Genomic DNA, 115,343 nt, shown 5'->3' on the forward strand with positions numbered 1-115,343 from the left:
TATTTTACATAAAAGGGTTATATTTGAAGTCATGCAAGGCTAGTGTGCCTGACCCCCACCGCTGTAAAACGCTAAAGCTTGGCCTTGTTGGGTTATGTACCATTAATCAGGGAGGAAATTATTTTGTTGAGTGTTAGACCTTTAGAAGAAAAAGATTATGCATTAATTAAGGAAGCAGAGAAAGTAATAGAAAAAAATTACCGCTATGGACGACACCACATTGGCTCAGCAGTTAGAACGCCATCAGGTAATGTTTATTCAGCAGTACATGTAGAAGCGAATGTTGGAAGAATAGCAGTATGTGGCGAAGCGATGGCTATGGGGAAGTCTATTTCTGAAGGCGATCATGAATTTGAAACGATTGTAGCAGTAGCACACCCTCATCCACACGAAGATATAGATAAATGTTGGGTTGTGTCTCCCTGTGGGATGTGTCGAGAATTAATTAGTGACTACGGAAAAAATACAGATGTAATCCTTTCTTATAAGAATGAACTAGTAAAATGTAATGTAATGGAGTTAATACCAGAAAAATATACAAGTGATATAGAATAACAACTTAAGCAGCACAAGTGCGTTAATAAAAAGGGAACTCCAATAGTCTATGGAGTTCCCTTTTGTTATTATATGCGCCTATTATAAGGTGCCAGACCCCCACTACATTACCGCGTTATCACACTACTATAACGGGGGTCTGGCACCTATTTAAGAATATGTTAATCTTGTTCAGTATTATTTGTACGAAAAAGAAAAACAGAGAATTTAGGAGAAAACAAAAGATTATAACACCATATACATCATTCATCATCACTCATTTCCATTTATGAAGGTAAATGCCATTTAACGAGAAAAGCTAACTATGGTTATAATTCCAAATGTAATGACAAGTTAAAACATATCATAACAAGATGGAAATGAAGGAGAGATACAGTGAATAAAAACATCATCGACAAGCCTACATTTATAGGCTCATTAGTCATGCTCATAGCGGTAACGTTACCACTAATTCTTTTTCCAACAGGCGGAAAGGAAGTTGTGTTATCTCTAAAGAATTTCATGACAAGTAAGTTTAGTGTTTTGTACTTAGCTTTTGGATTAGGAACATTTATCTTTTTACTTTATTTAGCATTTAGTCGTTTTGGAAATATTACATTAGGTAAAGAAACCAAACCGGAATTCCGCACTCTTTCTTGGGCTGCCATGCTATTCTGCGCTGGAATAGGTGCCAGTATCCTTTATTGGGCAGCCATTGAATGGGTATATTACTACACCGCTCCTCCACTAGGAATCGAACCAAAATCGAATGAAGCAATGAACTGGGCTTCAGCGTATGGTATTTTCCACTGGGGATTGATTCCATGGGGGATTTTCACCTTACCTGCTGTCTCCATCGCATATTTCTTCTATGTTCGTAAAAAACCCGTCCTGAAAATTAGTGAAGCATGTCGACCTGTTTTAGGTGACAAAACAGATGGACCTTTAGGGAAGGCCGTCGATATCTTATTCTTATTTGGTCTATTAGGTGGTGCTGGAACAACACTAGGGCTTGCTATGCCATTAATTGGTTCAGGTATCCATGACCTTACTGGCCTTGAAGTCACAAAGTTTGTAAAAGCACTTATTCTTATCATATGTACCATTATATTTGGAGCAAGTGCATTTAGTGGGTTGAAAAAAGGTATTCGTGTCCTAAGTGATATGAACCTGTGGCTTTCCTTCTTCTTACTTGGATTTGTCTTCATCATAGGCCCAACTCTATTTATAGCTGAGACAACGTTCAATGCACTAGGTATCGTTGGAACCAATTTCTTAAGAATGAGCACATGGACAGAACCATTTAATAACCTTGGATCCTTTGAACGAACAGGGTTCCCGGAAAGCTGGACGGTATTCTTTTGGGCATGGTGGCTTGTATTTGCACCATTCGTTGGATTATTTGTGGCCAGAATTTCAAAAGGGCGTACGGTACGCCAACTAATTCTTGGTACACTTATTTATGGTACATTAGGGAGTGTATTATTCTTTGGTATCTTAGGTAATTATGCTATCTTTCTTGAAATGAGTGGACAATTTAATGTAGTGGAAACAGTGCAGAACTCAGGACCTCCAGCTGCTGTTATGGGGATACTAAATACACTACCAATGGGTAAATTGCTTGTAGGAGTATTTGTTGTACTTGCCGTTATCTTTACCGCGACGACATTTGATTCAGGCTCGTATATCATTGCCTCCGTCGTTCAAAAGGATGTAAAAGGCGAACCAGTACGTTGGAATCGATTATTCTGGGCGTTTGCGTTATCCTTTTTACCAATTGTCCTCATGTATTTAGGTGGAATGTCTACACTACAAACAGCAAGTATTGTAGGCGGCATCCCACTACTGATCATTATGCCGATGCTAGCACTCTCCTTTGTAAGAGCAGCATCTCATGATATGGAGAAATCAAACAACGATGAAAAACAAGAATCTAAAAACGATTATCAAACAGGTTAACCTTTCATTTTTTACACCTATTCATGCATGGTAAGCGCTGTTGATAAATCGTGAAGAAAGGCGTGAATAGATGTCTAAACAAAGAAAGCTACCCTTGTATGTGCAAATAAAAAATAAATTGGTCAACAATATAAAAGAAGGGGTATGGCAACCAGGGGAAGCCATACCTTCTGAAAGCCAATTAATCGAACAATATAACGTAAGTCGAACGACGATTAGACAAGCGATTCAAGACCTTGTCCAAAAAGATGTATTAGAAACACGCCGAGGTGCTCCGACACGAGTTAAAGAAGAACCACAAGTAGATAAAGGTAATCCTGGTATCATTCATAAAGAAATAGGTACAAATATGGAAGTAAAAGTTCTTCGCTTCGAAAAGCTTAAAGAGCATTACTATGCCAAATATCAATTAGATTTAGAAGAAGATGAAGAGGTTTACGTTCTAGAAAGATTGAGGATTGCAGACAGCAAACCAATTGCATACCAACAATTATACCTACCTATTCCGATAGGTGAAGTAGTAAAAGGTGTCGCATCAGATGTCTTCGATATTTTTCCAGTCTTAGGACAGCACAATATACACCATTCCAATATACAAGAAATGGTCTCAGGATCTAATGCAACTCAATATGTAGCAGATTTATTAGGAATCATACCAGGAGAGGCACTAACAGACATTGAACGTACCACAGTTGGCATAGACGACAAGCCTATCGAATACAGCCGTACTAAATATATTCCAAACGCATTTATGTATCGTATGGAAATTGGCAAATGATTTTTAAAAATACATGTTGTAATAAGTTCATCCATGTTGTAATATGTTTAGTGGATTAAACACTAAATATCAATCAAAAACCACTTCCTTCAAAGGAGGAAAATAATGAACAAACTTTCAAGCATCCGTCATGATAAAACACAAATCGATACCGTTCGTATGCGTCAATATCGTCTTGGCAGAGTCCGTGAGCAATTAAGAAAACAAGGGTACGGCGGGATTGTCATTTTTGACTCAGTAAACCTTCGTTATGCAACAGGCAGTCGAAACATGCAGGTATTTATGCTACGTAACCCAGGACGTTATGTATATATCCCAACAGAAGGACCTGTTACTCTATTTGATTTTCCTAACTGTGAACACCTTTCAGAAGGTTTGGAAACCATTGATGAAGTAAGAGAGGCAATAACACTTTCATATGTAGCCTCAGGCGAAAACCTATACGACAATGCAAGAAAATGGGCAAAAGAAATCGAAGAGCTCGTTAAAGAACGTCAAGGTGGCAACAAAAAATTAGCGATTGATTACTCCCCTTCTATTGGGCTTGTTGAACTGTCCAAATTAGATGTCGAGGTAGTAGACGGGCAAGAAATTATTGAGCATGCTCGCAGTATTAAAAGTGATCAAGAAATTGAAGCAATGAAAATATCTGTTCGTACAGCTGAGCAAGGTATGATTCGCATGCAACAAGCACTTGAGCCTGGCATCACCGAAAATGAACTGTGGTCCTATCTTCACCAAACGAACATTGCACAAGGTGGCGACTACGTGGAAACAAGGCTACTAAACTCTGGTCACCGTACAAACCCTTGGTTCCAGGAATGTAGTGACAAAGTCATCAATGAAGGTGAACTTGTTGCTTTTGATACCGATATGAACGGTCCATTCGGATACTTCACAGACATCAGCCGTACGTTCTATTGCGGAGATAGTGAACCAACGGATGAACAAAAACGTCTCTATCAAACAGCATATGAACAAATCCAAACGAACATCGATCTGCTAAAACCAGGAATGTCCTTCCGTGAATACGCAGAAAAAAGCTGGAAGATCCCAGAAGAGTTCTTCCCGAACCGTTACTTTACCGTAGCACACGGAACAGGACTTAGCGGCGAATATCCTTATATCGTGTACGCACAAGACTTCGAAGAAAAAGGATACGACGGCATCATTCAACCAAACATGGTACTGTCAGTTGAAAGTTATATCGGATCACCAGGCGGAAAAGAAGGCGTCAAGCTAGAAGAGCAACTTCTTGTTACAGAAGACGGTGTCGAGAATTTCTCCGACTTCCCATTTGAACCAAAACTTCTTAAGTAATTAAAAGGTGCCTGACCCCCACTACGCTAACGCGTTACCACACCGGGGGTCAGGCACCTCTTTTTTCTTTAACAACCAGTATCTCCACCAGCATTCCAATACTCAATCGTTTTCTTAATAAACGTTTCTAAACCACTATTCTCTATGTCCACTGATTTTTTGATACGGATGCATCCTTTTCCAAAGTTAAACCCATCTAAGAGCTCCTTCGCCCCTTCTATTTTCTCTATCGTACCTACATACAAGCTTACATATGCCTTTTGAGCATTCAAGTTAAACAACGTGGATGACTCATCCCCATAACATAGCATCTTATATTGAATACCCTCTTGCAGTTCAGGTCCATGTTCCAAGATGTATTGACGTACTAGCAAAAGCTTTTCTTTTCTCCAGTCGTCTTCTAATATTTCAAAATATTCGTTTGGGGTATTTACTTCATATTGCATTTAATCGCCTCCATAGAAGTTATTTTCACCTAAAAAAGACTTCCTTACGAATCAAACAGATTTAGCGACAATTGCTGGTCTTCCCTAGTTGAACTCTCTTTCTTTTGTGTCTTCTTTCTTTTTATATTAGTTGAACCTTTAACACTCAAAATAACTTCTTTCGCACGCCGATTCGCCTCTTGTACATCTATCATTGGTTCACCATAATCAATATGAACAAATCCATGATACTTCCAAGGTTCATGAACATACTTGTTTGGAACATGTTTAAGTGCTGGAATGTGACGTCGAACAAACGTGCCCTCGGGGTCAAGATTTTTTCCCAGCTTAATTGGATTCAGCACTTTCACTGACTTAGCATCAGTCGTTCCAACTGTAAGTTGTGTTTGACTATAATGAATACCTGGTACGTAATCCAAAAATAATCCAGCAAGATAATCAGCAGGCCTGCGCCAATCCAAGCCGAGCGTGTGGCAAGTAAACGAGATGAGCATTGCTCTTAATTGATTATTAATCCACCCTGTCTTCAGAAGTAACATCATCGCTGCATCTATCATGGGAATTCCCGTCTCACCCTCACACCATTTTTGAAACGTTTCTTCTTTATCTTCTCGAACATCATCCAATGCGGAATCGATGGATTCACAAGCAATCAACGGATCATCCAACAACCACTGCTTGTATTGACTATGCCAGAAAAGATGAGCCAAAAATGCCTTCAGTTGTTGAACATGGTCCTCTTCTTCTATGGAAGAAATTTTTTCGTTGGTTCGTTGAACAACATACCGCAACGAAATATTTCCCCATGCTAGATAAGGGGAAAGCCTACTACCTGCTGTAGATGACGAAACAGGATCTGCTAAATCATCCTTATACCTCTTCGAACGCTCGGATAAAAACGTTTCAAGTGACTCAAGGGCAAGACTTTCCCCGCCCTGTTGCCCATACTTTATACGCATGCCACCAACGGAAAGCCTGTTCATCTTATCAATGGAGGAAGAAAGAATAGATGGCACTTCCTCCTCATCTACAGTAGGAATATACGCTGGTGTCTTATATAAGGAGTTGTCCATATAGGCATTCCACTCTTTTCTCAATGTCCCTCGATTGTCATGCCCCTTCACCACACCATCTTGCTGATACTCCTTCACCTGAAGCCCTTGCGACTCCATCCACTTATGTACGCGCATGTTTCGCTCATTCATTACAGTCGTTCCGCTTTCCGCATAGGTGTGAATCGTAAACTCACCAAACGCCTCATAGATCGTCGCTAATACATCCTCCACTTCCTGAATCGAGACATAAACGGTACCATTTCGATTATGAAAAGATTCCTGAAGTTCCGTAAGCCCTTCCATGATAAATTGTAGATGACGAACCGATAGCTCGCTATTTTTCCATAGAGAAGGATCAGCTATATAAATCGGCAAAATTGGTTCACCATATCGAAGGGCTTCCACAAGTGGCTGATGATCAAGTAAACGAACATCCCGCCTAAACCACACAACTTGCAACACATCCATCCCTCCGTTTTCATGTATCTATGTCCTATTGTAAACGGAAATCCGTGGAAGGAGAAGGAATAACCATTTACCTTAATAGTTTAACAACCTAGAAAAAAGGAAACATTTCCTAGCACAATTTATTTTTTAAAAGGAGATATGGCACTTGAATTTACTAGCCAGCAACCTCATTAACGCCACCATAACCCATTCCGATTCTGAAAATGAAAAAGCTACCGTACATGACGTCTTCATAGATCTTGAACAGCAAAAATTAGGATATGTGACACTAAAACTTCATAAACCACCTCACGAAATGGAGGAACAAGAAAGCAAAAGCTTACTAGAAAAACTCAACCCCTTCATTAATAACGGAAAGAGTAAAAAGCTTTACTATATTCCCGATTATAAAATAGAAACAATCAAACCAGGCATGCTTACCATGAGTGGCCAAAAAGTAGAGGAAGAGCTCAAGTCCCCTTCCCCCAACTGCCACTCCCATACCAAACTTCAAGAGATACCAATAGAATCAGAAACAGGCGAACGCCTAGGAGAGTTAGAAGAAATCATCCTCAATACGAACGACAAAACCATCATTGGCCTTATGCTAGAAGAAGAACAAAACAAACCTTACCTTCCTTGTGAATATGTAGTTAGTTGGAATGAAGATAAAATCATCGTAGCTAGCGGAGCACAGTTAAAGTTACTTGATTATTTGGAGCAACTCCGATAAAAAAAGGTGCCAGACCCCCACCGCTTTACCGCATCACCGCGGCGGGGGTCTGGCACCTTTTGCAGGCACCTTTTGCACAACTTTATCTCTTGTATTTACTCAACTGTCGTTGCAACTTCATGTTCAGCAGAGTAATATCCTTTTGTTTGTGAATCATCAAGAGCCTGAGATTGTCGAAACTCTTCTGCTTCTGCCATTTTTGTTAACTCCAACGTGGCATCGTGATTCTTCTTGACTTCTTGCTCCACGTCTTCAAGAGATACTCTGAAGAATTCTTTTTTATTGTTAATTTTATTTACCCTAAGGTGATCAAATGCATGGTGTAATGCATTTTCTAAAGAAGGGGCATCGTTTGAGAAAATCATCCCGTGAATATCAAACGTAAACGGAACTGAAGCATTGCCTAATTCCTTCACACGTTCGAGTGGCTCTAACCTTCTTGTCATACCTATTTTGACTATATCTTCACCAAGAGAACCAATGTTAGAGATAATATAGACATATCCTGCTCTGGCATTTTGTGCACGAAAATCTACATTTTCTTTCTCTTTCTCAAGTTCAGCAATTTTTGCTTCATACTCTTGAATCTTACTTTCTAGTTCTTCTTGCATTTTTTCATCAGCGTTTTCTAATCGATTACGATAATCTTGAAGAGCCTGATTAAAGTGTTTTTCATCTTTCTCAATCTTCTTCTTCTGCTCCTCAATTTCTTTTTGGATTTTCGCTTCCTCACGCATTTGTTCTTTAATACGCTTCTGCTCTTCTTTTTCTTCTTCTTTCTTCTTGGCATACTCATAAGCAAGATATAATTCCTCAAGCTTAAGATTTAAATAATCCTGTTTTAGGGTTACTGTATTGTATTGATTAAACTTATTTAACTGTTCAAAAGATTTTTTAATACGTTTTTCACTTGCCTCAATATTATTAAACTTCACTTTAGAAATAACGGTATCACATTCATTATTAAACGAACGAATGGTCATTTTAATAATGTTATTGAGCATAGCTTTACCTTTACTTTTGTTTCCGTCTAAACTAAAGTTTTCCGGATGAGATGTGGCTGTTTTATTTTTTGCCATTTGTTTTTGACGTTCACGAATATCATCTAGCTTGTCTTTATAAGCCTGAGATGATTCAAGGTCATATTTCGGTTCGTAAAAACCAAATGATTGAAGTAATAATTCATCATTGAGAACAATCATTTCCTCTTTCTTTTCAGAAATAAGGTTATCCAATCGAGTTGTCTCTTTATTTCTTTCTTCTTTCTGAGATTCTAGTTGTTCAATCTCTTTTTCAATTTCAGCTTTCTTCTGGTCGACTTTAAGTACATCATCGAACCCTACTTCTTCCCACATCTGCCTAATTTTCTTACGACGTTTGTATTCCAGCACTATAAGTATAATCCCTACTATAGGTGGTACGATTATATTCCATAACGCAAAGCACAATGCGATCATCCAAGGCTGCAAGTACCATGGTTGTTTTGGCAAGACAATCTCTCCTCTACTACTTTATGTAATGTAAAATTAACACTCATAAGATTTTACCAGACCTAATATTTAAATGATAATGGTAATGTTTTACTAGTTAACGACTTTTTGAAAGTTTCTATATAACTTTTGAATAGCTTTTTTTGAAACGTAAAAATACCAGCTATAATGGAGGTGAATATTAGAATCTTATCTTATTGAGAAAAAGATTATTGAAGAAACATATGAATAGTACATTAATGAAAAAATCCTATATTAAGGTGATTCAGCACTTTTTCATAACCATCTTCAATTCGAATGATAATTCACATCCACCAACACACTCATCGCAATCATGCCAAATACACGAAGTTCATCCAATCCAGCACACTCCATAAAATACCCATCTTCCTTCATCAAATTATCTTTCATCGTATCATAAGTAAAAGAGCGCTTTTTGATAGAAGGAAGCTTCTTACCACTTTCACAATCAACTACCGAGAAATCGGAAACGCTAAAATCACCTTCAGCTTTCATAAGAGCTGTATCATCATGATCAACCAACGTGAACGCTGGAGCACTCATTTTTCCAGTAAATGCAATTGCCCCAATATGCTGTCCCTTCTCATCATAGAGAGAAAAGCCCTTATTTATCCCCTTACCTTTTTGAATGGTCCCTAACAAGTCCCCTCTCTGATCTTCCACTATCAGTTCTACTCCTACCATGGTATGTAAGCCTAAAAATTTCAGCAATTGATTGCCTACTTGCGTGGTAGATTCTGATTTTTCCTCAACTGTACCAACTGCATCCTCACCAGCGTACAATCGATACATCTTGCCTCTATAATTCATTCGCGCGTCTTTTTGTAGACATAGGTTTGTATAGGATGGAAACAAAATGAGCCACCTTTCTATTAAGATTCCGAAGTTTAATGGAAATGTATTCTCAGGATTTATTAACTGAGGATTAATATCGCTTATACAAAGTAAAAAAAAGACCACAATCGTGGCCTTTTATTATCGGCGATAAATTTTAGACAACAGCCTCAAGATTTCAATATATAACCATACAAGTGTAACGACGAGTCCAAACGCTGCGTACCATTCCATATGCTTTGGAACGCCTGAGCCAGCACCTCTTTCAATAAAGTCAAAGTCCAGCACTAGATTCAGAGCTGCAATGATGACAATCCCCACACTAATTAAAATCCCAAGCGGAGTCGCCTCGTGAAGATGCGGGACATTAAACCCAAAGAAACCTCCAATAAACGAAATAAGGTACACAACAAAAATAGCTCCTGTCGCCGCAACGACACCTAATCGAAAGTTTTGAGTTACCTTGATCATGCCAGACTTATAAGCAAGAAGCAGGCTAAACAACACCCCAAACGTCAAAATAACCGCTTGAAACACAATACCTTCAAACTGCGCCTCATACGTTGCCGAAATCGCACCAACAAACAAACCTTCCAACAAAGCATAAATCGGTGCTGTTACAGGAGCAGCCTTAGGAACAAATACCGTGATGAGCGCAAACACCAAACCACCAAGCGCGCCACCAAGCATCAATCCTGTCCCCATTCCAGGATTCGCCACTAGCATATTCCACGAATAAATCGCCGTAGCCGCAACCAGTAGAAGCAGAACAAACGTCTTGTTCACACTCCCCTGTATCGTCATTTGATTCTCGCTCGTCATCCCTCTATATCGATCGAATGTATTAGCTGATAAGCTTGGATTACCTGTTCTCATATCGGAAAGCCTCCTTAGTTGTAAATTGATTTTTATTTTTTGTACTTGCTGTAACTATATTATATACGATGAGAATGATGACAGGTTTCATATTAATTTTTTGCATACATAAAAGAAGCAGAGCCCTCAGCCCTGCTTACCCTTTCTGTAAATACATATACAAATTGTGTTCTATAGGTTGTTCTAGTGTTAATAACATCGTTACAACTGGGAGTTGACTACCACCATCTCCCTCCATAGTGGTTTGTTCTATTGTTTCTTGTAGAAGCGAAGCTGTTCCTAGGTAATAAAAATCAGTTCCTTCTCCATCACTTTTCTTGATAAAGATATGAATATCGTTTCCGTACTCTTCGGATTTGATTAATTTTTGTACATCAGGGGAAGTGATTTTCCTCTTACTCTTGGAATACCACAATAGTGTTTCAGGATCTAGTAGTTCATCCTCATAGTTCACACTAGACTGCACACTATCATCTTTCTTATACGTAACGAAGACTGGAGACGTATTATGCCTTGTCGTATAACCAAACATAGTACCTTTCTCATCTTTATCCCAATTTAATAATCGACATACATCTTTTCGTGAATACTTTTGATACAAGGATAATGCCCTATGATTATCGTAATGTTTATTTTTCTCATAGCCTGTTTTTAGCACATCTTGTACTAGTTTCTTATAATATTCATTAGTCTGCAAGCTGTCCCATACAGACTTATTCAATCGGAATACGTTATCGTCATTCATACTAATTATTGGCTCATGCCCATAGTTTTTCTGATCTGTTTTAGTGAAAAAAGACAAGTCGAACATCCGTCTAACTGATTCAATCGTTTGTTCATCTGTATTCTTATTTACAGCTTTTAAGCTATTAATATATTGAGCATAACTTACTTCTTTATTTTCCAATACTAACTGAAGCAAAACAAGCTCGTGAATTCTCTTGCCATTCATCAATTCAAACGAAATCATTGTTAATACTTTTTGTTCATAATCTGTTAATAGAGATACATCTTCTTTCATATTGGTTAACAACTTATGATAATGCTGGAATTGACCAATAATTACTTCAGGATCAATCGAATGATATTGTAAAAAGTCATATAAGAATGGTGTTCTACCTAACTTATTCTTCAATCGAGTATAATAATCTTTAATAATTTTTTTCTCTGTCAGATTGGTATCATCAATAGCCTTAAAGATCTCTTGTTTGGCAACCTCTTCAAAATTGATTGTTGATATTCCTTTAAGGTAACTTGTATCTCTCATCCTTCTACGAACATTATCTTTATTTTGAGAATAGTCCCCTGACAGTGCGATAGGAATAAGGTAATTATTTTTGTAATTCCCTATAAAATCAATCACTGTTACAAACTCCTTGGAATCAAACTTCCTCAATCCTCTTCCTAGCTGTTGAACAAAAATGATACTGGATTGCGTTTGTCGTAACATGACTACCTGATTTATACATGGAATATCGACGCCTTCATTAAAGATATCCACCGTTAAAATATAATCAAGCAATCCATTTTCCAGTTGAGATACTGCCTCCATACGAGCTTGTTGATCATTGTCCCCCGTTAGAGCAACAGTTCGATACCCCTTATCGTTTAACAAACTAGATAATTCTTTTGCTTCTTCTTTACGACTACAAAAGATTAACCCTTTTACTTCTTCTCCAGAGTGACCATAATACTCTACTTTTTCCATAACATGTTGCACTCGATCTTCATTTGCTAATCTGGAAAGGTTCGCAGTCTCGTCCATTAGCTTCCCGTCATATTCATAATCAGTAACACCAAAATAATGAAATGGACACAACATATCTTCTTCCAACGCTTCTTGCAATCGAATTTCATAAGCTATGTTATAATCAAACAACTCATAAATGTTAAAACCATCAGTACGCTCAGGTGTTGCGGTCATACCCATGAGAAACTCAGGATCAAAATAGTCTATCACTCTATGATAGGATTGAGCTCCTGCTTTATGCACTTCATCAATTAAGATGTAATTGAATTCATCTGGATCAAAATGCTTTAGATTTTCTTCTTTGGAGATTGTTTGAATCGTTGCAAACAAATAACGTGCATTTGTTTGTTTATCAGACCCTGATAAAATCCCAAAATCTTCATCCAAACCCCCAAGCACCCGTTGAAAGTCAGATTTAGCTTTTTGTAAGATTTGCTCCCGGTGGACAATAAATAGCATTTTCTTAGGCGCAGCGTTTCGTACATCAAATGCAGAGAGGTATGTCTTCCCCGTCCCTGTTGCAGAGACCACTAATCCTCTCTTTTCCTCTGATTGCCTCAACTTAGAAATTTGTTCAAGAGCAGCTTGTTGCATTTTGTTAGGAACAATCTTTAGTGCTTCTTCTACGGCGTTATACTGATATTGCGAAGGAATTTCTCTCACCTGATTTACAGGATGATCTTCCGGAACATAGCTTTTTTCATACTCCTCAATCCATTCCTTCGTTAAAGGAATGGCATTATCCCAAACTTCCTCAAACTGATTGTAGAAGTGATTCACAAGCTCCCCATTTTCGTGAGAAGTTAGTTTAATATTCCACTCATAATTCACCTTCAATGCTTGAGAAGTTAAATTAGAACTACCGACAATGAGCGAGTGGTAAGAGGAATGGTTAAAAATGTATCCCTTTGAATGAAACCCTTGCCGATCTGTTAATCGAACTTCTACATTATCTAACTTCATTAGTTCTTTAAAAACCTTTGGATTATTAAACTTCAAAAAGGTAGAGGTTAGTATCCTACCTGTAATGCCTTTATGATGTAAGTCTAGTAAGTGAGCTTTCAGCATAGCTAGACCACTCTCGGTAATAAAGGCTACCGAAAAGATAAAAGACTCACAGTTTTCAAGCTCTTCTAGTAATGTACTTAATACGGTTTCATTATTAGTAGCATTATTGATTAATAACTTCGGTGTATAAGAACCGGCATTCTGGTATTGCTGATTTATAAAGCCTCTATGTAATGATGCTTCTAACTTTTGTACTATTTCCTGCATAGGATCCCCATTCATTTCCATATTTTCATATTTATTTTACTATCTACTATTTTTTCTAGCAATTTCTTTCGTTTAGAAAAACTTTCCATAATAAAAAAGCCACTCATTATTAGAGTGACTTTGTGTTACCAAATTCCTTATAAGGACATCTTCGATAGCTTTTCTATAGCAGGGATATCTGCAGGCGCCCAGTCTAACTTAAACAATTCATTGTTCGGCAACCATTTAAACGCTACATGCTCCGTTAAAATAGGCTCACCTTCAAGTAACTTACAGTAGTATGTAGTCAAATGCACTATACCAAAGTCATATTCATGAACCGTGTGATCCACCTGCTCTCCAATTTCAACCGAACATTCCATCTCCTCATCAATCTCCCGACGCAACGCATCTTGAGGTGTCTCATTATCTTCGATTTTGCCACCAGGAAATTCCCACTTCAGAGGTAATGATTTGGTAGCTCCGCGTTGCGCACAGAGGATTTTATTATTTTCCACAATTACCGCGCCGACTACGTGTATGTTTTTCTTCATAGTGACCTCCTAGAGTTTAGTAACAATAGAATTTTCCTACCTTATATTTCTTCTACAATGCGAAAACGTACGACATGTCCCATGTTAACAACCATATCTTCAATGATATAAGCTTCTCCATTATCCATCATACGCTTATACTTTTTTAAAATATCCTTTTTGCTTCCTTTTTCAAGGTGACCTATAGACCTAGTGTCAGATTGTTGATCAACATTTAGTATTAGTTCTACTTCGTATTTCTTTGCCATTATGGGTACCCCTTATTCTTATTTGATGATAATTATGATACCATTTATACGCCTTTTTATCATTCTTCTCCTTAATGAGTAGCTAACTAATGGTAGTCATGGCACCCAAATTTCATTAAAACCATTCTGTATTGAATAATCATATAACATCTCAATTTTTTTATCTTGGTATGTAATTAACTCACTCATATTTTCTGTAAGTTGAGTTTCATTAACTAGTATTTTATTACGCTCAAGAATATTGTTTAAAAATGAGCGTTCTGGTATCTTGTCATTCTTAGATGTGTTGCACTGACTGCATGCTAATACTAGATTCCATATTTGATCAGATTGTACAAAAGACCATGGAATAAAGTGGTCAACATGCGTTTTTGAATTTCTCGTATGAAGGGATTTACCGCAATAAAAACACGTTTGTTCAAAATAAGTAATTAATATTCTTTCAAATGGTTTTAAAGATCCACGTCTAGCAATACTCTCTACTTTTTCTAATAGATAATTAATATTAGGTGTATCATTTAGTTTTTCTATCATTTTTGCCATATGATAATTAACCAGGTCAACAATTAAAGCTTGATATTTCATCATGAAAATATGGACAGGTTTATTTAAGCGTAAGTATTCTCGTTTGTGATCAAAAGCATAAAATAATCCCTTCGTATCCCCATATAACGCTCCAAAAACATTGGTTTTCATAACCGCTTTAACTTTCTTTATAATTTCTAATTGGGTTCTTGAATTAAGACGATCAAAACTAAAATCTCTAGGTAGGTTATATTTTTGCTGAATCTCTTCTAAATTGTTTTGAACAGCAGATCCAGTGGTCCCTTGTTGTAACTCATGGTGAATAACAAGATTCCAATAAATCTTGCTAAAAGAAAAAGCTAATTGATCATAAGTAATCTCTAATTGATCATTCACTTGATAAAGATTTTCTATTATGGATTTTACTAAACCGAATTTATATGTAGCAGACTTTTTAGCTTTATTGGAGAGTAATCTAGTTAGTACTCTCCAAATATCTTCGTCTGTTAAATATGTCTCCTGTATCTCTCCAACTTTTAATTTGTGACTCATCAAATCCGCCTAACAATACTGTATTAGAGTTACTCTATTGACAATCAATACTTAAATTCTAGCTTATTAAATATAACTCCTCCAAAATTAATTAATCTTTATGAAATATATCATCTTTTCTATTATCTTTCCTTAAGAATAACATCACAAAAAGCGGAAGGAGATAGCTTCCTTCCGCTTACCTATTCATTTGTTAAAATAAACACTCATTAAGAATTACCCACTGCCACAAACCCTTGCAACGCCTCACTATACTCCCTCTCCAACCCATCAACAATCTCCTCCACACTCTCCACCTCATGTACCTGATCCACTCCTTGCCCTGCTGACCAAATATCCTTCCATGCTTTCGAGTCACTTTGGTTGAGCTTGGATAGGTCGGCGGATCCTTTGCTTTTTAGGTCGTCGATGTTGATACCGGATTTGGTGATGCTTTCCTTTAAGTAGTTAGCGTGTACGCCGGTGAAGGCGTCGGTGTTGATGAGGTCTTCGACGGTTGATTGGACGAGCATGTTTTTGTAGTCATCTGATGCCATGCTTTCTTTGGCGGAGATGAATTTGGTTCCGATATAGGCCATGTCCATGCCCAGTGCTTGGGTGGCAAGGACATCTCTTCCACTTGAGATGCAGCCGGCTAGAATCGTGATGCCATCCCAGAATTCCCGGACCGCTCCAGCAAAGGCGAAGCTGTTGATTGGTCCAGCGTGGCCCCCTGCACCTGAAGCTACAAGGATGAGTCCGTCTACACCAGTTGATGCTGCTTTTTTGGCATGTGGTATGGTTGCTACATCGGAGAATACTAGTCCTCCGTATTGATGGACGATTTCAACTACTGCAGATGGGTTTCCTAGAGATGTGATGACGATAGGTGGCTCGTATTTCTGGATGAGTTCCAGGTCAGTTTCATAGCGTTTATTGGTACGATGAACGATAAGGTTAACGGCCCATGGTGCGATTTTTCGTGAGGGATCGGCTTCTTTCGCTTCTGCTAATTCGGTTGTAATTTGGTCCATCCACTGTTCAAAATCCACTTCAGTACGCGCATTTAGTGTAGGAAATGAGCCAATAATACCTGCTTTACAGCTTTCAATGACAAGTGCTGGGCTAGAGACGAGAAACATTGGTGCTGAAATTACAGGTAAGGTTAGATTTTGTGCAATAGATTCCGGGAGCTTGGTTTTCATTGGGAAAACTCCTTCCTTATTCCTTATTCACTAACAACTTTAATACTCCATCAACGTCCGTTTCTCCTTCTTTATTCAAGGTAAATACATGAGAATCCTTCCTCATACATCCCCCATCATCACTTAAACTGATGATTAGAAACAAAATCAATGAAGTCATTTTCCAGCGTATGATTGTACTTTGTTAGAGCAAAGGTATGTACATTCGGTAAAGAGATTTCCGGAAAGGGGACTTCTAGAATTCTACCTTCTAGCAGTTCCCTTCTAACTGCCGATTTCGGTAAGAAGGATACACCGAGTCCACTTGCTATAAATCGCTTGGTAATGTGGACTTGGGACACTTTCATGGATTTGGTTTGAGGAAAGGTTGATTTTATTTTCTGATGCAATGAATCCCATACACCTGGGTAATTGTGTGTGAACAAATAATGTTGCTGCAAAAACGTTTCAGGATAGTTTAGCGGTGCTGATTCATCGTCATATCCATCATGTGGGACACAAAAAACAATCTCATCTTCATATAGTTCATAGCAAATGACATCATTATTATGACTAGGAAGCAAAGAGAAGCCTATATCTACTTCTTCGTTTCGAACTGCTTCTTCTATCTCTACCGATTCACGAATATCTACATTAATCTCAACTTCTGGATTCCTTTTCAAATACCCTTTCAGCACAGTAGGCATAATTGTGTCTGCAATAGATGGGGATATGGCTAAGCTTAGTTTTTGTCTATACCCTTGTGTAAAGGAATGCATATCTTCCATTCCCTCTTGATGGACTGCTAGTACTCTCTGAGCATGCCCCAAGAACCTTCTTCCTTCTTCGGTTAGTTTCACGAACCGATTATTCCGCTCGAACAGACTAACTCCTAGTTCTTTTTCAATAGACTTAATATGTACTGTAACGGTTGGTTGTGAAACAAATAAAACATCAGCAGCTTTTCGAAAACTCTTTTCCCTCTCTACTGTAATAAAAGTATTCAACCATGATAATTCCATTCCCCCACCCCATTCTTTAAAAATATTAATCACTGCCATTTAATTTATTTAATTTTCTAAATAAATCATACAATTTATACTTAATAGTAGCAACAAATCAAGGAGGTAACCAAATGATAGCAAGAGGCTTAAAAGGAATTACATGTACAGAAACGAAAATGAGCTTTATTGATGGAGAACAAGGTAGGTTAATCTATCGTGGGTATGATGCCGCCGATTTAGCACAAACACATAGCTTTGAAGAAGTAGCCTACTTACTCTGGTACGGTACCTTACCAAACCAAGAGCAATTAATAGAATTAAAGAAACAATTTCAAGCATCCCGGAAACTTCCAGACAATATGAAAAGCATCATAGCATCTGTCCCACATAGCCATGACATGCTTAGTGTATTGAGAACAGCATTATCATCCGTGGAACTCACTGATGAAAATCAAGCCACTATCACCGATGCCATCTCACTTACATCTTTAACACCCGCCATTATTGCTTATAGACAATCGCTGCAACAGGACATCGCTTTTCCAGAAGAACGCTCTGACTTAGATCACGTTGCCTATTACCTCTATATGATTACTGGAAAAGAACCATCGAAAGCTTATGTTCAAGCATTGGAAACCTATATGATCCTAACGATGGAACATGGTCTAAATGCTTCCACCTTCTCTGCTCGAGTTACCGCATCTACGGAATCAGACATCGCTTCAGCCATCACTTCAGCTGTTGGGACAATGAAAGGTCCATTACATGGCGGTGCTCCGTCTGGGGTCATTGAGCTGTTAAACGAGTCGGTACAACAGGAGGATATTCGCGAGTTTATCCGAGAAAAAGTTCAACAGGGAGAGAAATTAATGGGATTTGGACACAGAGTGTATAAGACTTGGGACCCTAGAGCGCAAGCCATTAAAAAAATCCTCCAACAACAGAAGCAAGAAGACGATTGGTTTGACCTTGCTTTGAACGTGGAGGAAGCATCTATAAACGTGTTAGAAGAACTGAAACCAGGACGCAATCTCTATACGAATGTGGAGTTTTATGCTGCAGCAATTTTGCGAGAACTAACAATTCCAACGAATCTCTTTACTGCCACGTTCACAGCAAGTCGCATGGTAGGCTGGACCGCGCATGTTATGGAACAATTGGAAGACAACACGATATTCAGGCCTTCAGCTGAATATGTCGGGCCGTTTTATTCGTAACTATTAGGTAAGAACTCGTGTACGCTAGTCACGAGTTCTTTCTATATTTAGATAGAGTGAATGGTTTCAAATTTACTTCATAAACAATATTGGATTTTAATCGAATGAATGAAACTCTTTACAATTATTAGTCGACTAATTGGTATAGAAAAGGAGTGAATAAGCTATGACAATACCTAAACATTTACTTGCTGTTCTAGCATTCATTTTATTATTATCTGCTTGCGGTAATGGTACAAATGAAAATAATTTCGAGACAATAGCAAGTGAAAAAACATTACCTACTAACTTTCTTGAAACTGCATTTAAAAGAGAGACGACACCTTTATTTGAATATATGGTTAAAAAAGCTGATAATAAATCAGGATTTGAACACTTATGGAGCTTATATGGTTTAAAAGATAAATTACCTAACATTGACTTTAATAAGCACAACGTTTTCTTCCTTGGAGTTCAGGAATCTGGCAGTTGTCCATACTACATAAATAAAGGTGATATACGTATTGAGAACAATACTATGAAGGTATCTTTATCACAACCAGAAAAGGCATGCACTTCTGATGCAACACCTAGAACATTTGTGATTCGTATCGACCAAAAAATTTCCGGAAATATAAAAAACGTGGTTATGGTTCAAAGTGGTGCAAAAACGAATGTACCGTTTGAAAACTAATGTAACCATTAGGAAACGGAAGCATATCTAATCCACAAACCTTCCTAAATCCCCGTAGATAATATCATCTGACAACCTAAGCTCTTTACGAACTTGTTGTCTGTAGGGTTCACAGTTAGAAGGGTCGATCTTTTCACCTGTCTTTTTCCGATAGCAATCATTCCCTTTCCACATATACTTAGCAGTAACAAAGTTGCCGTTTCGAAAAATGACAGGCTCTGTCTTGCTTCTCGTAAACAGATTTCGACTAAAGGAAAGGGGATTGTCTTTTTCGATACCAAGTAGATGTAACAACGTCGCACGAATATCTACCTCTCCTCCAATTTTGGAAATGGTTTTCCCTTCATACCCTGGCACATGGACAATGAGTGGAACTTGCTTTAACCTCATTCGGTTTACCGGTGTATCTTGTTGTCCAACCAAGTCCAAAGCACCCTGTTCATACTTCTCTGAGATGCCGTAATGATCTCCATATAAAACAAACATCGTGTCCTCGTACAATCCTTGTTCTTTAAAGGACTGGATGAATTGTTTGATTGCCTCGTCCTGATAACGAACTGTTGTCACGTATCGATTAACAACTTCTTCTTGTGTGTTTGCTTTCGCTATATGTGTATCTTCATCGTCCAGCAAGAAAGGGAAATGATTCGTTAGTGTAATAAGTCGAGCATAAAAAGGCTGGGGCAGTTCTTTTATCTTTTCCATCGATTGGTTGAAAAAAGGCTCATCCTTTATGCCATAATTCACGGAGTTTTCTTCTGTCACATGGTAGTCTTTCTTTGAATAATAACGCTTATAGCCAAACGTCTTGTACATTTGCTCTCGATTCCAAAAGGATTGGATATTACCATGAAACACATACGATTGAACGTTTTGTTTCTCCTTCAGTATTTCCGGTAAGCTTGTAAAATCATTTTGTGGTTTTCGTATAAAAACAGAACCACTTTCTAAAGGATATAACCCTGTATCAATCATAAGCTCTGAATCGGATGTTTTTCCCTGAGCAGTTTGATCAAAAACTTGGTTAAAATAAAAACTCTCCTTTATTAGAGAATTTAGAAAGGGGGTAATTTCCTCCCCTTCCACCTTTTCATTTATCACAAAATCTTGTGTAGATTCCATGCTAATCATTACAAGATTCTTCCCTTTTGCTATGCCAAAAAGATCAGAATTATTTGTAGGTGTACTCTCCTTCATATAGCTCATCGCGTTCGTTGTAGTAGATGATGAAACGAATGTATCTTTGAAAGATACGTACATGGTATGAGCTATATCATAGGCATGATAGTTGTATGGCCCCACGCTTTTGACCATTTTTTGACGATCATACGTCTCCATTAACAAATAGGGAGAATAGAGTAGCCCTAGACTGATAGAAGTAAGAACTAACATCATACTTGCCCCCACATACCAACGTTTCCACCTTTTAGAAGGAAAAGCACCCTTAAAGTTCCAACCTTTTAACCAAATCATCAAGGTAAGCACATCAACAAATAACAGAATATCCCATAGGCTCATCAGTTCTACTGTGCTCGCTCCAACACCACCGACATTTTGAAACTGAAAGAGAATCGGTAATGTAACAAAATCACTATAAAAGCGGTAATAAAGTAGATTCCCAAATAGAAGACCAGAAATAAGGAACATAATTATGACGATAATGCTTGGTTTGACCCGTTTCGAAAAGTAGAAGCTCAACCCAACCAGGAGCATTAATATCCCCATCGAATTACAAATGATAAGCACAATGTCAAAAAACGAATCGACTCCTAATGAAAATCCAAAAAACGATACCACGACCGTTTTCACCCATAGCGTAATGACGGCGAACCATACAATTGATTTAGGATTATGCATCATGTAGGAGCGTTTCGTAATTTTTTGCCATAACCTTAATGGCTTCATCAATGCGTGTTTCGGACTGGGCTCCCATTAAAGACATTTGCACCCAATTACGTTCTAACAAGTACGAGCTTTCATAGCTTAATAGGATTCCTTCTTCCTTACAACGTTCCCCTAGCTTTTTACTAGAATGGGATGACGGAATCCTAATCGTGATGATGCCTGGTGAGTATTCTTCTCCACCGAGAACATCAAATCCCGCTTCTTTAAGATTGGAACGAGCATGAAAAGCTAACTGGTACTTATCTTTTACGTAATTCGTAGTTAAGGCAGTCGCTAACGCTTCTACCAAGTTGGAAGAATGCGTATAAGGGATACTTCCCTGTTCTACGTAGTTACCTAGATCAAGATATTGCGGAATGGCAGGGTTAGGCTTGATGTTATCTCGATGAAAGACAACTGCCAGACCTGCATAAGACGCTAGACCTTTTCCACTTACGGTTGAAGCTAGATATACGTTAGATAAATCCATTGGCACAACCCCAACAGAGCTACAAGCATCCAAACATAATTCCACGTCATATTTTTGACACAACATCTGTAAACCAGGAAGGTCATACAAGTAGCCGGTCGATGTTTCGCAATGGACGGTCCATAACCATTTGATTTCAGGATGTTCATGTAGAAGGTATTCCACTTCTTGTAACGTAATAGAGTCATTCCATTCTTTTTCAATAGAATAATAGTCTAGGTCAAAGCGATTCGCATGATTGCATAATCGATTACCAAATTCACCGTTAGCTAAAATAACCCCATAACCTTGCATTTGTGTTAATTGCGCAGCGACTATATCATTCGCAAGCGTTCCTGTCCCCACCATTACTTGGGCGCTATGAGCATGTGTGAATTGGCATAACCTTTCTTGTAGTCCCTGAAGTTTAGATGAAAATGCCTCACTTCTATGGGAGATTGCTGGTCGAGTAAATGCTTCCTGAACACTATCATCCATAGGCACTGGACCAGGTAGAAAGGACTTTTCTTTCTTAGAGGACTTTGACCTCGGATACATCAAACGACCAAACGCTTTGGAAGATTGTTCGAAATTTTCCTTGGTAAGGTACATTGGTTGGTAAGGTGCTTCTTCTGACCCTACTCTTGGACCAAAGGGTTGGAAGCCTATGCGCTTATATAGCTTCATTTGACGTAGCGTTCCAGAGATTAAGGCCATTGTATAGTTCTTCTCTAAACAAAATTCTACTAGCTGCTCACATAAATGATAAAACACTCTTGTACTTCGGTATCCCTTTTCAACCGATAACAAGCGAATTTCACATGGGTTCGCATCCTCAGGCAGGTACTGATTGAGATTATCCAATTTACCATCAAGCGAAAAGGGCCGATTCGCTCGAACTGCAATCATACCAACTACTTTACTATCCTGCTTGGCAATAACGTATGTATTCTCATCATGGAACTTATCCACTAGAGCGTGCATGGAGTTTGTTTCATGTTGAGGGATTTCTTGCACAAAGGTTTGATAATTCAATTCATGTATTTGATTTAATTCGTTCTCTTCAGCAGCAATCTTATATGTTAAAGAAGCCATTATGATTCCTCCGATTATTTAGGTTACATGCATACAAAGGACAAAAATAAGTAAAACCAACAATCCAATTGATAGAGTAAGAGAATCACCAAACAGATAACTACTGACTGGTATGGTACTTATAGCAAGAAAGCCAGACAGTTTATACTTCTTACTTCCCACATACATTATCCCCATGGAAATTGCCATAACTCCAATAGTGATGGGAGATAAAACAAGACTAGACGCTAAAAAAGCTACAATGCCTTTCCCACCTTGAAAACGAAGAAATACAGGATAGACATGCCCTAAAATGAGAAACAAAGCCCCTAATAACATCGTTACTTCATCACCGTTTGTAATATAGCGAATAATCGATAAAGGGATAATTACTTTTAGAGCATCTATCAATAATGCATATAAAAAGCCTTTTTTTCCTAACAAGCGACCGGCATTCGTAGCACCTACATTACCACTGAAATGGTGTCGGATATCTTCGCCTATACTAGATTTCACTACATAATAAGCACCTGTGAAACTTCCAGACAAATAGGATAGGAGACATATTATTAAGATATTCATAGTTTCATACACCTACCCATGCTTTGGACTTAGAGAGTAGTTGTCAGTCCAATGAGGTAAACTTGACCAACTTTTCTTTATTCATTCTTAACCATTCAATTAACTTATCTCTAAAAGGTTTATAGTAACAAATATTGGAAAAACAAGCTAATTATCATCGAATATTATTCCTGAATTTTCTAGCTGATATTCTATCTGAAAAAGTGAAATTTTACAACATTTTCTTTCTGCGAAACTTAATTAATCTATTAGAATATAAGTTGAATCTATTTTGTTTACACAAACCTGTATAAAAAATTTTTTATTGGTCTTCTACAGAAAAAAACCTCGCAAAACAGCAGTTATATGCGAGGGGCGGGATATTCTATATTTTATAAACGCTTATTCCACGATAATATACGTAACTTCCACTGGCCCATGTACACCAACTATTAGATTCATTTCAATATCTGCACTATTACTTGGACCTGTGATGAAACTGACACAGGAGGAAACTGGATGTCCGTCTTGATTGGCATCGTGAATATGCTTCGCAGCCTGGGTCATTCGAGGAACTAGGGTACTTTTCGGAATAATGGCGATATAGGTTCTTGGTAATAGACTAATAGCGCGGCCATTCCCACTGTTGTTAAACAATGTCACCGTACCTGATTCTGCCAATGTTATATCACTAAAGGTGATGCCTACATCTGCTCGCTCGGCAAATTCCATGTTATAGTGCCCATCTGATGGATTCCATAGCTGAAACTCTACTCCTTGCTCTTCTAATTCTTTATAAAATGAAGTTACTCCAAATGCATCATTTCGCTTGTCATCTGAAGCGATAACAGATTTTCCATCATACCCTTTTACCGTTTCCCATAATACATGTGGCAATTCAGATACGGTGGTTCGTTTGCATGTCGTATGAATAACCTTACAGTGTGCTTCTAATTCATCAGCTAGCTCATCTTGTGTATGATCTTTAAAAACTTCCCATTGTGGTGCCACCGTAAAAGAGGATCTCTCTACCTGCTCTGTCTTTCGGGGTCTTCCAAGATGATTAGCCACATTTTGAAGAAAGCTATCTCTGTTTTGTATACTCATTGATTACTGACCCCTTTCTTTCTTTTGTCTGGACTTGAACCATGATCGGAAGCTTTGCTTACTTGGTGCTGGAAAATCACGGACGTCTGTCCACCCTTTTAGTGGTCCAGGTCCATTCTTGATGATTTCATCCTTCGTCCAGGGCTTGAGTGAGGTTCTTGCCATTCTGGCGCTGAGTTTATACGCTGCAGGATGAGAAGCCCATTGCGCAAAGCCTTCCATCATCATTTGTTCACTTTTTGGAGACTTCTTTTCTCGTTCTACGATGATTTCCCTATGTCGTATTAGTTGTTCATGTAACGGAATTTTCACAGGACATGCATCTGTACACGCAGCGCATAAGGTCGACGCGTATGGTAGTTCCTTATGATCGTCATATCCATCCAATAATGGTGTTAGTACGGCACCAATCGGTCCAGGATAAACAGAATTATACGAATGTCCTCCAACATGACGATAGACAGGACAAACATTTATACAAGCTGCGCAACGGATGCAGTGAAGAGCAGATTGAAATTCGGTGCCAAGAATCTTAGAACGACCATTGTCGACAATCACTAAATGGTATTCTTCTGGACCATCTACTTCATCCTCTAGTCGAGTCCCTGTAATAGCGGTTACATAACTGGTTAGCTTCTGTCCGACAGCCGCCCTTGTTAATAAACTTACAAGCACTTCCATGTCTTCCCATGTTGGAGCTAGCCTCTCCATCCCCATGACGGATATTTGCGTATCTGGCAAGGAAGTAACAAGTCTAGCGTTCCCTTCATTGGTTACGAATGTGATGGCTCCGGATTCTGTCACTGCAAAATTACATCCAGTAATGCCTACATCTGCTGATAAGAATTCCTTTCTTAATTGCTCTCTTGCAAAGGTGGCTAATTCTTCTGGCATGTCCGAGTTCTTGTATCCTTTTTTACTCGCAAAGGTTTCCCTTATTTGTTCTTTATTTTTATGAAGAGCAGGGGTGACGATATGCGAAGGGGGGTCTTCATCCATTTGCAGTATCCATTCGCCAAGATCTGTCTCAATGACTTCACTACCAGCTTCCTCTAACGCCTCATTCAACCCAATTTCTTCGGTTACCATCGATTTTGATTTAACTACTTTCTTTGCTTCTTTTTCTTTTACGACATTATTAATATATTCATTGGCTTCCTCAGCTGTCTCGGCAAAAAATACTTTTCCACCACGCTTGGAAACTTCATCACTTAATTGTTGTAAGTAGAAATCAATATTTTCGAGTGTATGTGTACGGATTTCTTCCCCGCGAGTTCTCCAATCTTCCCAATTTCCTAACTCTTCAGCAGCCTTTAAACGACCTGAACGGAAGCGTCCTTGTGCAGAAGAAACCGCTCCCCGCATAAAATCGTTTTCGATTCCAGACTGAATTCTTTCTTTATAAGAAGCTTCCCCTAACTTAATAGGCATATTTTGATCTCCTTTCTAGCTGTTTAGCACCTGACTAATATGCATCACTTTCACATCTCTATTATCTCGGCTCAGTTTTCCGCCAATATTCATCAAACATCCCATATCTCCACCAATTACATACTCCGCTTCTGTTTCCATGATATGCTCTGTCTTTTCCTTCACCATTTGCTCCGAGATTTCTGGGTTTTTCACAGCAAACGTACCTCCAAACCCACAACAATCCTCACATAAAGGAAGTTCTCTTAATTGAATACCTTCCACTTGTTCTAATAGTTTCTTCGGAGCATCCTTCACACCTAATAAGCGCGTCATATGGCAAGAACTGTGGTATGTCACTATCCCTTTAAAATTGGAACCAACATCTACCCTGCCCAATACGTCTACAATAAACTGCGTAAATTCATAGGATTTTGCAGCTAATTTGTTGGCTTCCTCCTCCCAATCTGGGTCCCCTTTAAATATCTGAGGGTATTCATGCAACATAGCTACGCACGAACCAGAAGGTCCTACTACATACTCTGAATCTTTAAAAGCCTTCATCATTTGTTTCATAGCTTCTTTCGATTTAGATAAATACCCACTATTATAAGCAGGTTGACCACAGCACGTTTGTTGCTCCGGAAAATCTACCTCGCAACCTAATTTCTCCAACACCTCAACCGTGTCTTTTCCAACATCTGAAGAAATAATGTCGCATAAACAGGTGATGAATAAGGATACTTTCATGTTGTCTACCTCCACTTCATTTTCTGAATTTCATTGAACAGGTCATCTGATGACTCTAGTTAAGATAAGGTTCTGAGATCAGAACCTTTTGTGTTATGTGTATTCGTGCTGACACTTACATCTCGAGCTCCAGCGCCCACTATACATATTGCTAGCATGGCCCTCTATGCTTTTGTTCTTTAATCGATGTATTGAAAAAGCGCTTCTTCTACTTGTGTTAAATGATATAGCATTAACTCTTGAGCTTTATCTGAATCACGTTTCTCAATCGCATCGTAAATAAGTTTATGCTCTTCGAGAAGCTTATACGTTCTCGTTTCTGAATCAAACCAAAGTTTACGAGCCTCTCGCATCGCTTCCATCATAATTTCAGAAACACTGTTCATTAAATTAATAAGCATTTGATTATGTGTAGCTTGAGCGATAGCTAGGTGAAAATCTAGATCTGCTTTTTCTCCAAGCTCTCCATTGTCATTTGCATTTCTCATATCATCTAGGGCAGCTTGAATAGGAGGTAAATCCTCCTCTTTATATTCAAATGCAGCTGTGGCTACAGCGCCTACCTCTAGTATCTTTCTAACATCCATTAATTCTTTAATATCTTTACGATTCATAATGAAGGCAATGGACACAGGGATGGAAAACTTGGTAGGGTCAAATTGTTTTACAAATGTCCCCTCACCTTGCCTCATTTCCAATATACCTGTCGCCCGTAATGCGCTTAAGGCTTCTCGCACAGCAGAACGACCAACGCTAAAGTTTTTGGACAATTGCTCTACGGAGTCTAGTTTGTCACCTGGTTTCAATTCACCTTTTTGAAGCATCTCCAATAAAGAATCAGCTACTTCTTCGTATATTTTTCTTGTTCGTATTTGTTTATATGGCACTGCGATTTCCTCCAAATTCCATGACAACCTACTTTTATTTACAATTTTATAGTAATTGAGATTAACTTCATTGGTATAACGCTTTCGAAAATTCATTGTAAATAACAGGTCATCTGATGACCTGTTATTTACATATTCTACTAAAGATAGCATTTAAAATCTAACTAATTTTTTGAAAAACACACAATTGTAACTAATAATTATTTTGGTTAATAGTATTTGAGAATCATAAGTTTTATTTTCATCAAAGTAATAGACAGATGATTACAATTTATGTTAAGTTAAACAAGAACAAACGTTCCTTTTTTAAAGGAGGTTTTTCTTTGGATGAAGCATTAGTCATTATTGATGTACAAAAAGCAATGTTTACGATGGAACCACCAGTACACAATGGAAAAAATTTATTACAGAATATTAGTAGGTTGATAGAATTTGCGGATATGGAAGGATTGAAGATTATATTTGTTCAGCATAACGGACCAGAAAATAGCTCATTAGAAAAAAACACACCTGGCTGGCAAATCCATGAAACCATAACTCCACGTCCACAAGACATTGTGATAGAAAAGAACACTCCTGATTCCTTCTATGATACTTCCTTACAAAGTCAATATAGAGAACATGACATCCATAAATTATATATAACCGGCATTCAAACAGAAGCATTTGCTGAGATGAAAACAGTAGAAGAAATAATAAGGTAGCCTTAGAAAAAAGTGCCTGCCATAATCCTCAACAGTTTGGGATAATGGCAGACATTTGGATATTCATTAATGTTTTATTTAATTATGATTTCTTTTGCAGTTACATTTAACGAAGACTTCTTCTGTGCGTCTATGTCCATTTTCTTAGTTAACTTGACTTTTACTTTAGAATCATCGGACAAGTCTTCCATATTACCATTACTGAATGTAGTGTCATCTGTTATTCTCACCTTGCATCCATACATCATTGATATTTGTGGTTGCTCATTTCCTTTTGCTTCATCAGAACAATTTACACTTATGTAGGAGTCGTCAACACCTAAGACCTCTCCTGTTACTGTATTTGTTGGGGCATTAGGATTTTTGCAAGCTACTAGTATCAACACTAGCATTAAAGTTGTTGCTATTTTCTTCAATGATAACCCTCCAATATCAAAATTTATGGGAATAATTACTATTCAGGACCATTATTTTTCAAAGCCTCTATCTCTTTTTCTAATTTAAGGATTCTTCTACCATTTGATTGGGCTACCCCAAAGACTAATCCTATTAAGCCACCGATCACTGAACCCTCGGGTCCTATTACAATTATCCCCAACATACCTGCTACTAGTGCAGAACAAAAGCGCAAGCGCCCTGCTAGCGACGTATATGCTGGACTGAGCCGTAGGAGATAAAGGCAACACGAAGAGCGAAGTGATTCGATGTTAACTTATCGTACGGAGGCGAGGGAAGCATACTAGTCGCTGGGCGCTGGAGCTGGACGTGGTCGCATCACTTTTTTAGTTATACACAACAATAAGAAAAGTCATGTTTATTTCTCCAATCCTTACGTTTGTTCCCTAATTATAACTGTGGTGTTTATCACATTCTATTTGGGTTACCTCTCGCAAACTAAGATTTTCATTTGGCAGCCTACTATTAATAGACAAGTCATTATACAATTGGTTATTGCTTTTAGTTCGTGTATTATTACCCTCTATCTTAATTTATGCTTAGATCCTTCTCTGAATCTAATTCGGTACCGTTCTCCGGAGAGACTTTTTTATAAATGGACTTATAATATGTATGGATTTTGGAGAATGTCTCTGAAGTAGCATTGGTTATTTGATACATTTCATCAGATGAGGATGTATCCTTGTAATCTACCAAAAAGCCAAAGCCATCAGATGCAATTTCTAACATAACGTTATAGGAGGTATCCCCTTTATTGTATGTAAGATTTGTTACTAGGGACTCGCCTTTCATTCTATACTTTTTCATTTTGCTATCTAATTTACTAATCTGTTGCTTTTTTACTTTCTTTAATTCAAGCCCTTCTATAATGGCAATATAATCTTCCATCTTGGGTGGCTTGGTGGTTCTTGCCAACTCTGTTGCATCGTAATAATAATCTTCCAATTTGATATCGACTTCCGATATATGGTTTGTTTCATATAGGAGTCTCATCATATTAATGTTTTGTTTTGGTGCACATCCAACTATTGCAATTAGCATAGCCATAAACAATAGGATTTCTCTTTTCACAAACAACCATTCCTTCATGATTTATACCTAATTACCATTCATTATTTCAAAATTATGTAATACACACAATTGGTTTCTCAATTAAATAAGCACTAATCAACGTTATGATTAGTGCTAGAATCCACATTTTTAATCTTTATTATGCTCAAGCAATTCTTTTACAACTTCCACGTCAAATCCTTTTGCAAAGGAGTTGCCGATTCGAACCGATTTTCCAAAATGATAGGCTTTTGCTTCTGCCACATGGTGAACTCGTTCTAAATTAGAAGGCTTCATCCCTCCACCTGGCATGATACTAGGTCCATTGTGTTCTCGAGAAAGGTGTACTAGTTTTGCAAGCTCCTCTTTCCCTTCTTCACAATTCGAAGCCCCTCCTGATGTTAAGATTTGCTTCACATTCGAGTGGAATTTTGACAGTGTTTTATAAGCTTCTTCCTGTGAGGCTACTTCATCGAACGCCCGATGAAATGTGATATTCAGTTCTGGAAACTGGGTAATGAGCTTTTGTAGCATCTTCATATTAATCGTGTTATCCTCATGCAACGCACCAAAGACGATTCTATTTCCTCCGAGCTCCTTTATGGCACGGATATCATCACATATGACTTGAAGATCCTCTTCGTCATACACATAACCATAGCTATGAGGGCGAACCATAATTTGAACAGGTATGTCTACACTCTCCAATACTTGTTTAATTGTTCCATAACTTGGTGTCAGTCCTCCTTCTTGCATGGCAGAAACCAACTCCACACGATCTACACCTAACTTTTCTGCTTCTTCTGCTTCTCGTTTATTTTGGACAATGAATTCTAGTAACATGTCTGTCACACCCTCCTCTAGGCATTCTTCTTTTTATCATCGTACTTTAAGCAAGATAATCCTGCAACGTGTTGTCATACAAAAAACGCCCTCCATGTAAAATGAAGGACGTATAATGTCAGGCTTCTTTTGGAAGCACCAAATCAACTCTAGTGCCTTCTCCTTTTTCAGATTCAATCTTAATATCTCCCTGGTGAGCTTTAATAATATCAAAACAAATGGCTAATCCCATTCCCATACCGCTTTCTTTTGTCGTAAAGAATGGCTTACCCAGTTTGCTAACTTGATCTTCAGTCATTCCAACACCCTGGTCTTGTATCGAAATCCTAACTTCATTTTCTTTAGGTGTACCAATTAATTGTATACGTACTTTTCCTCCATTGGGCATGGATTCGAAGGCATTTTTGATAAAATTAATCAGGACTTGTTTGATTTTGGCATGATCTACATCGAGTTTCAAATCTGAGTGAGGCGAATCAAATTGTATGTCGATATTTTGGAGCTGGGCATTGCTGTTCATTAACTCTACTGTGTTTTGTATTAAAGTTGGGATGTTACACGTTTCAGCTTTCAAGTCAGTAGGTTTTCTCAGTAACACAAATTGATTTACTAGGCTTTGTATTCTCTCTAACTCACCTATGATGATATCAAGGTATTTATTCTGATTGTTGTTTTCTTTCAATAGCTGTGTAAGTCCTATTATAGAGGTGAGTGGGTTTCTGATTTCATGTGCCAAACCAGCACCAAATTTTCCTAGTGTGGACAACTTTTCGGACTCTATAAGTTGTTGTTGCAGCTCATAATAATGGGTCATGTCCCTAAATTGCGCGAAAGCTCCAATGATTTTTTCTCCATTATATAGAGGAATGACATCAAGGAGGCAAATCTTTGTATCTCCCTCTTCATTAATTGGAAGGGTGATTTCTACATTGTTTATCGTATCCCCGTTATGCAGAACCCTATCGATATATTCTCTTATAATATCAATCTGCTTATGTTCTTTTTCTAGGACTTGATTCACATTGCTCTCCGTAATTTGTTCAAGGGAGGTATTGTATTCAATTAGCTCTCCGTGTTCATCGGTCATCATAATTCCAAGAGGAGTTGAATTTATTAATACTTGATTTAATATCTCCAGTTTATCATTCTTCTCTTGCAAACGGAGTTCCCGTTCAATAGAATCAACAGCAGATGATAACAATCCAAGATGAAAATGGTTGGCATACTCAATCGTTGTCATAATGGATACAGTTCCTGATAAACGATTATCATCCGAATAACTAAACGGTGCTGTATAACATGCAACACCGGATAAAGCATGGTGAAAATGATCTGTGCCAACTAACGCAATAGGTTCTTTATGTCTCAATGCTAGAGAAATAGAATTGGTCCCTACTTCTTTTTCCTCAAATTTGACGCCTGCTTGGATACCAATGGAGTCAACCATCTCCATAATACTTGGATCTCCGTATATATCCACGATGTACCCATCTATATCTGTCGTGACAACAAGTGTGGGAGTCCCCCCCATATAATAAAGTAATTTTTGCATAAAATGTTGAATTACATGCAGGGCCTGTTCTAACGATTGTTTCCTTTGCTGAACTTCTTCACGAGAGATCCCAACCTCTAACTCCGGTGCTTTTGTTGGGTCAAGACCATGAAGTTCCTCACAATTTCGCTTTGATTGTTGAATGTATGTCCCAAAATCTATCATGTAATTCCTCCTATGAACCGTTACAAAAAAGTATAATGACATTTTAGCTAGGCATGCAAGGATTCACCGATAATGGATGATTATGTAAGATTAAAATAAAACGTCAGACTTCTACCCACTAAAACTATATACCTAATCTAAAAGACCTACATCTAATTGTAATATATATTCTAATATCTTTCTATTAATTTTTATTACCAATTATCATCCTAATATGGTATAATTTATCTAGAATTTGACTTACAAACAGGTCAGACATCTTACCTTTACATCCTGGGGAGATAGTAACTATGAATATGACTATTCAAATGAATGAAGAGCTTTCCAAAGAGGAATTAGACGAGAGTATCTCGACATTAAGATCTTTAATGATTGAGGTTGGTCTAACGTATGGCCTTAATCATAAAAGGACACTTGAAATTAGTCAGAAATTAGACGTATATATAGCAGAGACTCAAAAGCGTAGTGCACTAGATTACCCTGCTTAATCTAGTTGCTGAAATTTTTGTATCTATGTGTAAACAATAACTCTTAGAGACAGCAGTTATTTTACAACTAATAGGATTAGCATATGAACCTGCTGTTCTACCTATCAATGCCACATTAATTTCCTTAATATTTGTTCAAAAATCCCTAGAATCAACAAGTTCTAGGGATTTTTTATATCTCTCTATTAGTTATTATAAATTGGGTTATTTATATAATCAGAAATTGCCTGCTTTAGTGTGGCCTTCGTCTTAACTTCCATCGTGATACCTAATTGAACCATTGTATGGGCAATTTCTGGTCTAATGCCTGTCAAGATAGGTTTCACTCCAAGCAGTATTAATGAATTAGTGATTTTAATAATCTCTTGGGCTACCTGAGTATCTACAACCGTCACACCGGATAGATCAATAAATAACGTACCAATTTTCCACTGCGTAGACTTATTCAGTACTGTATCTAAAATTACTTGTGCACGGTATGTATCTATATCCCCAACTAGAGGCATTACAGCCATATCATCTAGGAGAGGCACAATTGGGGCAGATAATTCTAGGAATGAATCTGTCGCCTCTTTAAGTGTTTGTTTGTGATGCTCTACATATCCTGTACTAAAAATATAGACAGCATGATCAATTAATGGATCAATTTGTTGTGCCATTTTAATGATAGATTGCCGGGAAAGATCCTCTTCTTCAGCAATGTTCGAAATCGCATCCCAAATATATTTTCTATATTGGCTTACACTTTTTATCGCTTCATCCATTTGAATCTCTAACTGAATGGCTTTCGAACTCAACTCTTTTGCCTTTTCACTGATGTCTGTTACCGAATCATGTTGTGAATCTACTAAAGAACCAGCAATAATACCTATAACCTCAGCCCTTATATTGATAAGATTTTCTAAAAACTCATCTGAGTTATATTTTAATGTTTGTTTCTGCTCATCTGTCATCTTTTGGGCAATATCATATTTCTTTTCTATAAGCATGTTGCCTATCTGTTTCATTTCAGTCATATTTATTCCCCTCTATTCAATAGTAATAATAGAGTAATTATATCAAAAAAATGACAGATTGTGAGATTTAATTTTGGGACGGAGGGACAGGTACCTCGTCCCACTATACATAGAAATGCCAGACCCCCGCTGCTTTGCAACTTTATCACATTACAGCGATGGGGGGTCTGGCACTTTTTTTATAAAAGTGGGACGAGGGACCTGTCCCTTCGTCCCAGAAACTTATGCTAACTTCTTACATTCTTCTGCACATTTGAAGCATGCATCTGCACAGTCTTGACAATGTTGGTGATTATGCTTTTTACATTCTTCTCCACAACGTTCACAGATGGTTGCGCAAACTTGAGCTAGTTCAGAGACAAATGGTGTCCCTCTTGTTAATGCTTGTTCTAGGTATGCACAAATGTCTGCACACTCGCGGTCGAGGCGAATGCACTCGCTCATCATGTTGATATCATCTTCCTGCAGACAAGCATCATAACAATGATTACATGCTTCCATGCATTCGTGTAATGCTTTTAGTGCTGCTTGATATTGTTCGTGTGCCATTTTCAAATCACTCCTTAATGTAGTTTACAGTATAGTTGTGCCCATCAAATATCCAGATATTGTGCAGATTTCCGATTTATTTATTTTTTTCTAAAAATATTTTGTATTTGTTTTCATGTACCAGCTATATATTTCTTTTCAAACAGAATACTCTATAAAATTGGTCCAAGCATTCGATAAACGTAAAAGAAGAAACCTAGAGCAATAGTCATTATAATTGGATTATGAAATAGCTTTTTCCGAGTATGGCCTATCTCATAATCCATTAGATAAAGCAACACACATAAACTCACACTGTAAAAGAGAAGTAGTAAACGAATGGTAAGGTCACCATGTTCAGGCATGATCATAGCCCCGAGCATTGCCCCCATCATACCACCCATCGCACCAGATACCATTCCATCCATTACGGCCACCATATGAATGGGAATCCCAGCAACAACTCCTACAATGATTCCAATCCCCATACCGATGAATGTAGACAGGAACATATCATTATGTAAATGCAAAGCAACTATCGTTCCTGCTGTTATTCCAATAAGCATACCAATAGTCATGGAAATCACCATACCTGTCATAATAGAAATTTCCTCTTTATAACGTAAAGTGGTAATCACTACAATTCCCCATAACAACACTATAGTGAAAATAGTGACTAGCATCCCGACAGATATAACATCTCCTCCAACACCTTATTTATTAATGCTTATGAGATGGGGATGGTTTACTTGTCCTATATAATGCAAAAAAGCCAAGACTTTTAAGTAAGTCTTGGCTTTTCTACGTTACACAACATCATATCCTTGCTCTTCAATTGCCTCTTTCATCTCTTTTTCACTCACATTGGCTTCGTCATAGCTAACATCCACTGTATTCTGCTCCAAGTGTACATTCGCTGATTTGACACCATTTAGCTCTTCTAATGCACCTTTAACAGCTTTCTCACAGTGTCCGCATGTCATGCCTTTTACTTCTAGAGTTTTTTCCATTATTCAACACTCCTTTTCTTTTAGCATTATACTACTTTACTTAACTTCAATAAACCAACTTCAAGCGTACCACCTAAGAAATGGGACGAGGGACCTGTCCCCTCATCCCATCCCTCTATGCTTTTAACAGTTTGGCGTTTATGGCTACTACAACTGTGCTTAGGCTCATTAAACCTGCTCCAACTGCAGGACTTAATATGATTCCAATTGGTGCTAGGACGCCAGCTGCTAATGGTATAGCCGCTATGTTATATCCTGCTGCCCACCAAAGATTCTGGATCATTTTTTGATAGGTTTTCTTGGATAGTTCCATAATCGAAACGACATCTTTCGGATTGCTTTTCACAAGTACAATATCAGCTGATTCCATGGCTACATCTGTACCTGTTCCAATAGCAACTCCTAAATCAGCGGTAGCTAGGGCAGGAGCATCGTTTACGCCATCTCCGGTCATGGCAACTTTCCAGCCTTTTTCTTTAATACGTTTCACTTGATCTGCTTTTTGATCCGGAAGCACTTCCGCATATACTTCATCAATACCTAATTGCTTGGCAACCCAATCAGCTACTTTTTGATTATCACCTGTTAACATAATAGAATGGACACCTTTTTCTTTTAGCGATTCGATAGCTTCCTTGGCATCTTCTCGAACGATATCAGCTAGTGCAATCATGCCCATTAATTCTTGTTCTACCAAAACAAACACGACCGTTTTACCTTCCTCCGAAAGTTCATTAAAAGAAGACTGATCATAGGTATAATCGTGTTCGTCCACGTAACCAGGACTTACGACGTTGACCTCTTTCCCGTCAACTGTGCCTCTGAGTCCTTTTCCAGTCATGGATTCAAATTCTTCTATATTCTTTAGGGTGATGGAATCTTGTTTCGCTTTATCTACAATTCCTTCAGCCAGTGGATGTTCTGAGTTTTGTTCCAAAGAAGCTGCCCATGTTAGAACGTCCTCTTTTGTATAGTCGTTAAGTGAAATGATTTCCGTCACACCAAACTCCCCTTTGGTTAAGGTGCCGGTTTTATCAAACACGACGGCATTTAAGCTTCTAGCCCCTTCAAAATTGGCACGATTTCTAATTAGCAATCCTTTTTTAGCAGAAATGGATGTTGATACTGCCACGACAAGAGGTGCTGCTAAACCTAGTGCGTGTGGACATGTAATAACCATAACCGTAACCATCCGTTCCATGGCTACATCAACAGGATTACCTAAGGCAAGCCAGACAATGAAAGTAATAATACCACTTGCTAAAGCGAGGTAAAATAGCCATTTTGCTGCACGATTGGAAATATCCTGCGTTTTGGATTTTGATTCCTGTGCTTCTTTGACTAATCCGATTACTTGGGATAAATACGTGTCGTCCCCTGTTTTCTGAACGGTTATCGTGATGGAGCCTTCCTGGTTGACTGAGCCACCTATCGCTTCCTCTCCTTCACTCTTTTCAACCGGAACCGATTCACCTGTTAACATAGACTCATCAATAGTCGTCTTACCATCAATGATGTCTCCATCTACAGGAATCTTTTCTCCAGGCTTGACCAAAACGTTATCTCCTGTTTGTAGATCGCCTACAGGTACATCCTCGACATTTCCATCTTCATCTACTTTATGTGCTTCATTGGGCATCAACTTCACTAGTTCTTCCAATGCATTTGAAGCCCCCATCACAGATTTCATTTCAATCCAGTGACCAAGAAGCATAATATCAACTAGTGTGGCTAACTCCCAGAAAAAGTTCCGACCTTCCAGGCCAAACACAACGAGTGAGCTGTACAAATAAGCTACAGCTATCGCGAGTCCAATCAGTGTCATCATACCTGGATTCTTTTGCTTCAACTCATCCCAAGCTCCAGTTAAGAAAGGCAATCCGCCATAGAAGAATACAAAAGTAGCTAGAGCGAATAACACATATTGGTCAAAAGGGAATCCCAAATCTATTCCTAAAAAATCTTGAATCATTGGAGATAATAATAGGATAGGAATCGTTACAATAAGGGAGATATAAAACCGTTTCTTAAAGTCTTCTACCATTGCTCCATGATCGTGGCCTTCATGACCATCATGTCCTTCATGTTGGTCATGTTCTTCGTGGTTTTCTGAATGATTGTGGTGTTCATGAGCCATATTTTCTTCATGCTCCTTTCTTTCATTTTAATGCTTGATTTAACCACTTTTGTTTTTCATTTGTAGTATAGTCATGCCCAATTAATATCCAAAATTTGTGCAGAGAATCATTGTTTGTGTTCTCTTCTAACTTTAAGGGGGGAGATTCCCCTTATATTGCAGAATCGTGCAATGATAATTATTCTCCGAGATTGACCCCCTTTTAACTAAGCTTCATAAGATATAGCTCTTTCCCCGTACGCTTTAAGGAAAATATCTTATTGATTAATGTTGAACAGAAAGTATTTTCTTTTAAAAGCTTAACTTAAACAAAAAAAGAACCCTAAGGTCCTTTTTTTGTACTTTGATTTCATTGATTCTGATGACAATCTCTATACATCTCGTTAATTTCTTCCTCGCTCATGTTTGGATGCATATCTTTCATCCAAGGGATCATTTCAGCCACATCAAACCCTAGCATAGAATGACCCCTAGTATTTTCATCTCCATGAGCCATCACGACATTACTAAGTCCTAACACTATTAATAAAACAAGTAAGGCAGAGAAAAATTTCTTCTTCATCCTAATTCCCTCCTTTTGTTCTCATTAGTAGTGTATCCAGTATTTATCAAGAAACTGTGCAGACTCTGTGGCAAAATAGTGAGAGTTTATTCATCGTCTTTTACCCATTTGTATCCAACACCCCAGACTGTTTTAAAGTAGTCATCAATAGGAAAACCAGTCTTTCTTATTTTTTCCCGAATGTTTCGTACATGAGAATCGATGGTTCGACCTTCTGTATCAGAATGAAATCCCCAAACGATATCGATGAGTTGCTCCCTACTGAATACACGCTCTGGATGCTTCATTAAATGACCAATCATTGCAAATTCTTTTGGAGTCACTTGAATTGGTTCGTCTTGATAACTTAGTTTATGTTTTTGTCCATCCCAGATTAAACCGTGGAAATGAATCAAATCTTCTTTTGAGGTCCTTCTTAACAATGCTTGTACGCGAGCCAACAATTCATCTTCATCGAATGGTTTGGTAACGTAATCATCGGCACCAATCTTCAATCCTTTTACAATATCTGTCTTCTGATCTCTTGCTGTTACCATTATAATGGGAACATCTGAAATGTTTTTTATTTCTTTACAGACATTCCAGCCATCAAATTGCGGCATCATAATATCCAAAAGGACCAAATCATAAGAATGTTCTTCTATTTTACGTATGGCCTCTTGACCTGTTTTTACTTTAGTGCATCGATACCCATGTGGCGAGAGGTGGAGTTCGAGTAAATCTAACATGCGCTGCTCATCATCTACTAACAATATGTTAATCATACGAAACTATATCCTCCTCGTTTATTAGAATTGTCATCTTCGTTCCATTTCCTACAGCACTTTCTACTTTTACTTCCCCGCCATGCTTCTCTATGATTTCTTTTACAATGGACAAACCTAATCCAGATCCCCCGAATTCTCTTGATCTGGATTTATCTATGCGATACAACCGTTCAAATATAAAAGGAATCTCTTCTTCCGGAATTCCTTCTCCTTCATCTCGAACTGTAATTGCTATGCTAGTCATGTTTCTTTTTACATCAATATTGATCGTAGATTGGTTTGGAGAATGTTTGATGGCATTATCCATTAGGTTAAGAATTACTTGTTGAAAACGATCAGGGTCCACAAAAATGATAATATTAGCTGGACACGTAATATTTAGACGTAAATGGTTATCATTTAAGATTGGATGCATTTTGTCTCTTACCTTTTTTAACATCTCACATAAATTTACATTTTCTTTTTGAATAACGAATTGATTTTGGTCCATTTTAGCTAAATCAAATAAGTTCTTAACTAGGTGTGTTACATGATCAGTTTCTTCACGAATAATACCTAGATAATCTTGTCGTTCCGAGTCACTTATCATGTCTCGACTGGCGATATTAGCATATCCCTTAATGTAGGTGAGTGGAGTGCGTAGTTCATGAGAGATGCTAGCTAGAAATTCTTTACGATCTTGCTTTAGCCTCTCTAGCTCATCAGATAGGATAACTATTGAATTTGCTAATTGTCCGAGCTCATCCTTTCGCTTTGATTTCAATGAAACTTTCGAGTCACCATTAATGATCTCTTCTGTTGCTCGTTTCATGCGAACGAGTGGCCTAGTAATAAAATGACTTAATATAAAGATAGCAAGTACTGTTAATAGTATGGCTATCAAACCAGCTAACAGGAACTGATTGGATAGTTGATTAATCACGCTCTTAATGACTGTGGTTTGGGAAAACATATACACGTATCCCCTATTTCCTCCATTAATTTGAATAGGGCTAACGGATGCTACAAAAGAACTTGACTTCCATTCTCCATTCAAAATCATCCCTTGATGCGATATGTTTGAGAGAGGTTTTGCAATCAACTGGTTAATCTCAGCATTCATAGGCTCTGACTGAGCAATGACATTTTGTTTGTCATCTGTAATCATAACGATTGTATCAGCTTCTGATTCCATCAATGCGACATGATTTAAAGTTGAATCATTAAAGCTTTTCTCCAATACATCTCGATGACTATTACCACGTGCTAACAAATTATCTAACACTTCTTCTACACGACTGTTCGCTAAGTTGGTGTATAAGAAAAAGAAGAGAATTCCCTCGACAATCATTATGCATATTAAAATAAGAACCCCTAATTTAAAGGATAGTTTATTCATATTTCGAGACCCTCGTTATGTTTGAATTTAGAGCCAGTATGTAAGAGTGTCCAAAATCCCAATTACAATAAGTATAAATCCAGTAATGATTTGGACAACCTTCCCTATCATACGACTTCTTTTAAGTAATATACCACTCATGTCAAAGTACCATATCAGGAATAGAATAAATAAAACAGGTAAAGACGTCCCTACCGCAAATATACTGGGCAATACTATTCCGTATGAAGTAGAAAGAACAAGGGGCATCAATGTTACAAAAAATAAAATGAACATAGTAGGACAAAAAGCTAACGAAAAGCTTACCCCCATAAAAAAGCTACCAATACCCGGTTTGTCTTGAAAGGATTCGAAAATGCTTCCGAGTTTCAGCGTTTTCCTAATCTTTATAACACCAATTAAATATAAGCCAGCGAATACAAGAGTGGGGCCGATAAGCTTTCGTATAATAGGAAGAAATAGGGTCAACTGTCCTCTTATCTCCTGTCCAAATACCCACACAAGTGCTCCTAAAGCAGAAAATACTACTATTTTCCCTGCAATAAATAGACCAATGTGGCGCCATGAAGTCTTTGTTTGTAATGACTGATTTCCATAGAGTGACAAAGCTCCAATATTACCAGTAATTTGACAAGGAGCTACTGCACCTACTAATCCCAGAAATAGAGCAGCTAGTAGCGGAATATGGTTATACCCGTTAGCAAGCTGTAACAAAGGATCACTAAGCCATGAAGCCACTCTGCTAAACGTTCCATACACGTAAATACCTCCTCCCTGCTAGTACTAGAGACGTATTATGAACGATTTCTTAATTAAAAAAATACGTATAGCTTTCACTAGTTAACACCCAATCATTGTGGAGAATGATTGGGTGTATGTTGATTGCTCTATTAATTGAATTCCATACCTCAGTTGCTATGGAGTAGAATTCCCACTACTCTTGTACTTCTCCTGCTTCTACAATCGTTTTCCACTTATCTCCGCCATTGGTTGTTTGGAATGCGTGATTGTTAAAGGATAGAAACACCATTTCTTCAGCGTTCTCAGGATGTTGCGCGAAATAGGCTACTGCATCCTGCTTTAATTCTGGTAATGGTAGTTGCGTTTTCTTTTGATCCTGATAATGATAGTTTACGAGTCTAGCTTCACTATCGAAATATCCATAGTACAGAAACTCATCGGTAAAATGAACCATCGTACCGTTCGTTTCTTCTGTTATTCTAGTAAAAGTGGAACCTCCATCTTCAGAAAGATAGATCCCCTTTTTGGAAGCAGCAGCTATACGTTCATTATCTTCAGGGTGTACAGCAATGGATATGACCTCTCCTTGAAGTCCTGAAGCCTCTACCTTTTCCCAACTCTCTCCATTATCTGTACTTTTATGTACACCCATAGAAAGCTCGTTCGTCTCATGACCATTTACTACATACATTGTGTGATTGTTATAACCCACACCCATGACGTGAAAATCAAAATCTCCTTCAAATGCTACTTTCTCTAGCGTTCTCCCCTTATCTGAACTCTTTTGTACACCTAGAGGGTTTGGGAGGTTAGAATCTTTGCCAGGATGTCCACTTGTATAGAACCCTTCATCTACTGCGGTGAATCCCATATAGTCATTATTTTGCTGAGAAGTAGAATACCATGCCCCATCCTGATAAAATTTCAAACCATCATGTGATGCAAAGGCAAGATCAGCATCACTTCCCATATACCCTAAACCATGAACATGTTCTAACTTCCCATCAAATTCCTGCAGGTAATCATCACTTTCAGCTTGCTCTTGGCTGCACGCTGATAATAGTAATGTCCCAGTCACTATTGCTAGTATTATTCCTTTATAAAACACATCTATCTTCCTCTCTATCAATTCCTGAATTTATTTTATATGATAATTATCGAGAAATTGTGCAGTGGGATGAGGGGACAGGTCCCTCGTCCCACAATGGAAGGAATACTGTTATTATAGGTAGAAATAATCAAGGGAAGGAGAGGAAATGATGTCATTTATTTTACTAATGGGGTTGATTGGAATCGTATTTTTGCTCTATTTCAAGAAGCCCATCTTATCCATTGTTTCTGAAAATCATGGAATTGTATCTAAACTGCAAGATTCTAAATGGTTTCAAGATTATCGTTTAGCTGGAGTGTTTTTGTTTGGGATAAATGCTGTTTTATTTATTTCTACCATTCTCATGCTGTACGGTTTAACACTACTAACCATACCTTATGTGCATTTAATTATTATGCTTTTTGCAGTTGTAGTAAGTATCTATTTTTGGTTAGTTGTTCATAAATCATGGAAAGGATCTAGAATGGAACGTGTGAAGATGAGTCTTATCGGAATTAGCTTCTACATAGGTTCCACTCTTTTGTTTATTTATTGGTTGGTAACGTTAACGCCTAGTTACCCAGGGGAAGATACATTTATTATTGCAATTGGATTAATTCTTGCAATTATAGTTACATCAGTTGCATGTATAGTGTGCTTCATTATTACAGGTATAACAAAAGATAGGCTATCCAGAGGATAACCCATCTTTTTTATTGAAATCATTTACATTTTATAATCAAAAGCCAATTTCTGGTACGAGGGACCTGTCCCTTCGTCCCATTACCGCATCTCATCATAATCCCTTAATAAACGTTTCCACCATAAATTCCTGTGACCCTTCTAAATCAACATCTAAATTAAAGCCTCCCCTATAATGTAAATCTACCAATCCATGGAGGAGACTCCTTAATCCTCTTACAGCATGAATCATACCCACTTCTGTTAATGGATATGGTGATAAAGCCTCTTTGATTAGCGTGACAATCCCTTCCCCTGCTTTCATAACATTTTGAGAAGATGGATCAGGAGCTGATAACAAAGCTTCATATATCCCTGGATGTTGTTTAGCAAATTGCACGTAGGCTTTCCCAATGGCTCGAATGGTTTCTTCACCATTTTCCAAGCTAATAGTAGATGATCTTAAGTGCTGTTCCATTTGTTTTATCGCTTGGATAGCCATCGCTTCTCTAATATCTCCTAAATTTTTGACATGATTATATAACGATGGAGACTTTATATTTAATTCTCTTGCCAAAGAAGCAATGGTCACCGACTCAATCCCTTCCTTGTTAGCGATTTCTAGAGCCTTATCGATAATGAGCGTTTGGTTTAGCCCAGCTCTTGGTGACATTGTTTATTCCCCCTGCAAAGATTGTTTAGCTCTTATAATAGCATCTCTAATCTCACTTTCTGGATTATGAATCCAATTTCCGTGGCCCACTGCTAACAAAGAAGGGGTATAATCCAGTAACCGCTCAGCTGTTTCAATAGCCACTTTTTTGTTCCAAGTAGCTAAAGCTGGAAAAGGAAAACTCCACTTCATATCCCCCGCTACAGCTACTCCTCCTTTTGTTTGAAGCGCATCGCCGGCTATCAAACTATTGCTTCGTTCATCCAAAAAAGCCATCATCCCTGGTGTATGGCCAGGAGCAGAAATCGCTCGCAATGAACCTATTCGGTCTTCATCCTTTAATAAGGTGTCAGGTTTTGTCTGAATGTTCTTAGGGGCTCCCCCTTTTATAGGCGATTCTCCTTCCCCTTCTTCTAACGTTAAATCTCCATTTAAAATCTTTAGTTCTCTTTCAGGTAACAGCACTTCAGCTTTTGGTAGTGCTTTCTTTAAACCATCTAGCGCACCAACATGATCTGTGTGAGCATGAGTTAATACAATCCTCTGGATAGGTTTCCCTATATCTTCTGCTGCTTTTAAAATGGACTTTTTACTAAAAGGCATCCCTGCATCAATTAATGTAAGGGAGTTCTCTTCCTCAATAAAATAACAATTAATCGGAAAAAACGTTGGCATAAACGAAAGCATATACACTTGGTTCGATTGAGTAACCTTCATAGGTATTCCCCCTAATAAACTTAAAAACTAATGGTATTAGTTTCATTATAACTAATACCATTAGTTTTGCAAGTGTTATTTTAGGTGCTGAGACGCGGGGACAGGTCCCTCTGCTCAAAAAAAGTGCCAGACCCCCAGCGCTTTACAGTATCACCACATTACTGAAGCGGGGGTCTGGCACCAAAAATGGGACGAGGGACCTGTCCCCTCGTCCCACCATTTCATCTCACTAAAGTCTCCTGCATTCTCGTTAACGACAGCACTCCTGATAATAGTGGGAGGATAGCGACAAGGCCAATGGCCCAGTGAACGGTTAATAGATCAGCAAATAACCCTGCAAGTAAAGCTCCAAATGCATAGCCGCTATCTCGCCAGAAACGGTAGATTCCAAGAGATGTTGCCCGCCATTTAGGCTCTGCTACATCACTAATGGAAGCGATAATGGTTGGGTAAACCATCGCAGTTCCTATACCAAGAAGTAGCGCTCCAACGAGCCATAATAAGTATCCATTGACCAGCAAGATGAACCAAAGGGATAAGGCCTGAACGAACATGCCTCCCACTATAAGAACTTTTCGACCTATTCTATCACTCCAAACTCCTGTGAACAATTGGAAAAACCCCCATGCGGCTGGGTAAACGGCAATGATAGTACCAATTTGCCCTACTGTTAATCCACCAGATGCAAAAAAGATAGGAAAGAGCCCCCAAGCCATGCCATCCTTCAGATTTGTAGTTAATCCTGCGAAGCTACTACTCGATAAATTTTTATCTTTCCAAGATGTTCGTTTAAATACTTCTGATGTAGAAATCGTATTGGAAGGTTGTTGCTGAGATTGAACCTTCAAATATTGGCCTGTATCCTTAGCTAATAACGATAAAATAAATCCAACAACAACTAGTCCAATACCAATATAAAAAGGTTCTGGAGTTAACGAATAAACAGAAGCTATATAACCTGATATAACTGCCATTAAAGCCACACCGATATAACCTGCAAATTCATTGAATCCAACAGCCAATCCACGTTGATTCGATTTCGCTAAATCTACCTTCATGTTCACTGTCATCGACCATGTTAATGCCTGATTCACCCCTAACAGCACATTTGCAAAGACAATAATCCACCAAGCTTGAGCAAAAATAACAAGCAACGGAACAGCTAACCCAATGGCCCAACCAGCTAATAATACCTTTTTACGTCCCAACCTATCTGCAAGGGTTCCTGCAAATAGATTCATAATCGCTTTTGAGAAACCAAAACTAACAATAAATGAGAGCGCCGCAGTCATGGAGGCAAGGCCAAACCGCTCTTCTCCTATGATTGGGAGTATAGTCCGCTCCAACCCAACCATTGATCCTACAAATAAATTAATAACAACTAATAAAATAAATTGCGTACTATTTTCTTTTACTCCGATTCTAATATCATTTGATGATGTATTCATATTTCTTCCCTTTCTAGCAAAATCATCTCCATTATACCCTACGGCGTAATTATACTATGTCATAGCCATAGGGTTTAATAATTTGCATATGACAACTTTCATGTAGAAATCTTATCTTCCAACATTTTCACGCTTTATAGATGATTGATTTATTGAACTAAGAAGAAGATTTTTCTTACATATATGTCGCTACATCCCTGAACATATCAATTGTCATTCTGCGTCCTTCCTCTTATAATTGAAAACGATTATCAAATAAAACATTCCACTCAGGAGGATTCTCCATGGATCAAGAAAGCAAAAGACAATTATACAACTACTTAGCCCAGAATGCGTTCATTTATATAGATTCCGACTTTAATGACAAAATTGATTTCCGATTGCAAGACATTATCGAAAAGGAAGACCAAGCTAGACAGTTCATTGACATTCAAAAGCAACAGCAGGATTTAACCAACCCCACGATCATAGGTACCCTATTTGGCAAAAAGCACTCTGTATTAGGAATGGGATTATATGTGCTGATGGTACAGCATGGAATTATGATTGATCTTAGACCCGAAAAAGTAGGGATTAAATTAGAAGAAGGAAAATCAAATGCATACTACATTGAAGAAGAAGCTATCCATCATATTAGCGACCTAACAGAAGAAGAATTTCACAAACTGATTCGAGTGTTTATACTAGAACACCTTCAACCACTTTTTGCTGCTGTGGCGAAAGCATCTAAGAGCAAGGCTTCTCATCTACATTCATTGGTATCACACAACCTGCACCAGAGAAGCCTAGTCCTTGGTCAAGAAGAAGGGGCAAACCATTCGATTATCCAACACTACTTGGATTTATTAACATCCGATCAATTATTCGATAACGATGAAACAAACCCGCTGCAATTTACCTTTCAGTTGCATACCCCTCAAGAAGGTGATCCGATGTATATCCGAAAACATTGCTGCCTCTCTTACCTCGCCAAAGGAGGAGACAAGTCACATTGCTGCGGCACATGCCCCCACCTATTTTGAGCCGCAGGGACAGGTCCCTCGTCTCACACATAATAAATAAAGTGCCAGACCCCCACCGCTTTACAGTATTACCACATTACCAAAGCGGGGGTCTGGCACTTTTTTTGGTACCTGTTTTGGGACGAGGGACCTGTCCCTTCATCCCACTCTCACCTAAAGCACTAACATCACAATGCCATACAAAATTACGGACAGCACAAATGGAACTGCGCTGTGTTTAAGCTTATAGCCTGAATAGGTGACGGTATTAAAGCCCATAATTTTTGACATAGTTGCAGTGGTGGCACTAAGAGGCGAGACTAGCCCTCCTACTGTGCCGCTTGCGAATACGATACCGATTAAGAGGGCTAGTGGAAGATCTGATGTTGTTGCAAGTGAAACACCAATAGGCATCAATAACCCCCATGAACCCCACGCTGAACCTACAAAGTAAGCTAAAACCGATCCTAATAAAAAGGTGACAGGTGGGATGAAAGCTTCTGGAATCACTCCTAATGTTTCCGTTACAAAAGGTGATAATCCTAAATCCTTGGTAGCAGACGCCAATCCCCACACTAAAGCAAACAAGAGAAACGCAGGTATGAGTTTATTCCCGCCCTCAAAGAAATATTGCAATAGTTCTTTTAAAGAATACCGACCCATACTGTGCTGAAGGAACGTAATTACAAGTGTAATCAAAATAGCATGAAACATCGCCTTTGTTACATTCGCTTTCATAAAAGCCTGAATCATGCTTGGTGTCTGCTGATACCCATCCCACCATGATAAAACAACTGACAAACTTATCGCCAAAAACAAGGGGATGACTAAATTCCACACATTGGCTCTTACATCTTTATCTTCTGCTCCTTCTTCATCTACCCTTTTTTCATCAGCCTGCTCCTCATTCTGATTATAAATTTTCGGATGCTTTACCACACTATACACAAGGGCAAGCACAATCGTCGTAATCGAAAAGAAGTTGAAGGGGATACTTTTTAAGAAGTACAGATACGGGTCACCACTGACCTCCTCATTTTCTAAAGCTAATTCAATCGTGGTTGTCATATATCCAATAAAAGCCGTCGCGATAGGAATTAAAGCAATAACAGGTAATGCCGTTGCTTCAATCACAAAACTAAGCCGTTCTTTCCTCACATCAAGCTTATTTTGAATAGCATTCATAATAGGCGCTACCGTTACAATACGCAGATTTGGCGAGATAAACGTTCCTCCCAAAGTAAGCCAGCTCAAGAAAATCGCCTGCTTTTTTGTTTGAATACGGTTGGATACTAATTCAATAAAACCTTTGATGCCACCTGTCATTTTTGTCATTTGAATAATGCCAGCGAAAATGTATAAGAAACCAATAACTTGAATCTTTGTATCTTTCGTGAGATTCGTAATGATATAGGAGGACATAGCGTCCATCCCACCAAGAAAAGAACCTTCTACAATCAAGGAAGCGATTAGTAATCCAATAAACAACCCTGGTAATACTTGTTTCGTCCACAAGGCAAACACAATAATGACTACAAATGGTATCACTGACTCCCAGTGTTCCATGCCACTCCTCCCGCTTCCGAATATTATTGTATTAGTATTGGTTATTGTAGCGGGTTTCATTACACGCAAAAAAAGACTGTAACCATTAATTGTAATGGTTACAGCCCTCTACATTAATTATATGACATGACTGTTTGCATCCCTTACCACACCATAATCAATTGAAGCCAATCTAAATAATTTCCCACTAACTCCTTCTGTTACTGTGAGCGTACTTAGATTTGTAATAAAGAATCTGCTTGTGAAAACAGTCTCTCCATTATCGCAAAAAATTTCTATACTGGAATGATCCACAAAAATTCGAATCGTATGGATTTCTGTTACTTTCCGTTTAGCAAACCTTTTCGTCCCAAACCTCTCCGCATATACATAGGTCATATTGGAACGATCCAAACAATACTCAACCTCATTCGAGGAAAAAGTTATAGCATCTCCTGCATCGTTGGATAAAGATAGTTCGAATTCGGATTCTACAGAAAGTTCTAGCTCAAATTATTAAACAGCTAAGATAAGAGAACTATTAACTAACTGTTTAGGAGAACAATATTTTAAGAACAAGAAAGTTTAATTAACCCATGCAACAACTAGCTATATGTACATTTAAAATTATGAACTTCCTGCTTTTTGGATTACATGAGCTGTTCCTCTTCAAAGTTATCTATAGCCTATGTAACCAAATTATCTAAACGTTAATCAATTACAACTTTTATTAACAATCATCCCTAATTGTTTTTATTTCTTCATTTACTGCTTTTGTATCGCTATAAATTCGTTTGAAAGTTCTGTAAAACCGCTCATATTGGTCTACTTTAATTCGTTGCGGGTAGAAGGTTTCTCCATACACAACAAATGTATTCACAGATTCTTCTAAGGAATTAAACCAACCTAGTCCATAACTAGCTAAAATGGCAGCACCTAGGCTTGGACCATGTTCATTCTCCAATTTTTGTACAGTGGCATCAAATATATTAGCTTGTATTTGTAACCAAGTATTATTCTTTGCTCCACCACCTATGGAATAGATATGATTAATTTCAAGATTCGATTCTCGTAAAATGTCTAGTGCTTCACGAAGAGAAAAAGTAATTCCTTCTACCACTGCACGGGTGAAATGGTTGAACGTATGGGAAGCATCCATTCCAATGAAACTTCCCCTGATTGTAGAATCAGCGTGAGGGGTCCTCTCTCCAACAATATAAGGTGTAAATAACAAACCATCAGAGCCAATTGGAACTTGATTAATCTTCGCTAGTAAACTTTCATAGGTTACATCAGCAGCAAACGTGTCTTTAAACCAGCTTAAGCTATAGCCAGCTGCAAGCGTTACACCCATTACATAAAAAGCATCTTGTTTTCCATGGTTAAAATAATGAACAGCTTCATTGTGTTGGCATTTGTCATGTTCCTCATAGCTCAACATCACTCCTGAGGTACCAATGCTACATAAAGTTTTTCCTGAAGAGAGCACCCCTGCTCCTATAGCTCCACATGCATTATCAGCCCCCCCTGCAAAAACTAGTGTACTAGAAGACAAACCACATTTTTTAGCTGCTTCCTCTGTAATATTTCCTACACAATGATGTGATTCTACTAATTCCGGACAAAGATCGACAGAAATCCCTAATACCTCACATATAATTTGACTCCATTGTTTATTGACAACATCTAATAATAATGTACCAGCTGCATCTGAATATTCCATTTGTAATTTGCCAGTCATTCGATAACGCAGATAATCCTTAGGTAATAAAAATGTGGTTGCTCTATTATAGTGATCAGGTTCATGCCTTTTCACCCAAAGTAGTTTTGGCAACGTAAAACCTTCTAAGGCAGGATTCTTTGTGATTTCATAGAGTTCTTCCCCAAGTTTTTCTTCAATGTCTTTGCATTCTTGAGATGTTCTTGTATCATTCCATAAAATCGCATTTCGAATCACATTACCTTGGTCATCTAGCAACACTAAACCATGCATTTGACCCGAGTAAGAAATCCCTTGAATATGTGCTACATCAATATCCGCTTTCTCAATAACTTCTTCTATTGCTAAATAAGTTTGTTGCACCCAATCTTCAGGATCTTGTTCGTTATAACCTAGATGAGGCTGTAATAGTGGATACTCTCTAGTAGCTTCTCCAACTACTTCTCCGTCTTGACGTACAGCTAACACTTTAACTCCACTCGTACCTAAGTCAATACCTAGTACATAGCACATATGAACCCTCCTTCCTATTATCCTTTTGTAGCCCCAGTGGTAAGACCATCAACAATATACTTTTGCAAGAAGATGAAGGCTATCACAATTGGTAAAGATGAAACAAAAGAGGCAGCCATTAAGTTATTCCAAACCGACTGATACTCCCCCATATAATTGAAAATACCAACAGTTACTGGTCTCATAGAGTTGTCATTCGATAACGTTAATGCGAAAAGAAGTTCATTCCAAGCCATCAAAAATGTAAAAGTTCCTACTGTAATTAAACCAGTCCGGGTTAAAGGGAGAATTACTTTAAAGAATGTAGTGAATTTATTGCATCCATCGATAAGCGCCGCTTCTTCTAATCCTTTAGGAAGTCTTAAGAAGAAAGGACGTAACAGGATGATTGCAAACGGTAATAACACAGTCGTATTCGCTATGATTAACCCAAGAAATGTATCGGTAAGTCCTATTTTTTGATAAATAATATATAGAGGTGTGGCCATAATAATGGTTGGAAACATCTGACTAGTAATGAGAACTCCAACAATGATGACCAATCCCGTAATTTTCTTACGTGCTAAAGCATATGCAGCTGGTGCAGAAAGCAATAAGGTTAGTAACATACTACCAGAGCCAATGATAAAGCTATTTTTCATATACAATAGCATTGATTTTTCACCTTGAAAAATCTCAATATATGGTTTGAAAGTAGGATCATTCGGAAAGAAGATCGGTGGACTGGAGAAAATTTCATTTAATGGCTTAATCGACGTGATAAACATCCAATAAACTGGGAACATCATGATACACGTTGCTAGAATACCAAGCACCATATATAGGATTGTACGTCTATTATTTGTATTTACCATTAGTTCGCTTCCTCCTTTTGCATTAGTTTCAGATACACGATTGCAAGAATAATTACAAGGATGAGCATAATTCCGCTAACTGCTCCGCCTTCTCCAAAGTTAAATTGCAAGAATGATAGTTTATAAGCATAGTACGGAATAACAGTTGTGGCATCTAATGGTCCGCCACCAGTCATTACATAGATAAGGTCAAACACTTTGAAGGAGTTTATCAGCCCAAGCATCAATAATACTAATACGGTTGGCTTCATCAATGGTAAAGTTATTTTCAAAAAAGACTTCCAACCATTTGCTCCATCAATTTTGGCTGCCTCATATAAATCACGAGGTAAAGTAGAAAGACCACCTAATAAAATAATCATGTAGAATGGAATTCCATGCCATATATTTGCGGCAGTAACAGCGATTAGCGCAAACTGCTCACTTGAAACCCATAATATATTTTCTTCAATCAAACCTACTTGCGTTAAGACAAAGTTTAATACTCCTGAATCTCCGGCCATGATCCACTTATAGAGAACTCCAACTACAACGGATGGAAGCATCCACACAACTAGGATTAACCCTCTCATGAAGTTTACACCAGGGAACTTTTGTCTAAATAATAATGCAAGAGCGAACCCTATAATAAACTCAATAACAATACAGGCAAAAGTAAAGATAAACGAATTAAGTAAGGCTTTATACAATAAAGGGTCTGAGAATATAGCCTGATAGTTTGCTAGACCTGCCCACACTCCACCTGTCATGAAGTTAGATACATCCATCTTTTTGAAACTCAACATAATATTATATAAAATAGGGTAAAGTATAAAAATTAAGAAAAATAGTATGGTTGGAAATAAGAAAAGATGGTCAGTAATCCAATTCATTTTCTTCTTACTATTTTTCTTGTACTTAACCTTCTGCTTTGTATTCATATTTAACCTTGTCGCTTCCGTTTTCGTGTCCATTCGAACGCCCTCCTTTATAGCAATGGTGCTGTGTTTAATACCACAACACCATCACTTGAAGATTCTATTGAGGATCTTTATTCTGTCATTAGTAGAGGCTTAATTTCCTTTTCTGCTTCTTTGGCAATTTTCTCAGCATCTTTTCCTAAAACCGTCGCTTGTACTAATTCTTGCACCACCGCTGAAATCTCAGGATAGTTCGGTCCATAAGCTCTCGATTTAGCGTATTCTAACCCTTTCGTGAACACCTTCATATTGGGATCGTTAACAATCTCTGGAGCTTCTGCAATTGCCTTTATACTTGGAAGGTTACCATCTTCTAGAATAAAGCTTTTGTATGTTTCTTCATCATAAAAGAACTTCATAAACTCAAACGCTTCTTCTTTATGTTTACTGGTGGAACCAATTCCGATTGCTTCTCCACCAATGATAGTAGCTCGTTGTTTGCCTTTTGGTAATTCAGCAACCGCCCATTCAAACTCAGCTTCTTTGTTTAATGTAGGTACATTCCAACTCCCATTAATCTGCATAGCTGCCTGTTCCGATAAGAATTGTAAGTTAGCATCATTCTGTTGCCAGTTAAGCATTTCTTTGGAGACAGATCCATCCTCTAATAGAGTCTGGCGGAACTCAATTGCGTTGACACCTTCTTCACTAGATAACGTGTCTAAGTCAGCACCTGCCTGCCAGATCCAAGGTAAGAAGTTGAACGTCCCCTGTTCATCTTTTGATCCTGCCATAGCTAATCCATACACATTATCGTTTGTTAATTTATTTGCATAATCTCGGATATCTTCCCATGTTTCAGGAGGTGAATCTAGTCCAGCTTTTTCGAACATTTCTTTGTTATAGTAAAGGGCTAAGTCGTTGTTGTATAGTGGCAAACCATAATAATCCCCTTTAAATATTTGTGGCTCTAATGACCCTTCGAAGAACTTTTGATCCAACCCAGATTCATTAATCATGTCAGAGATATTCGCAGCTATACCAGCGTCTGCAAAAGCCTGAAAACGAGAGTGAGAATTGACAAAAAGGTCAGGTAGTTCATTTGCTGCTGCAGCATTGATCATCTTCGAGTCAAAATTACTTCTGGTGATTTCTGTCCGTTTAATCTGTATGTCTTCATGCTCTTCATTAAATTTTTCAATGACATTAATGTAAGCATCTCTTCCTTGCATAAAGTCCCAAATCTCAAGGGTTACTTGATCGCTACCTTCTGCCTTATTTGTTTCTGAAGAACTAGCTGAATCCCCACCACTACAAGCCGTTATAACACCCATGATTAAAAATACACTGAATACAAATAAAAAATTTTTTATTCGAAACATAAAATGCCCTCCCTTTATTTTTTCACCAGTCGAAAACATTTTCTTTACATCCTATACGGTTACCATGGCAAGCTGTTCAGCTAGTTTCCGAACTTCTAATTCCTTTTTATTTACTTCTATAACTTGTTCAACCCATTCTGTTGGAAGAGCCGATTCACCATGTAATGCTCCTACCCAAGCCCCTACTAGATTAGCATTGGTATCGGTATCTCTTCCTAAATTACAACAGGCAGGGATAGCGCTTACATTTCCTTCCTCAAAAACAAAAGCAGCAACTGCAAAAGGGATTTGCTCTGCAAAGAAAAAAGTAGTGTAGCTCTCATCTGAATAGTTTAAAGGCTCTACTTTTGGTGGCAATGGTGCATCCCTTTCAATTGGAGGATCTTGGTCTGTAATCTCCCAAATGTGTGCTGTATTTGGCATCAAAGCATGTTGATACAAATTATCTGCTAGATCCCAAATGTCAGTAGCTTCTTCCGCTATGGAAATTGCACGCTTTATTAATGTTGCTGCTAAAGGACCGCATTGATGTAACATAGCATCAATCATTGATTGGTAAGTAGCATCTTCTTTCAAACCTTCTGCAATACCCGCAACTACAGCTGCTACAAAATCTTGTTCAAGTGGAGCTTTCCAAATGCTTGATAAATATCTACCTTCCTTTGCAGCTCCTTCAGGGTCACCTGCATGGATAATACCAATTGGGAACCACCAACCAATTCCACCTCCTTGTTTATAGGAACGACCACATTCCTCAGCACTTACTTCCCCATTCTTAATCTTGTGGAGAGCCCCTACCATTATTTGAGGCCATTGAGTGTCTAACTCCCCATTTTCTAATAGCCAGGTAACTAATTTTTCAGGTGTCCTCTCCCCCTTTGTTTCGATAATGAACTTAGTTATGTCTTTTCTACAAAATGTATCATCTGTTATGCTACCTGGTTCTGGGTGCAGTGCATAACCTGGAAAGAAAGTCCCTTGAGGATCTGTCAATCTTTCTGGTAACAGATAAGGTTCTTCATAGCGAAGCAGCCCTTTAACCTCCCCGATGTATTTCTGAATTCGTTTGTAGTGACTGCTCTCCATTGGGCCTCCCATTGCATCTCCTATTGCGGCTCCCAAATAACTTCCTATCATTTTATCTTTTGTACTCATGTAACCCCTCCATATGGTAATCTCAATATAAACATCATACGTTAGCTACTATGAACTTTTTCCCATTCGCTAGACTTCTGCGAATCCATTCCTCTTCTTGTTTTAATGTATCTATTTCGTTTTCTAATTTAGGCATCCATTGTTCAAGCACAACATTTATATTCGTGCCATAGTGTTGGATGATACCCATTACTTCTTGGATATCTTGCATTCCTTCGCCAAGTGGACAACCCCTAACATTAACTCCAATACCTTCTGGATGCATGTGCATATCATAATCTTTTAAGTGAAGTGATTTCGCAAAAGGGGCAAGCATTTTAACTGTTTCTAAAGGCCACTCCTGTTGTGCTATTGAATTACCTGTATCAACACAAGTACCAACAAGTGGATGATCTATTTCTTGCATAAGAGCAACTAGATCTTCCGATTTCATAGTAAAGTGATTTTCTATCCCTATGGATACTCCTGCTCTCTCGTACTCTGGAAGAACTAAAAGGATTGCATCTCGAATCTCATGATAGGTGAGGTTTAGGTTTGGTGCATGAGGAGCAACGCGAACAAGTTTAGCATCTATTGATTTAGCTATCTCTAAGTGTCTATATAATATCTCTTTTGTTGCCCCTGCAGTTCCTGCTTCTAGTACTATATTATTTTTGCTAGCTACTTCTTTCACTCTTAATAGATCTGCTTGTGTATAATCATCTAATGGTAAATTTTCTGCAAACTGCACTAAATCTGCCCCAAACTCTGCCGCTTTCTTTACTAAGCCAACAGCATCTAATGGATGTTCTGGCTGAAACGAGTTGGTTCCAACAGAATACCGAAACATAAAGCTACCTAAACCAATTAACATTTAGCATCCTCCCTCGTCTTACTAGCTAATTGTTCGAATAGGAAATTAAACGTTTGAGCTGGATTCCCTTTATTCACGTATTCTTGAATGACTTCAGGGCCAATGTTGTACATTAACTCTTGCGCTTGCTTCATAATGTTATTGGTGACTGCAAATGATTCTGCAGGGTCTCCGTGTCGAGTAAATACATCATACGTTAACCAACCTGACCAATTCATTCGATCCAGATAATAAAGCGTTTCCACAAGGTCCCATAGGTTTACAGAGCCCGGTAGCATATCCCAATCCCAAGCACGATTATTATCATTGAAATGAACATAAAATAAACGATCCGTTTGAGCGGCTAAGCACGCCATTTCAGCTGGATTTTCTTGAGCAGCTAATGCATGCCCTACATCCATCGTTACACCCACATTGGGTAGGCCAACTCGATCGCATACATGAAGTGTTCTCCCCATATCTGCTAAAATAATGTTATTTCGTGCCTCATAGGGCTTATATTCTAGACTCACCTTAATGTCACTACGGTGTGAGGCTCCCTCTTTTAATCCTTCAATCAACCAATTCCATTGATCTCGATAATCCACCTGAAAATTATAATCATGCCCATCGATGAGAGGGCAACACGTCACCATTTCTGTGCCTAAATCAGCTGCCAAATCCATGGCTTTCTTTAAATATGTAATCGCTTCTTTCCTGATAGTTGGATCTGGATTAGTGAAGGATCCATATTTAAATTTAGATTCGGACTTAACGTTTAAATTCACAGCTGAAACAGCTAATCCTGTATCCTTAATCGCTTCAACAGTGCGCTCATAATCTTCAAAATCCTGAGGGTACACGATTTCAATCCCATCTACCCCTGGTATATCTTTAGCAATTTTCAAGTTCTCATAAATGCTTCTTGCAGGTTGATACTCATGAAAGCGATCAGCATATTTCCCCAACAACCCAACAATTAGTGAATTCTTTAATTCCATTTTAAAATCCCCTCTCTAATTTTGTTTTCGTATACATTGTATACAAAGATTTGTAAAAAATTTTCGACCTCCTATTTATCGGCTTTCTCAGCTAATAGTGGGGTCGTTCTGCGAATATGTTCTAGCATTAGCTTCTCTGCTCTTTCAGAATCTTTCATTTCTATTGCGTCTAATATGTCCATATGTTCCTGATACGTTTCTTCTGGGCTTCGTAGAATTCCTAAGTCTAACGCAATGGAAAGAACTTGCGTATTTTCAATGTTTCGCTTGAGCACAGGGTTTTTTGCTTCTTCTAATAAAGTAGTGTGAAAAATGCGATCCGCTTTATGATAGGGGTCGTAATTTCCTTCTTCAAATTTCGGGTAAGCGTTTGCAAACAATGTTCTTAAATATAGAACAGTAGCTTCATCCATCCGTTCAGCAGATAGTCTACAAGCCAACCCTTCTAGAACTGCCCTCACCTCCCATATTGAAGTAAGAAATTCTGTTGAAAATTGATTAACGAAAACACCTTGAGCTGTTATCTCTAAATAGTAATCTCTCTCCAGTTCACTGAATGCTCTTCGAAGAGGGGTTCTACTCACCCCTAAACGATGCGCCATTTGATCTTGAATAATCTTGTCCCCTGGCTTAAGTTCACCATTCGTAATCATCATACGAATATCTTCGTACACCTTCTTTTCTAGAAAGCTTCCATTTGTGGCTTGATTACTCATTTACTTCACCTATTTCGTTTTCTTTGTATTCTTCGTATACAATGTATGCAACTTAAGTAAAGCTTACCAACAATCCCCCACGAGGTCAATATAATTTTCAGAATTTTTATTATTTTTTTAATTTGTTTTTGAAGCATGTTCAATCTTATATGAATGGTTAACTACTAACTCATTATGCGGGATGTAACTTAGCGAACATTTGTACATGCTAAGTATCAACATAAGCTAATGGATCCATGGAAACATTCAAATCCTCAGAACAAAAGCGCAAGCGCCCTGCTAGCGACGTATATGCTGGACTGAGCCGTAGGAGATAAAGGCAACACGAAGAACGAAGTGATTCGATGTTAACTTATCATACGGAGGCGAGGGAAGCATACTAGTCGCTGGGCGCTGGAGCTGGACGTGGCCGCACCACTTTTTCAGTTATACACAAGCATTGAATTTTATAATTTCGCTAGACAACAAAAAAATCGAGCACCAATGTGCTCGATTTTTTCACTTATCTATTTAACAATCATCACCTGACAATCCGCCTGTTGCACAACTCTGTGACTAACACTTCCTAGGAACCAACCTTTAATGTTTCCTAATCCTCGACTACCTATCACTATCATTTCAATATCATGTGCTTTTGCATATTCGGAAATAACGTTACCAGGATCACCTGTCAGGGCTTCAGTGTTTACTGTAATAGTCTCATATTTTTCTTCAAGTTCTTGTTTCATTAATTGCAAATCTTCTTTAGCTTTCTCCACAAGGCTATTTTCAATACTATGATATAAACCAGGGTTTGAATAAGGGCCATCGGGACTCACTACTTTGAGGATATGCAATTCCATCTGGTCTCCATCATGATGTTGATGCATGGCTTCTTCTAATGCTTTCTTACTTAAATCAGAACCATCATACGCCACCAAGAGTTTTGTCATCATCACTCACCCTCTTTTGGTTTATTGTATATTCATTCACCTTTCACTATTAGTTTAACATATTTAGCACGTATTCGCAGGGTAGTTGTCCGATTATTTCGACATTTTTGTGACTTTTAAAATTCGATTAATTAATTGTAAGAAAAAGGGATGGAGTACTAGTTTACTCCATCCCTTCGTTTATTTAACAATCATTACCTGACAATCCGCTTGCTGGACAACCCTGTGGCTCACACTTCCAAGGAAGAATCCCCTAATATTGCCTAGCCCTCTACTCCCGATAATGATCATTTCAATATCGTTTTCTTTGGCATACTTGGCTATGCTATTGCCAGGGTTGCCTGTCAGGACTTCAATGTTAATCGTAACATTATAGATATCCTGAATTTCTTCTACGGTACTATCTAACTCAGCTTTTGCTTTCTCCATTAGGCTATTCTCAATACTTTGATATAAACCGGGGTTGGTATAAGGTCCATTTGGGCTAACAACTGTCACGATATGCACTTCTATCGGAGCACCATCATGATTTTGGTACATGGCTTGTTCCAAAGCTTTCCTGCTTAACTCCGAACCATCATAAGCAACCAAACACTTCATAACCATTCACCCTCTTTGGTTTATTGTATTTTTATTCACTTTATACTTTTATTTTATCATATTTATGTAGTCGAAAACTTATATTTGGCCGACTATTTCGATATTTTTGCGAAGCCAAATGGTTACTATTATTGAAAACATTCCCATATTCTAATGGTATCTTTATAGACTTGATAAGAACCTTCTCTTACTACCTGTACTAGTTCATCTAAACTAACAAGTACTTGTTCATGTTATCTACATTCAAGATTATTACGTTATTTTTACTTTAGAACATAAATAATATAAATCATGGAAAAAACAAAAGAGTACACAAAAACTTTTTACCTTTGCATACTCTTACCTCGTTTTATTCATAGATATTGGAATTGGACCCTTTCACATACAACGGAAGGGTAAAAATAAACGAACTCCCTTTACCTAGCTCACTTTCCACATGTATATCTCCTCCGTGAGCTTTGACAATATACTTTACAATGGACAGTCCCAATCCTGACCCACCACTGTAGGTAGAACGAGATTTTTCTCCACGGTAAAAGGATGTGAAGATATAAGGTATATCTTCATTTCTTATACCTTGTCCATTATCAGTAATAGTTATGGCTATAGTTCCTTCTAAATCATTAGTATGAACTTTAATATTGATTTGATCGCTTCCATACCGAACTGCATTATCGATTAGGTTACTCATAACCTGTTCAACACGGACCGGATCCAACAAGATACTCGTTGGCTTTTCCTCGACATTTGTGTAAGTCAATTCCACAGCTTGATTTCGAAGTTCAAATTGATGCTTTGTAATGAGCTTCTCAAAGTAAACCGAGGCATTCACGACTTCTTTCTCGATAGGAAGCTGATCAACTTCCATCTTAGAGAACTCGAATAAGTCTTCTATTAAATGGTCAAGATGCTCGGTTTTATTATGGATTACTTGAAGATAGCGCTGTTTCATTTCCTCATTTTGAACGATCCCATCACGTAGCCCTTCCACATATCCTTTTATCGAAGACAATGGTGTACGAAGGTCGTGGGAGATGCTGGCAATTAATTCCTTTCTTGAGTCTTCATATTGTTTCTGCTTCTTAAAGGAATCTTTCACATGCTGCCTCATAACGTTAAAACCTTCAATGAAACGGCCAATCTCATCTTTTCTTTTATACACAATAGGATAATCCAGGTTCCCTTCTCTCATTTCTTCTGTTGCCTGATAAATATGTTTTAAAGGGGTTAAAACAGTCCTAGATATATATGTCGTCCAAATAACAATCATTAAAATCAACGTCAGTAACCCCATACCTACACTGAGGAGAAGAATGTGTACAATATGAGTCATCCTTTGAAAGGGTGCATTTTGAGAAGAATTGGCCTGAATCGTAACGTCCCACATTATGCCTGTTTCTGGTTGGACTTGAATGGTAAACGTATTGAAGTTAGGGAGAAAACTATTCACCTCATCGACTTCTCTGTAGTTCTTTGAATCAAAAATTAATTCTCTATCTTCTGTATAAATGGTTACATTCATATCATACTGATCCAGAAGAGGTTTGATTTCATTGTAGAAAGCATTTCTATCAGGAAGTTCATCTTCCGTCATCCTTATTTCCTTTTTCACATCGGAAAAAAGCTGATCTAACTGGTCGTCTTCCCCATTAGATAGTTGATCAGCACCAAGGTATAAGGTCAAGATAGCTATAAGAATGGGAACAGTAATTGTAGAGAGAAATGCTAGGACAAGCCTTGTTTTTAAACTGGATTTCATAAGGAATCGTTGAATTTGTATCCAACGCCCCACACGGTTTGTATATACTGAGGTTTAGTCGAGTCCGCTTCAATTTTGTCTCTTATTTTACTCATATAAACCGTAACCGTGTTGATATCGCCATAATCGGTATAACCCCATACCTTCTCATACAGTTGTTCCTTGGAAAATACTTGACCCTTATGGGAAAGTAGTAAGTGAAGCAACTTAAATTCCGTTGCTGATACACTAACCCTTTCCTCATTTACATACAACTCATATCTTTTTACGTCCAATTTCAAGTTCCTATACTCGATGATGTGATCATATGTTTCCTCTTTGTTATTGGAAAAATGTTTATAACGACGTAGATGGGCTTTGATTCGAGCCACTAACTCCCCAGGGCTGAGCGGCTTTGACATATAATCATCTGCCCCGATACCAAGTCCTATTATTTTATCGGTATCACTCTTTTTCGCACTCATCATTAAGATAGGAATGTTCGATTCTTTTCGAATCCTTCTACACACTTCGATTCCGTCTATATTCGGTAGCATAATATCTAGTACAGCCATGATTGGTTTTTCTTTATAAAATTGAGCAATACCCTCTTCCCCGTCATAGGTAAGGATTGCTTCATAGCCTTCTACTTGAAGATAATCTCTGACTAGTTCACCAAGTTCCTTTTCATCTTCAACAATTAATATTTTTTCTTCGTTCATAACAGCCCGCCTTTATTCATTCTTACATTATGCGGCTACATCACGCTTTTTGAACACAAACCACGTTAATGAAGTAAACACTATAAAATAAACAATTAATACAGTAACAGAAAAAGTCATCGTCATCCCCTCAACCAGTGGAACACCATTCGTGTACTGCTGAAGGTTCGTATTCGCAAACAACACATATTTCACCCAATCATAAGTGCTTAACAATTGAATAAGTTGAGGTCCAGTAAATAATAAAAAGATAGAGATGCCAATCGCAAGAGAACTACTGCGAAATACAGTGGAAATCATAAAGGCTAACGTGACCATCATTAGAAGGTCAATACTATTGAACCCAAAAAGATTAATGATATGCATCACCATGCTCTTCTCTAGAACTTCTCCGTTATTGTATACCAGATATGGTTGATCTGCACCTCCAACTCCGAAGAATATGCTTCCTACAATGAATGAAAAACCAAATAATAATACCAAACTGAAAAAAGCAAATAAAATCGTCGAAATGTACTTCGATAAAATAATTTTAGTACGGCTTACCGGCCTGATTAATAATAGTTTAATGGTACCCCAGGAGAATTCACTGGCAACCATACCGCCAGCTACAACAATTGTAAATAATGCGATGAGTCCAGTAAAATTCGTTGCATCAATCATGAACCCCCAAAGGGACTTAGAATCAACAGGAGGAATATCATGTTCAATTCGATAGTTGTTAATCGCCACTTGTTTTTTTACGTACGTTTCACCTGCCCCCTTTAAGGGACTTGATTCTAACTGTTTTTGTAATTGAGTATTTTCTAATTGAAGTCTTTCTTTCCAGTTGGCATTATCATCTGATTCCATAATGAATGCGGAAAATACCCCAACCGCCAAAACTGCGAATACGACTAACCCAATCATCACCCATGTTCCTAATCGTTTATATAACTTCATATTTTCATTTTGGATTAATTTTAATAATTTCATCATCTAGTTTCCACCTCCCGTAATTTCGAGGAATTTCTCTTCTAATGTTGAATGGATGGTCGTAATTCCGTACACCTTCAGGTTATGTTTAACAAATAATTCATTCATTTCTGCAATCTCCTCATACGTAACAGACACATCAACAAAATCATTACCTTCCTTTACTATTACGGACCCGTAAGTGGAGTTCAGTAATTCCACTGCTTTATCCAACGGCGATACATAGAAACGAACTCCTTCCTTAGAAGAGGAGCCGACAAAGTCCCCAACGGTTTCCACACTGATTAACCTTCCATGCTGGATAATCCCGATACGGTCACACAACAATTGCATCTCAGCAAGAAGGTGACTGGAAACAAACACAGCCATGTTTTCCTCATGAGCAATTCTGCGGATATAATTTCGAATTTCACGAATACCTGCAGGATCCAATCCATTTGTTGGTTCATCCAGGATCAACAAGGAAGGAGAATGAAGTAATGCTTGCGCAAGTCCTAGTCTTTGCCTCATCCCTAAGGAATAACTCCCCACTTTGTTTTTAATCCTTTTTTCCAATCCCACCAACTTCACTACTTCTTGTATCCGGTCCTTTGTAATCTTTGTTGGAACCATTCTTGCATAGTGAATCAAATTGTCATACCCAGATAGAAATTTGTACATCTCAGGATTTTCAATAATCCCCCCAACATGAGCTATAGCTTTTTCGTAATTCTTTTTAATGCTATGATTGTGAATCAGAATTTCTCCTTCTGTTATATCCATTAATCCTACCATCATGCGAATCGTCGTTGTTTTCCCTGCTCCATTTGGCCCAAGAAAACCGAATACCTCACCAGGAAAAACTTGCAACGATATATCATCAATAATCGTGGTCTTTCCTATTCGTTTCTTTACATTTATTAATTCAGCGACTGGTGTCTTCTCCATCCCAATACCTCCCTTTCAACTAAGACCATTATGCCAAGGAATTCTTATCAACCACTTATAAAAATATTAAAAAAGTATTAATAACTATTATTCCGAAAGACTGTAGTGGCATACTTTTTCACAGTAAAGGTAAACTCAAAGCGCTAAAGTTAATCTTGTAATAACCAACAACTTTCTTTACTTTTAAAGAAAACTCGCCGAGTAGCAAGCCTTTGGTGCAGACAGAGGCCTAGTTGCACTCTTACTTTCATCCTTGAAAAGATTTAAACTTTCTAAAAGTGTAAAAAAGCCTGTAACCATTAATTTCTTAATGATTACAGACTTCTAATCCTCCATGCTTTAAAGAACTTATTGTTTTGTTATGGTTGTATAAATTTTAATGTTTAAAAACGGTCCCTTCATAAGGCGATAATGTTCCAGTTGCGGAACTTTTATTTTCATTGGTTATTAGAACACTAGCTCCACTTATTTCTTCAACAACCTCCTGAGCTAACTCAACCTCCTTCCCAGAAAAATTACACAACACAATAAGTGATTCCCCATCCCCTACACGTCGATAGGCAAAAACATTCGGATCATCTCTCATAAGTAATGCAAAGGATCCAGTCGTAATGACATCTAACTCTTTTCGTAGTTGGATAAGACGTTGATAAAAATAGAAAATAGAATCCTCATCCGCTAATGCAGCTTCAGCATTGATAGTTTCATAGTTACTATTTACCTGCAGCCATGGAGTTCCGTTCGTAAAACCTGCATTTTTCTCATTGCTCCATTGCATTGGAGTTCGGGCATTGTCCCGGCCCTTTGCATAAATAGCTTCCATAATCTCTTCATGTGACCAGCCTAGGTCTGATTTTTCCTTATACATGTTCAGCGTTTCGATATCTCGATAATCTTCTAGGTGATTAAGACGAATATTCGTCATGCCTAACTCTTCCCCTTGATAAATATAGGGGGTGCCTTGCATCATATGCAGACATATAGCTAACATTTTTGCAGACTTCTCTCGATAGGCTTCATCGTCACCAAATCTAGAAACAATTCTAGGCTGATCATGGTTGTTCCAATACAAGCTATTCCATCCTACGCCATGTAATGAGGTCTGCCATTTTTCGAAATTCTCTTTTAGGTCAACTAGATTGAGAGGTTTCAGGTTCCACTTATCTCCGTTTTTTTCGTCTAACCCCATATGTTCAAATGTGAAAATCATATCTAGTTCGTGATTGGCAGGATCCGTGTATTCGATAGCATTTTCTGGACTTGCTCCCGGCATCTCCCCAACTGTCATGATATCGTATTTTGACATAACCTCATTGTTCATTTCCTGCAAAAATTCGTGTATGCGTGGACCATTCACAAAATATGGACCTGGATCTCCGAATTTATCCCCTGGTTTTACTTCTCCATCCTTAAACTCCTGATCTTTTGAGATGAAATTGATTACATCCATACGAAATCCATCTATCCCTTTATCTAACCAAAATTTCATCATGTTATATACATCTTCTCTTAACTTGGGATTTTCCCAATTTAAATCAGGCTGCTTTTTTGCAAATAAATGAAGATAGTACTGCTCCGTTTGTTCATCATATTCCCATGCAGAACCACTAAATATCGAACCCCAATTTGTTGGAGGATCCCCGTTTTCTTTTCCATCTTTCCAAATATAATAGTCACGATAATCGTTTTCCTTACTACTCCTTGATTCAATAAACCATTGATGCTCATCAGAAGTATGGTTTACAACTAAGTCCATGACAAGTTTCATACCTCTGTTATGCAATTCTTTTAAAAGCAAATCCATATCTTCCATTGTTCCATATTGTTCAAAAATAGCTCGATAATCACGAATATCATAGCCATTATCTGCTTGAGGAGAGTCATAAACTGGCGAAAGCCACACAACATCAATTCCTAGTTCTTTTAAGTAATCAAGCTTTTCGATGATTCCTTGTATATCCCCTTTTCCATTCCCAGTAGTATCATTAAAACTAATAGGATAAATTTGATATACAATACTTTTTTTCCACCATTCATTTGCCATACTATTCACCCGCTTCACTTTTTCCTATTATTCCAACTTGTGATTTAACTATTGTATCAAGTAACCCTGACTTATCAACATGTATTTGTCCGTCTTTATGAACGGTTATCTTTGTTAAAGAATAGCTACCCTCTCGATAGTCGTATGATAGTTCATCATCTTCATACACCGCTCCTACCATCTCTTTATCACTAGAGTAGTAGACTAACCATTCTATATCTTGTTCTTCTTTTGTATGATTAACAAGTGACCCGAGAGGAAGTACTGTCCCCTCTTTAATATAGATGGGTAATGTATCTATGTCAGCAAAAACTAAGTGATAGGCTCCACCTTCTATCTTTTCTTCTGTCCAAAAGTCATACCAAACTCCTTCCGGAAAATAAACTGCACGATGCGTCTGACCAGGTCGAAGAATTGGCGCCAACATAATATTACTTCCTATCATCACTTGGTCACTACACTCAAACGTTTCGTAATCGCTAGGGTATTCCATTACTAGTGGTCGTACGATAGGAAGGCCTGTTTGCTCTGCTTCATAAAAAAGGGTGTACAAATATGGTATAAATCGGTAGCGTAATTGAATGTATTTTTTAACTGACATCATTGTTTCTTCACCGAATACCCATGGCTCCTGATAAATAGAATCCTGCACACTATGATTACGGAAGTAAGGTAAAAACGCTCCTAATTGGGTCCATCTAATTAACAATTCTGGTGTAGTGTCGGAAGAAAAACCCCCAACATCCGCCCCACAAAAAGCGACACCTGACATCCCTAGATTCATAGACATTGGCAATGACATTTCAAGGTGTTCCCAATGACTTCTGTTATCTCCAGTCCATACTGCAGAATAACGCTGCACCCCTGCATATCCAGCCCTTGTGAGAGAAAATGGTCTTGTATTAGGCATTAAAGCTTGTAATCCTTCAAACGTAGCTTTACTCATATAAATACCATATAAATTATGTCCTTCTTTATGGCTAATACGTTTTCCATCAAGATTGTGCATGACATCTAGATCCATCGTTTTCGTGTCATTGAATACAGAAGGTTCATTCATATCATTCCATATCCCTCGAATCCCTAACTGTGTGTAACATTCATGAAGAGACCCCCACCAGTTTTGAACATTTTCCTGAAAAAAGTCTGGAAAAGCGCTCGCGCCTGGCCATACTTCTCCGTGATAAACCTCTCCACTCAAATATTTACTAAAGTATCCTTTTAGCATCCCTTCTTTGTAAACCGAGTACTCAACATCTTGCTTCACCCCAGGGTCTACAATAGGAACAACATCTATACCTTTCTCCTTTAACTCGGAAACCATTTGTTCTACTCGAGGAAAACGGTCTTCATCAAAAGTGAATACACGATAACCATCCATATAATGAATATCTAGAAAAATGCAATCTAACGGAATGTCGTATTTCTTAAATAAAGCAACCACTTTCTCCACTTCATCTTGTGATCGATAACTGTATCGAGATTGGTGGTACCCTATCGACCATTTGGGAGGGAGAGGAGTTGTACCCGTGAGCTTTGTATAAAGTTGGAGCGTGTCTTTTATGTCTTCTCCTAACATAACATAGGTGTTTATCACTCCACCTTCTGCTCTTATGATCATTTTATCCGCATAACGTTGCATATCAAATTCAGTACGGTAAGAATTATCAAAGAATATACCCGTAGAAACTTGCTCTGGATCATGGATAATAGCAAAAGGGATACTTTGGTATAACTCCACTGTGTCTTTATTATGAGGAGCAAATACATCTGTGTTCCAGTTACTAATCTTTGAACCATTTTTGTTCAAAAAGCCACTCTTCTCACCTAGACCATACACTGGTGCATCAGGCGATTTATGAACGGTTAACATAACGTGTTTATCGGTAGTATAGGTAACACTTGGAGAGTCAGTGGCAAAAAGTAAATCGTTATTGTTTTCTACCCTAACAGAAAAAGGTGATTTACAAATGATTGCTTTACAGTTCTGGTAGACCAAGTGAATCTCAGTTTCCTTCTCTTCACACTGGACACCTGACAGAGGCTTATCTTTTACGACCGCAATCGTATTTGTTTCTGATACCTTTCCAAAAGGGTCTACTCCAAAACGAAGAACGTTCTCTTCAGTAAAATAGATGAAAAAGGATCCTTTCGATAGCTTTCCCCTTAATACGTTGCCGTCCCAAATGATCGATTGAACATCTCCTACAGAGTGGATAGTTTCTTGTTCTTTTCCTACATTAGAAGGTAATATCGCATAACTAGTATCATCTAACACTTTAATCCCTCCTAACTACACGGAATGATTTGTTATTTCCAATGACTTCAAACTGCAGGTCATCTAACTCTGTAGACGTTTCAATGACAATTTCACTATCATAAACCACTACGTTTATTTCAATCGTGTTCCCTAAATGATCTTCCATCTTTTCTGCAAAGGATGATTCACAATACACTTTACATAGAGGAACCTGGTACTGAGTTACAACATTGCCAACCGAACTTCCTAATTGTCTTGTTTCATCTACATTCATTAGGACAGCAGAATTCATTCGAACAAATACAGGTATTTCATCGATATTCGCTTTCGACCTTACAACCGTAGGACCCTGATGTACTACATTAGACCATAAATCCACCCATTTACCTTTTGGTAGATATACTTTCCTTGATATTGCTTGTTCTTCTATTATCGGTGCAACCAACATGGCATCACCAAACATATATTCATCATATAATCCATTCACTCTTCTATCTTCTGGGTACTCAAGCATCAAAGCTTTCATTAATGGAAAACCTGTTTTCGTAGCTTTTTTTGATTCATTGTAAATATAAGGAATGAGGTTCATTCTTACATTGGCAAAGAAACGGTAAACATCTATTACTTTATCTTCTCCTGTTCTCGCAGCTATGTTCCAAGGTGTACGATCTTGACTGAACTCTGCTTTACTTTCAGCATGATACTGCATAATCGGACAAAAGGCAGCCATGGAAGAGGAACGCATAAATAATTCTGCCGTAGGAATGTCCCCATTAAATCCTGCTAAATCCCATCCCCAAAACACGATTCCAGCGAGCCCAGCGTTAAGACCAGCTACTAGTGACCGCTTAAAAGCATCGAATGTGGAGCGTTCGTCTCCTGCCCAATGAGCCGGAAAGTTTTGTGCGCCCGTGTACCCAGCACGACTAAATGTAATGCCGTTATTTTGTTGGGCAAAATGATAATACGAGTCTATATAATCATTCGGGTATAGATTACGCATTTCACTTCCAGTTTTTCCATTGGCAAATTGAAGATTTTTACCGAAAACAAACTCTCCTCCATCTGTCTTAAATCCATCAACACCTAGATCAATTAAATACTGGCGTTTAGAGAACCACCATTTTCTACCCTCTTCATGACTGAAATCCATGATTAAGCTATTCGTAAACCAGTTTTCAGGGATTCTATAAGGGGAACCGTCTTCATTTTGTACAACATATCCTTTCTCCACCATGTATGCTTCATCTTGATCTTTAAGTGGGTGCTGTTGTTTATTTAAATATTTCTGTATCGGTATTTGCCATAAAATAAGCTTTAAGTCATCCTCATGAAGTTCTTCGACCACTTGCTTCGGATTAGGCCATCTCCCCCAAGAAGGAAACTTCATTTCCTCATAGTGATAGATATGTCCTGGCTCTTTCATGTCGTACATTGCATCATTGAACATATAATACGTTGCTTCATCGCTCCATTGCTCCAGCACAATCACAGTAGCAGGTATCTTGTGCTGTTTCGTTGCTTCAACCTCTTGTTTTACTATAGATTGTCTATCCCAGTTATTACTAGACATCCATGGTCCTAATGCCCATGCTGGCACCATAGCAGGTTTTCCAGTCATATTCGTATATGCTTCTAATTGTTCCTTATACGTGCCAAAATAAAATTGAATTTCAGTATTCTTCTCCTTAGAATGTTGTTCAAATACCATCGTGCATTTATCTTTTAACTCAGAAGCCAAGTCAAACTTTGTATAAGAAGCTGTATTGATATAACAACCATAGCCACTATTCGTCATATAAAAAGGTATTGGAATATATGTCCTTGTACCTTGATCTCGATATTGATTATACACATAACAATCAATAACATTTCCCCGTTGTTCTATTGCATTATACCGCTCCCCGAAGCCATAATATTGCTCCTCCGAAGGGCTCTCCCAGTGTATGTTCCATTCTCTTACTACACCATTTACGTCCGTTTTCCATTCAATAGGAGGATACAGTGGGTGGGAGGTTAATAGTTTCTTTTCGCCTTTGTAAAGAGAAAGAAAGGGATTATTCGCTTCCACCTCTAGTTTATATTCCCCTGAGACTAGTGTCGTAGTTGAATGTTGATGGTTTTCTCTCAATTGTTGCTCTCCATGCTGCTGAAAGTTCAAACTCACCCCTTCATCTCTAAGAGATATATGTAAGGTCTGGTTACTGCTAAGAGCGAGCTTGACTTCGTTTTTATTAGCTTCGATGATTTCAAATTGTTGGAGACTTTCTTTCTTCCAAGTCATTAACTCGTAATAGTGCGACTGAAGCTGTTTACCATTCTCAAGGTTCGCATAAAAATAATAGGTGTATGTTTCATGGCTTGGTAAAGGGGATACATTACTTTGATAAATAACAGTATCTTGAACATTTTTCGCTTTTAAAGAGATTTCTTTATCCCAGGTTTTTGACTTATTTTCCATCACTAGTCCAACGTCCAGAACATCTATATCGCTTGTAACTTCACATGCAAAATAAATGCTATCTTCTAAAGTTGGATAATGCGGAAACCGTTCTGTAACTTGTGATTCGTACACATTCTCATTACCTAACGGATCGTGAATGATTTTTTCCTGTACGTTTTCTTCTGAAGCATAGAAATCAAAAATCCCCATTATTACTTCCGCAAGTTTATCTTCTTGCTTATGTTGCTTAACATAATGAGCATAGCGGAATGCCTTTTCTCTATCTGACTTCTCCAAGTAATAAAGTGCTATCATGGCTGTAGCGGTTGATGAAACATGAGTAGCTCCTCGAAATGGAAGTACTCCATTTTCTTCTTCCAAATGAAGAACCATCTGTTGTGTAGCCTCTACCATAATCAAGTCTTCAGGCGAGAATAATCCATACGGCATAACAGCTAACGTTTGTTCAACAGAAATCGTTCTACTATTAACACCGTTTAATGCTGTGCCACGTGATAATAGATGGTTGAAGATAAAATCACGTACGGCTGTCATCGTTTTCTGAACTACAGCTTCTCCTCTAACATGCTTTGTTTCTTGCAATGCAGCATAGGTCATAGCTAAATTGGCTAAATATATATCCTTATTTAATTGCTCCCAAATACTTTTTTGTTCTTTCTCCCATTCCTTCGTTAAATAAGATACATATGGCTTATAGTTGATCGTATTTAACCGTTGATTGTTTGGTGTAAGCCCTACTTGTTTCTGCAAAACCCAAAGCCATGTCGCAATAGTGTATAATTCATCTTTCTCTATATTGGGTTGCAAATGTAGTAAAGATGCCTCTACTGCCTCGTATTCTCCTTTTAATTGAAGGAGATACGTTTGAAGCAGTGCTGTATATTTTGAATTAGCCTCCATTATGATCATCCTTTCAAGAAAAAGGATATATGTGCTGTACAAAGCACATATATCCTTCTTCATATAGGTTTACTCACTTAAAATATCTTCATATTCAGACTGCAATGTTTTTAATACGTCTTCTGTTGTTTTGTCACCATTTAGTGCTTTTTCAAATTCTTGATTTGTTATATCACTAATCTTACTCCAATTATCGACTGCAGGAGGTAAAACAAGTGTATCCAAAGCATTAAATACTGCCTGACGATTCTCTGGAGGAGTCTGTTCTAAATAAGGCTGTAAAATATCTTCATTCGTTATTGCAGGCAGTTCCCAAGAATTCTCCACTCGTAGTTTAGCAACTTCCTCACTAGCACTCATAAATGCAGCAAATTTATATGCTGCCTCTTTTTTATCTGTGTCTGCAGAAACAGCTAAACCATTAGCAAAGAAGTGGTGTGCTTTTTGGGTATTTCCTGCTTCAAGCGCTACATCCCACTCAAAAGATGCATCCTTAAAGGCATCAAACATCCAAATACCTGTATGAACAATTCCTAATTGACCATTTAAAAATAAATCTGCTGGTTGTTGTCCAGACATTTCACCCGGAGATGGAGATACACCCGATTCGGTTACTTTGTCGACCATATAATTTAACGCTTCTAAGTTTGCCTCATTATCAACAGCAGGGTTTCCACCTTTATCAAATAGGTTTCCACCGTTTTGAGCGGCAATTTTAAAGTATTCATTCATTGTTACAGGTGCATAAGTTCCCCACACATTATTCTCTTCGTCGGTAATTTTCTCAGCGGCGGCTAATTCATCTTCCCATGTCCAATCTTCAGTTGGATAGTCCACACCAGCTTTATCAAATAAATCTTTATTATAGAAAGTTAAAACGTTCGAGAAGCTCTCCACCATACCATATTGCTTGCCTTCAAACTGATAAGCTTTGAATGCTTCTTGATTTAACTGTTCAGGATCAAAATTTTCATCTTCTTCAATTAGCGAAGTCAAATCAGCTAATGTACCTTTTGATGCATATTGCACGAAATTCTCATAATTCAGTTCAAACACATCCGGCGCATTTCCACCAGCTATTCGCGTTTGAAGCTTAGTGAAATAATCCTGATAAGCAGTTAATTCTGTATTCACTTTAATATTAGGGTTTTCTTCTTCAAATGCAGCTACAATATCAGATAATACGTCTTCATAGTTTGGAGTTGCAGAGAAACTATAATAGGTAATTTCGGTTTGACTATCTCCGCCATCAGCACTATTTTCTTCCCCACCACTTTCAGAAGAAGTACAACCTACTAAGCCAATAACACCTACAACAAGCAACACCAATAAAGACCACCATTTTTTCATGTGATTTCTCCCCTTTAAAATAGTATTTATTCTTTCATTCCGCTCATCGTCATCCCTTGAATAAAGTATTTTTGAGCGAAAAGATAGACAATTAAAATAGGTAATACACTAATCACAACCCCAGACATCATCAATCCCCAGTCTGTTGCCCATCTACCCTGTAATAGGGAAAGTCCAAGAGGTAATGTGGCTAACTTTTCATTACTAACGACAATTAATGGCCATAAGAAGTTATTCCAAGATTGCATAAAGGTAAAAATCCCTAACGTTGCAAGCATTGGTTTAATGAGAGGCAAGCAAACCTTATAAAAAACTTGAAAATGATTAGCACCATCCATAAATGCTGCCTCTTCTAGCTCACGAGGAATACCTAACATGGCCTGACGCATTAAAAAAGTTCCAAACACTGCAAACATGGTAGGTATAATTAGACCAGGGTAGGAATCTAGCCAGCCAAATTGTTTTATTAAGATAAACTGTGGAATCATGGTGACTTGAGTAGGGACCATCATAGTAGCTAGATAGAGTAAAAATAATTTATCCCGTCCTTTAAAATGCATTCTTGCAAAAGCGTAAGCAGCCATAGAACTAAAAATCATCTGCCCTATCGTCGTAAGTACCGCTACTACTATGGAGTTCCATAAAAATCTCATCATAGGAAATTGTTGTGTGACTTTTTCATAGTTATTGGTAGTAGGTTCGCTTGGAATAAACTCTGGTGGCAATACCATTGTGGCTCCATTTGGCTTCAATGAAGTTGAGATCATCCACAGGAAAGGAACCAACATTATGGAAGCGCCTACAATTAACAGTAAATAGAATAGGATTCTTTTTAGTATAGGGCGTTTTTGTTCCTTCTTTTGATTCGAGCGATATGCCATTTGTTCACTTGGAGTCTGCGCTTCCATGACTAATTCGCCCCCTTATCCTGAAATTTCATTTGAATCCATGTAAATAAGAATATAACCAAAAATAATACCCAACTCATCGCAGAAGCATAACCCATCTCAAAATAGCGAAACGCATGGTTATATATGTTCTGAACCATAACGATGGTTGATCCTCCAGGACCTCCACCAGTCATGATCATGACTTGGTCAAATACTTGAAAAGAGTTAATTAATGAGATAATCGTTACAAAAAATGTGGTAGGTGCTAAAAGTGGTATCGTAATATTCCATAGCTGTCGAAGTTTACTAGCGCCATCAATAGATGCTGCTTCGTAATAAGTAGGAGATATGTTTTGTAATCCTCCCAAAAATAGAACCATTACAAATCCAATATCTTTCCATGCACTTGCTAATATTATTCCAATCATCGCTGTATTGGGATCATTTAACCATTCAGGACCACTTATACCAATTACGGATAACAAGTAGTTAATGAGTCCATACTCTGGGTTGTATAACCATTTCCACACTAGGGAGACAGCGACCCAACTAGTTATAACAGGTAGGAAAAATGTAGCTCGGAAGAATGCACGAAATTTCATTTTTTGATTTAACAACAAGGCACAGGCAAGCCCGAAAATAAGTACTAAAGGTAAATATCCAACTATAAACAGAATGGTATTGCGAAATGATACCCAAAACTCTGGGTCTTGAACTAATCTAATGTAATTTTCGATACCATTAAAAGACATAGAACCAAGTAAATCCCAATCTGTAAAACTAATTACCAACGAGGATACAATGGGGACACCAATAAATGTTAGAAACCCTAGTAAGTTTGGTAAGAGGAATACACATAGCCAAAAGAACGTTTTCTTCTTCGTCATACTTACCACTTCGTACACCCCCTTCTCTTTTACAATCCTGCTTTAATAGGTTCATAGATAGGTTCTTGAAAAATTTGATTGATTGCAAGTAATGCCCCACCAGTGAACCAAGCATCATCGTTGAGACCAGAAAACACAAGCTCCGTTTTAATATCCACCTTCTCAAAGAAGTTATCATTAGCGATAAGGTTTACTTCATGATTAAATAGATGGCTATACTTCACACCTTCTCCTACAATGATAATTTTATCTGGATTAAAGGTATTGATAAGATTGCGTAGTCCGTAGCCTAAGTAGGATCCCATTTCTTTCATTAGATTCATTGCAAACTCGTTTCCTTCTTCAGCAGCTCTTGCTACTTCTGAAAAATGAAAGTCTGTTAGCTTGCTAGAAGAATAGCTAGATACTTGATCTTCTGCTTTATTTTTAAAGTAAAATTCGGATGCGTACATTTCCAAACACCCATTTTGGCCACAGTGACAAGGATATCCATTTGGTACAAGCGTGGTATGACCAAACTCTCCAGCACCACCTACAGATCCATAATAAATTTTTCGATCGATGACCACTGATAATCCAACTCCGGCTCCAATCGATACGACCAAAAAGTTTTGGCTTGATTTGCCTTCTCCTTTTTCTAATTCTGCTAATGTATATCCGTTAATATTGTTATCTACGAATACCTGAACTTCAGGAAATGATTCTTTTACCATTCTTGTGATGGGAACATTCTCCCACCCAAGCATAGAAGATCTTATAATGGTTCCATCATGTCTGTTTACCAGCCCAGAAGACAGGATACCTATACCTAATAGAAAAGATAAATCTTTCTTTTCTTGTGTAAAGATCTGGTGAATTTCGGATTCAATCATATCAGTAACATTTTCTGGCGAATCTTTTTTGGAAAATAAAGCATACCTTTTGCATAGTATTTCACCTTCCATATTTGTAAGCGCTGTCAAAATTTGCTCTTCTTCAATTTTCACACTAATAATGTAACCATGGTCCTTGTTAAATCTTAGTAACTTCGCCTTTCTTCCACCTGTAGAGGTAGCCTCTCCTACTTCGTAAATTAACCTTTGCGTCTTCAATTCCTCGATAATATAAGACAGAGTAGAAACACCCAAATCACATTGTTTCGCTATTTCTGATCTACTTACAGGCTGTTGATGTCTAATAATGTTCAACACTTTAAACCGATTAATTTCTTTAATAAGTTCTTTACTACCAGTTCTTAACGCCCGCATTTCATCCACTCCTAATTACTCCATTAACTTACTTTTTTCACTGAACGAATTAAGTATGGTTTTAATATACATCAGGAATGATGAAATTACAATTATTTTTTTGAAAATTCTCACGTATTTTAATATCTAATAATAAGACTTTAACCACTAAACTTTAATCACTACCTTATTAATAGATATTTTGATTGACCTATCACTTTTCAAGGTAAATCTATAAACTATGAAAACCTGCCCCTACTTCTCTCCAAACCATTGTATTTCTCCACCATCTCTACTATAATAACTAAACATTTAAAAATCAGAAAAATTATGAGAAGCTTTTTAAATACCAAACATTCACAAAAGAGGTGCTGTCATGAGTCAACATATATCATTCGTGCAAAGAGAAGAATTAAAGAACAAACCTTCCTCCGACGCTTTAGGGTTTGGTGTTCATTACACTGATCACATGTTCGTGATGGATTATGAGGAAGAACAAGGATGGCATGATCCGAGAATTATTCCGTATGGCCCTCTTACGATGGACCCAGCAGCTATGGTGTTTCACTATGGACAAGCTATATTCGAGGGCTTGAAGGCGTACACGACACCAGATGGTACGGTTCAACTATTTCGTCCAGATCGAAATATGAAGCGATTTAACCAATCCTGCGAACGTCTTCACATTCCTACAATTGATGAAGACTTCTTGTTGAATGCAATCCAACAGTTGCTTTTGAAGGAAAAAGATTGGATTCCGACCGAAGAGGGAACCTCCTTATACATTCGTCCTTATGTATTTGCGACAGAGCCATTTATTGGAGTTCGTCCATCTAAACAATATAAATTACTTGTGATTCTTTCACCTGTAGGATCTTATTATGGGGACCAACTTAGCCCTGTACCTATCTATGTTGAGGAAAAATATATCCGAGCTTCCGTTGGAGGAGTTGGCGAAGTAAAAACAGCAGGTAACTATGCAGCTAGTATGAAAGCCCAGAAAGAAGCTGAAGCAAAAGGCTACTCGCAAATTCTCTGGCTTGATTCGAAAGAAAATAAATATGTAGAAGAAGTGGGTAGTATGAACATCTTCTTTAAGATTAACGGAGAAGTCGTAACTCCAGAATTAAGTGGAAGTATTCTAAATGGAGTGACACGAAATTCCGTTATCGAGCTACTCAACTATTGGGGCATACCGGTTCGGGAAGAGAAAATTTCAATCCAAGAAATTTTTGATGCTCATGCACGTGGAGAATTAGAAGAAGTATTCGGTGCTGGTACTGCCGTTGTTATTTCCCCAGTCGGAGAATTAACATGGAAAGACCAAACGATTCAGGTAAATGATAAAAACATCGGTCCATTATCCCAACGCCTTTATGACACCATTACAGGAATTCAATTTGGCAAGACAGAAGATGAATTCAACTGGACTGTACAAGTGGATGAAGTGAGAGTGTAATAATCCGTTATAACGTTATAAAAAGAGCTCCCTACCAATTGGTGAGGGAGCTCTTTTCTTATTTTATTTAAGTTCTTAAGTTCCACAAAATGTTTGATAAGGACCTCTTGACGGATCTGGCCATGTAGCATACTCCTCTTGTTCATCTGAGTACGCATAAGGGTTAGAGAGAACGCTCATTAACCGCTCCATCACACTGTAGTCGTCTTTGTTGACTGCAGCTTGAAGTGCTTTTTCTACCTGGTGGTTCCTTGGGATGACGGCTGGATTAGCATTTTTCATCACTTCATAAATGGACGTAGGCGTTTCTTCTTGTCTAGCTAACCTCTCCTGCCATTGTTCATACCAGTGAGTAAATTCTTCTGTACCATGCATTGGTATTTCCTCTAATTCATTAAGTGTTAGTGCGCGAAACGTATTGGTGAAATCAGCTTGATGCTTTTTCATGATGTCGAGAAGGTTATCCATTAACTCTCTGTCTTCTTTTTCTTCGTTTAAGAGTCCTAGTTTCTTTCTCATTCCAATTAGCCAATGACTATAATAGATTTTCTCATAATTGGCTAGTGCTTCTTTCGCTAGTTCTACACCTTCCTCTTGATCTGCATGGAATAATGGCAATAAAGCCTCCGCAAAGCGCGCAAGATTCCATTGACCAATGGCTGGTTGATTTTGATAGGCATATCGACCTTGCGTATCAATCGAACTGAATACAGTTTTCGGATCATATTCATCCATAAAGGCACAAGGACCATAATCAATCGTTTCTCCGCTAATTGTCATGTTATCCGTATTCATAACACCATGGATAAAGCCAACCAATTGCCATTTAGCTATGAGTGAAGCTTGTTGCTCAATCACCTTTTTATAAAAAGATAGATATGGGTTCTCATCCTCTTTCACTTCCGGATAATGACGATCGATGGCGTAATCCGCTAGCGTCTGAAGATCTTCTTTACTACCCCATTCTGATACATATTCAAATGTGCCCACTCGCAAATGACTTGCTGCAATCCGGGTAAGTACTGCACCAGGCAATTCTCTTTCACGTCTCACGGATTCTCCAGTTTTCACAACAGACAGACTACGGTTGGTCGGAATGCCGAGACCATGCATGGCTTCACTGATGATATATTCTCGTAACATCGGCCCAAGTGTCGCACGGCCATCGCCTGCACGGGAATATGGTGTCGTTCCAGAACCTTTCAGTTGAATATCAAGCGTTTCCTCTGAGGAGGTCCTATGCTCCCCGAGTAAAACTGCCCTACCGTCGCCTAACATAGTAAAGCCACCGAACTGATGCCCGGCATAAGCCATCGCAATCGGCAAAGCACCTTCAGGAAGTTTATTACCACTCAACATATCAAGTCCATCTTCCTCTTGCAGCTTCTTATCATCTAGACCTAAGGAGCGTGCCAACTCTTCATTAAACCTGACCATCTCCGGAGCCCGCACTGGAGTAGGATCTACCCTTTCAAAAAACATGTCCGGCAGACGAGTATAACTATGATGAAGGTTCCAGCCCATTTCATTGTTTGTTGTCATACAATCACCTTTATTTCTATATATTTCTTCTAAATTATTCTTCTACAAAAAACAAAACTCACTCAACTTTATATGGAAAAATTGTGTTCATTTGTACTTTCTTTCTTCTATCATTACATGTGTAAGTGTAAATTTAAAATAATTACTATGTCTATTTTTTCAACAATACAATCCACATATATAAAAAGCCTGAAACCATTTATTACAGAAATGGTTTCAGGCTTTTCAATAGAATGATTCCGATTGGGCTCGAACCAACGACCTCATGCCTGTCAAGCATGCGCTCTCCCAACTGAGCTACGGAATCGTGTGGGAAAATGTACTGCAATATATTTTTTAGACATCTATTAATATACCGCTTTCTTCCCACTATGTCAACGTTTTTTCATTATATTCTACGTGTGTATAGGTTGGTTTTGGCTCTCCGCAACAGGTGCTGGTTTTACTTTTGGCCTATTCACTTTTCCTACCATAAACTGTCCAAATGGTAAGAATGATATCAGATAGCTTATCAAGATGGAACCTACTATACCTGCCAGGAATAAGATAACTACATACACGCCCATATTGATATAGATAGGTATATCTTTTAGATAGCGCGTCACATTATACATAACCAACAGATGAAGTAAGTAGATACTATACGAATAACTGCTCACAATCATGACGAATTTCGGCATCACTTTAATTCTTTTGGCAATTAAATAAAGTGCGCAAAATACAAACACTGTATAAAGCAATATATCTGGTCTTTTGGATGATACTAATCGGATGGAATCGGTATATTCCATCGTTAATGGAAAAGCTACTGTTACAATCACACCTGTGTAAATCCATTTCTTATACTTCGTAATCATTTCAACAAACGTATCAATATGTTTCCCAGCATAATATCCAACTGTGAAATAGAAAATCCAGCCAACGAATGGGAGCTTGTAGTAGTTCCAAAATCCGGCTATAGCGGGAAAGTCATGGCCGCTCATAAAATTGAAGAAAGATAAATATAAAGCATTGATAATTAGTGAAATCAGGATGACGTACTTTGCTGAAAAGCGGTCAAAATACTTTTTCATTACATAGTGTAGGGCATAAAATTGAAAAATAATTAGAACAAAATAACCGTGCCACAATCCTAAAGCAGCTTTATCAAAGAAGGTGTTCAGTACCTTCTGAAGTTCCCATCCATACAAGTACCATGGATAGAGTGAGTAGAGCATAGCTATAACAAGGTAAGGAACAAAGATATAAAGGAGACGCTTCTTCCAAAAGGATTTTGGTAGTCGGTCTGGATAAGAATAAGACAGTAAGAATTCTGATAGCATAACAAACAATGGTGTAGCATACATCATAGCAAGTTTTATCATATAAAAGCTATCAACTGTAAGCTCCGGAAGTTGATAGTTTGATTGAGTTAGTGTCATAGAATGGATAAGGACAACAGATATACAGGCGATAAAACGAATGAAGTAGATTTCAGTTATTGGCTTTCGATTCAATTATTTTCCTCCTCTAGCAAACATCTATTATTATACAGAAGTTTAGGAGAAAAGATATACACGTCACAAAATTTACAAGAATTTTAAAGACCTACATTCTAATAGATGTAGGCCTTCTCATTTATACTAGTAGAAAAGCTGTTCACCATCTTTAGGAATAACAATATTCTCTAGTCCTTGTTCTTCCAAGTATTGGTGCATTTCATTGCGTGTTAATAAGCAATGATTCAACGCCTCCATATGAGAAACAATTACAGTAGCATTTGGGGCCTCTTGTTGCGTTTGGTGCACATCTTCTTTCGTCATCGTAATCGGCCCACCCTCTAGAAACTGTGCAGCACCGGCGTTCACAACGATTACTTCAGGTTGATGTGTATGGATGGCTTCTTTCACATCATCACACCATATCGTATCTCCTGCAATGTAGAGGGGTTTTTCATTCTTATGAGCAAATACAATACCAGAAACCTTCCCAGTTATTTCGGTCATCTCCCTGGAACCATGTTGTCCATTTGTGTGGAAAATGTCTACTCCTTCCATCGTTGCTCCTTTTTCAAATGATTGTACATTGGTAAAGCCTGCTTCTTGAATCACTTGTAAATCAGCTTCGTTTTGGGCATAAATAAACATGTCTTTTGGTAACATTTCTTTAGCAGCATCATCAAAGTGATCAGGATGAAGATGCGTGACGATAACAGCATCGACATCAATTAATTCTTCTTTCGAAACTGGCAGTTCTACAAGTGGATTGTTCAGGTCTTGATTCGGTGTATCAGGGAACGGTGGCATCGATCCTTGTTCAGCTAGGAATGGATCGATTAAAAACTTCTTATCTGCAAAGGTAATAATAAGTGTAGCATTTCGAATCTGCTTGATATACATACAAGTTTCCTCCCTTTCTATCGACTACATATGTAGGATACTATGGAATGGAAGCGAGCGTACATAACATAAATCAAGTATTCTAGACGATTTACTTGATTCTTGAAAGGATTGTGAATAGATGGATAATACAGACAGAATGATTATAAAAGAACTACAAGATAACGGCAGAATGAAGATGAAGGAACTTGGAGAGCGTGTCCATTTAACTGGTCAAGCAGCAGCTTCTTCTCGTGTACAAAAACTAGAGGACGAAGGTATTATCGAGAGCTATACCATACGAGTAAATGAGAAAAAGATGGGATATCCAGTCCATTGCTTTTTGACGATAATCACGGATAGTCTCCACCACCAGCCTTACTTTGCTTTTCTTGAAACAAAACAAGAATATGTACGAAATAATTATAAAATAAGCGGAGAAGGTTGCTATCTACTAGAGTGCCGCTTCCCAAGTAATGAAGAGCTTGATGGATTTTTGGTACAACTAAATAAGCATGTTAGCTACAAACTTTCAATAGTTATTCGAGAATAGATAACGAGCAGCGCTGGTACGCATGAAAATGGTGTACTTGCGCTGCTCGTTTTGTTTTGGAGTATTGTGATATGCCTCTCTCATTCATGTTTGCTGTCTACATTGGGCATGATAACACCAGCAATACATAGAAGGAGTTATAAAGATTCATGGCTTGGAAACGTAAGAGGAGACAAGATAGGCTCTAGAGAGATAAACATATAAGACCCAACAATAATTTTTCCGATCGAATAAGAAGGGAGTTTTATTATGTATAAAAATATCCTATTAGCTTCAGATGGTTCTGACCACTCGATTCGAGCAGCTGACCATGCTATCCATATTGCTACCTGTAATGAGAATGCTTCCCTCACCATCCTATACGTTGAGAGTCACAGGGATGCAAAAACAAATACGCTGCAAAATTGGAACAGCCCTGAAGGTTTCTACGTGTTAGATGATAAGTTTGCTGAGATTGAAGAAAAAGCACGGAAGGCTAACATTAACTATCATGTAGCTACAATTTTTGGAGAAGCAGGAACAGCTATTGTGGAGCATGCCAATAACGGGGACTTTGATATGGTTATTGTCGGGAGTCGTGGCCTTAACGGATTCCAGGAAATGATGTTAGGAAGTGTAAGTCATAAAGTAGCAAAACGAGTACAATGTCCAGTTCTAATCATTAAATAAATGTGTGAATCTTACATACGTTTTATTACAGATTGCTTGTTTTACTCAATGGCTTTAAGAAGGAATAAAAAGGAGCACCACCTACCCTACAATTATATTCTAATAATAAATTTACAATCATTTTACAAAAAAAGTAGATTATTCCTACACAAAACGGGAATGAAAACAATATACCAAGAAGGGAGGTGCTTGTATGCCAAATACAGGTGAAAAACCGGGACAAGGAACGTACAAATGCCGCCGTTGTGGAGAAAAAGTAACTTTGGACGAAACGGATGACATTTTACCTCCGTGCCCAAATTGTGAAGCTACGGAGTACGATCAAGCTTAAGAAGAAATTCACTAATCGAAGCTTCGTCATAACCGTAAAGCTTTCCTAGCACCCAGTGATCAAAAGAAGATTTGGGAGCCTGTGGCAGCTGTTCGATAATATCGAGAATATGTGGATGCTTATACATCCATAAAGTGTCCCAACCGTCCGTCAACGGCTGTAGTTTATAGGAAACACCTAATTGTGCTAGCAGTTCTCGTACGTCTTCTACATATCTCGACTGAAGAGCCATCGATGCTGCAGGCTTTCCCCTTTTGATCATATAACTATACAAAGAAAGTTTCTCACGCACATATGCAGGAACCATTTACTTCATCGCCCCTTTCTGAATTTTCCTTCGAGACATTTATAAACGCTCCTACATTACATATATGCTGCTCTCATCTTTAGGTATGTCACCTAAAAAAGTGGACTATATCCGATATGATATAGTCCGCTAATAAACTCTCTTTTAAACCATTCACGTTTCATACTTATCACTGTTTTTCCTGCTTTATCATTCGTATAGCCTGTACGATAAAGCATACTCCCGCTCCTAAGTAACAAACAATCGTAATCCAGCTTAATTGTTCATTCGATCTAAATAACGAACCAATGATTACTAAAAAAAGGGCAACTGCTAATAAACTGTAGGTTTTCATGTGTCCTCACCACTCTCCTTCATTCATTTTACAATATCTATCATTACATTAAAAAAGGGGTAAGCTCAGGTTTAGCTACATACAATTTCTCCTACAGTTATTTAGAGGAAGTACCTTATACTACAAAAACCTGACTACCACTAATGGTAATCAGGTTTCTCTCTAAAATCTACTCAATGGGCAAGACCAGTTCTACACCCAAGCGGCAAGGCCACCTTTAACATTTGTGATGTGCTGAAAACCTTGTTTCCTAAGAGTCTTGGCTGCTTTCATACTTCTCATTCCACTTTGACAAAGAACAATCACTTCTTTGTCTTTATCCAATTCACTTGAACGCGTAGCGATATCTCCTAAGGGGATATTCTTAAAAGGTTTCTTGTGATTGGTCTTGTATTCTCTCGGTGTTCGAACATCAATAAATTGCACGTTTTTTTCTTTAGTACGGTTCTTTACCAATGCTGGGGTTGTGTTTGCAACACCTTTTGCCGGCATAAAACGACTAATAACAAACCACATGACTCCGATTAAGATAGCATACTGTATAATGGCTTCCACACGTATTTCCTCCCCAATTCTTCTCTTGTCTATTTATTTACTTTTTACTAGTAGCTGAACTGCTTCATTAATCAATTCACTTGAATCTTCATTATTTTCATCCTGTTCACGGATGCATTTCTCAAGATTTGAACTGACAACAAGCGCTGACGTACGATCAAGTGCGCTTTTAACTGCAGACATTTGCGTAACAACTTCCTTGCAATCTTTCTCTTCTTCCATCATTTTAAGCAAGCCTCTCACTTGTCCTTCAATACGTTTAATTCTATTTTTCACTTGCGCATCGTAATGCATAGCAGCATCCTCCTTGTTCTGGAATAGTGTATCCGACTATGTTATAGCCTTTCTTCCTTAATAGGCGTGTAGCCAGATTCTTTTCTACTTGATCGGTTGATATAAGCACAACATCCTTATTAGGGATGTCTCTGTAGTGTCGATTTAAATAAGGCAATGGAATACAAAATGCTTCCTGGTTTGCTTCTATAGCTGATGTTTGGTATGCTCGTGTATCGACCATTATAACATCTTCGTGTGTTGCTTCTACATCTCTTACATTAATTTTATTTACACCTGCTACCGGGAAATATCGTCTCATTAAAAAGAACAGCACTAAGGCAGTTATACCAATTCCTATATACATCGTAATCTCCTACCTTTTCTTTAATCTATCATTCATTTTATACCCCTACAGGTATTAAGTCAACCTAATAGCATGCAAAAATTCACCTATTGTAATAACCTTTCGAACAAGCATTTTACTTCAATATTTGCTAGACTATAATCAACTTTTTCCATAATGCAGGAGATAACCGAATGAAGCGACAGATATCAAGCCTGTTAAACTCCCATTAACAAGTACCGCATTTCAAGAAGCGAAACTCCTTTCACTTGCATACGTTTACGAGCAAACTTCGAGTGTGGTGCACCAATCTCCTAACTTAACAGAGAATAGCTTTAGTTTATATACCCCTCTACATAAGTAAGGACCTGTACCTCAAATGGTACAGGTCCTTCTTTTATTATGCTTTTGCGTTTGCTTTCACAACAGGTTCACCAATCTTCTCTTTTTTATAAAAGAACTGAGCTGCTATGAGTGCAGCGAATCCGACTAGTCCTGCAATATCAGAAACGGCATGTGGATAGATTAATGCAAGACCTGACGCTACTGCAAGAACGCGCTCGATCCAATAGGTTTTTCGGTACCAGTAGCCAATCATGCCAGCTCCGATTGCAATCATACCTGAGATGGCTGTAAATAAGGCCCAGATGAGTTCAACTGCATTTGTATTAATCATCAACAATTCTGGGCTCAACACGAACATATACGGGATTATAAATGCAGCAATTGCAAGTTTGGCAGCATTCACTCCTGTCCGTATCGGCTCGCCCCCTGAGACACCTGAAGCAGCAAAGGCAGCAAGTGCAACTGGTGGTGTGATGTCAGCGACAATTCCGAAATAGAATACGAAAAGGTGTGCTGGTAAGTCATCGACACCGAGTAAAATAATGGCTGGTGCTGCGATGGTTGAAGTAATAACATAGTTAGCTGTTGTAGGCGACCCCATCCCTAGAATGATTGCTGCAATCATCGTGAAGAATAGTGTTAGTAACAGCTGTTGATTTGCCAATTCAACCAGGCTATTGGCAAGCTTTAGACCAAGACCTGTTTTCGTTACAACTCCAACAATTATACCAGCTGCGGCTGTTGCTACAACAACACCTAGAGCGGTGCGAGCCCCATCTACTAGTGCTTCCACAGAATCAATAAAGTTGCGGTCAAATAAATAACTAACGAGTACGGTGATCATACCGCCCCAAACAAGACTGTTTTGTATAAGATCAGCAGGCATGCCACCTGCCAACACCGTTTTAATAATAGGATATCCTATCGCACCTGCTACAAAGGCAAGTATATAGAGCTTACGGAATTTCTCTGGTCGAAGAAGCCCTACAAGAATTGTTGTTATAATTCCGTAGAATGCTGATAGAATAACACTTAATCCAGATGCTAAGAAAAACACAATCGCAAAAATTGGAGCTAAGAGATAGAGCCTCTTAAATACTTCTTTACGATCCGGTAATTCTTCTTCATCCATGCCTCTAAGGCCTAACCGTTTTGCTTCGAAGTGTGTCATGATCCATATCCCAGTAAAGTATAAAATCGCTGGAATAAGTGCGGCTTTGGCAATACTCCAATAGTCAATGCCAATGAATTCAATCATAAGAAAGGCAGCCGCACCCATAATGGGAGGCATAAGCTGTCCACCAGTAGATGCTGCGGCCTCTACACCACCAGCGAATTCTTTACGATAACCAAGACGTTTCATCATTGGTATAGTAAATGAACCGGAGGTCACAACGTTGGCAACCGAACTTCCGCTGATTGTACCCTGAAGGGCACTTGAGAAGATTGCCACTTTTGCTGGGCCACCAGTACGTCTACCAGCAAGCGTTACAGCTAGGTCGTTGAAATATTGTCCCACTCCCGTTTTCACTAAGAATGCTCCAAATAATAAGAACAAGAAAATAAATGTGGATGATACCGCTAGGGGTGTACCTAATATTCCTTCTGTTGTGAAATACATGGACTGGACTAGGTTATCTAAATCCACTCCTCGGTGGATGAGGAAGCCAGGCATTTGGCGGCCCCAATAAGCGTAAGCAAGAAATAGTGCTGCTATAATCGTTATTGGTAAACCTACAGCACGTCGTGTTGCTTCTAGGATTAGAATCACAGCCAAAATACCAACGTAAAAATCCACTTGGGAAATTTGACCTGCACTTTGAACAAGTTCGTTATACTGAATTGGCCAGTATGCTCCTACGCCAACCCCTAATATGGATAAAATATAATCATACCAGCTTAACTTTCCTCTAGCTTGTTTCTTTTTTGTCGCTGGGTAAAGGAGGAAAACGAGTCCTAAACCAAAGCCGAGGTGAATGGGACGATGTATTTGCGCTGGCAATCGTTCAAATACAGTAAACCACACTTGATAAAGAGAGAAGGCTAGTAAGCCAAAGAAGACAATCTTCGCTAATATACCTGAAAGCTCTCGCGAACCTGATTCTTTATCGTACTTACTCAACACTTCCTTTTGTTGTTCTTGAGATAATGATTGATCTTGATCACTCAAGCATATTCACTCCTTTCCAGAGCTGCCACCTGCTTCGTTTTTTTGCATCGATGGATAGGTTTGTTCCTGCTCCGACGTAGTCTTTTAATAAATGAGTCTGATTATTGTGTATGACTTTATGCTCTGCCCTAACCTGTCCCACTGACAAGTTCAATTCTTCAAATGGTTTTGTATCATCACTTTTCTCAATAATGTATTTCCCGTCCTCCATCCGAAAGGTGTCATCCCCATGCGCATTAGAAGGCATACCAATTGCTGTATCTTCGTACACCAGTTTTATCGGTTTGATGTTTCCCCCATTAACTTGGTAGTACTCTACTACTTCAGATAAATGAACAGAGTGGGTGTACTTGATTTGGAAGTTATGATTATCTTTCAATGGCAGATAGGCCAATAAGTTACCTGATCTTTGTTGTTCCAAAGTAAGTATATAGTGGTATGGGTAAAAAATAAATACGGCGAGGGCCGCTATAATAATGAATATAAATGCGGTTAATGTGCCCCATGTTTTAATTGAACGTGCCATTGATACCCCTTCTTATATAGAAGGAAAAGATAGGCCTTAAGTGGCCTATCTCCCCTTTTTCTGTCCTACTTTCTTACTTACTGATTCCTTTTTCATCAAAGTATTTCTTTGCACCAGGGTGAAGCTCAATTCCTACCCCTTCTAGTGCGCTTTCAGCAGTAATGAATTCGCCTTTTGTATGAGAAATAGCATCCGTGTTTTCAAAGATTGCTTTTGTCATATTGTAGACAAGATCTTCACTTAGATCCTCACGTGTTACAAGCATAGCTTGAACAGCTACTGTTGTTACGTCGCTTTTCAAGCCATACGTTCCTTCTTTGACCGTATCTTTTGCATAGTAAGGGAATTCTTCTTTCAATTCATTGATTTTATCTTCCTTAACCGGAACAATATTCACATCTGTTGTCGCAGCTAGACCTTCTACTGCACCAGTTGGTGTACCAGACGTGATGAATGCCGCATCAATAGAGCCATCTTGAATACCAGATGTAGATTCACCGAAGTCCAAGTTTTGAGCATCGATATCATCTGTGCTTAATCCATGAATCTCAAGGATGTTCTCAGCATTTGCACGTGTACCTGAACCAGGTGCACCGATGGATACAGTTTTTCCTTCAAGGTCCTCTACCGATTCAATTCCTGATTCTTTTGTTGTCACGATTTGAATGGTTTCAGGATAAAGAGAGCCCATCGCCTGAACGTTTTCGATTTTATTGTCTTTAAACATCAGCTTACCTTCAGCTGCATACGCAGCAATATCTGTCTGTACAAAAGCTACCTGACCATCGCCGTCAGCAATTTTTTTCATGTTTTCGACAGAGGCACCTGAAGATGTTGCGCTCGCTTCTACGTTCTCTAGGTTATCGTTGATTACTTTAGCAAAGGTTCCGCCAAGTGGGTAATATGTACCCTGGTTTCCACCAGTTAACATGCTGACAAATTGCTTGCCACCACTGTCACCTTCACCACTTTCTCCACCGTTTCCTTCACTTCCGCTGTCAGCTGTACCGCCACCACATGCAGCAAGTACTAGTGAAAGCGCTACCATTAATAATAATCCCAAAAAGCCTTTTTGTTTCATAAATGAACCCCCTTGTTTATAATAAGTTGCTAGATATTTTACCAAGTTAATGCGCTACTAACAATTGGGTAAAATACCTATTTTTGAAAATTTTTATAATTTATTTATCATCCAAGTATGTTTCTTTTTTCACCCCCTAAAAAGCTCCCTTTTTAAAATTAGGTATTTCTCTTACTCTTTCATTAATAATATTCTATTTATTTACATTTACCCCATTTTATAGAAGTAAATCATAAATCTACATGTTCGTACCTTCTTAATACTATTTAGCACAAACCAAATAACCCTGCACCAAAGATTGGCACAGGATTGTGATATACCCTAGTAGGTTATACTAAATAGACCAAGATTTATTAGATGAAATTAGCTTAGTCGATCTTCTTCGTCACGAATCTTCATCTCGTCTTCTTCTAGCTCTTCCTCATAGTCACGCAGGCGGTGAGCGATTCTTCCAGAAGCATTTGCCGCAATACTTGCGATGATATCATCCAAAAATGTATGTACACCATTAACTTCTTTCGTGTCCAGTTCCTTGATTAGGCCAATTTTTTGCTTATCAAGGTGACCATATGTTGTGACAGCAATACTTCCATAACCAAATACTGCACCTAACGCAATAGTCTCATCCACACCAAATAGTCCTTCATCCGATTCAACAATTTGTTGAAGTGGCTGAGATAATTGATTGTTTTCGGCTAGCTTATCTAGTTCAATACCGACTAATATGGCATGTTGAATTTCTCGTTTTTCTAAAACACGATCCACGCTCTCATAACAATCATCCATTGTTAACGTGTCTGTATATTGGGCTTGCATTTCATAAACGATATCAGCAATTCCTTGTACAGTTGCTCCACGTTCTTGTAGTAATTCGCGGGCTGAACGTTCCACCTCACGACTATGCACCTGATTAGTTGTTTGTGCCAACCTGTTGTCCCCCTTACATCATGCTTGTTTACAATAATTATACATTCCCTTTGTGTATCCGAGTAAACTCCTAAATCCTACTCTTTTATTTTGTTTATGATACACTAAACGTATTGGCGTTTATAAAGTAATTTTATAGGGAATTGGGAAGGATAACTTCCTGTATTGATAAGGAGGTAGATTATGGGCAGAGATGGAACAATGGTCGATCATACAATTGAAAGTAAATACTTAGAAGAATCTTTGACGGTGAAAATGTATAAGCCGTCCTCGTTTTCTCCTTTATACAAGTATCACATATGTATTATGCAAGACGGGGATGACTACATGCAGCTTGGTCGAATTGCTACCCTAAGTGATCGCTACCATGAAGACCAATCCATTGAGAATACAATTTTTGTTGGGATTCATTACAATGACAAATATGATCGCCGTGAAAAATATCACCCAGATGGAAGTAAATTTTCAGCTTATATGAAGTTTTTAGCAAACGAAGTCGTACCTTTATTAGATGAAGAGTTGCCAACCTATCATATGGGAGGCTCTCGCTCTTTAATGGGAGATTCTCTTGGTGGTACGATGGCGCTTATGACAGCTATTAAGTATCCTAATACGTTTGGAAAAGTCATCATGCAATCCCCATATGTAGATGATTACGTACTAAATCAAGTCGAACAAAGTAAAGAAATCTCCTCTATGGATATCTATCATACGATAGGAAATGAGGAGACAGATGTTCCTACAACGGATGGGGATCGTCAGGACTTTCTCACTCCAAACCGTAAATTAAGGGATGTTTTACAGAAAAAGTGTTCAAGCTATACGTATCATGAATTAGATGGGGAACATACGTGGAAATACTGGCAAAAAGATTTAAAGCGTGTTCTACCAACCATGTTTGGACAAGATGAATAGGGTAATAATGCCTAGCTTATAACAATAATTTGTCTTGAAAAAACAATGAAAAATCTATAAGAATGATGTCAGAAAATTTGATATAATAGATTCATTCCATAGAGCGCTTCAAATTCATGAAGCATAGTAACATTTACAATAAACATTATTATTATCGGGAGGTTATAGGATGAAATATGGTATAGCAATTTTTCCATCAAAAGACATCCAAGATGTAGCTAATTCTTATCGGATGCGTTACGACCCTCATTACGCACTTATTCCACCACATATCACTTTAAAGGAAGCGTTTGAGGAAGAAGATGAAGACATCGAGAAAGTAGTCGAGGAAATCTCGGAAGTCGCAAAAGAGACAAACCCTTTTTCCATGGCTATTCGTAAATTAAGTACATTTTCTCCAGTAACGAACACAATATATATGAAGGTAGAAGCAAGTGAAGAGCTACAAAACCTTCATGACCGATTAAATCGTACAGATATTCCAAAAGAGGATACGTTTAACTTCGTACCTCATATCACCATCGCTCAAAAGCTGTCAGATGATGAGCATTCTGATGTGTACGGCAGCTTACAAATGAAGAGTTTTGAATTTGAAGAAAGAATTGATCGTTTTCAACTGCTCTATCAATTAGATAATGGATCATGGACGGTATATGAAACCTTCCGTCTTGGAAAGGGTTAAGCCACGTGAACATTCAACAAGCCACTACAGAACAACAAAAGAAAGACGCTTTCTTCGTTCGTCAAAAAGTATTTGTCGAAGAACAACATGTTCCGATTGAACAAGAATTAGATCAATTTGATGAATACGCAACTCATTTCGTAGGATATGAACACGATGCTCCCGTTGCCGCGAGTCGCCTTCGTTTCGTAGAAGGATACGGTAAGCTCGAACGTATTGCTGTTGTGAAAGATTATCGAGGCAATTCCTTCGGAAAGCAGATGATTCTATTTATGGAGGATTTCGTAAAGGAAGAAGGATACTCCAAAACCAAACTCAATGCTCAAACGAGGGCAATTGGCTTTTATGAATCATTAGGCTATGAAGTTATTTCTGATGAAGAATTCATGGACGCAGGAATACCACATAAGACCATGACAAAATCATTAAGCTAGAGCAAAAGTTCATAATCGAAATAAACCTATATCGCATGTGAGTCCACCAGGGATTCACATGCGATTCTTTTATGAGATTTTTTTCTGTAAAATTAGGGGGATCTTGAATTTTAAAGTGATGGTTTGATTTAACCTTTACCCTAAATGATTTGTTTTGTGGTATAACTCCTCTCTCATCTGTCAAAAATGGATATAACCATAACAGAAAGGATGAGGGGAGAATGGTATTTGGTCAAATTTTTATCGAGACACTAATTGGCTTTTTATGCTTATTCGTACTAACCAAACTACTTGGCAAATCACAAATCACTCAAATTACGGCCTTTGATTTTATTTCTGCTCTTGTTCTTGGGGAATTAGTGGGAAATGCTTTATACGATAAGGAAGTGGGAATTCCGCAAATTTTGTTTGCAGTTTTTCTGTGGGGCATCTTGATATACACGACTGAGGTTATTACGCAAAAATTGAAAGGAACTCGTGCTCTCCTAGAAGGTCGACCTACCATTATTATCTATAAGGGAAAGCTTCAAAAAGACAACTTAACTAAAGGGAAATTAGATATTAACCAACTTCAGCATTTATTACGTGCAAAGGATGTTTTTTCATTAACAGAGGTAGAATATGCAATATTAGAAACGAACGGAACCGTATCGGTCTTGAAAAAATCCTTACAGCAAACTACGACCAGGGATGATTTAAACTTACAGCCAGAATCTGTCCCTCTTCCACGGAGTGTTATAACCGATGGGGAAGTAATATGGGATAACCTTCAAGAGGTCGGGTTTGATAAAGCATGGTTACTTGAACAACTCAAACAACAACAGATTTCTTCGCCGAAGGATGTTCTGTATGCTGAATATAAAGAAGGAGAAGCTTTGTATGTAGTACCATACTAAGCTTCTCCTTTTTTATCTTTTAGGTAAATCGCTGCATCACGCAGCAACATCGAACCAACCCACGTCGTGTGGGCAGCAGTTTGTACGTCGCTAAACGGGCGCCTTGAGCTTTTGTTCTCTGCAAACTATTCTTTTTCTTTAAGATTAAACATCCATCGATACTGATGAATTTGATACTCGATTTGTTCTTGCTTCAATAAAGCAATAAGATATGCCGTAATTGCTGTTCTGAATAACAACCATTGTGATAGTTGATTAACAGTTACTTTAAAGGTTTCACACATGTATGCGATTATCTCTTCATGACTTACAAATTCCTGATCTTCGATGTACTGTTTTAACATATGCAAAAGCTCATGGTGATAGGCAATATTTGCATCAACAGTGGGATGGAAGTCCTCTTCAAATTGCCCATGCCCAGGAACCGCCCCGTCGCACTTAATATCTTTCAAACGATAAAGGCTCTGAATCGCATGGTAGGCATCTGTAAGGAAAGGAATTTTGTGTTTATGAAGTTGCTCTTCGCTAAAATATGCATCGCCTGCGTACAAGCAGTCATGAATGAGAATTCCTAATTGATAATAGCTGTGCCCAGGTAATAAGAACGTTGTGAAATGGAAGCCGTCACGCTCATACACTCCTTCCTGAAGCACTTCATCTATAAAAATCGGTTTTCCTTCTAGAAACTTGTTTCGTAACTCTGGTACAGGGTCATTTCCACCAAATAAATAGAGAGGCTCAAGTGATGGGTTACGTAGAATAGCCTCTTCATAATAAGGGGCAAATGTATAAATTGGACGATCCTGCTGCAAATAAGACCCGCCACCATAATGATCGGAGTGGGCATGGGTTATAAATAAATGGGTTACAGGTAAAGCATGTTCATCTAAATGGTCCAGCACTTTCTTCATGGTTTGAGCATCAATACCTGCATCAATAATCATGCCGGAATCGCCTTTATGGACATATCCTATGTTTACTGCGCCATGAAAATAGTAGCAAAAGTCATTGATTTGTTTAAATTGCATAGGGGACTACTCCTTCGGCATTTTACTACACACTTTCGTTAAAATGCCGTCCAATTCCTGTTAACTCAGAGTAAATTTTTTGACCTTTTCCTGCATGAGTTGTATTTGGTGTATAAATTTGGTTAGTTTTTTTGGTGAATTGCTGCTTTTCCATACGTTCTTCATAGTCTTGAAATTCTTTGCGGTCTTCATCTCTCGGTTCGTTTTCACGTAAATTTTCTTCTAAGTCCAGCCTGAAGACAGGATCAACATGAAATGGATCTCGTTTCGGACTCTCAACACGTTCGCGGTAATCATTGTACTGATGATGCGCAATAGGTAAGATGTAACCCATAGTGTATTCCTCCTTGTAAATATGATCCTTATACATTACCATTACCCGAATTTTGCTATAGTTATTCGCATGAATGGTCTGTTTTCATAGGGCTATACGTGAAAACAGGGCTAATGATGGAGCCGCTTACATTTATATTCTCCTTTACCAGACGAAAGTCCTCTTTTTTCGGTGCCAGACCCCCACTCCACTACCGCGTTACCGTTGCATAAGAGCGGGGGTCTGGCACCAAAGAGGCACCGAACTCAAGCGCTTCATACAAAAAGCTTCTTAAGTACATGACTTAAGAAGCATTACTCTTCCATTTTCTTTTCTAATTGCTTCATGGCGTTTTCGATTTCATCCATACTTTTTTTAAAGGAAGGTTGCCAATCGTCATGCCACTCATTAAAATCTTTCTCAAATTTGGCGTGTTTTTTCTCAGGAAATTGGAGCCATTTTTCATTTTTTCCAAGGTGTTTATGAACATCATGAAACGGCTTCATCCAATGGGGTTGGAAAATTCGAATACGACCCATTTATCGGTTTTCCCTTTTTTTCTTGCCGCAACCACAGCCACTTTTCTTTTTCAAAGGTCTTGGGGAAACGCTTTTCTTTTGGCTTGGCTGAAGTTTTTTAGGTGATTTCATTGCCACTACCATCCTTTCTAGGAGAATGCATCTCTTTCTAGCATATGATGGTTTGCTTTAACTCGTATAGGTTGTTTCACTATTCACGAGGAAAAATCGACATTAATAAAGAAGCCCCTCCACTAATAGCAAAAATAATCCATAGAGGAATAAGAATCGGTACATAAATGAAAGTAAGTAAAACAAGTGCTGATGCCCAAACGCCAGTACACCAATGACAGCTTAGTAGTTCCCCAATAAACGCTTGAATCCCCTTCCCCTTTATCTCAATGTATTTTTCTTGCTCCCCATCATCATTCTCCTCCACCACAATACGATGAAAAGGACGCCTCACCCACTCGGTGATTGAATCATAAACAAGTAGATTCGTAACTCGATAGCTTGCCAATACTAATAAAATGAAATCCAACCAATTGATTGACACGTACTTCCCCTCCTCATCAGTAGTTTATGTTCTAAATAAGATAAACTTGAGTGTCTTTTGCCAAAAGAAATCCTCAATGTTAAAGGAAAGGAAAGGAAATTTGTTGGTATCGCTATAGTCGAGTATATACAAAAAGAACCCTAGTACACAGAGTGCGCTAGGATTCATAATGCTAAGAATAAAGCTAGATTGAGTTATGAACTACTTTTAGTAAGGATTCTATTTAAATCCAGGAAAACGGTGGGCGTTGCTCGTTGTCGTCTTCTTTTTCTTCTGTTTCTTCCGCTACTTCTACTTCTTCTTTCTCTTCTGCATCTGTTTCTTCTACTTCCATACGACGTGGGCCAAATAAGCTGTCAAATGGGCTACGTCGGTAATCTCTGCGGTCGTCTCGACGATCATCTCTACGGTCATCGTAGCGATCACGACGTGGTTCAATGACCACGTTATCTGCTTGGATGAGGACTTCATCTACTTTAATGACTCTTCTTTTCTCAGACATGCTGTTTACACTCCTTTTGGTGACTTAATCGATACTATCCTATGTGTTTCACCTAGTTAGTGTATAGGCGTTGGCCCGTTTTAGTTATAAAAACATGCGATAACACAAAATCATATAGGTTACATATTTTAATAGTAATGGATTTGGCTATGATATCTCGACTAGGGTGAGTGGAGATTTTGCATGCATATCTCCAAAAAAAATACAGGCTAGAGCCCACACAAAAGGGAGAGCAGTACATATTCTATTAAAGACAAATAAGTCAATTCACCAAGAAAGGGGTAATGACACATGGGTTGTGGCAAAAAGTTTGATAGTGGAGATTGCGTAAGAGATATCCTTAAAGAAATTGTAGCTGCTCAAAACGATGTAGCAGATGATGTTTGTGATTCAAGTTGCGAACAATCAATTAATGATCTTTTAGGCGATACAGGAGGTAACAACGGTCTAGATACTGTTCCTGTGCTTCTATATTGTAAAGATTGCAAACCTTTCAAAGGGTTCGGAGCACTTCGTGGAAATGGCCGTGGTAGTGTTGGAGAACTAATGTGCAGCTTCTTCTTCCGTGTAAATGAAGTAGACGATGACTGTGCACTTCTTGAACTACTTGTTTCTGATGATCATGATGATCATGACCATAAAGATAAACATGACTCTCCAAAATGCCAAGATATCAGCGACTTAAGAGCAACTGGAATCTGCATCACAGTTGACCTTGACTGTTTCTGTCATATTACTTGTCTTCCAGCTATCAACGCTATCCGTTAATCAACCTAAAAGCCAGCCTCCAATTCGGAGCCTGGCTTTTTTTGTTTAGAAAGGAGTCATATTAGCTTTGTTAAAATCCTTTTAATACTATATCCTTAATGGACTCAAATGGAACTTCCACGCGAAATGGTCGTTGAAGAATCTTCATGTGTACAATTCCATCTTTGTAATCTTGAATCCAGCCTCGATAGGAGTTATCGTCTTCCATAATAACTTCACATTTCATACGTGGTACTTGTGATGGAAGGTTTACAAAATAATCTACCTTCTCCTCTAAATTCATCTCTTTAAATCTACTTCTACGTTTCCGATTAGATAAGGTGCCTTTATTATCCTCTTCAGACTTTTGTTTTTCTTCCTCATCTAGCACCTCTTCAGCTTCTACAGCTTCGAACTGTTTTTTTACTTCTTGTGGTTCAAATGTTGCATCAACCTTACCTTCATCCACTTCCACATCTAAAGTTTCCTCTTCTTGACCTTGAGAGGAATCATCCATATTAAATGCTAAGTCAAATCTACGCCTACGCTTTCGCTCTGATGTGGATTTTATCGTTTCGGTTTGTACTTCTTTACCATTAGCTGCTTCAGCTTGTTTGAGTTCTTGTTTTCTCCGTTCAGAACGATAGGACGATTGCATTTTAGGCTCGCTGCTTTGAAAGTCCGGTTGGGTGATGTAAAGCATCGGCTTTTTGTTCTTCCCTTTCCTATCTGCCATTCCATACACTCCCCTATATACATTATTATTCCTTACATTATATGCAGTACAGTAAAAAAAGTGCCTATTTTTTCTGTAACAGGAACCAATGTGTATCGTATAGGTCTTTTTACACAAACTTTACAAATCAATGAGTTGCGCTTTACCTTTTTTCTTTATACTAAAATAGCGAGATATTCTCCTAATAAGGGGGTTGAACGTTACCTATTATGATTGACAACCAAGAGACAAGTCAGGCTTTTGCCCTATTTCAATACTGGCTTAAAAACCGTTCTTTTTTTATCCACTATCAGCCCATCATATCACTGAAGGATGGAAGCACGTATGGGTATGAGGCTCTAACACGTTTTCCAGATAATGATATATTTTCACATCCTGGGGAGCTTTTTAATTTTGCAAATTCAACAAACTCTTTATATGATTTAGAAAAAGTCACAAGAGAGCTAGCCATTCAATCGATTAGCAAGGATCTTTATCCTCACGAAAAGCTTTGGATCAACCTAACGCCTGAAGTAATTTATGATGAAGCCTTTACAACTGGTTATACTCGAAACTTATTAAATGAGTGCGGACTGAAAGCAGATCAAATTGTTTTTGAAATTACGGAAAGAAGTGCTATTGAAGATTTTATTGCTTTTAAAGATGTCTTACAGCATTACCGGAAGCAAGGATTCTTGATTGCTATCGATGATGCAGGAGCTGGCTATTCATCATTAGAGGCGATCACAGAACTTCAGCCTGATTTTATCAAGATTGACCGTTCGCTCATTAATGGAATACATGAGTCATTCACAAGACAATATATGCTGGAAGCCTTGCTGCAACTCTCGGAAAAAATGCGAGCTACCGTTATTGCAGAAGGAGTGGAATTGAGCGAGGAGCTGGAATGTATAGGAAACCTGGGTGTCCACTATGCACAAGGCTTTTTCCTAGCACGACCTAATTTCCCTGTACCAATTGTAAATCCAGGATGTTTAGACGTAATTCAGAAAATCATACCAAGTAACTATGCCGATCACACGATTACCGAGAACACCACCTTCTTTGACTTATTGCAAATGATTTCTCGTTTCAAAGGTCGTTTCGACACGTCTTGGGTAAAAATGGATGTTCCGCACGTGCACTCCGTCATTCCATTAACCGAGGTCATCCAATTCATCACTCATATTCAATGCAGAGGATCCGTTCCCCTAAATCAACCAATTTGGTCTAACATTCTAGAATATCGAGCTCAATCCGAACGGTTTATTATGAAGTAAAATAGCCTGCTCTCCTTTTGAAGCTTACTTTAGAACGTATATGATAAGATTAACACCTAATGAACGACACCTTCTTATTAAAAAAACCCGCACAATAGTAGTAAATGTGCGGGTTTTGTAGCTATGCTTTTTAACGTCCAATAATATGGAAGCCAGAATCAACGTGGATAATTTCGCCTGTTACACCACGTGAAAAATCACTTAATAGGAAGTATGCTGTATCGCCAACTTCATCCTGGGTGGTTGGACGACGCAACGGAGCACGCTCTTCGATATCTTTTAAAATCGAGTTAAAATCGCCGACACCTTTAGCAGATAGCGTACGAATTGGGCCAGCAGAAATGGCATTTACGCGAATGCTGTGTTGTCCAAGGCTTTCTGCCAAGTACTTCACACTAGCATCAAGGCTTGCTTTTGCAACACCCATAACGTTGTAGTTCGGCACAACTCGTTCTCCACCAAGATACGTAAGCGTGACAATGCCTCCGCCTTCTGACATAAGTGGCTGTGCAGCACGTGCAACTGCAGTAAGGGAATACGAACTAATGTTGTGAGCAGTTAAGAACCCATCACGGCTCGTATTTAAGAAATCGCCCTTCAACTCATCTTTATTCGCAAATGCAATACAATGTGCAAGTCCATGGATGGTACCAACATCGTTTTGAATCTGCTGGAACGTTTCCGTAATGCTCTCATCATCCGTTACATCACACTGGTAGAACAATGCATCTTGTCCTTCTAATGAATCTGCTAAATCACGAACAGATTTCTCAAAACGCTCTGCTGCATACGTGAAAATAAGACGCGCGCCAGCGTTATGAAGAGACTGGGCAATCCCCCAAGCAATGCTACGCTTATTTGCAACACCCATAACTACATATGTACGACCTTCTAATGAAAAATTCATCTTTCGCCCTCCTCAGAGTTATTTTTTCAAAGGTGAGAATTAGTATTTGTTATTAGTACCTGATACTATTTTAAACGAACCCACCATGAAAGACAAGAGATATGGTAATCGTCCTGATTTCAGTATAACCGATATGAATACGATTACACTTGAATTTATTTGTTGGATTTAAAAGCGACCACCACCTCCGAGGAACATACCCACAGCCACATGGCTAATTTCCCCACTTCGGATCAACTTTTTGATTTTCGGAGCAACTTTTCCCATTTCCGAGCAAAATTTCAAATTTGCGAGCAACTTTTTCTTTTTCCGAGCAAAATCGCAAATTTCGGAGCAACCACCCTCCAGGAACGTAAAAATTACAACCCCCCCTCACCTTCCAAGCATCCTGAGATGAAAAAAAGCACGCCTCACATAGGCGTGCTTTCTAACTACCAGTTTATTTAACAAATCTCGCAGAATTCCAAATCCATACGCAGTTCTTCCACATATTCTGAAGAGCCGGTTACAATCAAACGGTCGTCCATTTTTAGTTCGGTATCGCCGTGTGGGACGATAGAATCTTTTTCGCGGAAGATTCGAACCATGATTACATCTCCGGTGAATGGGAAGTTGCGTAAATACATACCGTCGTATCTTGGATTGTTCATGTTGATTTGGTATAGCTGGCTTTCTTGTTTTGTTAAGAGATCAACTGAGTTTGGTGCGACAATCATAGCTTTTAGTAGTGCTTTAGAAGATAAGAAGACGGAGAATACTTCCACTCCATAAGCTTTCAATTCATTGTTTAACTCAGATGTTTCAGCTCGAGCAATAACGCGTTCAACGCCTCGATCTTTTGCATATTTAGCAATAACGGCGTTTTGCTGTTCATCACCGGTGGAAACGACAAGGACATCAACGTCAAAAATGCCCTGCCCGTGAAGGTCATCCACATCATAACTCTCTACATCATTGATTTGAAAGCAAGAGTTGGAGATGCGTTCATCAACTTTTTCCACTTTCGTGTGATACAGATGTGTTTCATATAGTTTAGGATCTAACTCGCGAACAACGGGTAGCGTCATGCGGTTGGAACCAATAAAGGAAACTGTATAACTGTGCTCCGATTCTTCCTCGTCCTGATTGTATAATTTCTTGAAGATAACCGGTGCAATTAGACATGAGATTACGGACACGAGAATTAATGCACCTTCCATTCTCGTAGTAATGAGTCCCATTTCTTGGCCGATTGTTGCAGCAGCAATCACTAGTGAAAGCTTCGCTGTTAAAATCGAACCACTCGCAAATACTTCTTTCCAAGAGTACCAGCGTCTAAGCATTAAAGAAGGGACCATCTTAGCAACGACAAGGGCTAAGAATAAAAGCGGCATTAGTAATAAGATTTTTGAATCCTGGAATAACTTTGGAATATCAATGCCGACACCAACCATCACAAAGAAGATTGGAATCAAAAATCCATAGCCGAAGCTGTCCAGACGCTTGACCATCTCTTGATTTGGTGAAAGAAGTGCGACGATAACACCAGCAAGGAATGCACCAAGAATGTTTTCCGCTCCAACCGTCTCTGAGATACCTACCAGCACCATGATAATGGTAAAAATCGCTCGCGTGTCAATTTGGACTGTTCCTTTTGACATCGTTTGTACGAAAGATTGATCTCTAAATTTCTTCCCGAGAAAGTAGATCAATACGCCTGCTCCGAATAGGATGAGCAGTAACCACATGCTTCCACTCTCTTCGCCTCCATAAATGGAAACGAAAATCGCTAATAGAATCATTGTGGACAGGTCAGCAATAACTGTAACGAGCAAGACAATTTGTCCGATATGGGTTTTCATCATTCCAGCGTCTTTAAGAGTTGGTACGACAACCCCAAGAGATATCGTAGAGATGATGAGTGTCATGAGGAATACGTTATCGATAAAATCAAATACAACAAATAGATACGACATCCCTAATGATAACAGCAATATAACGACAAACATCGAGGAGGCTATTTTCAACGGATTAGGGGCAAAGTTCCCTTCCGCTGTCTTTTCCTTTTTCTGTCCCCCTGCAAATGCAGAGAAGTCTATTTCAAGCCCACTAAGGAACATTAAGAAGATAAAGCCTAATGTTGATAAGGTTTCCAACCACATACCAGATTCTATGAGGTCGAAACCACTTTTTCCGATGATCAATCCTACGATAATTTCAGCTACGACAATTGGTACTGTGCGAAGCTTAAATCGATGCAGCAGAATAGGAGTAATAAAAGCGGCTAGGATAACTATCACTAGCGATGTTACAGATGCGGAACCGTGCTCCATACACTTTCCCCTCCTTTATCATGAATTCAATAGATGTAAACTTAAGAATGTTGTCGCCATTCCTAAATAAATTAAGATGGAAATAATATCATTAATCGTCGTAATAAACGGACCAGAGGCAACTGCCGGGTCAATATTAAGCCTGTGCATCACAAGCGGCACAATAGCACCAGCCAGAGTGGCCACAATTAAAGCTGCCATAATGGAAATTCCAACGAGCATACCAAGGAAGATATTCCCTTGCCATAAGAAGACAATAATTGTGATGAGAATTCCACAAATTGTTCCTGTAATCAGTCCTGTTCCTGCTTCACGCATCACAAGCTTTGGTATGCCATCTTTTTCATGGTCCCCTGTAGCCAGTCCACGAACAGCTACTGCTAATGCTTGCGTACCTGTATTACCAGCCATGCCGGCAATTAGAGGGATGAACACTGCTAGGATTGCCACTTGATTTAAAGTCGCTTCAAACTGTCCCATCAAGGAAGCAGTCATCATACCTAAAAACAATAAAATCACAAGCCATGGTAAACGTTTCTTGGCAGCTGCAAAGGCGTTCTCATCAGGACGATCAAGGTCTGATACACCGGCAAGTTTAGAGTAGTCATCACTTGCTTCTTCTTCCATAACGTCCATTATATCGTCGACTGTAATAATCCCAAGTAGATGATTTTGAAAATCTACTACTGGAAGGGCAAGAAAATCGTAGTCACGCATCATGCGTGCAACTTCTTCCTGATCTTCCCCAACTTGTACAGAAACGACACGATCACTCATTACTTCTGCAATAAGCCATTCGTCTTCTGCAATGATAAGGTCTCGAAGTGAGATAACACCAACTAAATGCTTATCCTCATCAATTACGAATATATAATAAATCGTCTCAGCATCTGGAGCTTCATGACGTAAGTGCAACATGGCCTCTCGGACGGTTTGATTGGCATGTATAACCACAAACTCGGTAGTCATGATACTTCCAGCTGTTTTCTCCTCGTAATATAAAAGCTCTTTTATATCTGATGCCGCTTCCTTGTCCATAATCGTCAAGAAGCTAGCTACTTTATTTTTATCTAACTCATTCAGAATATCTGCAGCATCATCCGTTGAGATTTCAGCTAGGACTTGTGCTGCAAAGCGAGGGTCCATTTCTGTGAAATATTCCTCTATTTCTTCAATATCAATATGCTCCATAACCTCAGCAATTTCTTCAGGCGAGAGGTACGTATAAATTTGCATTCGTACATCCGTTTCTTGTTCTTCAAATATTTTCGCTTGGTCGTATGGGTGCATTTCAAGAAATTCAGCACGAAATTGGTCGATCTTATCTTGAAACAACGCGTCTTGAATTTTCCCCCAAAGTTCTCTTCGTTCTTCTTCTTCAAGGTATTCCATCCTGATTCCCTCCTCATCGCCTAAAATTGAAGTGCTTCTATCTGCATTCTGTTCCATATTAGATGTTCGAATTTGACCGTTTCATAGTAAGGGTCAAGATAGCTTTTGTCAACGAATGTTCTCTACTTTTATCAAAGATTTAATTTTATCTTATAATATAGGAAAGGAAATTCTTAAAAAATAGCATAGAATAGTGTACACTTTTCATTGTGCATACTTTAATATCGTATCCTATTAGGAAACGGATTGCTCCCTTTTGGTTACAAAGTAAATGGGAACACATCCTCTATAGAAGAAAGGGATCATCTATGAACCAAAAAAATCAAGGCTTTAACATAGATTTTACGTTAATTTTTATTATACTCTTATTAGCTGCTGTTAGCTTATTTTCACTCTATACAATTCAACCGACGTTACCTTCTAAATATGACGGGACAAACTTCTTAATGCAGCAAACGCAATGGTACATACTCGGTACCATCGTAGTTATATCAGTGATGTTGATTGATTATGAACGTTTCCGCCAATTCGCGTGGGTTATTTATGGGTTAGGTGTCATGATGCTACTCATGCTTGAACTAAACATCCCTAGTTTTCTTGTCCATTCAAACAATGGTGCTACAAGTTGGTTTAAGTTGCCATTCGGAACAATCCAACCGGGAGAATTTATGAAAGTGTTTCTTGTTATCATTCAAAGTCATTTAATTGCCCGACACCATGAAAAAAGACCAGATTATCAAAGCGTTAAATATGATTTATGGTTGTTAGCTAAGTTAATTGGTGTCGCCCTTCCTCCTATGGCACTCATTGCCAAACAGCCTGACCTTGGAACATTTCTTGTCATGGCTGCCATAACAGGAGCCCTTATTCTCGTTTCCGGTGTCCGGTGGCGAATCTTATTAACTATTATTGGAATTATCGGTATTTCTGCTGCAGCATTCGTGACCATTTATCTACTGTTTCCGCTTGCGATGGAGCAATTTTTAACAGAGTCTGATTTTGGTCACGTTACTGGTAGGTTTTATGGCTGGCTTCAGCCTGAAAAATATGAAGATTACGGTTATCAGTTAACAAAAGCGATGATGGCAATTGGCTCGGGGCAATTACTTGGTAAAGGTGTAATGGGGATGCAATCGTTAAACATTCCTGAACGCCATACGGATATGATTTTCACAGCTATTGCCGAACAATTTGGTTTTCTTGGAGCGAGTGTTGTTGTGACGTTGTTTTTCCTACTCATTTATCGTTTGATTTCTACAGCGCTAGAGAGTAACGATCAATTCGGTAGCTACCTCTGCGTAGGGATAATTGGTTTATTCACCTACCAGATTTTCCAAAACATCGGCATGTCTATTCAATTGCTACCAATAACAGGACTTCCCCTCCCCTTTCTAAGTTACGGAGGAAGTTCCCTACTGACCTACATGCTTGCAATAGCGATTGTATTAAATGTCCGCTTCCGAACCAAAACCTATATGTTTGATTAAGGTAAAGGGTGGTTACGCTAAAATAGCGACCACCCTTTTTTGAACAAGATTCTGTTGAAGGGGGTGGAAAATAACTCGCATTCCTGCGGACGAGCTGTTCCCCCACCCAACCCTGCCGATATGTTGTTATCGGAATCGACAATACGTAAGACATCTTTTTTGACGGACATACAAGCTCTTATTTTCTGTAAAAACCCTCTTTTGAGGAGGCAAACGGACATATAGTATCTTATTTGGAATAAAACACACTACATTAAGGTGTTTTTGGCTAAATAGCGAACTGATTGTCCGTTTCGAATGCAAAGTAGCCTTCAAATCGAAGAATAAGAGACTGTATGTCCATTTAGCATAGCATCACCTTGCGTCGTAAACATTGATGGAAAGAAAGTTCTGAAATAATGCTCACATAGAAGCATCTAACTGCCCCTGTTATAGGAACAAAATAAATTGATACTTAATGTAAGGAGGAGTCACATGAAAGTCGATATCATTGGTGATGTTCATGGTTGTTTTGATGAGTTGTTTGAATTATTTCAAAAGCTAGGCTATACAATTAATGATGGCGTGCCTGAGCATGAGGATGGGCGCACACCTATTTTTGTGGGGGATTTACCTGATCGAGGTCCAGAATCCTTAAAAGTCATTCATTTTGTATATGAGCTTGTCGTGAAACACCAAAAAGGTCACTATGTTCCAGGAAACCATGACAATAAATTGTACCGCTTCTTCAAAGGGAATAATGTCCAACAAAAGCATGGGTTAGAAACAACTGTAGCTGAGTATGAGGCACTTCCAACTGATCAACAGGAGAAGGTTAAACAACGTTTTAAGGAGTTATATGAGCATTCTCCTTTATATCATGTACTTCCAGAAGCCAACCTAGTTGTAGCTCATGCTGGTATTCGTGAAGATATGATAGGACGAGACGATAAAAAAGTGCACACCTTCGTTCTATATGGAGATATAACTGGGGAGTTTCACGAAAATGGTATGCCTGTACGTCGTGATTGGGCAGCAGATTATGAAGGAAGTCGATGGATTGTTTATGGACATACACCAGTACGAAAACCTCGCTTCAAAAATAAAACGGTCAATATTGATACTGGCTGTGTATTTGGCGGAGCCTTGTCGGCATTTCGTCTCCCGGAAGAAGAAATTGTGTCTGTTCCATCAAAGCAACCTGAAGTACCAGAGAAGTTTCGAACATTTGATGATTAAGAACAAAAATTCAAGCAACTTGGTTACTACCTACCCCGCTCCTTTTTTCAATTTTTCAAAGTCAGAGTCGCTCCAAAGCCTCGAAATAGAACTAAAAAAGCTGACCCATTAAAGAGTCAGCTTTTTTCATGTGTAATAAGCCTTACCATATCCTCAGGCATCTCTGCATTCACTACTATCTCTTCCCCACTCATTGGATGCGGAAAAACAAGAGACGTACAATGCAATGCCTGTCTATCAATCAAGCTACGCTCACCACCATATAAATGATCCCCAAGAAGAGGATGTCCTAGATAGCTAAAGTGAACACGGATTTGATGGGTGCGACCTGTTTCCAGACGAACATCTAAGAGTGTATAGTCTGGAGTCTCTACTTCTACTTGGTAATGAGTAATTGCTTCACGACCGTCAGGTGTTACCTGTCGTTCAATAAGGGAATCGTAATTTCTTCCTATCGGAGCAGCTATGGTTCCGTTTGAGTCCGCTATCCTTCCCGAAACGATGGCTTTATACGTACGTCGAATCTGTCCTTTTTCCTGCGTGGAGGACAAAATCGAGTGAGCCAGTCTATGCTTTGCGATTAAAACGATACCTGATGTATCGACGTCCAATCTAGTAACAATATGCACGGTATAAGATATGTTTTCTTTGTTGTAATAAGCAATAATTCGATTGGACAATGTATCCTCTAAATGATGGATAGAGGGAATGGTTGCAAGTCCTGCAGGTTTGTTTAATACCAACACATCCTCATCCTCATATAAAATAACGATTGGACGATCTACAGGATGCAGGTGTGGCCCCCGTTCTTCTGGTGGAAAATGAAGTTCCAACACATCACCCTCTGCTAGCTTAGCTTTGACACTAACGGGGTCGTCGTTTAAAAGAATTGCCCCCTCGAACTTCACCACTTTTACCATGCTACGAGAAAATGCTCGCACGCTGTGAAGATAGTTACGTACGAGCATCCCTTCTTGCTGTTTGGTAATGGTCCACTTCACGTTCAGTGCACCTCGCTTCTCTTATTCATCATCTGCAACGAAAGAATCATGTACTCGCTTCCAGAATGGGAATGGTCGAAAACGTGCAAAGCGGACTTTTTCTTTCGCCACACGACACTGAATGGATTTTACATCAGCATAGCGCCGTGTTATATGATCAAGTGTTATTAAAAAGCTCTTTTCATGCTTAGGCTTTAGCATACATGTATGATGTTTCGGTAAAATCAATGGGGATCCAATCGTACGGAAGACACGGTTGTTAATGGACGCCATCTCTGCAATTTGAATCGCTTCAAGTGAAGGGTGAATGATTGCTCCACCTAAAGCTTTATTATAGGCGGTACTTCCAGAAGGGGTCGATATACATAACCCATCTCCGCGGAACGTTTCAAAATGCTCACCTTTTATCTCCACATCCAAAACAACGGATCCTTCTGCCGTTTTTACGGAGCATTCGTTCAATGCAAGGAAGCGATCCTCAGGTTCGTCCCCTTTTGGACGTATTGTAATTTCTAATAATGGATATTCGACTACTTGAAATGGTGTACGAGCCACTTCAATAATTAACTTTTCGAGTTCCTTTGGCATCCAATCTGCATAAAAGCCCAGATGACCAGTATGTACTCCAATAAATGCTGTCTTATCAAGGCGATGGATGTACGTGTGGAACGCTTCTAAGAGCGTTCCATCCCCACCGATTGAAATAACTAAATCAGGTTCTTCCTCATCTATGACAAGGTTGAATTCGGTTAAATAATTTTTCATTTTAGCTAGAATTTCATCGGAGACAGAATCGCCTTTTGAAGTAAGCGCAAACTTCATAATAGAAGAAACCTCCCTTATTTACACATTAGGATTTGTCAGTTGGCTCATTATCATTCTTTTTCCTGAAAATGGCTTGTGCTTCTTGAATTTCATTGCGTATCTTGGACATCTCTTCATCTAATTGAAAGGCAGCTTCAGCTGCTTTCTTCAAGCGCGCTTTCACCTCAATTGGAATCTGTCCACTATACTTATAGTTTAAAGAATGCTCATTTGTCGCCCAGAAATTCATGGCGAGCGTACGAATCTGAATTTCAGCTAGCAATTTCTTTTCTCCCTGAATTGTTTCTACAGGATATTCAATAATAACATGATAGGAGCGGTAACCGCTTTCTTTCTTTTTGCTAATATAATCTTTTTCTTCAATAATATCAAAGTCTTTGCGCTGTCGAAGCATACCTACTACAGTATAGATGTCATCGACAAATTGGCAAACGACTCGAAGACCAGCAATATCTTGTATTTCATCTTCAAGGTCTGGATAAGCAATATTTCTTTCTCTTGCTTTTGCTAATATACTCTGTATCGGTTTGACCCGACCTGTAACAAATTCAATAGGGGAATGCGTGGAACCATATTCATACTGGGCTCTCATCCCCTTTAATTTCACCTTTAATTCATCAACAGCTTGATTATAAGGTGCCAAAAACATTTCCCAATTCATACTATCAAGCACCACCTTTAAACGTAACAACAGCGATTCATCAAGTTGTTTCACATGATGAATACTGCGTTTTTATTGTATCATAAAATAGGGAAATGGATAATGATTGCAATCTTCACAAATGTCATCAATAATAAAAACGACCCATTTTAGATGGATGGAGGTATAAAAATGTCTCAAGAGATTGAAATAGAATTTAAGAATTTACTAGAAGAACATGAATATGAACAACTTGCTCAAAACTTACCTTTCCAAAAGGAACAACGTTTTAGTCAAACGAACTATTATTTTGAAACAGATTCATTTGATTTACGGGAACAAAAATGTGCCCTTCGGATTCGTAAAAAGAAGGACACATGGACGGCAACATTAAAAGAACCGCATCCCGAAGGCCTTCTTGAAACTCACGATACGTTAACGGAAGAAGAAGCACAGGAATGGATGAATAATGAACCGGCTCCTGCTCCAAATATTAAAGAACGACTAGCTAATCTTGGAATTGTATTTTCCTCAATTCAATTCAAAGGTGCTTTGACGACAGAACGCATGGAGTCAGAATACAAGGATACACTTATTGTATTGGACCGCAGTCACTACAACAATGTGACGGACTATGAGTTTGAGTTAGAAGCTAAGGAAAAACAACATGGACAAGCTGTATTCAATGAAATACTTCGTCAATTTGATATCCCAGTACGTGAGACTCCTAATAAAATTAAACGATTCTTCCAATCTGTAACATAAACAGATTTGTTGAGTTTTGGAAGCTAGCGTTGCTACAATAAGAAAAAGAAACATGATGAAAGCCTATTGGAAAGGTATCGTATTCGACAAGCATACCTTTGTCAACGCTTTCATCATGGCCTGAATTTACGCTTTTGTCTTATAACAGATAAAGTTAACGAGAGAGTGTTAAGTATGACAAATTATGAAGGAACGGTTTATGATGCAATTGGTGGCTCAGCTACCATTCACCTTTTGGTTGAAGCGTTTTATGAACGTGTGGGAAAACACCCAGATTTAGCTCCTATCTTCCCAGACGATTTAACAGAAACTGCTCGTAAACAAAAACAATTTCTATCTCAATTCTTAGGTGGTCCTGCGTATTATACAGAGGAGCATGGACATCCTATGCTAAGAGCTAGACATTTACCGTTTGAAATCACCCCTACTCGTAAAGACGCCTGGCTCTCATGTATGAGGGAAGCGTTAGAGGAAGCTGGGGTAGAAGAGCCATATCGAAGTGCCATTTTTGAACGATTAACTTATACAGCACATCACATGATGAACACACCAGAAGATAGGAAAGGAGAATCCACGTGAGCTGGCAAATGACTGGGGAATCAAACAACACGAAACCATCAACATCCCAGTTTGGTTTTTTCGACCTATTAAAAAAACCAGTTGAGATTTATGTATTCATCGATCCCTTATGTCCTGAATGCTGGTCTTTAGAGCCATATATCAAAAAGCTTACGATTGAGTACGGGAGATACTTTACAATCCGACCAATCATTAGTGGAAAATTAACTTCCTTAAACTCAGAATCTTTCCAGAAACCAGAGGACTTGGCTAAAGGCTGGGAAAAAGTAGCTTCCCGAACTGGTATGAGTTGTGATGGTGATTTGTGGTTAGAAAATCCTGTCTCATCTCCTTGGCTCGCCGCATTGGCAATCAAAGCTGCAGAATTACAAGGTCGAAAAGCTGGGATGAGATTCTTACGCAAACTACAGGAATATTTATTCTTAAATAAACAAAACATCTCGAATGAGGATGTTCTCATTTCCTGCGCAAAAGATGTTAAGCTGGATGTTGAAGAATTCAAACGTGATTTACATTCTGATTCTGCTAAACGCGCTTTACAATGTGACTTAAAGCTGACTCGAGAAATGGAAGTAGATCAAATACCAGCAATAGTTCTATTTAACCAAGAGGAAGAAGAAGAAGGTATTAAAATAACTGGACTTTATCCTTATCCAATATATGTAGAAGTACTGCAAGAAATGTTGCAGAAAAGGCCTTCTCCTGCTTCCAAACCAGATATCGAAGAGTTTTTAAAACACTACGGACTTGTAGCAAGTCGCGAGATTTCTGAAGTGTATGACTGGTCTGAAGCTAAAACAAAATGTGAAATGAAGAAGCTTCTTCTCAAACAAAAAGTAGAACAACACCCTGCTAAGTATGACATGTTTTGGCGTTATATTGATTAGTATATTAAACCGGAATTATTAACAAAATAAGTACAAGTCGGGCTACTCTTCATTAGAGTAGCCCCTCTTTTATTGAAGTCATATGTAACTTGCTCTAAAGATTATGTTTTCGCTTTGAAGTGTGTAGATCATTAAGAAAAAAGCCAGGCTAACGATCGCCTGGCATTACTATGTCTATATCATTAGACAAAGGGGGATGGGAGAAAGTATCACAGCCTAAACAAAGGGGTGTTATAGTATGTGATTCATTTCACATGTAAACTATATCATGAGACATTTACTTAATACAATCCTTTTAGCCTATTGTCACAAAAGGTTCACGAATATGCTTGTAAAGATTAGGCCAACCCTTGCATAAACTAGTTGTAAAGTTGAACGATACTCTCCTGAATCTCTCCAAACATACTTAAGCAAGAAGAACGAATAATTAACATTCTCCTATCAAAGAATTGCTTCTGTCATACTAGAGGATTGGTGCTGGAGATAGACATCTATCATCTTTATCTAATACTTTTTATCCTTAAGGAAAAGGAGTGGCGCTATGCGTTATCTACCATTGTTTTGGGTGATTGTCACTATCATTGCACTTGGATTTAACTTACTAGGATTGATGAAGCTAGTTCCTCTTCTCCTATCGATGCCCTTATTGTTCATATCCATTTATTTCACTATCTTTAGCTTTACACACCGACGCTCCTTTAAAGGGTTACGATAAGGTAGATCGTTGCTGTTGTACGGGAATGTGACACTTAATACCATGTAAAAGCTCCTCCCCCCTTTTAACAGGAGGTAGGAGCTTTTTGTTTAAGCTTTTATTGTGCTTTAATTAATTTCTCAAACTCAGCTAATTTTTCTTCAAATACATCAAGAGCTTCTTCAATTGGTTGCTTAGAAGTCATATCTACCCCAGCATGCTTCAGCACTTCGATTGGATAATCACTGCTGCCAGCCTTTAAGAAGTCTTTGTAACGACTCACTGCATCATCACCTTCTTTTAAAATCTGTGATGCTAAAGCAGTTGCGGCAGAATAGCCGGTGGCATACTGATAAACATAATAATTGTAATAAAAGTGTGGGATACGTGCCCATTCTAAGCCAATTTCGTCATCCACTACAATATTATTTCCAAAGTATTTTTGGTTTAAATCATGATAGAGTTCTGTGAGTTTATCAGCTGTTAAAGCTTCACCATTTTGTTCACGCTTATGAATATCATGTTCAAATTCTGCAAACATTGTTTGACGGAACACAGTGCCACGGAATCCTTCTAGGAAATGGTTAAGAAGATAAAGCTTCTTCTTCTCATCTTCTGTTTCTTTCAGTAGATAATCGTTTAATAGTGCCTCATTACATGTAGAAGCAACTTCTGCTACAAAAATAGAGTAACTTCCATAACGATACGGTTGGTTCGCTGCAGAATAATAACTATGCAAGGAATGGCCTAATTCGTGTGCCAACGTAAATAAGTTGTTCAAATTATTTTGCCAGTTCATTAAAATATATGGATTCGTTCCATACGTACCAGAAGAATATGCACCGCTACGCTTTCCTTTGTTCTCTTCGACATCAATCCAACGGTTCTTATACCCTTCTTTTACAATATTCACGTATTCGTCGCCTAGAGGTTCTAACCCCTTCAGTACTAATTCCTGAGCTTGCTCGTAAGGAATATCCATATCAACATCCTGTACAAGGTCAGCATATAGATCGTACATATGAAGCTCATCTACACCCAGCACTTCTTTACGCAAGTCAACGTATCGCTGTAATGCAGGAAGTCGATCGTTTACCGCTTCTACCAAATTATCGTACACCTTCTCAGGAATGTTGTTATTATCCAAAGCAGCATGTCGAGCAGATTCATAATTACGCACGGAAGCTGAGAAATTATGCTTCTTAACTGATCCACTTAACGTAGTAGAAAACGTATTCTTAAAGTTGCCAAACGTTTCATACATAGCCTCAAAAGCTTGCTTTCTTACACTTCGATCTTTAGATTGCAAAAAGCGAATGTAACGACCATGTGTTAAATCGACATCGTTGCCTTCTTCATCTTGAATGGTTGGGAACGTTAAATCAGCGTTGTTTAGAGCACCAAATGTTTGAGTAGGATTTGCCATAACCTCTGAAGCTTTAGCAAGAAGAGCTTCTTCTTTTTCACTTAATGTGTGAGGACGTTGGCGAGTAATTTCATTCAATGCTTTCTCGTACAGTTTTAGTTCCTCTTTTTCAGATATAAACTGTTCAACCGTACCTTCTTCCATTGCCAGAATTTCTGGATCAATATAACTCATGGCACTTCCTACTTGTGTCAAAAGGTTTTCTGCCCTAGTATTCATCTCTTGATAATGAGAATTTGTCGTGTCCTGATCGTAGCGCATATGTGCGTATGTAAACAGTTTTCCTACTCGGTTTGCCACTTCATCTTGAAGCGTTAACAGATTATATAACGTATCAGCTGATTCATGTAGTTTCCCTTGATATTCTGTAATACTTGGAGTAAGTTGTTTAACTGCTTCAAATTCTTCGTTCCACTCTTCATCATTAGAAAAAATATCTTCTAACCTCCAGGTGCGCTCTTCTGGTATTTCATCACGTTTAGGTAACTCTTTTGCCATCTTAATTCCTCCTTAATATTTCCTTCCCCTTATTTCGTGTCCCGAATTAAGAAACCCTTCTTTTTTCAGAAATATTATACATTTATTGATTATTATATCGTATATCAATACCTGTTTGCTATTCCTCACTCTCTAGCTGCTCTTTTATTGTACTCTTCAATAGTTTGATTAATTCTTCATCTTGTTTGATTCCATCGTGTAATGTACGAGGAAATTGAACCTCCCTTCTTTTTTCGAAGATGTTTCCTTGTATATGCTTTAATAAGCCAATCTTGGTTAACAATCTTGCATATGCTAATTGGGGCTTTGGTTGCTTATTCAATAATGGATAACGCATAGTAGGAGAGTCAATAACGTTGATTCTTTCACCTAAGGGAAGAGGTAACAGATGCTCTATCACCCATCTCGCTTGCCAACTATAAGGTTCTTCATTCGGGGACAAGTTTGGTATAGGGAGATGAATAATTGATGGAAGTAGACTAGCATGATAGCCACGAAGGTACAGATATTGATGAAAAGAATAGGCTCTAGAAGCTTTAATAATATAGTGGGGACGTTTTCTAAAGGAGTGTTTTTCCTTTAGCCAAATGTCTAATAAAACATTAGGTGAGAAATTATTTTGTAGGTTAAGAAGTTGTGGGAAATTGATAAACTGAATTGGATAAAAATCGAAGGTGCCAATCATTTTTGTCTTGCTGATTGGATAAGGATTTTGAAAGATGCTGAACTGCTTCGCATCAGGACAATAATAATACACACTCATGGGTGAATTAGATTGAAATTGATGAAAAAATAGTTGATCAAACGAGGAAAATGATGAGGTGTTTGTTCGTTTACGATTAAGGCGATTTCCACCAAGGATCCAAATAGGAATAATTCCATAGCGTTTATATCCTCTTGTTCGAGCCAACATCATTTCCGGGGAAATACGACAACATTGATATTCTATTGCAATTTTTCTTTTATTTATAGTGAGAAATATGTCAGGACGTTGATTAATCTCTGGTATATAAGCTTCCAATGCCACGTTATAACCTTGCGATTTAAACCATTTAAATAAATGTATTTTTCCTCTTTCATGATAGTTCCCTTCTCCTGTGGATGCATTCACGCACATTGAATGAGGTTTATGAGCAAAGTGCGGCACCACTTTCGCTCCTGCTTTCACCAATACCCCTTCCTTACATATGGGACAAAGGAAGTTTTCTGTGCTACGAAGATGGCTAATTTGTTGAATGGAAAAATCCATTAACAGAAATTCCTTTCCTAATTGATTGACTGCTTTTAACACATAGGTACACTCCTCTCTTTACTACGCTATAAATACGACCTCCACCAGTCATATTCCTTTAATGAAATAAAAAAAGATGCCCCTTTATAAAAGAAACATCTTCAGTATTCATTAGAGCAAAGGAGAAAGAAGTCGGGAAGTGGATTCCAAAAACCTTTTGAGTATCGGTCTTTTTTTAAATGATTCTAAAGTGATTTCTTTCGCATTAGTTAAATCGTCCTCGTAATCATGCACCAACTTTTCAGTACTTTGGGTTCTATATAGGAACGCATTCACTTCAAAATTTAAATGAAAGCTCCTCATATCCATATTCGATGTTCCTATTGAAGCCAATTCATTGTCGACAATCATTAGCTTGCTGTGCATAAACCCTTTATTAAAGGCATAAATCTTCACACCTGCCTCTAATAACTCTGGAAAATATGATCTAGAAGCATAATACACAATTCGCTTATCAGGTTGATTTGGGACAAGCAACTTAACATCAATCCCACTTAAAGCAGCAGCCTTTAAAGCTGTCAAAATATCTTCATCCGGAATGAAGTACGGAGACGCAATCCATATTGATTCCTTCGCACTTACTATCATGGAGAAAAACACATGTTTGATGACTTCCCATTCATTATCAGGTCCACTAGCGATCATCTGTACTCCACCTCGCCCCTCTGAGTCTACAAGAGGAGGAGACAGGTACTCACTAGTTAAATGAGCCCTCCCAGTCATATAGTACCAATCCTGCAAAAATATCAACTGAAGGCTGCGTACAGACTCTCCTTGAACAAGTAAATGTGTATCTCTCCAAAAACCATAGTTTGAATCCCTTCCTAAATATTCATCCCCAATATTTAACCCTCCGACAAAAGCCGTCTTACCATCGACAACTACAATCTTACGGTGGTTTCTAAAGTTGATTTTGTTATTAAGAAACGGTAGACGAACTGGTGAAAATGGAACCACTTCCACTCCAGCATCCTCTAAGTCTTGCTTAAAGCGATTTGATAATTGCCAACTCCCCACAGCATCGTACAAAAACCGTACTTCTACACCTTGTTGTGCTTTCTCCATTAGAATGTTTTTAATTTCTATTCCTATTTCATCGTGTCGAACAATATAGTACTCCATATGGATGTGATGTTGCGCTCTATTTAGTTCATGTAATAACGCTTCAAACGTTTCTTCTCCATCAGTTAATACTTTTGTATTGGTATTAAATGTGATGGGGGAATGGGCTAATCGTTGAGCCAAGCGGAAAAGAAGCTTTTGGTGGTCACCCATTTGTTCCATCTGGCTGTGATCAATCTGCCTAGACCCTTCTATTCTTCGAAAGGCTTGTTCATCAATTTCCCCTTTTTGTTGAAACATTTTCCGTTTTCGATAATTTTGACCAAAGATTATGTAGAAAAAGAAACCAACAATTGGAACTGCAGCTAATACTACAAGCCACGTTAACGTTTGCGTTGGATGTCTATTTTCAAAAAATATCACAACTCCAATAAACACAGCTGATACCGTAAAAAGGATTGAGATTGTTCCTAGAAGCCAACCTTGCCAGTAAGAATGTGTCAGATAAAGCACAAAACCTATTAAGGTTAAAAACACTAAGATTTGAATACGTTTAAACATGAAGGCTCGACCCTTTCTGAAATTCACCGTGTTGTTAGAAGTATATTCTATTTACCCTTTGTTTTTCACTCTTATTCGTTATACGAATGTGAAACCATTTTTGATTCACTATGTGAGATGAAAGGTTTAATGAACTTTATTTGTCCTTTAAAATTCAGAACAAAAGCGCAAGCGCCCTGCTAGCGACGTATATGCTGGACTGAGCCGTAGGAGATAAAGGCAACACGAAGAACGAAGTGATTCGATGTTAACTTATCGTACGGAGGCGAGGGAAGCATACTAGTCGCTGGGCGCTGGAGCTGGACGATGTAAAAGCGCAAGCG

111 protein-coding genes, 1 tRNA gene and 1 pseudogene are annotated in these 115,343 nt (G+C 38.3%); 27 read left to right on the top strand and 86 right to left on the bottom strand.

Translation table 11 applies throughout. From position 1 onward, the window contains the following. Nucleotides 1-123 precede the first annotated feature (123 nt). The 4 genes from N782_RS01645 (at nucleotide 124) to N782_RS01665 (ending at nucleotide 4,591) form a co-directional block, all read left to right on the top strand. Nucleotides 124-555, top strand: coding sequence for a cytidine deaminase (locus N782_RS01645; protein WP_036815537.1), 432 nt, complete (start codon nucleotides 124-126; stop codon nucleotides 553-555). Nucleotides 556-930: 375 nt separating this feature from the next. Further along, nucleotides 931-2,493 carry a BCCT family transporter gene (locus tag N782_RS01655; RefSeq protein WP_052111099.1) on the top strand — a complete coding sequence of 521 codons (1,563 nt, stop codon included), beginning with the start codon at nucleotides 931-933 and terminating at the stop codon, nucleotides 2,491-2,493. A gap of 70 nt (nucleotides 2,494-2,563) precedes the next feature. Next, the gene (locus N782_RS01660) at nucleotides 2,564-3,271 is read left to right on the top strand and encodes a GntR family transcriptional regulator (RefSeq protein WP_036815539.1); all 708 of its coding nucleotides are present in this window, start codon (nucleotides 2,564-2,566) and stop codon (nucleotides 3,269-3,271) included. A 105-nt stretch (nucleotides 3,272-3,376) separates the two neighbouring features. Next, the gene (locus N782_RS01665; RefSeq protein ID WP_036815540.1) at nucleotides 3,377-4,591 is read left to right on the top strand and encodes a M24 family metallopeptidase; all 1,215 of its coding nucleotides are present in this window, start codon (nucleotides 3,377-3,379) and stop codon (nucleotides 4,589-4,591) included. Nucleotides 4,592-4,659: 68 nt separating this feature from the next. Here N782_RS01665 and N782_RS01670 read toward each other — a convergent pair whose 3' ends face one another. Next, nucleotides 4,660-5,037: an iron chaperone gene (locus tag N782_RS01670; RefSeq protein ID WP_036815541.1), complete on the bottom strand. Its 378-nt coding sequence runs from the start codon at nucleotides 5,035-5,037 to the stop codon at nucleotides 4,660-4,662. Nucleotides 5,038-5,081: 44 nt separating this feature from the next. After that, on the bottom strand, nucleotides 5,082-6,542 hold the full coding sequence (locus N782_RS01675; protein WP_237582332.1) for an FAD-binding domain-containing protein: 1,461 nt from the start codon (nucleotides 6,540-6,542) through the stop codon (nucleotides 5,082-5,084). 163 nt (nucleotides 6,543-6,705) lie between these two features. On the opposite strand from N782_RS01675, the gene N782_RS01680 reads away from it, so the two are divergent. Further along, nucleotides 6,706-7,272, top strand: a complete 567-nt coding sequence (locus tag N782_RS01680) for a PRC-barrel domain-containing protein (RefSeq protein ID WP_036815543.1) — start codon at nucleotides 6,706-6,708, stop codon at nucleotides 7,270-7,272. A gap of 95 nt (nucleotides 7,273-7,367) precedes the next feature. Here the strand turns inward: N782_RS01680 and N782_RS01685 are convergent, their stop codons facing one another. The 9 genes from N782_RS01685 to N782_RS01725 form a co-directional block, all read right to left on the bottom strand. After that, nucleotides 7,368-8,762: an SNIPE associated domain-containing protein gene (locus N782_RS01685; protein WP_202595658.1), complete on the bottom strand. Its 1,395-nt coding sequence runs from the start codon at nucleotides 8,760-8,762 to the stop codon at nucleotides 7,368-7,370. A 288-nt stretch (nucleotides 8,763-9,050) separates the two neighbouring features. Further along, the gene (locus N782_RS01690; protein ID WP_161783058.1) at nucleotides 9,051-9,593 is read right to left on the bottom strand and encodes a hypothetical protein; all 543 of its coding nucleotides are present in this window, start codon (nucleotides 9,591-9,593) and stop codon (nucleotides 9,051-9,053) included. Between the two features lie 165 nt (nucleotides 9,594-9,758). Continuing rightward, nucleotides 9,759-10,493 (bottom strand): Bax inhibitor-1/YccA family protein, encoded by a 735-nt coding sequence (locus N782_RS01695; protein WP_036815545.1) that lies wholly within the window; start codon nucleotides 10,491-10,493, stop codon nucleotides 9,759-9,761. Between the two features lie 136 nt (nucleotides 10,494-10,629). Further along, complete coding sequence (locus N782_RS01700) at nucleotides 10,630-13,518, bottom strand: DEAD/DEAH box helicase (protein ID WP_036815546.1); 2,889 nt, start codon at nucleotides 13,516-13,518, stop codon at nucleotides 10,630-10,632. Nucleotides 13,519-13,655: 137 nt separating this feature from the next. Continuing rightward, nucleotides 13,656-14,051 (bottom strand): (deoxy)nucleoside triphosphate pyrophosphohydrolase, encoded by a 396-nt coding sequence (locus N782_RS01705; RefSeq protein ID WP_036815547.1) that lies wholly within the window; start codon nucleotides 14,049-14,051, stop codon nucleotides 13,656-13,658. A gap of 41 nt (nucleotides 14,052-14,092) precedes the next feature. Continuing rightward, nucleotides 14,093-14,299: a hypothetical protein gene (locus N782_RS01710; protein ID WP_036815548.1), complete on the bottom strand. Its 207-nt coding sequence runs from the start codon at nucleotides 14,297-14,299 to the stop codon at nucleotides 14,093-14,095. Nucleotides 14,300-14,395: 96 nt separating this feature from the next. Continuing rightward, complete coding sequence (locus N782_RS01715; protein WP_036815549.1) at nucleotides 14,396-15,376, bottom strand: HNH endonuclease; 981 nt, start codon at nucleotides 15,374-15,376, stop codon at nucleotides 14,396-14,398. 209 nt (nucleotides 15,377-15,585) lie between these two features. Beyond that, complete coding sequence (locus N782_RS01720; protein ID WP_036815550.1) at nucleotides 15,586-16,560, bottom strand: NAD(P)H-dependent flavin oxidoreductase; 975 nt, start codon at nucleotides 16,558-16,560, stop codon at nucleotides 15,586-15,588. Between the two features lie 119 nt (nucleotides 16,561-16,679). Further along, nucleotides 16,680-17,561 carry a LysR family transcriptional regulator gene (locus tag N782_RS01725; RefSeq protein ID WP_036815551.1) on the bottom strand — a complete coding sequence of 294 codons (882 nt, stop codon included), beginning with the start codon at nucleotides 17,559-17,561 and terminating at the stop codon, nucleotides 16,680-16,682. Nucleotides 17,562-17,674: 113 nt separating this feature from the next. Between N782_RS01725 and N782_RS01730 the strand changes: the two genes are divergently transcribed. Continuing rightward, nucleotides 17,675-18,760, top strand: coding sequence for a citrate synthase/methylcitrate synthase (locus tag N782_RS01730; RefSeq protein ID WP_036815552.1), 1,086 nt, complete (start codon nucleotides 17,675-17,677; stop codon nucleotides 18,758-18,760). 166 nt (nucleotides 18,761-18,926) lie between these two features. Then, nucleotides 18,927-19,433, top strand: a complete 507-nt coding sequence (locus N782_RS01735; RefSeq protein ID WP_036815553.1) for a hypothetical protein — start codon at nucleotides 18,927-18,929, stop codon at nucleotides 19,431-19,433. A 27-nt stretch (nucleotides 19,434-19,460) separates the two neighbouring features. Here N782_RS01735 and N782_RS01740 read toward each other — a convergent pair whose 3' ends face one another. The 7 genes from N782_RS01740 to N782_RS01770 all read right to left on the bottom strand — a co-directional run bounded on the left by N782_RS01740 (nucleotide 19,461) and on the right by N782_RS01770 (nucleotide 27,575). Continuing rightward, nucleotides 19,461-21,338, bottom strand: a complete 1,878-nt coding sequence (locus tag N782_RS01740) for an LTA synthase family protein (RefSeq protein WP_237582480.1) — start codon at nucleotides 21,336-21,338, stop codon at nucleotides 19,461-19,463. Beyond that, nucleotides 21,283-22,881: an aminotransferase class V-fold PLP-dependent enzyme gene (locus N782_RS01745; RefSeq protein WP_036815554.1), complete on the bottom strand. Its 1,599-nt coding sequence runs from the start codon at nucleotides 22,879-22,881 to the stop codon at nucleotides 21,283-21,285. The genes N782_RS01740 and N782_RS01745 overlap by 56 nt, the downstream gene beginning before the upstream one ends. An 18-nt stretch (nucleotides 22,882-22,899) precedes the next feature. Further along, a complete protein-coding gene (locus tag N782_RS01750) occupies nucleotides 22,900-23,442 on the bottom strand; it encodes a glycerol-3-phosphate acyltransferase (RefSeq protein ID WP_036815555.1) in 543 nt (180 codons plus the stop codon). Between the two features lie 381 nt (nucleotides 23,443-23,823). Further along, a complete protein-coding gene (locus tag N782_RS01755) occupies nucleotides 23,824-24,528 on the bottom strand; it encodes a LutC/YkgG family protein (RefSeq protein WP_036815556.1) in 705 nt (234 codons plus the stop codon). Nucleotides 24,529-24,531: 3 nt separating this feature from the next. Next, complete coding sequence (locus tag N782_RS01760; protein WP_036815557.1) at nucleotides 24,532-25,959, bottom strand: LutB/LldF family L-lactate oxidation iron-sulfur protein; 1,428 nt, start codon at nucleotides 25,957-25,959, stop codon at nucleotides 24,532-24,534. A 15-nt stretch (nucleotides 25,960-25,974) separates the two neighbouring features. Next, nucleotides 25,975-26,688 (bottom strand): (Fe-S)-binding protein, encoded by a 714-nt coding sequence (locus N782_RS01765; RefSeq protein ID WP_036815558.1) that lies wholly within the window; start codon nucleotides 26,686-26,688, stop codon nucleotides 25,975-25,977. A 179-nt stretch (nucleotides 26,689-26,867) separates the two neighbouring features. After that, a complete protein-coding gene (locus N782_RS01770; RefSeq protein ID WP_036815559.1) occupies nucleotides 26,868-27,575 on the bottom strand; it encodes a FadR/GntR family transcriptional regulator in 708 nt (235 codons plus the stop codon). A 323-nt stretch (nucleotides 27,576-27,898) separates the two neighbouring features. Here N782_RS01770 and N782_RS01775 point away from each other — a divergent pair, with 323 nt between their 5' ends. Then, complete coding sequence (locus N782_RS01775) at nucleotides 27,899-28,279, top strand: isochorismatase family protein (protein WP_052111100.1); 381 nt, start codon at nucleotides 27,899-27,901, stop codon at nucleotides 28,277-28,279. A gap of 74 nt (nucleotides 28,280-28,353) precedes the next feature. Here N782_RS01775 and N782_RS01780 read toward each other — a convergent pair whose 3' ends face one another. The 4 genes from N782_RS01780 to N782_RS20580 all read right to left on the bottom strand — a co-directional run bounded on the left by N782_RS01780 (nucleotide 28,354) and on the right by N782_RS20580 (nucleotide 32,345). Then, on the bottom strand, nucleotides 28,354-28,671 hold the full coding sequence (locus N782_RS01780) for a hypothetical protein (protein ID WP_161783059.1): 318 nt from the start codon (nucleotides 28,669-28,671) through the stop codon (nucleotides 28,354-28,356). 592 nt (nucleotides 28,672-29,263) lie between these two features. Beyond that, nucleotides 29,264-29,824: a hypothetical protein gene (locus N782_RS01785; protein ID WP_036815561.1), complete on the bottom strand. Its 561-nt coding sequence runs from the start codon at nucleotides 29,822-29,824 to the stop codon at nucleotides 29,264-29,266. A gap of 111 nt (nucleotides 29,825-29,935) precedes the next feature. Continuing rightward, a complete protein-coding gene (locus N782_RS01790) occupies nucleotides 29,936-30,628 on the bottom strand; it encodes a copper homeostasis protein CutC (protein ID WP_036815562.1) in 693 nt (230 codons plus the stop codon). Nucleotides 30,629-30,746: 118 nt separating this feature from the next. Further along, the gene (locus N782_RS20580; protein ID WP_052111101.1) at nucleotides 30,747-32,345 is read right to left on the bottom strand and encodes an ATP-binding protein; all 1,599 of its coding nucleotides are present in this window, start codon (nucleotides 32,343-32,345) and stop codon (nucleotides 30,747-30,749) included. Between the two features lie 290 nt (nucleotides 32,346-32,635). Between N782_RS20580 and N782_RS01800 the strand changes: the two genes are divergently transcribed. Further along, on the top strand, nucleotides 32,636-32,833 hold the full coding sequence (locus tag N782_RS01800; RefSeq protein ID WP_036815563.1) for an aspartyl-phosphate phosphatase Spo0E family protein: 198 nt from the start codon (nucleotides 32,636-32,638) through the stop codon (nucleotides 32,831-32,833). 185 nt (nucleotides 32,834-33,018) lie between these two features. Here the strand turns inward: N782_RS01800 and N782_RS01805 are convergent, their stop codons facing one another. From N782_RS01805 to N782_RS01850, 10 genes are all read right to left on the bottom strand, one after another. Next, on the bottom strand, nucleotides 33,019-33,849 hold the full coding sequence (locus tag N782_RS01805; protein ID WP_052111102.1) for an STAS domain-containing protein: 831 nt from the start codon (nucleotides 33,847-33,849) through the stop codon (nucleotides 33,019-33,021). Between the two features lie 222 nt (nucleotides 33,850-34,071). Then, complete coding sequence (locus tag N782_RS01810; protein ID WP_036815564.1) at nucleotides 34,072-34,398, bottom strand: four-helix bundle copper-binding protein; 327 nt, start codon at nucleotides 34,396-34,398, stop codon at nucleotides 34,072-34,074. Between the two features lie 152 nt (nucleotides 34,399-34,550). Beyond that, nucleotides 34,551-35,015, bottom strand: a complete 465-nt coding sequence (locus N782_RS01815; protein WP_052111103.1) for a hypothetical protein — start codon at nucleotides 35,013-35,015, stop codon at nucleotides 34,551-34,553. A 168-nt stretch (nucleotides 35,016-35,183) separates the two neighbouring features. Then, complete coding sequence (gene copZ / locus N782_RS01820) at nucleotides 35,184-35,387, bottom strand: copper chaperone CopZ (protein ID WP_036815565.1); 204 nt, start codon at nucleotides 35,385-35,387, stop codon at nucleotides 35,184-35,186. 115 nt (nucleotides 35,388-35,502) lie between these two features. Beyond that, the gene (locus tag N782_RS01825) at nucleotides 35,503-37,524 is read right to left on the bottom strand and encodes a heavy metal translocating P-type ATPase (protein ID WP_036815566.1); all 2,022 of its coding nucleotides are present in this window, start codon (nucleotides 37,522-37,524) and stop codon (nucleotides 35,503-35,505) included. Nucleotides 37,525-37,873: 349 nt separating this feature from the next. Further along, nucleotides 37,874-38,086 (bottom strand): hypothetical protein, encoded by a 213-nt coding sequence (locus N782_RS01830; RefSeq protein WP_052111104.1) that lies wholly within the window; start codon nucleotides 38,084-38,086, stop codon nucleotides 37,874-37,876. A gap of 86 nt (nucleotides 38,087-38,172) precedes the next feature. Then, nucleotides 38,173-38,850: a response regulator transcription factor gene (locus N782_RS01835; protein ID WP_036815567.1), complete on the bottom strand. Its 678-nt coding sequence runs from the start codon at nucleotides 38,848-38,850 to the stop codon at nucleotides 38,173-38,175. Continuing rightward, nucleotides 38,843-40,183 carry a sensor histidine kinase gene (locus N782_RS01840; RefSeq protein WP_237582482.1) on the bottom strand — a complete coding sequence of 447 codons (1,341 nt, stop codon included), beginning with the start codon at nucleotides 40,181-40,183 and terminating at the stop codon, nucleotides 38,843-38,845. Before N782_RS01840 ends, N782_RS01835 begins: the two co-directional genes overlap by 8 nt. A 75-nt stretch (nucleotides 40,184-40,258) precedes the next feature. Beyond that, nucleotides 40,259-40,990, bottom strand: coding sequence for an urease accessory protein UreH domain-containing protein (locus N782_RS01845; protein ID WP_036815569.1), 732 nt, complete (start codon nucleotides 40,988-40,990; stop codon nucleotides 40,259-40,261). A 175-nt stretch (nucleotides 40,991-41,165) separates the two neighbouring features. Continuing rightward, nucleotides 41,166-42,050, bottom strand: coding sequence for a F510_1955 family glycosylhydrolase (locus N782_RS01850; protein ID WP_161783060.1), 885 nt, complete (start codon nucleotides 42,048-42,050; stop codon nucleotides 41,166-41,168). Nucleotides 42,051-42,231: 181 nt separating this feature from the next. On the opposite strand from N782_RS01850, the gene N782_RS01855 reads away from it, so the two are divergent. Then, nucleotides 42,232-42,765 carry a hypothetical protein gene (locus tag N782_RS01855; RefSeq protein ID WP_036815571.1) on the top strand — a complete coding sequence of 178 codons (534 nt, stop codon included), beginning with the start codon at nucleotides 42,232-42,234 and terminating at the stop codon, nucleotides 42,763-42,765. A 93-nt stretch (nucleotides 42,766-42,858) separates the two neighbouring features. On the opposite strand, the gene N782_RS01860 is transcribed toward N782_RS01855, so the two are convergent. From N782_RS01860 to N782_RS01870, 3 genes are all read right to left on the bottom strand, one after another. After that, the gene (locus tag N782_RS01860) at nucleotides 42,859-43,416 is read right to left on the bottom strand and encodes a TetR/AcrR family transcriptional regulator (protein WP_036815572.1); all 558 of its coding nucleotides are present in this window, start codon (nucleotides 43,414-43,416) and stop codon (nucleotides 42,859-42,861) included. Nucleotides 43,417-43,419: 3 nt separating this feature from the next. After that, nucleotides 43,420-44,133 (bottom strand): MBL fold metallo-hydrolase, encoded by a 714-nt coding sequence (locus N782_RS01865; protein ID WP_036815573.1) that lies wholly within the window; start codon nucleotides 44,131-44,133, stop codon nucleotides 43,420-43,422. Nucleotides 44,134-44,354: 221 nt separating this feature from the next. Further along, nucleotides 44,355-45,581, bottom strand: a complete 1,227-nt coding sequence (locus N782_RS01870; protein ID WP_036815574.1) for an MFS transporter — start codon at nucleotides 45,579-45,581, stop codon at nucleotides 44,355-44,357. A gap of 284 nt (nucleotides 45,582-45,865) precedes the next feature. Between N782_RS01870 and N782_RS01875 the strand changes: the two genes are divergently transcribed. Beyond that, the gene (locus N782_RS01875; protein WP_052111106.1) at nucleotides 45,866-46,603 is read left to right on the top strand and encodes an IucA/IucC family C-terminal-domain containing protein; all 738 of its coding nucleotides are present in this window, start codon (nucleotides 45,866-45,868) and stop codon (nucleotides 46,601-46,603) included. A 153-nt stretch (nucleotides 46,604-46,756) separates the two neighbouring features. Here the strand turns inward: N782_RS01875 and N782_RS01880 are convergent, their stop codons facing one another. From N782_RS01880 to N782_RS01990, 23 genes and pseudogenes are all read right to left on the bottom strand, one after another. Further along, complete coding sequence (locus tag N782_RS01880; protein WP_036815575.1) at nucleotides 46,757-48,148, bottom strand: Na+/H+ antiporter NhaC family protein; 1,392 nt, start codon at nucleotides 48,146-48,148, stop codon at nucleotides 46,757-46,759. Nucleotides 48,149-48,265: 117 nt separating this feature from the next. Then, nucleotides 48,266-48,613, bottom strand: a pseudogene (locus N782_RS01885) (GH32 C-terminal domain-containing protein); the annotation flags it as partial. Nucleotides 48,614-48,857: 244 nt separating this feature from the next. Next, on the bottom strand, nucleotides 48,858-50,360 hold the full coding sequence (gene xylB / locus N782_RS01890; protein WP_036815577.1) for a xylulokinase: 1,503 nt from the start codon (nucleotides 50,358-50,360) through the stop codon (nucleotides 48,858-48,860). Between the two features lie 17 nt (nucleotides 50,361-50,377). Further along, on the bottom strand, nucleotides 50,378-51,214 hold the full coding sequence (locus tag N782_RS01895) for a carbohydrate ABC transporter permease (RefSeq protein ID WP_036815578.1): 837 nt from the start codon (nucleotides 51,212-51,214) through the stop codon (nucleotides 50,378-50,380). Further along, entirely contained in the window at nucleotides 51,214-52,167 is a 954-nt protein-coding gene (locus N782_RS01900) for a carbohydrate ABC transporter permease (protein ID WP_052111107.1), read from the bottom strand. Before N782_RS01900 ends, N782_RS01895 begins: the two co-directional genes overlap by 1 nt. 77 nt (nucleotides 52,168-52,244) lie before the next feature. After that, nucleotides 52,245-53,495 carry an ABC transporter substrate-binding protein gene (locus N782_RS01905; RefSeq protein WP_036815579.1) on the bottom strand — a complete coding sequence of 417 codons (1,251 nt, stop codon included), beginning with the start codon at nucleotides 53,493-53,495 and terminating at the stop codon, nucleotides 52,245-52,247. Nucleotides 53,496-53,546: 51 nt separating this feature from the next. After that, on the bottom strand, nucleotides 53,547-54,650 hold the full coding sequence (locus N782_RS01910; protein ID WP_036815580.1) for an ADP-ribosylglycohydrolase family protein: 1,104 nt from the start codon (nucleotides 54,648-54,650) through the stop codon (nucleotides 53,547-53,549). A gap of 34 nt (nucleotides 54,651-54,684) precedes the next feature. Next, entirely contained in the window at nucleotides 54,685-55,503 is an 819-nt protein-coding gene (locus N782_RS01915; protein WP_036815581.1) for a sugar phosphate isomerase/epimerase family protein, read from the bottom strand. Further along, nucleotides 55,497-56,483, bottom strand: coding sequence for a sugar phosphate isomerase/epimerase family protein (locus tag N782_RS01920; RefSeq protein WP_036815582.1), 987 nt, complete (start codon nucleotides 56,481-56,483; stop codon nucleotides 55,497-55,499). Before N782_RS01920 ends, N782_RS01915 begins: the two co-directional genes overlap by 7 nt. 71 nt (nucleotides 56,484-56,554) lie before the next feature. Next, complete coding sequence (locus N782_RS01925) at nucleotides 56,555-57,199, bottom strand: GntR family transcriptional regulator (protein ID WP_036815583.1); 645 nt, start codon at nucleotides 57,197-57,199, stop codon at nucleotides 56,555-56,557. A 506-nt stretch (nucleotides 57,200-57,705) separates the two neighbouring features. Then, nucleotides 57,706-58,134, bottom strand: a complete 429-nt coding sequence (locus N782_RS01930; protein ID WP_036815584.1) for a universal stress protein — start codon at nucleotides 58,132-58,134, stop codon at nucleotides 57,706-57,708. A gap of 177 nt (nucleotides 58,135-58,311) precedes the next feature. Further along, a complete protein-coding gene (locus N782_RS01935; RefSeq protein WP_052111108.1) occupies nucleotides 58,312-58,731 on the bottom strand; it encodes a universal stress protein in 420 nt (139 codons plus the stop codon). Between the two features lie 349 nt (nucleotides 58,732-59,080). Further along, complete coding sequence (locus N782_RS01940) at nucleotides 59,081-60,490, bottom strand: sensor histidine kinase (protein ID WP_052111109.1); 1,410 nt, start codon at nucleotides 60,488-60,490, stop codon at nucleotides 59,081-59,083. Then, complete coding sequence (locus N782_RS01945) at nucleotides 60,487-61,191, bottom strand: response regulator transcription factor (protein WP_036815586.1); 705 nt, start codon at nucleotides 61,189-61,191, stop codon at nucleotides 60,487-60,489. The genes N782_RS01940 and N782_RS01945 overlap by 4 nt, the downstream gene beginning before the upstream one ends. A gap of 27 nt (nucleotides 61,192-61,218) precedes the next feature. Then, nucleotides 61,219-62,169, bottom strand: a complete 951-nt coding sequence (locus N782_RS01950; protein ID WP_036815587.1) for an ABC transporter permease — start codon at nucleotides 62,167-62,169, stop codon at nucleotides 61,219-61,221. Further along, nucleotides 62,170-63,093: an ABC transporter ATP-binding protein gene (locus N782_RS01955; protein ID WP_036815588.1), complete on the bottom strand. Its 924-nt coding sequence runs from the start codon at nucleotides 63,091-63,093 to the stop codon at nucleotides 62,170-62,172. A gap of 376 nt (nucleotides 63,094-63,469) precedes the next feature. Next, nucleotides 63,470-65,137, bottom strand: coding sequence for an alpha-glucosidase (locus N782_RS01960; protein ID WP_036815589.1), 1,668 nt, complete (start codon nucleotides 65,135-65,137; stop codon nucleotides 63,470-63,472). A gap of 1 nt (nucleotide 65,138) precedes the next feature. Then, a complete protein-coding gene (locus N782_RS01965; RefSeq protein WP_036815590.1) occupies nucleotides 65,139-67,415 on the bottom strand; it encodes a glycoside hydrolase family 31 protein in 2,277 nt (758 codons plus the stop codon). A 1-nt stretch (nucleotide 67,416) separates the two neighbouring features. Further along, nucleotides 67,417-70,761, bottom strand: a complete 3,345-nt coding sequence (locus N782_RS01970) for a glycoside hydrolase family 31 protein (protein WP_084102948.1) — start codon at nucleotides 70,759-70,761, stop codon at nucleotides 67,417-67,419. 69 nt (nucleotides 70,762-70,830) lie between these two features. Beyond that, nucleotides 70,831-72,111: an ABC transporter substrate-binding protein gene (locus N782_RS01975; RefSeq protein ID WP_036815591.1), complete on the bottom strand. Its 1,281-nt coding sequence runs from the start codon at nucleotides 72,109-72,111 to the stop codon at nucleotides 70,831-70,833. Nucleotides 72,112-72,137: 26 nt separating this feature from the next. Continuing rightward, the gene (locus N782_RS01980) at nucleotides 72,138-73,019 is read right to left on the bottom strand and encodes a carbohydrate ABC transporter permease (RefSeq protein ID WP_420805572.1); all 882 of its coding nucleotides are present in this window, start codon (nucleotides 73,017-73,019) and stop codon (nucleotides 72,138-72,140) included. A gap of 2 nt (nucleotides 73,020-73,021) precedes the next feature. Beyond that, nucleotides 73,022-73,897 carry a carbohydrate ABC transporter permease gene (locus tag N782_RS01985; RefSeq protein ID WP_036815592.1) on the bottom strand — a complete coding sequence of 292 codons (876 nt, stop codon included), beginning with the start codon at nucleotides 73,895-73,897 and terminating at the stop codon, nucleotides 73,022-73,024. A gap of 20 nt (nucleotides 73,898-73,917) precedes the next feature. Then, the gene (locus tag N782_RS01990; protein WP_036815593.1) at nucleotides 73,918-75,135 is read right to left on the bottom strand and encodes an ROK family transcriptional regulator; all 1,218 of its coding nucleotides are present in this window, start codon (nucleotides 75,133-75,135) and stop codon (nucleotides 73,918-73,920) included. A gap of 355 nt (nucleotides 75,136-75,490) precedes the next feature. Here N782_RS01990 and N782_RS01995 point away from each other — a divergent pair, with 355 nt between their 5' ends. Beyond that, nucleotides 75,491-76,573, top strand: coding sequence for a branched-chain amino acid aminotransferase (locus tag N782_RS01995; protein WP_036815594.1), 1,083 nt, complete (start codon nucleotides 75,491-75,493; stop codon nucleotides 76,571-76,573). Nucleotides 76,574-76,648: 75 nt separating this feature from the next. On the opposite strand, the gene N782_RS02000 is transcribed toward N782_RS01995, so the two are convergent. From N782_RS02000 to N782_RS02015, 4 genes are all read right to left on the bottom strand, one after another. Then, nucleotides 76,649-78,115 carry a protein adenylyltransferase SelO gene (locus N782_RS02000; RefSeq protein WP_036815595.1) on the bottom strand — a complete coding sequence of 489 codons (1,467 nt, stop codon included), beginning with the start codon at nucleotides 78,113-78,115 and terminating at the stop codon, nucleotides 76,649-76,651. Between the two features lie 234 nt (nucleotides 78,116-78,349). Next, nucleotides 78,350-78,422, bottom strand: a tRNA-Val gene (locus N782_RS02005). An 88-nt stretch (nucleotides 78,423-78,510) separates the two neighbouring features. Next, nucleotides 78,511-79,611 (bottom strand): acyltransferase family protein, encoded by a 1,101-nt coding sequence (locus N782_RS02010; protein WP_036815596.1) that lies wholly within the window; start codon nucleotides 79,609-79,611, stop codon nucleotides 78,511-78,513. 126 nt (nucleotides 79,612-79,737) lie between these two features. Then, nucleotides 79,738-80,493 (bottom strand): MBL fold metallo-hydrolase, encoded by a 756-nt coding sequence (locus tag N782_RS02015; RefSeq protein ID WP_036815597.1) that lies wholly within the window; start codon nucleotides 80,491-80,493, stop codon nucleotides 79,738-79,740. Between the two features lie 121 nt (nucleotides 80,494-80,614). Between N782_RS02015 and N782_RS02020 the strand changes: the two genes are divergently transcribed. From N782_RS02020 to N782_RS02030, 3 genes are all read left to right on the top strand, one after another. After that, nucleotides 80,615-81,025, top strand: coding sequence for an Lrp/AsnC family transcriptional regulator (locus tag N782_RS02020; RefSeq protein WP_036815598.1), 411 nt, complete (start codon nucleotides 80,615-80,617; stop codon nucleotides 81,023-81,025). 249 nt (nucleotides 81,026-81,274) lie between these two features. Further along, nucleotides 81,275-81,694 (top strand): universal stress protein, encoded by a 420-nt coding sequence (locus N782_RS02025; protein ID WP_036815599.1) that lies wholly within the window; start codon nucleotides 81,275-81,277, stop codon nucleotides 81,692-81,694. Between the two features lie 193 nt (nucleotides 81,695-81,887). Beyond that, nucleotides 81,888-82,025 carry a zinc ribbon-containing protein gene (locus tag N782_RS02030; RefSeq protein ID WP_036815600.1) on the top strand — a complete coding sequence of 46 codons (138 nt, stop codon included), beginning with the start codon at nucleotides 81,888-81,890 and terminating at the stop codon, nucleotides 82,023-82,025. Here the strand turns inward: N782_RS02030 and N782_RS02035 are convergent. The 9 genes from N782_RS02035 to N782_RS02070 form a co-directional block, all read right to left on the bottom strand. Beyond that, a complete protein-coding gene (locus N782_RS02035; protein ID WP_161783061.1) occupies nucleotides 82,003-82,317 on the bottom strand; it encodes a hypothetical protein in 315 nt (104 codons plus the stop codon). The two genes, N782_RS02030 and N782_RS02035, sit on opposite strands and share 23 nt — an antisense overlap. Nucleotides 82,318-82,501: 184 nt before the next feature. Beyond that, entirely contained in the window at nucleotides 82,502-82,666 is a 165-nt protein-coding gene (locus N782_RS21415) for a hypothetical protein (RefSeq protein WP_161783062.1), read from the bottom strand. 192 nt (nucleotides 82,667-82,858) lie between these two features. Further along, on the bottom strand, nucleotides 82,859-83,182 hold the full coding sequence (locus tag N782_RS02040; RefSeq protein WP_052111118.1) for a rhodanese-like domain-containing protein: 324 nt from the start codon (nucleotides 83,180-83,182) through the stop codon (nucleotides 82,859-82,861). Nucleotides 83,183-83,254: 72 nt separating this feature from the next. Beyond that, nucleotides 83,255-83,515 carry a metal-sensitive transcriptional regulator gene (locus tag N782_RS02045; protein ID WP_036815603.1) on the bottom strand — a complete coding sequence of 87 codons (261 nt, stop codon included), beginning with the start codon at nucleotides 83,513-83,515 and terminating at the stop codon, nucleotides 83,255-83,257. Then, complete coding sequence (locus N782_RS02050) at nucleotides 83,487-83,861, bottom strand: hypothetical protein (RefSeq protein WP_052111110.1); 375 nt, start codon at nucleotides 83,859-83,861, stop codon at nucleotides 83,487-83,489. Before N782_RS02050 ends, N782_RS02045 begins: the two co-directional genes overlap by 29 nt. A gap of 379 nt (nucleotides 83,862-84,240) precedes the next feature. Beyond that, nucleotides 84,241-86,355 carry a TRAP transporter permease gene (locus tag N782_RS02055; RefSeq protein ID WP_036815604.1) on the bottom strand — a complete coding sequence of 705 codons (2,115 nt, stop codon included), beginning with the start codon at nucleotides 86,353-86,355 and terminating at the stop codon, nucleotides 84,241-84,243. Further along, complete coding sequence (locus N782_RS02060; protein ID WP_052111111.1) at nucleotides 86,348-86,881, bottom strand: DUF1850 domain-containing protein; 534 nt, start codon at nucleotides 86,879-86,881, stop codon at nucleotides 86,348-86,350. The genes N782_RS02055 and N782_RS02060 overlap by 8 nt, the downstream gene beginning before the upstream one ends. Before the next feature lie 73 nt (nucleotides 86,882-86,954). Beyond that, nucleotides 86,955-87,962 (bottom strand): TAXI family TRAP transporter solute-binding subunit, encoded by a 1,008-nt coding sequence (locus N782_RS02065; protein WP_036815605.1) that lies wholly within the window; start codon nucleotides 87,960-87,962, stop codon nucleotides 86,955-86,957. 363 nt (nucleotides 87,963-88,325) lie between these two features. Continuing rightward, nucleotides 88,326-88,889, bottom strand: a complete 564-nt coding sequence (locus N782_RS02070) for a phosphatidylglycerophosphatase A family protein (protein WP_036815606.1) — start codon at nucleotides 88,887-88,889, stop codon at nucleotides 88,326-88,328. Between the two features lie 183 nt (nucleotides 88,890-89,072). Between N782_RS02070 and N782_RS02075 the strand changes: the two genes are divergently transcribed. The 4 genes from N782_RS02075 to N782_RS02090 all read left to right on the top strand — a co-directional run bounded on the left by N782_RS02075 (nucleotide 89,073) and on the right by N782_RS02090 (nucleotide 91,816). Further along, on the top strand, nucleotides 89,073-89,804 hold the full coding sequence (locus N782_RS02075) for an alpha/beta hydrolase (RefSeq protein ID WP_036815607.1): 732 nt from the start codon (nucleotides 89,073-89,075) through the stop codon (nucleotides 89,802-89,804). A gap of 169 nt (nucleotides 89,805-89,973) precedes the next feature. After that, entirely contained in the window at nucleotides 89,974-90,486 is a 513-nt protein-coding gene (locus tag N782_RS02080; protein WP_036815608.1) for a YjcG family protein, read from the top strand. Between the two features lie 5 nt (nucleotides 90,487-90,491). Beyond that, on the top strand, nucleotides 90,492-90,920 hold the full coding sequence (locus N782_RS02085; RefSeq protein ID WP_036815610.1) for a GNAT family N-acetyltransferase: 429 nt from the start codon (nucleotides 90,492-90,494) through the stop codon (nucleotides 90,918-90,920). A 221-nt stretch (nucleotides 90,921-91,141) separates the two neighbouring features. After that, on the top strand, nucleotides 91,142-91,816 hold the full coding sequence (locus tag N782_RS02090) for a DUF421 domain-containing protein (RefSeq protein ID WP_036815611.1): 675 nt from the start codon (nucleotides 91,142-91,144) through the stop codon (nucleotides 91,814-91,816). A 125-nt stretch (nucleotides 91,817-91,941) separates the two neighbouring features. On the opposite strand, the gene N782_RS02095 is transcribed toward N782_RS02090, so the two are convergent. The 5 genes from N782_RS02095 to N782_RS21420 all read right to left on the bottom strand — a co-directional run bounded on the left by N782_RS02095 (nucleotide 91,942) and on the right by N782_RS21420 (nucleotide 94,733). Continuing rightward, the gene (locus N782_RS02095) at nucleotides 91,942-92,844 is read right to left on the bottom strand and encodes an MBL fold metallo-hydrolase (protein ID WP_036815612.1); all 903 of its coding nucleotides are present in this window, start codon (nucleotides 92,842-92,844) and stop codon (nucleotides 91,942-91,944) included. Between the two features lie 25 nt (nucleotides 92,845-92,869). Continuing rightward, nucleotides 92,870-93,178, bottom strand: coding sequence for a hypothetical protein (locus N782_RS02100; RefSeq protein ID WP_036815613.1), 309 nt, complete (start codon nucleotides 93,176-93,178; stop codon nucleotides 92,870-92,872). 293 nt (nucleotides 93,179-93,471) lie between these two features. Next, entirely contained in the window at nucleotides 93,472-93,696 is a 225-nt protein-coding gene (locus N782_RS02105; protein WP_237582483.1) for a hypothetical protein, read from the bottom strand. A 190-nt stretch (nucleotides 93,697-93,886) separates the two neighbouring features. After that, complete coding sequence (locus N782_RS02110) at nucleotides 93,887-94,231, bottom strand: DUF1360 domain-containing protein (RefSeq protein WP_052111112.1); 345 nt, start codon at nucleotides 94,229-94,231, stop codon at nucleotides 93,887-93,889. Nucleotides 94,232-94,454: 223 nt separating this feature from the next. Next, nucleotides 94,455-94,733: a hypothetical protein gene (locus N782_RS21420; RefSeq protein WP_036815614.1), complete on the bottom strand. Its 279-nt coding sequence runs from the start codon at nucleotides 94,731-94,733 to the stop codon at nucleotides 94,455-94,457. Between the two features lie 291 nt (nucleotides 94,734-95,024). Between N782_RS21420 and N782_RS02120 the strand changes: the two genes are divergently transcribed. Beyond that, nucleotides 95,025-95,501 carry a CotY/CotZ family spore coat protein gene (locus tag N782_RS02120; RefSeq protein WP_036815615.1) on the top strand — a complete coding sequence of 159 codons (477 nt, stop codon included), beginning with the start codon at nucleotides 95,025-95,027 and terminating at the stop codon, nucleotides 95,499-95,501. A 70-nt stretch (nucleotides 95,502-95,571) separates the two neighbouring features. Here N782_RS02120 and N782_RS02125 read toward each other — a convergent pair whose 3' ends face one another. Then, nucleotides 95,572-96,216: a CotO family spore coat protein gene (locus N782_RS02125; protein ID WP_036815617.1), complete on the bottom strand. Its 645-nt coding sequence runs from the start codon at nucleotides 96,214-96,216 to the stop codon at nucleotides 95,572-95,574. A 209-nt stretch (nucleotides 96,217-96,425) separates the two neighbouring features. On the opposite strand from N782_RS02125, the gene N782_RS20585 reads away from it, so the two are divergent. Continuing rightward, the gene (locus tag N782_RS20585; protein WP_052111113.1) at nucleotides 96,426-97,475 is read left to right on the top strand and encodes an EAL domain-containing protein; all 1,050 of its coding nucleotides are present in this window, start codon (nucleotides 96,426-96,428) and stop codon (nucleotides 97,473-97,475) included. A 130-nt stretch (nucleotides 97,476-97,605) separates the two neighbouring features. Here N782_RS20585 and fabI read toward each other — a convergent pair whose 3' ends face one another. The 3 genes from fabI to mgtE all read right to left on the bottom strand — a co-directional run bounded on the left by fabI (nucleotide 97,606) and on the right by mgtE (nucleotide 102,086). Beyond that, on the bottom strand, nucleotides 97,606-98,382 hold the full coding sequence (gene fabI, locus N782_RS02135) for an enoyl-ACP reductase FabI (RefSeq protein WP_036815619.1): 777 nt from the start codon (nucleotides 98,380-98,382) through the stop codon (nucleotides 97,606-97,608). Between the two features lie 443 nt (nucleotides 98,383-98,825). Beyond that, the gene (locus N782_RS02140) at nucleotides 98,826-100,694 is read right to left on the bottom strand and encodes a monovalent cation:proton antiporter family protein (protein ID WP_036815621.1); all 1,869 of its coding nucleotides are present in this window, start codon (nucleotides 100,692-100,694) and stop codon (nucleotides 98,826-98,828) included. A gap of 18 nt (nucleotides 100,695-100,712) precedes the next feature. After that, nucleotides 100,713-102,086, bottom strand: a complete 1,374-nt coding sequence (mgtE, locus tag N782_RS02145; RefSeq protein ID WP_036815622.1) for a magnesium transporter — start codon at nucleotides 102,084-102,086, stop codon at nucleotides 100,713-100,715. Between the two features lie 308 nt (nucleotides 102,087-102,394). On the opposite strand from mgtE, the gene N782_RS02150 reads away from it, so the two are divergent. Both N782_RS02150 and prpE read left to right on the top strand, forming a co-directional pair. Then, a complete protein-coding gene (locus N782_RS02150; RefSeq protein WP_036815623.1) occupies nucleotides 102,395-103,573 on the top strand; it encodes an FtsW/RodA/SpoVE family cell cycle protein in 1,179 nt (392 codons plus the stop codon). A 474-nt stretch (nucleotides 103,574-104,047) separates the two neighbouring features. After that, on the top strand, nucleotides 104,048-104,791 hold the full coding sequence (prpE, locus tag N782_RS02155; protein WP_036815625.1) for a bis(5'-nucleosyl)-tetraphosphatase PrpE: 744 nt from the start codon (nucleotides 104,048-104,050) through the stop codon (nucleotides 104,789-104,791). 116 nt (nucleotides 104,792-104,907) lie between these two features. Here prpE and N782_RS02160 read toward each other — a convergent pair whose 3' ends face one another. From N782_RS02160 to yjbM, 3 genes are read right to left on the bottom strand one after another with little or no spacing between them, the layout of a single operon-like run. Then, nucleotides 104,908-105,792 (bottom strand): RluA family pseudouridine synthase, encoded by an 885-nt coding sequence (locus tag N782_RS02160; RefSeq protein WP_036815626.1) that lies wholly within the window; start codon nucleotides 105,790-105,792, stop codon nucleotides 104,908-104,910. Between the two features lie 21 nt (nucleotides 105,793-105,813). Further along, on the bottom strand, nucleotides 105,814-106,614 hold the full coding sequence (locus tag N782_RS02165) for an NAD kinase (protein WP_036815627.1): 801 nt from the start codon (nucleotides 106,612-106,614) through the stop codon (nucleotides 105,814-105,816). Between the two features lie 28 nt (nucleotides 106,615-106,642). After that, nucleotides 106,643-107,278, bottom strand: a complete 636-nt coding sequence (gene yjbM / locus N782_RS02170; protein ID WP_036815629.1) for a GTP diphosphokinase — start codon at nucleotides 107,276-107,278, stop codon at nucleotides 106,643-106,645. Between the two features lie 171 nt (nucleotides 107,279-107,449). Between yjbM and N782_RS02175 the strand changes: the two genes are divergently transcribed. From N782_RS02175 to N782_RS21730, 4 genes are all read left to right on the top strand, one after another. Beyond that, nucleotides 107,450-108,022: a CYTH domain-containing protein gene (locus N782_RS02175; RefSeq protein ID WP_036815631.1), complete on the top strand. Its 573-nt coding sequence runs from the start codon at nucleotides 107,450-107,452 to the stop codon at nucleotides 108,020-108,022. A gap of 174 nt (nucleotides 108,023-108,196) precedes the next feature. After that, nucleotides 108,197-108,601 carry a globin domain-containing protein gene (locus N782_RS02180; protein WP_036815632.1) on the top strand — a complete coding sequence of 135 codons (405 nt, stop codon included), beginning with the start codon at nucleotides 108,197-108,199 and terminating at the stop codon, nucleotides 108,599-108,601. Continuing rightward, nucleotides 108,598-109,488 (top strand): ClpXP adapter SpxH family protein, encoded by an 891-nt coding sequence (locus N782_RS02185; protein WP_036815633.1) that lies wholly within the window; start codon nucleotides 108,598-108,600, stop codon nucleotides 109,486-109,488. Before N782_RS02180 ends, N782_RS02185 begins: the two co-directional genes overlap by 4 nt. A 541-nt stretch (nucleotides 109,489-110,029) precedes the next feature. Continuing rightward, the gene (locus N782_RS21730) at nucleotides 110,030-110,203 is read left to right on the top strand and encodes a hypothetical protein (RefSeq protein ID WP_202595659.1); all 174 of its coding nucleotides are present in this window, start codon (nucleotides 110,030-110,032) and stop codon (nucleotides 110,201-110,203) included. A gap of 97 nt (nucleotides 110,204-110,300) precedes the next feature. Here the strand turns inward: N782_RS21730 and pepF are convergent, their stop codons facing one another. From pepF to cls, 3 genes are all read right to left on the bottom strand, one after another. After that, a complete protein-coding gene (gene pepF / locus N782_RS02190) occupies nucleotides 110,301-112,106 on the bottom strand; it encodes an oligoendopeptidase F (RefSeq protein WP_036815634.1) in 1,806 nt (601 codons plus the stop codon). Nucleotides 112,107-112,224: 118 nt separating this feature from the next. Beyond that, nucleotides 112,225-113,397, bottom strand: coding sequence for a competence protein CoiA (locus N782_RS02195; RefSeq protein ID WP_036815635.1), 1,173 nt, complete (start codon nucleotides 113,395-113,397; stop codon nucleotides 112,225-112,227). Nucleotides 113,398-113,508: 111 nt separating this feature from the next. Beyond that, nucleotides 113,509-115,020 (bottom strand): cardiolipin synthase, encoded by a 1,512-nt coding sequence (gene cls / locus N782_RS02200; RefSeq protein ID WP_036815637.1) that lies wholly within the window; start codon nucleotides 115,018-115,020, stop codon nucleotides 113,509-113,511. Nucleotides 115,021-115,343 lie beyond the last annotated feature (323 nt).

The organism is Pontibacillus yanchengensis Y32, assembly GCF_000770635.1.
Classification (GTDB): Bacteria; Bacillota; Bacilli; order Bacillales; family BH030062; genus Pontibacillus; species Pontibacillus yanchengensis.

Coding starts and splice junctions, on each gene's coding strand:
- N782_RS01785 (WP_036815561.1), bottom strand. CDS start 29,824: ATGAAGGAATGGTTGTTTGTGAAAAGAGAAATCCTATTGTTTATGGCT.
- N782_RS20580 (WP_052111101.1), bottom strand. CDS start 32,345: ATGATAGATTTTGGGACATACATTCAACAATCAAAGCGAAATTGTGAG.
- fabI (WP_036815619.1), bottom strand. CDS start 98,382: ATGAATTTTTCATTAGAAGGTCGTACATATGTAGTTATGGGTGTTGCA.
- mgtE (WP_036815622.1), bottom strand. CDS start 102,086: ATGGAATACCTTGAAGAAGAAGAACGAAGAGAACTTTGGGGGAAAATT.
- N782_RS01875 (WP_052111106.1), top strand. CDS start 45,866: ATGGATCAAGAAAGCAAAAGACAATTATACAACTACTTAGCCCAGAAT.
- yjbM (WP_036815629.1), bottom strand. CDS start 107,278: ATGAATTGGGAAATGTTTTTGGCACCTTATAATCAAGCTGTTGATGAA.
- N782_RS01660 (WP_036815539.1), top strand. CDS start 2,564: ATGTCTAAACAAAGAAAGCTACCCTTGTATGTGCAAATAAAAAATAAA.
- N782_RS01935 (WP_052111108.1), bottom strand. CDS start 58,731: ATGAAGTGTTTGGTTGCTTATGATGGTTCGGAGTTAAGCAGGAAAGCT.
- N782_RS21420 (WP_036815614.1), bottom strand. CDS start 94,733: ATGTCTGAGAAAAGAAGAGTCATTAAAGTAGATGAAGTCCTCATCCAA.
- N782_RS01750 (WP_036815555.1), bottom strand. CDS start 23,442: ATGAATATCTTAATAATATGTCTCCTATCCTATTTGTCTGGAAGTTTC.
- N782_RS02050 (WP_052111110.1), bottom strand. CDS start 83,861: ATGTATATAGGAATTGGTATAACTGCCTTAGTGCTGTTCTTTTTAATG.
- N782_RS01880 (WP_036815575.1), bottom strand. CDS start 48,148: ATGGAACACTGGGAGTCAGTGATACCATTTGTAGTCATTATTGTGTTT.
- pepF (WP_036815634.1), bottom strand. CDS start 112,106: ATGGCAAAAGAGTTACCTAAACGTGATGAAATACCAGAAGAGCGCACC.
- N782_RS01970 (WP_084102948.1), bottom strand. CDS start 70,761: ATGGAGGCTAATTCAAAATATACAGCACTGCTTCAAACGTATCTCCTT.
- N782_RS01940 (WP_052111109.1), bottom strand. CDS start 60,490: ATGAAATCCAGTTTAAAAACAAGGCTTGTCCTAGCATTTCTCTCTACA.
- N782_RS01745 (WP_036815554.1), bottom strand. CDS start 22,881: ATGGCTTCTTTAACATATAAGATTGCTGCTGAAGAGAACGAATTAAAT.
- N782_RS01905 (WP_036815579.1), bottom strand. CDS start 53,495: ATGTTTCGAATAAAAAATTTTTTATTTGTATTCAGTGTATTTTTAATC.
- N782_RS01765 (WP_036815558.1), bottom strand. CDS start 26,688: ATGAAAGTATCCTTATTCATCACCTGTTTATGCGACATTATTTCTTCA.
- N782_RS01920 (WP_036815582.1), bottom strand. CDS start 56,483: ATGGAATTAAAGAATTCACTAATTGTTGGGTTGTTGGGGAAATATGCT.
- N782_RS01705 (WP_036815547.1), bottom strand. CDS start 14,051: ATGAAGAAAAACATACACGTAGTCGGCGCGGTAATTGTGGAAAATAAT.
- N782_RS02080 (WP_036815608.1), top strand. CDS start 89,974: ATGAAATATGGTATAGCAATTTTTCCATCAAAAGACATCCAAGATGTA.
- N782_RS02030 (WP_036815600.1), top strand. CDS start 81,888: ATGCCAAATACAGGTGAAAAACCGGGACAAGGAACGTACAAATGCCGC.
- N782_RS01730 (WP_036815552.1), top strand. CDS start 17,675: ATGATAGCAAGAGGCTTAAAAGGAATTACATGTACAGAAACGAAAATG.
- N782_RS01990 (WP_036815593.1), bottom strand. CDS start 75,135: ATGCGGGCGTTAAGAACTGGTAGTAAAGAACTTATTAAAGAAATTAAT.
- N782_RS02140 (WP_036815621.1), bottom strand. CDS start 100,694: ATGGAGCACGGTTCCGCATCTGTAACATCGCTAGTGATAGTTATCCTA.
- N782_RS02015 (WP_036815597.1), bottom strand. CDS start 80,493: ATGTATATCAAGCAGATTCGAAATGCTACACTTATTATTACCTTTGCA.
- N782_RS01945 (WP_036815586.1), bottom strand. CDS start 61,191: ATGAACGAAGAAAAAATATTAATTGTTGAAGATGAAAAGGAACTTGGT.
- N782_RS01710 (WP_036815548.1), bottom strand. CDS start 14,299: ATGGCAAAGAAATACGAAGTAGAACTAATACTAAATGTTGATCAACAA.
- N782_RS01700 (WP_036815546.1), bottom strand. CDS start 13,518: ATGCAGGAAATAGTACAAAAGTTAGAAGCATCATTACATAGAGGCTTT.
- N782_RS01960 (WP_036815589.1), bottom strand. CDS start 65,137: ATGGCAAATGAATGGTGGAAAAAAAGTATTGTATATCAAATTTATCCT.
- N782_RS02100 (WP_036815613.1), bottom strand. CDS start 93,178: ATGGGTTACATCTTACCTATTGCGCATCATCAGTACAATGATTACCGC.
- N782_RS20585 (WP_052111113.1), top strand. CDS start 96,426: ATGATTGACAACCAAGAGACAAGTCAGGCTTTTGCCCTATTTCAATAC.
- N782_RS01930 (WP_036815584.1), bottom strand. CDS start 58,134: ATGATGACAAAACTCTTGGTGGCGTATGATGGTTCTGATTTAAGTAAG.
- N782_RS01755 (WP_036815556.1), bottom strand. CDS start 24,528: ATGAGTATACAAAACAGAGATAGCTTTCTTCAAAATGTGGCTAATCAT.
- N782_RS01825 (WP_036815566.1), bottom strand. CDS start 37,524: ATGGCTCATGAACACCACAATCATTCAGAAAACCACGAAGAACATGAC.
- N782_RS01950 (WP_036815587.1), bottom strand. CDS start 62,169: ATGATGAAATTATTAAAATTAATCCAAAATGAAAATATGAAGTTATAT.
- N782_RS02045 (WP_036815603.1), bottom strand. CDS start 83,515: ATGCATTACGATGCGCAAGTGAAAAATAGAATTAAACGTATTGAAGGA.
- N782_RS02175 (WP_036815631.1), top strand. CDS start 107,450: ATGTCTCAAGAGATTGAAATAGAATTTAAGAATTTACTAGAAGAACAT.
- N782_RS01720 (WP_036815550.1), bottom strand. CDS start 16,560: ATGAAAACCAAGCTCCCGGAATCTATTGCACAAAATCTAACCTTACCT.
- N782_RS01865 (WP_036815573.1), bottom strand. CDS start 44,133: ATGAAGGTTACTCAATCGAACCAAGTGTATATGCTTTCGTTTATGCCA.
- N782_RS01925 (WP_036815583.1), bottom strand. CDS start 57,199: ATGAGTAATCAAGCCACAAATGGAAGCTTTCTAGAAAAGAAGGTGTAC.
- N782_RS01735 (WP_036815553.1), top strand. CDS start 18,927: ATGACAATACCTAAACATTTACTTGCTGTTCTAGCATTCATTTTATTA.
- N782_RS01800 (WP_036815563.1), top strand. CDS start 32,636: ATGAATATGACTATTCAAATGAATGAAGAGCTTTCCAAAGAGGAATTA.
- N782_RS01860 (WP_036815572.1), bottom strand. CDS start 43,416: ATGTCACCAAGAGCTGGGCTAAACCAAACGCTCATTATCGATAAGGCT.
- N782_RS01955 (WP_036815588.1), bottom strand. CDS start 63,093: ATGGAGAAGACACCAGTCGCTGAATTAATAAATGTAAAGAAACGAATA.
- N782_RS01900 (WP_052111107.1), bottom strand. CDS start 52,167: ATGGACACGAAAACGGAAGCGACAAGGTTAAATATGAATACAAAGCAG.
- prpE (WP_036815625.1), top strand. CDS start 104,048: ATGAAAGTCGATATCATTGGTGATGTTCATGGTTGTTTTGATGAGTTG.
- N782_RS01910 (WP_036815580.1), bottom strand. CDS start 54,650: ATGAGTACAAAAGATAAAATGATAGGAAGTTATTTGGGAGCCGCAATA.
- N782_RS01835 (WP_036815567.1), bottom strand. CDS start 38,850: ATGATTAACATATTGTTAGTAGATGATGAGCAGCGCATGTTAGATTTA.
- N782_RS01810 (WP_036815564.1), bottom strand. CDS start 34,398: ATGGCACACGAACAATATCAAGCAGCACTAAAAGCATTACACGAATGC.
- N782_RS01780 (WP_161783059.1), bottom strand. CDS start 28,671: ATGCTAGTGTTGATACTAGTAGCTTGCAAAAATCCTAATGCCCCAACA.
- N782_RS01995 (WP_036815594.1), top strand. CDS start 75,491: ATGAGTCAACATATATCATTCGTGCAAAGAGAAGAATTAAAGAACAAA.
- N782_RS02025 (WP_036815599.1), top strand. CDS start 81,275: ATGTATAAAAATATCCTATTAGCTTCAGATGGTTCTGACCACTCGATT.
- N782_RS01665 (WP_036815540.1), top strand. CDS start 3,377: ATGAACAAACTTTCAAGCATCCGTCATGATAAAACACAAATCGATACC.
- N782_RS01915 (WP_036815581.1), bottom strand. CDS start 55,503: ATGTTAATTGGTTTAGGTAGCTTTATGTTTCGGTATTCTGTTGGAACC.
- N782_RS01840 (WP_237582482.1), bottom strand. CDS start 40,183: ATGATTGTCGAGGGAATTCTCTTCTTTTTCTTATACACCAACTTAGCG.
- N782_RS01805 (WP_052111102.1), bottom strand. CDS start 33,849: ATGACTGAAATGAAACAGATAGGCAACATGCTTATAGAAAAGAAATAT.
- N782_RS01690 (WP_161783058.1), bottom strand. CDS start 9,593: ATGAATTATAGAGGCAAGATGTATCGATTGTACGCTGGTGAGGATGCA.
- N782_RS02120 (WP_036815615.1), top strand. CDS start 95,025: ATGGGTTGTGGCAAAAAGTTTGATAGTGGAGATTGCGTAAGAGATATC.
- N782_RS02075 (WP_036815607.1), top strand. CDS start 89,073: ATGGGCAGAGATGGAACAATGGTCGATCATACAATTGAAAGTAAATAC.
- N782_RS21415 (WP_161783062.1), bottom strand. CDS start 82,666: ATGAAAACCTACAGTTTATTAGCAGTTGCCCTTTTTTTAGTAATCATT.
- N782_RS02095 (WP_036815612.1), bottom strand. CDS start 92,844: ATGCAATTTAAACAAATCAATGACTTTTGCTACTATTTTCATGGCGCA.
- N782_RS01740 (WP_237582480.1), bottom strand. CDS start 21,338: ATGAAGCCATTAAGGTTATGGCAAAAAATTACGAAACGCTCCTACATG.
- N782_RS02180 (WP_036815632.1), top strand. CDS start 108,197: ATGACAAATTATGAAGGAACGGTTTATGATGCAATTGGTGGCTCAGCT.
- N782_RS02125 (WP_036815617.1), bottom strand. CDS start 96,216: ATGGCAGATAGGAAAGGGAAGAACAAAAAGCCGATGCTTTACATCACC.
- N782_RS02065 (WP_036815605.1), bottom strand. CDS start 87,962: ATGAAACAAAAAGGCTTTTTGGGATTATTATTAATGGTAGCGCTTTCA.
- N782_RS02040 (WP_052111118.1), bottom strand. CDS start 83,182: ATGTGGTTTGTTATTAGTCGTTTTATGCCGGCAAAAGGTGTTGCAAAC.
- N782_RS01670 (WP_036815541.1), bottom strand. CDS start 5,037: ATGCAATATGAAGTAAATACCCCAAACGAATATTTTGAAATATTAGAA.
- N782_RS02165 (WP_036815627.1), bottom strand. CDS start 106,614: ATGAAGTTTGCGCTTACTTCAAAAGGCGATTCTGTCTCCGATGAAATT.
- N782_RS01975 (WP_036815591.1), bottom strand. CDS start 72,111: ATGAAAAAATGGTGGTCTTTATTGGTGTTGCTTGTTGTAGGTGTTATT.
- xylB (WP_036815577.1), bottom strand. CDS start 50,360: ATGTGCTATGTACTAGGTATTGACTTAGGTACGAGTGGAGTTAAAGTG.
- copZ (WP_036815565.1), bottom strand. CDS start 35,387: ATGGAAAAAACTCTAGAAGTAAAAGGCATGACATGCGGACACTGTGAG.
- N782_RS02150 (WP_036815623.1), top strand. CDS start 102,395: ATGAACCAAAAAAATCAAGGCTTTAACATAGATTTTACGTTAATTTTT.
- N782_RS02105 (WP_237582483.1), bottom strand. CDS start 93,696: ATGGGTCGTATTCGAATTTTCCAACCCCATTGGATGAAGCCGTTTCAT.
- N782_RS01830 (WP_052111104.1), bottom strand. CDS start 38,086: ATGAAGAAGAAATTTTTCTCTGCCTTACTTGTTTTATTAATAGTGTTA.
- N782_RS01725 (WP_036815551.1), bottom strand. CDS start 17,561: ATGGAATTATCATGGTTGAATACTTTTATTACAGTAGAGAGGGAAAAG.
- N782_RS01715 (WP_036815549.1), bottom strand. CDS start 15,376: ATGAGTCACAAATTAAAAGTTGGAGAGATACAGGAGACATATTTAACA.
- N782_RS02090 (WP_036815611.1), top strand. CDS start 91,142: ATGGTATTTGGTCAAATTTTTATCGAGACACTAATTGGCTTTTTATGC.
- N782_RS01870 (WP_036815574.1), bottom strand. CDS start 45,581: ATGAATACATCATCAAATGATATTAGAATCGGAGTAAAAGAAAATAGT.
- N782_RS02020 (WP_036815598.1), top strand. CDS start 80,615: ATGGATAATACAGACAGAATGATTATAAAAGAACTACAAGATAACGGC.
- N782_RS01760 (WP_036815557.1), bottom strand. CDS start 25,959: ATGCCTATTAAGTTAGGGGAAGCTTCTTATAAAGAAAGAATTCAGTCT.
- N782_RS02000 (WP_036815595.1), bottom strand. CDS start 78,115: ATGACAACAAACAATGAAATGGGCTGGAACCTTCATCATAGTTATACT.
- N782_RS01855 (WP_036815571.1), top strand. CDS start 42,232: ATGTCATTTATTTTACTAATGGGGTTGATTGGAATCGTATTTTTGCTC.
- cls (WP_036815637.1), bottom strand. CDS start 115,020: ATGTTTAAACGTATTCAAATCTTAGTGTTTTTAACCTTAATAGGTTTT.
- N782_RS21730 (WP_202595659.1), top strand. CDS start 110,030: ATGCGTTATCTACCATTGTTTTGGGTGATTGTCACTATCATTGCACTT.
- N782_RS02060 (WP_052111111.1), bottom strand. CDS start 86,881: ATGGCACGTTCAATTAAAACATGGGGCACATTAACCGCATTTATATTC.
- N782_RS01980 (WP_420805572.1), bottom strand. CDS start 73,019: ATGGAAGCGCAGACTCCAAGTGAACAAATGGCATATCGCTCGAATCAA.
- N782_RS01695 (WP_036815545.1), bottom strand. CDS start 10,493: ATGAGAACAGGTAATCCAAGCTTATCAGCTAATACATTCGATCGATAT.
- N782_RS01895 (WP_036815578.1), bottom strand. CDS start 51,214: ATGGTAAATACAAATAATAGACGTACAATCCTATATATGGTGCTTGGT.
- N782_RS01790 (WP_036815562.1), bottom strand. CDS start 30,628: ATGTTACTAGAATTCATTGTCCAAAATAAACGAGAAGCAGAAGAAGCA.